The sequence below is a fragment of the Aquirufa rosea genome (genome assembly GCF_004118285.1).
Lineage (GTDB): Bacteria > Bacteroidota > Bacteroidia > Cytophagales > Spirosomataceae > Aquirufa > Aquirufa rosea.
In genome coordinates this window covers 1-115,343 of sequence record NZ_SDHY01000008.1, presented here as the reverse complement: position 1 = coordinate 115,343, position 115,343 = coordinate 1, and the positions used below count along the sequence as shown (strand labels likewise).

Annotated in this window: 93 protein-coding genes (1 of these 93 running past the window's edge); 44 read left to right on the top strand and 49 right to left on the bottom strand. The window is 39.4% G+C overall.

Features of this window, described 5'->3' with window-relative positions; translation table 11 throughout:
* Positions 1 to 1,364, bottom strand: the 5' portion of a protein-coding gene (locus tag ESB04_RS11890; RefSeq protein WP_129027966.1) for a DUF1501 domain-containing protein. The gene continues 106 nt to the left of window position 1, outside the view; the window shows 1,364 of its 1,470 coding nt (coding positions 1-1,364); it begins with the start codon at positions 1,362 to 1,364; its stop codon lies beyond the left edge, outside the window.
* Between the two features lie 4 nt (positions 1,365 to 1,368).
* Complete coding sequence (locus ESB04_RS11885) at positions 1,369 to 2,739, bottom strand: MFS transporter (protein WP_129027965.1); 1,371 nt, start codon at positions 2,737 to 2,739, stop codon at positions 1,369 to 1,371.
* Positions 2,740 to 2,915: 176 nt separating this feature from the next.
* Here ESB04_RS11885 and ESB04_RS11880 point away from each other — a divergent pair, with 176 nt between their 5' ends.
* The 5 genes from ESB04_RS11880 to ESB04_RS11860 all read left to right on the top strand — a co-directional run bounded on the left by ESB04_RS11880 (position 2,916) and on the right by ESB04_RS11860 (position 11,431).
* Positions 2,916 to 3,944: a LacI family DNA-binding transcriptional regulator gene (locus ESB04_RS11880; RefSeq protein ID WP_129027964.1), complete on the top strand. Its 1,029-nt coding sequence runs from the start codon at positions 2,916 to 2,918 to the stop codon at positions 3,942 to 3,944.
* A gap of 273 nt (positions 3,945 to 4,217) precedes the next feature.
* Positions 4,218 to 7,145 (top strand): SusC/RagA family TonB-linked outer membrane protein, encoded by a 2,928-nt coding sequence (locus tag ESB04_RS11875; protein ID WP_129027978.1) that lies wholly within the window; start codon positions 4,218 to 4,220, stop codon positions 7,143 to 7,145.
* A gap of 13 nt (positions 7,146 to 7,158) precedes the next feature.
* A complete protein-coding gene (locus tag ESB04_RS11870; protein ID WP_129027963.1) occupies positions 7,159 to 8,826 on the top strand; it encodes a RagB/SusD family nutrient uptake outer membrane protein in 1,668 nt (555 codons plus the stop codon).
* Positions 8,827 to 9,086: 260 nt separating this feature from the next.
* The gene (locus ESB04_RS11865; RefSeq protein WP_129027962.1) at positions 9,087 to 9,689 is read left to right on the top strand and encodes a gluconate 2-dehydrogenase subunit 3 family protein; all 603 of its coding nucleotides are present in this window, start codon (positions 9,087 to 9,089) and stop codon (positions 9,687 to 9,689) included.
* Between the two features lie 23 nt (positions 9,690 to 9,712).
* Positions 9,713 to 11,431 carry an FAD-dependent oxidoreductase gene (locus ESB04_RS11860; protein ID WP_129027961.1) on the top strand — a complete coding sequence of 573 codons (1,719 nt, stop codon included), beginning with the start codon at positions 9,713 to 9,715 and terminating at the stop codon, positions 11,429 to 11,431.
* A 63-nt stretch (positions 11,432 to 11,494) separates the two neighbouring features.
* Here ESB04_RS11860 and ESB04_RS11855 read toward each other — a convergent pair whose 3' ends face one another.
* Positions 11,495 to 15,202, bottom strand: a complete 3,708-nt coding sequence (locus ESB04_RS11855) for a sialate O-acetylesterase (RefSeq protein ID WP_129027960.1) — start codon at positions 15,200 to 15,202, stop codon at positions 11,495 to 11,497.
* A gap of 52 nt (positions 15,203 to 15,254) precedes the next feature.
* Here ESB04_RS11855 and ESB04_RS11850 point away from each other — a divergent pair, with 52 nt between their 5' ends.
* Complete coding sequence (locus ESB04_RS11850) at positions 15,255 to 16,439, top strand: glycosyltransferase (RefSeq protein ID WP_129027959.1); 1,185 nt, start codon at positions 15,255 to 15,257, stop codon at positions 16,437 to 16,439.
* Here ESB04_RS11850 and recF read toward each other — a convergent pair.
* The gene (recF, locus tag ESB04_RS11845; protein ID WP_129027958.1) at positions 16,434 to 17,537 is read right to left on the bottom strand and encodes a DNA replication/repair protein RecF; all 1,104 of its coding nucleotides are present in this window, start codon (positions 17,535 to 17,537) and stop codon (positions 16,434 to 16,436) included. The two genes, ESB04_RS11850 and recF, sit on opposite strands and share 6 nt — an antisense overlap.
* A 180-nt stretch (positions 17,538 to 17,717) precedes the next feature.
* Between recF and pdhA the strand changes: the two genes are divergently transcribed.
* Entirely contained in the window at positions 17,718 to 18,728 is a 1,011-nt protein-coding gene (pdhA, locus tag ESB04_RS11840) for a pyruvate dehydrogenase (acetyl-transferring) E1 component subunit alpha (protein WP_129027957.1), read from the top strand.
* Positions 18,729 to 18,789: 61 nt separating this feature from the next.
* Here the strand turns inward: pdhA and uvrB are convergent, their stop codons facing one another.
* Complete coding sequence (uvrB, locus tag ESB04_RS11835) at positions 18,790 to 20,814, bottom strand: excinuclease ABC subunit UvrB (RefSeq protein WP_129027956.1); 2,025 nt, start codon at positions 20,812 to 20,814, stop codon at positions 18,790 to 18,792.
* A gap of 78 nt (positions 20,815 to 20,892) precedes the next feature.
* Here uvrB and ESB04_RS11830 point away from each other — a divergent pair, with 78 nt between their 5' ends.
* Both ESB04_RS11830 and mazG read left to right on the top strand, forming a co-directional pair.
* Positions 20,893 to 21,756, top strand: a complete 864-nt coding sequence (locus ESB04_RS11830) for a glycoside hydrolase family 16 protein (protein ID WP_129027955.1) — start codon at positions 20,893 to 20,895, stop codon at positions 21,754 to 21,756.
* A 380-nt stretch (positions 21,757 to 22,136) separates the two neighbouring features.
* Positions 22,137 to 22,940, top strand: coding sequence for a nucleoside triphosphate pyrophosphohydrolase (gene mazG, locus ESB04_RS11825; RefSeq protein WP_129027954.1), 804 nt, complete (start codon positions 22,137 to 22,139; stop codon positions 22,938 to 22,940).
* Between the two features lie 48 nt (positions 22,941 to 22,988).
* Here the strand turns inward: mazG and ESB04_RS11820 are convergent, their stop codons facing one another.
* Positions 22,989 to 24,140 (bottom strand): aldose epimerase family protein, encoded by a 1,152-nt coding sequence (locus ESB04_RS11820; protein ID WP_129027953.1) that lies wholly within the window; start codon positions 24,138 to 24,140, stop codon positions 22,989 to 22,991.
* A gap of 147 nt (positions 24,141 to 24,287) precedes the next feature.
* Between ESB04_RS11820 and rpsA the strand changes: the two genes are divergently transcribed.
* From rpsA to ESB04_RS11770, 10 genes are all read left to right on the top strand, one after another.
* Positions 24,288 to 26,117 (top strand): 30S ribosomal protein S1, encoded by a 1,830-nt coding sequence (gene rpsA / locus ESB04_RS11815; RefSeq protein WP_129027952.1) that lies wholly within the window; start codon positions 24,288 to 24,290, stop codon positions 26,115 to 26,117.
* A 235-nt stretch (positions 26,118 to 26,352) separates the two neighbouring features.
* Complete coding sequence (locus tag ESB04_RS11810) at positions 26,353 to 27,786, top strand: Gfo/Idh/MocA family protein (protein WP_129027951.1); 1,434 nt, start codon at positions 26,353 to 26,355, stop codon at positions 27,784 to 27,786.
* 74 nt (positions 27,787 to 27,860) lie between these two features.
* Positions 27,861 to 28,370, top strand: a complete 510-nt coding sequence (locus ESB04_RS11805; protein ID WP_129027950.1) for a cupin domain-containing protein — start codon at positions 27,861 to 27,863, stop codon at positions 28,368 to 28,370.
* 116 nt (positions 28,371 to 28,486) lie between these two features.
* Positions 28,487 to 29,086 (top strand): TetR/AcrR family transcriptional regulator, encoded by a 600-nt coding sequence (locus ESB04_RS11800; RefSeq protein WP_129027949.1) that lies wholly within the window; start codon positions 28,487 to 28,489, stop codon positions 29,084 to 29,086.
* A 2-nt stretch (positions 29,087 to 29,088) separates the two neighbouring features.
* Positions 29,089 to 30,429 carry a TolC family protein gene (locus ESB04_RS11795; protein WP_235832239.1) on the top strand — a complete coding sequence of 447 codons (1,341 nt, stop codon included), beginning with the start codon at positions 29,089 to 29,091 and terminating at the stop codon, positions 30,427 to 30,429.
* Between the two features lie 23 nt (positions 30,430 to 30,452).
* The gene (locus ESB04_RS11790) at positions 30,453 to 31,565 is read left to right on the top strand and encodes an efflux RND transporter periplasmic adaptor subunit (RefSeq protein WP_129027948.1); all 1,113 of its coding nucleotides are present in this window, start codon (positions 30,453 to 30,455) and stop codon (positions 31,563 to 31,565) included.
* Positions 31,566 to 31,639: 74 nt separating this feature from the next.
* A complete protein-coding gene (locus ESB04_RS11785; RefSeq protein WP_235832241.1) occupies positions 31,640 to 35,008 on the top strand; it encodes an efflux RND transporter permease subunit in 3,369 nt (1,122 codons plus the stop codon).
* Between the two features lie 252 nt (positions 35,009 to 35,260).
* Positions 35,261 to 36,949: a gamma-glutamyltransferase gene (gene ggt, locus ESB04_RS11780; protein ID WP_129027946.1), complete on the top strand. Its 1,689-nt coding sequence runs from the start codon at positions 35,261 to 35,263 to the stop codon at positions 36,947 to 36,949.
* 9 nt (positions 36,950 to 36,958) lie between these two features.
* On the top strand, positions 36,959 to 38,050 hold the full coding sequence (gene nagA / locus ESB04_RS11775; protein ID WP_129027945.1) for an N-acetylglucosamine-6-phosphate deacetylase: 1,092 nt from the start codon (positions 36,959 to 36,961) through the stop codon (positions 38,048 to 38,050).
* 1 nt (position 38,051) lies between these two features.
* Positions 38,052 to 39,197, top strand: a complete 1,146-nt coding sequence (locus ESB04_RS11770; RefSeq protein ID WP_129027944.1) for a methionine aminotransferase — start codon at positions 38,052 to 38,054, stop codon at positions 39,195 to 39,197.
* On the opposite strand, the gene ESB04_RS11765 is transcribed toward ESB04_RS11770, so the two are convergent.
* Positions 39,192 to 40,298 carry a glycerate kinase gene (locus ESB04_RS11765; protein ID WP_129027943.1) on the bottom strand — a complete coding sequence of 369 codons (1,107 nt, stop codon included), beginning with the start codon at positions 40,296 to 40,298 and terminating at the stop codon, positions 39,192 to 39,194. The genes ESB04_RS11770 and ESB04_RS11765 overlap by 6 nt on opposite strands.
* 121 nt (positions 40,299 to 40,419) lie before the next feature.
* Between ESB04_RS11765 and ESB04_RS11760 the strand changes: the two genes are divergently transcribed.
* Positions 40,420 to 40,800 (top strand): hypothetical protein, encoded by a 381-nt coding sequence (locus tag ESB04_RS11760; RefSeq protein ID WP_129027942.1) that lies wholly within the window; start codon positions 40,420 to 40,422, stop codon positions 40,798 to 40,800.
* Here the strand turns inward: ESB04_RS11760 and ESB04_RS11755 are convergent, their stop codons facing one another.
* Genes ESB04_RS11755 through hisH form a run of 5 tightly spaced genes read right to left on the bottom strand, consistent with a single transcriptional unit; the run spans position 40,801 to position 43,841 of the window.
* A complete protein-coding gene (locus ESB04_RS11755; RefSeq protein ID WP_235832238.1) occupies positions 40,801 to 41,139 on the bottom strand; it encodes a phage holin family protein in 339 nt (112 codons plus the stop codon).
* Between the two features lie 6 nt (positions 41,140 to 41,145).
* Complete coding sequence (gene hisIE / locus ESB04_RS11750) at positions 41,146 to 41,742, bottom strand: bifunctional phosphoribosyl-AMP cyclohydrolase/phosphoribosyl-ATP diphosphatase HisIE (RefSeq protein WP_129027941.1); 597 nt, start codon at positions 41,740 to 41,742, stop codon at positions 41,146 to 41,148.
* 24 nt (positions 41,743 to 41,766) lie between these two features.
* Entirely contained in the window at positions 41,767 to 42,522 is a 756-nt protein-coding gene (gene hisF / locus ESB04_RS11745; RefSeq protein WP_129027940.1) for an imidazole glycerol phosphate synthase subunit HisF, read from the bottom strand.
* Positions 42,516 to 43,250, bottom strand: a complete 735-nt coding sequence (gene hisA / locus ESB04_RS11740; RefSeq protein WP_129027939.1) for a 1-(5-phosphoribosyl)-5-[(5-phosphoribosylamino)methylideneamino]imidazole-4-carboxamide isomerase — start codon at positions 43,248 to 43,250, stop codon at positions 42,516 to 42,518. Before hisA ends, hisF begins: the two co-directional genes overlap by 7 nt.
* 3 nt (positions 43,251 to 43,253) lie before the next feature.
* The gene (gene hisH / locus ESB04_RS11735) at positions 43,254 to 43,841 is read right to left on the bottom strand and encodes an imidazole glycerol phosphate synthase subunit HisH (protein WP_129027938.1); all 588 of its coding nucleotides are present in this window, start codon (positions 43,839 to 43,841) and stop codon (positions 43,254 to 43,256) included.
* Between the two features lie 93 nt (positions 43,842 to 43,934).
* Between hisH and ESB04_RS11730 the strand changes: the two genes are divergently transcribed.
* On the top strand, positions 43,935 to 44,606 hold the full coding sequence (locus tag ESB04_RS11730; RefSeq protein ID WP_129027937.1) for a TVP38/TMEM64 family protein: 672 nt from the start codon (positions 43,935 to 43,937) through the stop codon (positions 44,604 to 44,606).
* 104 nt (positions 44,607 to 44,710) lie between these two features.
* On the top strand, positions 44,711 to 45,946 hold the full coding sequence (locus ESB04_RS11725; RefSeq protein ID WP_164969654.1) for a DEAD/DEAH box helicase: 1,236 nt from the start codon (positions 44,711 to 44,713) through the stop codon (positions 45,944 to 45,946).
* An 11-nt stretch (positions 45,947 to 45,957) separates the two neighbouring features.
* Here the strand turns inward: ESB04_RS11725 and ESB04_RS11720 are convergent, their stop codons facing one another.
* Positions 45,958 to 47,355, bottom strand: a complete 1,398-nt coding sequence (locus tag ESB04_RS11720) for a Gfo/Idh/MocA family protein (RefSeq protein ID WP_129027936.1) — start codon at positions 47,353 to 47,355, stop codon at positions 45,958 to 45,960.
* A gap of 22 nt (positions 47,356 to 47,377) precedes the next feature.
* Positions 47,378 to 47,773, bottom strand: a complete 396-nt coding sequence (locus ESB04_RS11715; RefSeq protein WP_129027935.1) for a Dabb family protein — start codon at positions 47,771 to 47,773, stop codon at positions 47,378 to 47,380.
* A 44-nt stretch (positions 47,774 to 47,817) separates the two neighbouring features.
* On the opposite strand from ESB04_RS11715, the gene ESB04_RS11710 reads away from it, so the two are divergent.
* The 3 genes from ESB04_RS11710 to ESB04_RS11700 are packed head-to-tail and all read left to right on the top strand — an operon-like array spanning position 47,818 to position 50,784.
* Positions 47,818 to 48,498 (top strand): NAD-dependent epimerase/dehydratase family protein, encoded by a 681-nt coding sequence (locus tag ESB04_RS11710; RefSeq protein WP_129027934.1) that lies wholly within the window; start codon positions 47,818 to 47,820, stop codon positions 48,496 to 48,498.
* 54 nt (positions 48,499 to 48,552) lie between these two features.
* On the top strand, positions 48,553 to 50,073 hold the full coding sequence (gpmI, locus tag ESB04_RS11705) for a 2,3-bisphosphoglycerate-independent phosphoglycerate mutase (RefSeq protein WP_129027933.1): 1,521 nt from the start codon (positions 48,553 to 48,555) through the stop codon (positions 50,071 to 50,073).
* Between the two features lie 51 nt (positions 50,074 to 50,124).
* A complete protein-coding gene (locus ESB04_RS11700; protein WP_129027932.1) occupies positions 50,125 to 50,784 on the top strand; it encodes an acetyltransferase in 660 nt (219 codons plus the stop codon).
* Positions 50,785 to 50,925: 141 nt separating this feature from the next.
* Here the strand turns inward: ESB04_RS11700 and ESB04_RS11695 are convergent, their stop codons facing one another.
* Positions 50,926 to 51,243 carry an FtsB family cell division protein gene (locus ESB04_RS11695; protein ID WP_129027931.1) on the bottom strand — a complete coding sequence of 106 codons (318 nt, stop codon included), beginning with the start codon at positions 51,241 to 51,243 and terminating at the stop codon, positions 50,926 to 50,928.
* A gap of 4 nt (positions 51,244 to 51,247) precedes the next feature.
* Positions 51,248 to 52,525: a phosphopyruvate hydratase gene (eno, locus tag ESB04_RS11690; protein ID WP_129027930.1), complete on the bottom strand. Its 1,278-nt coding sequence runs from the start codon at positions 52,523 to 52,525 to the stop codon at positions 51,248 to 51,250.
* 137 nt (positions 52,526 to 52,662) lie between these two features.
* On the opposite strand from eno, the gene ESB04_RS11685 reads away from it, so the two are divergent.
* Positions 52,663 to 53,382, top strand: a complete 720-nt coding sequence (locus ESB04_RS11685) for a thioredoxin domain-containing protein (protein ID WP_129027929.1) — start codon at positions 52,663 to 52,665, stop codon at positions 53,380 to 53,382.
* On the opposite strand, the gene ESB04_RS11680 is transcribed toward ESB04_RS11685, so the two are convergent.
* Positions 53,363 to 54,334 carry an aldo/keto reductase gene (locus tag ESB04_RS11680; protein WP_129027928.1) on the bottom strand — a complete coding sequence of 324 codons (972 nt, stop codon included), beginning with the start codon at positions 54,332 to 54,334 and terminating at the stop codon, positions 53,363 to 53,365. The two genes, ESB04_RS11685 and ESB04_RS11680, sit on opposite strands and share 20 nt — an antisense overlap.
* 288 nt (positions 54,335 to 54,622) lie before the next feature.
* On the opposite strand from ESB04_RS11680, the gene ESB04_RS11675 reads away from it, so the two are divergent.
* Together ESB04_RS11675 and ESB04_RS11670 are read left to right on the top strand one after the other, a co-directional pair.
* Positions 54,623 to 54,988, top strand: coding sequence for a LytR/AlgR family response regulator transcription factor (locus ESB04_RS11675; RefSeq protein ID WP_129027927.1), 366 nt, complete (start codon positions 54,623 to 54,625; stop codon positions 54,986 to 54,988).
* Between the two features lie 262 nt (positions 54,989 to 55,250).
* A complete protein-coding gene (locus ESB04_RS11670) occupies positions 55,251 to 56,111 on the top strand; it encodes a sugar phosphate isomerase/epimerase family protein (RefSeq protein ID WP_129027926.1) in 861 nt (286 codons plus the stop codon).
* Here the strand turns inward: ESB04_RS11670 and ESB04_RS11665 are convergent.
* From ESB04_RS11665 to ESB04_RS11625, 9 genes are all read right to left on the bottom strand, one after another.
* Positions 56,108 to 56,836 (bottom strand): DUF5672 family protein, encoded by a 729-nt coding sequence (locus tag ESB04_RS11665; RefSeq protein ID WP_129027925.1) that lies wholly within the window; start codon positions 56,834 to 56,836, stop codon positions 56,108 to 56,110. The two genes, ESB04_RS11670 and ESB04_RS11665, sit on opposite strands and share 4 nt — an antisense overlap.
* A gap of 1 nt (position 56,837) precedes the next feature.
* Positions 56,838 to 57,824: a glycosyltransferase gene (locus ESB04_RS11660; RefSeq protein ID WP_129027924.1), complete on the bottom strand. Its 987-nt coding sequence runs from the start codon at positions 57,822 to 57,824 to the stop codon at positions 56,838 to 56,840.
* 34 nt (positions 57,825 to 57,858) lie between these two features.
* A complete protein-coding gene (gene rsmG / locus ESB04_RS11655; protein ID WP_129027974.1) occupies positions 57,859 to 58,485 on the bottom strand; it encodes a 16S rRNA (guanine(527)-N(7))-methyltransferase RsmG in 627 nt (208 codons plus the stop codon).
* Between the two features lie 36 nt (positions 58,486 to 58,521).
* A complete protein-coding gene (locus ESB04_RS11650; protein ID WP_129027923.1) occupies positions 58,522 to 59,349 on the bottom strand; it encodes a DUF2490 domain-containing protein in 828 nt (275 codons plus the stop codon).
* A 55-nt stretch (positions 59,350 to 59,404) separates the two neighbouring features.
* Positions 59,405 to 60,862 (bottom strand): inorganic phosphate transporter, encoded by a 1,458-nt coding sequence (locus ESB04_RS11645; protein ID WP_129027922.1) that lies wholly within the window; start codon positions 60,860 to 60,862, stop codon positions 59,405 to 59,407.
* A gap of 88 nt (positions 60,863 to 60,950) precedes the next feature.
* Positions 60,951 to 62,177, bottom strand: coding sequence for a tetratricopeptide repeat protein (locus tag ESB04_RS11640; RefSeq protein WP_235832237.1), 1,227 nt, complete (start codon positions 62,175 to 62,177; stop codon positions 60,951 to 60,953).
* The gene (locus ESB04_RS11635; RefSeq protein WP_129027921.1) at positions 62,155 to 63,711 is read right to left on the bottom strand and encodes an Rne/Rng family ribonuclease; all 1,557 of its coding nucleotides are present in this window, start codon (positions 63,709 to 63,711) and stop codon (positions 62,155 to 62,157) included. The genes ESB04_RS11640 and ESB04_RS11635 overlap by 23 nt, the downstream gene beginning before the upstream one ends.
* Before the next feature lie 279 nt (positions 63,712 to 63,990).
* Positions 63,991 to 64,857 carry a tetratricopeptide repeat protein gene (locus ESB04_RS11630; protein WP_129027920.1) on the bottom strand — a complete coding sequence of 289 codons (867 nt, stop codon included), beginning with the start codon at positions 64,855 to 64,857 and terminating at the stop codon, positions 63,991 to 63,993.
* 25 nt (positions 64,858 to 64,882) lie between these two features.
* The gene (locus ESB04_RS11625) at positions 64,883 to 65,176 is read right to left on the bottom strand and encodes an HU family DNA-binding protein (RefSeq protein ID WP_109321911.1); all 294 of its coding nucleotides are present in this window, start codon (positions 65,174 to 65,176) and stop codon (positions 64,883 to 64,885) included.
* Between the two features lie 176 nt (positions 65,177 to 65,352).
* Here ESB04_RS11625 and mutY point away from each other — a divergent pair, with 176 nt between their 5' ends.
* From mutY to ESB04_RS11600, 5 genes are all read left to right on the top strand, one after another.
* Positions 65,353 to 66,450, top strand: a complete 1,098-nt coding sequence (gene mutY / locus ESB04_RS11620) for an A/G-specific adenine glycosylase (RefSeq protein ID WP_129027919.1) — start codon at positions 65,353 to 65,355, stop codon at positions 66,448 to 66,450.
* Positions 66,451 to 66,498: 48 nt separating this feature from the next.
* On the top strand, positions 66,499 to 66,966 hold the full coding sequence (locus ESB04_RS11615) for a single-stranded DNA-binding protein (protein ID WP_129027918.1): 468 nt from the start codon (positions 66,499 to 66,501) through the stop codon (positions 66,964 to 66,966).
* Positions 66,967 to 67,040: 74 nt separating this feature from the next.
* The gene (gene gldE, locus ESB04_RS11610; RefSeq protein WP_129027917.1) at positions 67,041 to 68,399 is read left to right on the top strand and encodes a gliding motility-associated protein GldE; all 1,359 of its coding nucleotides are present in this window, start codon (positions 67,041 to 67,043) and stop codon (positions 68,397 to 68,399) included.
* Complete coding sequence (locus tag ESB04_RS11605; protein ID WP_129027916.1) at positions 68,383 to 69,339, top strand: hypothetical protein; 957 nt, start codon at positions 68,383 to 68,385, stop codon at positions 69,337 to 69,339. Before gldE ends, ESB04_RS11605 begins: the two co-directional genes overlap by 17 nt.
* The gene (locus tag ESB04_RS11600) at positions 69,336 to 70,277 is read left to right on the top strand and encodes a hypothetical protein (RefSeq protein ID WP_129027915.1); all 942 of its coding nucleotides are present in this window, start codon (positions 69,336 to 69,338) and stop codon (positions 70,275 to 70,277) included. The genes ESB04_RS11605 and ESB04_RS11600 overlap by 4 nt, the downstream gene beginning before the upstream one ends.
* Before the next feature lies 1 nt (position 70,278).
* On the opposite strand, the gene ESB04_RS11595 is transcribed toward ESB04_RS11600, so the two are convergent.
* Both ESB04_RS11595 and ESB04_RS11590 read right to left on the bottom strand, forming a co-directional pair.
* The gene (locus ESB04_RS11595; protein ID WP_129027914.1) at positions 70,279 to 72,555 is read right to left on the bottom strand and encodes an ATP-dependent helicase; all 2,277 of its coding nucleotides are present in this window, start codon (positions 72,553 to 72,555) and stop codon (positions 70,279 to 70,281) included.
* 149 nt (positions 72,556 to 72,704) lie between these two features.
* The gene (locus ESB04_RS11590; protein ID WP_129027913.1) at positions 72,705 to 73,058 is read right to left on the bottom strand and encodes a hypothetical protein; all 354 of its coding nucleotides are present in this window, start codon (positions 73,056 to 73,058) and stop codon (positions 72,705 to 72,707) included.
* A gap of 301 nt (positions 73,059 to 73,359) precedes the next feature.
* On the opposite strand from ESB04_RS11590, the gene ESB04_RS11585 reads away from it, so the two are divergent.
* Together ESB04_RS11585 and ESB04_RS11580 are read left to right on the top strand one after the other, a co-directional pair.
* On the top strand, positions 73,360 to 76,152 hold the full coding sequence (locus tag ESB04_RS11585; RefSeq protein ID WP_129027912.1) for a TonB-dependent receptor: 2,793 nt from the start codon (positions 73,360 to 73,362) through the stop codon (positions 76,150 to 76,152).
* A 60-nt stretch (positions 76,153 to 76,212) separates the two neighbouring features.
* Positions 76,213 to 77,544, top strand: a complete 1,332-nt coding sequence (locus ESB04_RS11580; RefSeq protein ID WP_129027911.1) for a T9SS C-terminal target domain-containing protein — start codon at positions 76,213 to 76,215, stop codon at positions 77,542 to 77,544.
* Between the two features lie 456 nt (positions 77,545 to 78,000).
* Here ESB04_RS11580 and ESB04_RS11575 read toward each other — a convergent pair whose 3' ends face one another.
* Positions 78,001 to 79,272 carry a DUF5690 family protein gene (locus ESB04_RS11575; RefSeq protein WP_129027910.1) on the bottom strand — a complete coding sequence of 424 codons (1,272 nt, stop codon included), beginning with the start codon at positions 79,270 to 79,272 and terminating at the stop codon, positions 78,001 to 78,003.
* Positions 79,269 to 79,814 (bottom strand): phosphonate degradation HD-domain oxygenase, encoded by a 546-nt coding sequence (locus ESB04_RS11570; RefSeq protein WP_129027909.1) that lies wholly within the window; start codon positions 79,812 to 79,814, stop codon positions 79,269 to 79,271. Before ESB04_RS11570 ends, ESB04_RS11575 begins: the two co-directional genes overlap by 4 nt.
* A 105-nt stretch (positions 79,815 to 79,919) precedes the next feature.
* Here ESB04_RS11570 and ESB04_RS11565 point away from each other — a divergent pair, with 105 nt between their 5' ends.
* A complete protein-coding gene (locus ESB04_RS11565) occupies positions 79,920 to 80,360 on the top strand; it encodes a GNAT family N-acetyltransferase (protein ID WP_129027908.1) in 441 nt (146 codons plus the stop codon).
* On the opposite strand, the gene ESB04_RS11560 is transcribed toward ESB04_RS11565, so the two are convergent.
* The 3 genes from ESB04_RS11560 to ESB04_RS11550 are packed head-to-tail and all read right to left on the bottom strand — an operon-like array spanning position 80,351 to position 83,312.
* The gene (locus tag ESB04_RS11560; protein WP_129027907.1) at positions 80,351 to 81,427 is read right to left on the bottom strand and encodes an alkaline phosphatase; all 1,077 of its coding nucleotides are present in this window, start codon (positions 81,425 to 81,427) and stop codon (positions 80,351 to 80,353) included. The two genes, ESB04_RS11565 and ESB04_RS11560, sit on opposite strands and share 10 nt — an antisense overlap.
* Positions 81,428 to 81,433: 6 nt before the next feature.
* Positions 81,434 to 82,579: a TIGR03364 family FAD-dependent oxidoreductase gene (locus ESB04_RS11555; protein WP_129027906.1), complete on the bottom strand. Its 1,146-nt coding sequence runs from the start codon at positions 82,577 to 82,579 to the stop codon at positions 81,434 to 81,436.
* Positions 82,566 to 83,312 (bottom strand): HAD family hydrolase, encoded by a 747-nt coding sequence (locus tag ESB04_RS11550; RefSeq protein ID WP_129027905.1) that lies wholly within the window; start codon positions 83,310 to 83,312, stop codon positions 82,566 to 82,568. The genes ESB04_RS11555 and ESB04_RS11550 overlap by 14 nt, the downstream gene beginning before the upstream one ends.
* 458 nt (positions 83,313 to 83,770) lie before the next feature.
* Here ESB04_RS11550 and ESB04_RS11545 point away from each other — a divergent pair, with 458 nt between their 5' ends.
* Positions 83,771 to 87,007 carry a SusC/RagA family TonB-linked outer membrane protein gene (locus tag ESB04_RS11545; protein ID WP_317127037.1) on the top strand — a complete coding sequence of 1,079 codons (3,237 nt, stop codon included), beginning with the start codon at positions 83,771 to 83,773 and terminating at the stop codon, positions 87,005 to 87,007.
* Between the two features lie 21 nt (positions 87,008 to 87,028).
* Positions 87,029 to 88,615 carry a SusD/RagB family nutrient-binding outer membrane lipoprotein gene (locus ESB04_RS11540; RefSeq protein ID WP_129027904.1) on the top strand — a complete coding sequence of 529 codons (1,587 nt, stop codon included), beginning with the start codon at positions 87,029 to 87,031 and terminating at the stop codon, positions 88,613 to 88,615.
* Positions 88,616 to 88,672: 57 nt separating this feature from the next.
* Here ESB04_RS11540 and ESB04_RS11535 read toward each other — a convergent pair whose 3' ends face one another.
* The 4 genes from ESB04_RS11535 to ESB04_RS11520 form a co-directional block, all read right to left on the bottom strand.
* Entirely contained in the window at positions 88,673 to 89,050 is a 378-nt protein-coding gene (locus ESB04_RS11535; protein ID WP_129027903.1) for a DMT family transporter, read from the bottom strand.
* A 95-nt stretch (positions 89,051 to 89,145) separates the two neighbouring features.
* Positions 89,146 to 90,333, bottom strand: a complete 1,188-nt coding sequence (locus ESB04_RS11530) for a glycosyltransferase family protein (protein ID WP_129027902.1) — start codon at positions 90,331 to 90,333, stop codon at positions 89,146 to 89,148.
* Between the two features lies 1 nt (position 90,334).
* A complete protein-coding gene (locus ESB04_RS11525) occupies positions 90,335 to 91,135 on the bottom strand; it encodes a UDP-2,3-diacylglucosamine diphosphatase (RefSeq protein WP_129027901.1) in 801 nt (266 codons plus the stop codon).
* A 305-nt stretch (positions 91,136 to 91,440) separates the two neighbouring features.
* Complete coding sequence (locus tag ESB04_RS11520; protein ID WP_129027900.1) at positions 91,441 to 92,169, bottom strand: type III pantothenate kinase; 729 nt, start codon at positions 92,167 to 92,169, stop codon at positions 91,441 to 91,443.
* Between the two features lie 69 nt (positions 92,170 to 92,238).
* Between ESB04_RS11520 and panD the strand changes: the two genes are divergently transcribed.
* The gene (gene panD, locus ESB04_RS11515; RefSeq protein ID WP_129027899.1) at positions 92,239 to 92,589 is read left to right on the top strand and encodes an aspartate 1-decarboxylase; all 351 of its coding nucleotides are present in this window, start codon (positions 92,239 to 92,241) and stop codon (positions 92,587 to 92,589) included.
* Here the strand turns inward: panD and panB are convergent.
* Positions 92,586 to 93,401, bottom strand: a complete 816-nt coding sequence (gene panB, locus ESB04_RS11510) for a 3-methyl-2-oxobutanoate hydroxymethyltransferase (RefSeq protein ID WP_129027898.1) — start codon at positions 93,399 to 93,401, stop codon at positions 92,586 to 92,588. The genes panD and panB overlap by 4 nt on opposite strands.
* Complete coding sequence (gene panC / locus ESB04_RS11505; RefSeq protein ID WP_129027897.1) at positions 93,379 to 94,257, bottom strand: pantoate--beta-alanine ligase; 879 nt, start codon at positions 94,255 to 94,257, stop codon at positions 93,379 to 93,381. The genes panB and panC overlap by 23 nt, the downstream gene beginning before the upstream one ends.
* Before the next feature lie 69 nt (positions 94,258 to 94,326).
* Here panC and coaBC point away from each other — a divergent pair, with 69 nt between their 5' ends.
* Positions 94,327 to 95,517, top strand: coding sequence for a bifunctional phosphopantothenoylcysteine decarboxylase/phosphopantothenate--cysteine ligase CoaBC (gene coaBC, locus ESB04_RS11500; RefSeq protein WP_129027971.1), 1,191 nt, complete (start codon positions 94,327 to 94,329; stop codon positions 95,515 to 95,517).
* 49 nt (positions 95,518 to 95,566) lie between these two features.
* On the opposite strand, the gene ESB04_RS11495 is transcribed toward coaBC, so the two are convergent.
* The 6 genes from ESB04_RS11495 to ESB04_RS11470 form a co-directional block, all read right to left on the bottom strand.
* Positions 95,567 to 96,847, bottom strand: a complete 1,281-nt coding sequence (locus ESB04_RS11495) for an MFS transporter (RefSeq protein ID WP_129027896.1) — start codon at positions 96,845 to 96,847, stop codon at positions 95,567 to 95,569.
* Between the two features lie 18 nt (positions 96,848 to 96,865).
* Positions 96,866 to 97,528 (bottom strand): bifunctional 4-hydroxy-2-oxoglutarate aldolase/2-dehydro-3-deoxy-phosphogluconate aldolase, encoded by a 663-nt coding sequence (locus tag ESB04_RS11490; RefSeq protein ID WP_129027895.1) that lies wholly within the window; start codon positions 97,526 to 97,528, stop codon positions 96,866 to 96,868.
* Between the two features lie 2 nt (positions 97,529 to 97,530).
* On the bottom strand, positions 97,531 to 98,541 hold the full coding sequence (locus ESB04_RS11485) for a sugar kinase (RefSeq protein ID WP_129027894.1): 1,011 nt from the start codon (positions 98,539 to 98,541) through the stop codon (positions 97,531 to 97,533).
* A gap of 3 nt (positions 98,542 to 98,544) precedes the next feature.
* On the bottom strand, positions 98,545 to 99,948 hold the full coding sequence (uxaC, locus tag ESB04_RS11480) for a glucuronate isomerase (protein WP_129027893.1): 1,404 nt from the start codon (positions 99,946 to 99,948) through the stop codon (positions 98,545 to 98,547).
* Positions 99,949 to 100,090: 142 nt separating this feature from the next.
* Positions 100,091 to 101,551, bottom strand: coding sequence for a tagaturonate reductase (locus ESB04_RS11475; protein ID WP_129027892.1), 1,461 nt, complete (start codon positions 101,549 to 101,551; stop codon positions 100,091 to 100,093).
* Between the two features lie 108 nt (positions 101,552 to 101,659).
* Positions 101,660 to 101,983 (bottom strand): DUF3467 domain-containing protein, encoded by a 324-nt coding sequence (locus tag ESB04_RS11470; protein WP_129027891.1) that lies wholly within the window; start codon positions 101,981 to 101,983, stop codon positions 101,660 to 101,662.
* Between the two features lie 259 nt (positions 101,984 to 102,242).
* Here ESB04_RS11470 and ESB04_RS12650 point away from each other — a divergent pair, with 259 nt between their 5' ends.
* The gene (locus ESB04_RS12650) at positions 102,243 to 102,377 is read left to right on the top strand and encodes a hypothetical protein (RefSeq protein ID WP_262707682.1); all 135 of its coding nucleotides are present in this window, start codon (positions 102,243 to 102,245) and stop codon (positions 102,375 to 102,377) included.
* Complete coding sequence (locus ESB04_RS11465) at positions 102,374 to 102,646, top strand: hypothetical protein (RefSeq protein ID WP_129027890.1); 273 nt, start codon at positions 102,374 to 102,376, stop codon at positions 102,644 to 102,646. The genes ESB04_RS12650 and ESB04_RS11465 overlap by 4 nt, the downstream gene beginning before the upstream one ends.
* A gap of 478 nt (positions 102,647 to 103,124) precedes the next feature.
* Here ESB04_RS11465 and rpoC read toward each other — a convergent pair whose 3' ends face one another.
* On the bottom strand, positions 103,125 to 107,453 hold the full coding sequence (rpoC, locus tag ESB04_RS11460) for a DNA-directed RNA polymerase subunit beta' (protein ID WP_129027889.1): 4,329 nt from the start codon (positions 107,451 to 107,453) through the stop codon (positions 103,125 to 103,127).
* 61 nt (positions 107,454 to 107,514) lie between these two features.
* A complete protein-coding gene (gene rpoB, locus ESB04_RS11455) occupies positions 107,515 to 111,390 on the bottom strand; it encodes a DNA-directed RNA polymerase subunit beta (RefSeq protein ID WP_205749508.1) in 3,876 nt (1,291 codons plus the stop codon).
* 269 nt (positions 111,391 to 111,659) lie between these two features.
* Here rpoB and ESB04_RS11450 point away from each other — a divergent pair, with 269 nt between their 5' ends.
* Both ESB04_RS11450 and pruA read left to right on the top strand, forming a co-directional pair.
* Positions 111,660 to 112,394, top strand: coding sequence for a ComEA family DNA-binding protein (locus ESB04_RS11450; RefSeq protein WP_129027888.1), 735 nt, complete (start codon positions 111,660 to 111,662; stop codon positions 112,392 to 112,394).
* A gap of 52 nt (positions 112,395 to 112,446) precedes the next feature.
* Entirely contained in the window at positions 112,447 to 114,072 is a 1,626-nt protein-coding gene (gene pruA, locus ESB04_RS11445; protein WP_129027887.1) for an L-glutamate gamma-semialdehyde dehydrogenase, read from the top strand.
* A 9-nt stretch (positions 114,073 to 114,081) separates the two neighbouring features.
* On the opposite strand, the gene ESB04_RS11440 is transcribed toward pruA, so the two are convergent.
* Together ESB04_RS11440 and ESB04_RS11435 are read right to left on the bottom strand one after the other, a co-directional pair.
* The gene (locus ESB04_RS11440) at positions 114,082 to 114,741 is read right to left on the bottom strand and encodes a hypothetical protein (protein ID WP_129027886.1); all 660 of its coding nucleotides are present in this window, start codon (positions 114,739 to 114,741) and stop codon (positions 114,082 to 114,084) included.
* Positions 114,742 to 114,790: 49 nt separating this feature from the next.
* Positions 114,791 to 115,090 carry a hypothetical protein gene (locus ESB04_RS11435; RefSeq protein WP_129027885.1) on the bottom strand — a complete coding sequence of 100 codons (300 nt, stop codon included), beginning with the start codon at positions 115,088 to 115,090 and terminating at the stop codon, positions 114,791 to 114,793.
* Positions 115,091 to 115,343 lie beyond the last annotated feature (253 nt).

The window sequence follows — 115,343 nt, the reverse complement described above, 5'->3', positions numbered from 1 at the left end:
AAAATCGTTGCTTGAAGGTCATACACAGAGGTTTTGCCTGAAATGGTAGAATAACCCAAATCATCAGTTTCTCCGTGAGAAATGCCAGGCTTGATTCCTCCTCCGGCTAACCACATGGTAAAGGCTTCTGTATGATGGTCTCTTCCAAAATAGGCAAGTTTTTTGCCCTCCCTATTTTCTTGCATCGGTGTTCTTCCGAATTCTCCTCCCCAAACTACCAAAGTTTCGTCCAATAGACCTCTTTGTTCTAAATCAACCAATAAAGCAGTGGTTGCCTGGTCTATTTGTCTACATTTTTGATGTAAACCATAATCTACGGAACCATCCAAGCCCGTTCCATGCGTATCCCAGCCCCAGTCGAAAAGCTGAACAAATCTAACCCCTTTTTCCACTAATTTTCTGGCCAATAAACAGTTGTTGGCAAAAGATTCTTTCCCTGGTTCCGTACCATACATTTCATGGATATAAGCAGGTTCTTTGTTGATGTCCATGACCTCGGGAACAGAGCTCTGCATTTTGTAGGCCATTTCGTATTGGGCAATGCGGGCTACTGTTTCTGGGTCACCTATTTCCTCGTATGTCTCTTGGTTGATTTTATTGATGGCCTCAATACTTGCCTTTCGGATATCTGTGCTCATCCCTTTTGGGTTTTGGATAAACAGGATGGGTTCTCCTTCGGACCTACATTGTACACCTTGGTATATAGAGGGCAAGAAGCCACTTCCCCAGGCAGACTTCCCTGCATCTGGGTTTTTACCTCCGGATGCTAGTACCACAAAACCTGGTAGGTTTTGATTTTCAGTCCCTAAACCATAGCTCACCCAGGATCCCATGCTCGGTCGGCCTAAGCGGGCAGAACCTGTGTGCATTAATAATTGTGCCGGAGCATGATTGAACTGGTCAGTGTACATCCCTTTCAAAAAACTTACACGATCTGCCTGACTGGCTAGATGAGGTAGATAATCGGAAATCCAGTGCCCTGACTGTCCTCTTTGCTTGAAGTTGGCCTTAGGTCCTAGCAAATTAGGGACTCCACGGATGAAGGCAAACTTTTTACCTGCCAACAATTCTTGGGGGCATTCTTTGCCATCAAACTTGGCTAAGCTAGGCTTATAATCAAAAAGCTCCAATTGGGAAGGAGCTCCTGCCATGTGAAGAAAAATAACGGATTTTGCTTTTCTTAGCTTGGGAGAACTTTTAGCCGCCAAAGGGGATTCAAATGATACGGAATCCTTAGAACTGCAATTACTCAAAAAGCTACCTAAGGCCAGCGAGCCAATTCCTGTCCCTAGACTACTTAGAAAGTGTCTTCTTGTGGCCAGTTGGGCTTCCCTTTGGATAGCTTCTTCTAAGAGTTTATTCATTTCATTAATCCATTATAGCACGACCTTTGGTTTCTGGTAAATAAACAGTACCTACTAGGACTGTGATAGCTGCTAGGGTAATGGGATAAAATATACCGGAAAAATTAGAATGAGTAATGGCACCTAACCAGGTAGCCACAAAAGGGGCACATCCCCCAAATACCCCATTAGCAAAATGGTAAGGGATAGATAAGGAGGTATATCGAATTTTAGTTGGGAAAAGTTCAACTAAAAATGCGGCAATTGGCCCATAGGCCATGGCTGCAAAAGTGACTAAAAGTATGCAAATGAAAGCTAATTTTATGGTGCCAATTTGAGTTAAGTGATAAGCTCCATCTACTAAAGTTCCCTCTTGGCTAACAATATCAGACATCCAGGCAAACAAGGGATAATATAAAATGGAGGCCAATGCCATTCCTCCTAACATGATTTTTTTCCGTCCAATACGGTCAGATAAACTTCCAAATACCACAAATAGTGGAGTGCCTACGACCAAAGAAGCTGCAATGATTAAGTTGGTCGTGGTAAAATCCACCATCAGAATCTTATTGATGAAGATTTGAGCGTAAAATTGACCGGTATGCCACACCACACCCTGTCCTACGATGGCCCCAAACATAGCAATGAGCATTAATCGACGATTTGCTTTGCTAGCAAAAGCTTCTTTTAAAGGATTTTCAGATAATCTTCCTTCTTTTTTCAACCGGGCAAAAAGGGGAGATTCATGCATATTTCTACGAATGAAATAGGAGACAACGACCAATAAACCAGATAGTGCAAAGGGAATTCTCCATCCCCAGACCTTAAATTCAGAATCGCCCATGATTTTTTGACAAATCAATATGACGATGATGGAAACAAAAAAACCAAGCGTGGCGGTGGTCTGAATATAGGCAGTATATTTTCCTCGATGAGCATCAGGAGCATATTCTGCCACGTAGGTTGCTGCACCTCCATATTCGCCGCCCAATGCCAGGCCTTGAATGATACGTAATAGTAACAATATGGAAGGCGCTATTAATCCGATTTCAGAATAGCTGGGTATAAATGCAATGGCAAAGGTAGATCCCCCCATCAAGATCAGTGTCAAAAGGAAAGTATATTTTCGGCCTATTCGGTCTCCTAAGCGACCAAAAATGATACCACCAAAAGGACGGGCAACAAATCCTGCTCCAAATGCCGCTAGGGTTGAAATGAATGCTGCTGTGGGGTCATCTTTTGGGAAAAAGGAAAGGGAAATGATGGCTGATAGGCTACCAAAAATATAGAAATCATACCATTCAATGACGGTTCCAACAGAGGAAGCAATGATGACTTGCCAAAGTTTTTTAACGGGGATTTTATTGTTATCGAATTCTACATTCGAAGTAGTCATATAATTATAGGTTTATAAAATATGAAATTAACAATATTGCCTTGAATATCCTAATTTGAAAAATGAATAGGGCTCTTGTACGAACTTGATTTAAGGGCTTGTATATCTCTTGAATTCATTCGGAACTTGAATGAAAAAAATGATATATTTGAAGTGATTACCAATATAATTGATCGTTGAATAATTCTGTTTCTATAAAGGATATTGCAAAAAAATTTAAATGTGCGCCCTCCACTATCTCGCGCGCATTGAATGATCATCCTGCTATCAATATTGAAACCCGTAAAACGATACAGGAGTATGCCCTAAAAGTAGGCTATCAAAAAAACACGCTTTCCCTAAGTTTGTTGAACAATTGTTCCATGACATTGGGGTTAATTTTGCCTTCCATCACCCATTTTCATGAATCTTCCATGTTAGAAGGGCTGGAAGATATCCTCTTGAAATCTGGCTACTTATTAAATATATGTGTGAGCAATGAGTCACATACGATAGAAAAGGAATACATAGATAGGTTGCTGGCGAACCGCGTGGATGGTTTGTTCATTTCCATGGCCCAAGAAAGTTATGATCAACAATTAGGTGAGCACATAGATCGGGTAATCCAGCGGTCTTTACCTGTGATTTTTATTGATCGTCCGAATCATGGTGTAGCTTCTGACCGAGTAGTAACGGATGATTACCAAGGGGCCTACATGGCTACTAAGCATTTAATTGATATGGGTTGTCTACGAATCGCTCATTTACATGGCCCTTCTGGTATTAGTGTTTCCAAGCAACGTTTTTTGGGATATCAAGATTGTTTATTGGCTCATGGAAGGAAGGTAGAGGAAAAATGGATTCAATATGTTCACTTTTCCGCTGAAAGTGCCATTGCGGCAACACGAAATCTGATGCAATTGGATCAGAAACCGGATGGGATATTTGGAGTGAATGATGAAGTTTGCCTGGCCGCTATGCATGTACTGAGAGATTTGGGCATTTCAATTCCTCAGGATGTTGCTATAGTTGGTTTTGATGATATTCCTTTGGCTAGTTTTGGATATCCTCCTTTAAGTTCTGTATCAAGACAAAGTAGGAGAATTGGGGAGGAGGCGGCTAAATTGTTTTTGTCTAAAAAGACTCACAATAAAAGTCCTATTACCATTTCCTTAGATCCTAAATTGATGATCCGGGATTCCTCTCTTCGTGTTATGATGAATTAACAATAGCTTAATACGGTAAAACATGGCGATGTCAATGCTCAAGTCTACCTTTGCGCGATTGTAATCACAACTTGACCTCAAATGCAAACGTTTGCGTAAAATTTTGTGAAGAAATTACAATTAATAATAGGTAAATTTCAAAAATTTTAAATCCCAAAAGTTACCATTTCAAAAAATCAATTCATGAAAAAACACTTACACGATCCATTGGGATGTGCTTGGTTTCGGAATGTAGGTACTAGAATAGTACTATTTTTCGTTGCTAGCATATTCATGCTTGGAGCATTCGAGGTGAATGCGCAAGCGGGTAAACAAATTAAAGGTCGATTGATTGATGCTACCACCAAGGAAGCACTCATCGGCGGAAACGTGATTCTAAAAGGTACTTCCAAAGGAGTTAGCACGGATGTAAATGGAGCATTTACCATTTCTGTTCCGAATGATAACTCTGTTTTAGTGGTTCGTTATCTTGGCTACGCCTCACAGGAAGTAACTGTTGGGGGAAGAACTTCCATAGAAATTGCTATGGTAGCCAATGCTGCTGATTTAGCACAGGTGGTGGTTGTAGGTTACGGTACTCAAAATAAGCGTGACGTAACAGGTTCTGTGAAGTCAGTACAGAGCGCAGCGTTTAATAAAGGTATCATCAACTCACCTGAGCAATTGCTTCAAGGTAAAGTGGCAGGTGTAAACGTAACATCCGCTACAGGAGAGCCAGGAGGTAATCAAGGTATTACCATCCGTGGACCTGGAGGTATTCGTACGGGAAGTACACCCTTATTTGTAATTGATGGTTTAGCCTTAGATAATTCAAGTACTGGAGGAGGAAACCCTTTGAACTTCCTAAATCCTCAAGATATCGAGACCATTGACGTGTTGAAAGACGCTTCGGCAACAGCTATTTATGGTGCTCGTGGGGCTAACGGGGTAGTATTAATTACTACTAAAAAAGGTAAAGCTGGCGTTTCGACGTTGAATTTTAACTCAAGTTTAGGTATTTCCAACATTGCCAGAGCATTACCTGTTTTATCTCCATCTGAATTCCGTAAGCAAGTAGTTGCCAATGGAGGTAATTTGGAAGATTTTGGAGGAAATACAGATTGGCAAAAAGAAGTTACTCGTGAAGCCATTACACAGAACTATAACCTTAGTTTAGGTGGAGGAGCCAATAAGCTTTCTTACTATGCTTCTTTTGGAGCTCAAGCTCAACAGGGTATTTTGAAAAACAATCAATTGGATCGTTATACAGGTCGTATCAATGTAACTCAGAAGTTTTGGGATGACCGTTTGGTAGTAGATGCTAACATCAACGTAACTAATACAAACAACGAGCGTCCATCGATTGAAGGTTTATTAGGAACTGCAATTTCCAATAACCCTACGCTTCCAGCTTATGCAGCAGACGGTTCTTTGGCTCGTTATGCCACGGCATCTAACCCATTGTTAGGATTGACTTTATTTAAAGATAATACGACGATTAATCGTACTTTGGCCAGTATTTCACCATCCTTGAAAATCGTAAAAGGTTTAGTGTATCGTTTAAACTTTGGTTTAGATAATTCTACTTCTAACCGTGACGTGGTTTCATTAGGTAGTAATATTCCAAAACAAGATGGTCGTTTAGACTCTTATTTGGCTAGTAATAATAACCGATTGATTGAGAATTATTTAACTTATACCTACGATCAAGGGGATCATAATTTCTCTGCATTGATTGGTCATTCTTACCAAAAGATTAAGGTTCAATACCGTAACTGGAGTATTAACAAATTCCCAGCTGATTTGCCTATTGATCCAATTTATAATCCAGGGGTAGGTCAAGAATTAACCATGGCGACAAATAAGCCAGGAGGTTCTGCCTTTATCAATGAGTTACAGTCTTATTTTGGACGTTTCAACTACCAATATAAAGACAAGTACTTAGTAACAGCTACAGTACGTGCTGACGGGTCCTCTAAATTTGGAGCAAATAACAAATACGGTATTTTCCCATCATTTTCTTTGGGATGGAGATTGTCCGAGGAGGCTTTCTTGAAGAATACGAGCATCAGCAACTTGAAATTACGTGCTGGTTGGGGACAAACGGGTAACCAAGAGATTCCATCTAAGATTACTCAACCATTGTTTACTTCGACAATCTCTGGAACTACTTCATATCCTTTGGATGCAACTTCCACCTTCCCATCAGGTATTACTTACTCTCGTTTAGCTAACCCTGATATACAGTGGGAGGTTTCTACACAGAGTAACGTAGGTTTGGATTTTGCTTTCGGTAACGGAGCATTCTCTGGATCAATTGACTACTTCAATAAAGTGTCTAACAATATGTTATTGGAGGTAATTCCTGCAGACCCAGTTCAACCAGCTTCTTCTGTTTGGGCTAACGTGAAGGATATGAAGATCAATAACAGCGGGGTTGAATTAGATTTAGAGTACAAGGGTACTACAGAAACAGGTTGGAAATATAGCTTAGGAGGTAACTTAACTTTAATCAAAAATGAAGTTGTAGGTTCTCCTTATACAGTAATTCCTTCGGGTTCTGCCTCTGGATCTGGTTTGACATCTGCTACTATCAACGGCTATATCAATGGTCAGCCTATCGGTACATTCTTCTTGAAAGAATTTATTGGATTTGATGATAAAGGAATGAGCGTTTATCGTGATGTAGATGGTGACGGTGTAGTTACTGACAAGGATCGTATTGCTGCTGGGACGGCATTGCCTACCACACAATATAACTTCTTTGGTAATTTAGCTTACAAAGGATTTGATTTATCCTTACAGTTCAACGGAGTGGCTGGAAATAAAATTTATGACAATACAGCTAACTCAGCATTCTATAAGTTGAAAATTGCCAAAAACTCCAATACAACGCCTGCTGCATTTGCAGATTCCAAAGAATCTAACAGTAATGCCGCTCCTGTATCTACTCGTTTCTTGAAGGACGGAGCTTTCTTACGACTGAACAATGCTACTTTAGGATACACATTTGACACGCAGAAATTGGGTATTAGCAAATGGATTTCATCTTTACGCTTATCCGTAACTGGACAAAACTTGTGGATTGCTACCAAGTACGATGGATATGATCCAGAAGTTAACAAGGATAGCTCTATGAACGGTGTATTATCTTATGGAATTGACTACTTAAGTTATCCTAAGGCAAAATCGATCATCTTCGGCTTAAATCTTACATTTTAATTCTTAAACAAAAATGAAAAAGATAGGAAAAATAACCATAGTTCTTTTTGGTATGATGGCTTTTTATAGCTGTACCAATTTGAATGAGATTATATTGGACGAGTACAATGCCACTACCGTGACGGATAAACAAGCGGCAGATGGAATTTTGGCTCCAGCATATGCTTTATTGCCTAGTATTTACCAGCATACCAATTTGTTTGCCTTGTCAGAAATTTCGACCGATGAGGCCATTCTTCCTTACCGTGGAGGAACTGACTGGGGTGATAATGGTATCTATTTGTCATTACATCGTCACCAGACGACAAGTACAGACCCTAACGTGCGTAATACGTGGAACTTATTATTGCAGGGGATTTCTCGTTCGGTAACGGCTATTAACTCTTTGAAAGTGAATAAAGACCCATCGGCTACTTTGTACATTGCTGAGGCACGTGGAATGCGTGCATTCTACAATATGTTGATGTTGGATTTATTCGGTATTGCTTTTCAAAAAGAAGATTTAGGAGACGTTTCTACTATTTTGAGAACCGACAAGGCAGTAGAATATATTCGTACTGAATTACTTGCCATCGAGCCTATCGTAGAAACTACCACTGGTCCAGGTCGTATTAGCAAAGGCGCTGTTTGGGGTCTATTAGCCAAACTACATTTGAATGCTGCGGCTTATCGTGATCCGTATGGAGCGACCTTAAACCATACTGCCGCGGATATGGATAAGGTAATCGAGTACACAGGAAAGATCATTAGCTCGGGCCAATATGCCCTTTCTCCAGATTACTTTGCTATTTTCGGAAATGATAACCATGGTAACAAAGAGTTAATCTTTGCAGTAGATCAGCGTGCAGAATTGAATGGTCATAACCGTATGGCATACTTTTCCCTAGCGAATGACCAACGTCCATTGCCTGCTTACCCAGCAGCTAACGGAACAGATGGTCCTGCCATCACTCCAGATTTCTATCGTTCATGGACTAGTGCTTATGGAAATGTAGATCCAGCTGATGCTGATCCTCGTTTTTACAGAAGAAATGTGGATCCAAGTGTAGAATGTGTGGATGGTAACTCCTACAACATTGACCGCGGTATTTTAAGAGGCCAACAGTACGGTTTAGTTTACCAAAGTGGGGCATTCGTGAAGTGTCCAGATGGTAAATTTAAAGTTGGACCACTTTACAATACTCGTGGTAAGGCACCTTATCCTTTGGTTATCCATACCTTGGATGTGAACTTCACTACGGCAGGTAGCGATTACAGTACGGGTTATCGTGTGGAAAAATATGAGTTCTCTAAGAAATCGTCTTCAGGACGTAATTTTGGTGAAGCTGATATCGTAATCATTCGTTTGGCTGATGCTTATTTAATGCGTGCAGAGGCTAAATTACGTAAATCAGACGCAGCAGGTGCTTTAGCTGATGTAAATGCCGTTCGTGCCGCTCGTACTAAACCGGCTCCGGCATTGACTAGCATCGACTTGAACACCTTGCTTCGTGAGCGTGGATTTGAGTTTTACTGGGAGAATCAACGCAGAACGGATTTAATTCGTTTTGGTAAATATGAGGATTCTTGGACAGAGAAGGATAACAAGGATAAAAACATGCGCTTGTTCCCAATCCCTCAAACTGCGATAGATGGTGCATCTAACTTAACAGGCTATTTGAAACAAAATCCTGGATATTAAGATCTGTTTTTTGCCTAACGCTGTCAAGGATTAAAACCTTGACAGCGTTGGTGAAAATCACGAAAAAAATCTTCTAAACCTATTCAGTTTCCTGTTAATCGGCTTAGGTTAATACTTTAATTTTTTCAAAAGGGGCTGAGTTTACTCAGCCCCTTTTTTTTGCATTATTTCTTGTAAAATGAATATTCTGATTAATTTTGTTTTTTATCGAATACATTGAGTAAACGGAATTTTACAAGAACATATTAATCCATAAAATTATGCTTACAAGAAGAGATGCCATCTCCCAAATAGCCTTAATGTTAGGAGGTGCCATAACTGGACCGACTTTGATGGCTATGGAAGCGAAACAAAGTGGTCAAGCAAGTCTAGCTGAGTCATTTAGTTTGTCAGATACCCAAAGGAAAATTGTTGCTGCTGTGGCAGAACATATTATTCCAAAGACTTCAACACCAGGGGCCATTGATGCAGGAGTTCCTGCCTTTATTGAATTAATGCTGAATGACTGCTACAAATTACCTGAGCAGAGAAGCTTTTTAAAGGGTGTTTCTGATTTAGAAAAGGCTGGATTTTTAAATCAAAATGCAAGCGGTCAAGTGGCTATGTTGACTTTATTAGAAAGCAATACTAAGCAATTGATGAGTTCATTCCGCTTGAAACAACAGAAAGTTGGGGATAATGTGGACAAAGAAACATTGGAAGGTAACAATGGCGTGCCTTTCTGGAGATTGATGAAGGAATTAACCTTGTTGGGCTATTTTACTTCTGAAAAAGGAATCAATGCTTCTTTCGAATATGTAACTGTACCTGGTAAATTTGAACCAATCAAATTGAAGCCAGGACAAAAGGCTTATCAATATTAATTTGACCAATTATCATTACTTATATGAATCTTAATATAGACGCAATTAAAAGTCAGACATTCGATGCCATTGTTATCGGATCTGGTATATCAGGTGGCTGGGCTGCTAAAGAATTAACAGAAAAAGGTTTAAAAGTGGCCGTCTTAGAACGTGGTCGTGAAATCAAGCACGTAGAAGGATATGAAACGGCATTGAAAGATCCTTGGGATCTTCCACATCGTGGCCGTCCGACTAATATGGCTGCGGAGGAGTATTGGGCTGGAATGCGTACGGGCTATACTGCTAATGAAGAGCACCGTTACTTGTTTGAAAATGATAAACAAAATCCTTACATCGAGAAAAGAGGAGGATTTGATTGGATTCGTGCCTACCATACTGGGGGTAAATCCTTGCTTTGGGGCCGTCAATCTTATCGTTGGAACAAAGAAGATTTTGAGGCTAATGCCAAAGATGGTATTGGAACTGATTGGCCTATTCGTTATGAGGATTTAGCTCCGTGGTACTCATATGTGGAGAAATTTGCAGGAATTTCAGGACAAAAAGAAGGATGGGATGTGTTGCCTGATTCGGAGTTTTTGCCTGCTATGGCCATGACTGCTCCTGAAGTTTATTTTAAGGATCAAGTAAATAAGAAATTAGGACGTCCTGTTACGATTGGACGTGTGGCGCACTTAACTCAACCTGGCGCACATCATACTGCTTTAGGTAGAGGATCTTGCCAATACCGTAACAAATGTATGCGCGGCTGTCCATATGGCGGTTATTTTAGTTCGCTTTCGGCTACTTTACCTGCCGCTATGCGCACTAAACGTTTAACCATGATTCACAATGCCATTGTTTCGGAAATCATTTATGATGAGGCATCGCAAAAGGCCAAAGGTGTACGTGTGATCGATCAAAATACCTTAGCTGTTACAGAATATTTTGCTAAGATTATTTTCGTCAACGCCGGGGCCATTGGTTCTACTTCCATTTTGATGAATTCAAAATCTAGTCGTTTTACCAACGGCTTAGGTAATGACAGCGATCAGTTAGGACGTAACATCATGGACCACCACCTAGGCGTAGGAGCTTCTGCCCAAATTGAAGGATTCAACGATGATTACATGTTCGGAAGTCGTCCTAATGGATTATACATTCCTCGCTTCCGTAACTGGGGCAAAGATAAACGTAGTTATATCCGTGGATTTGGATATCAAGGTGGAGCTAGCCGAGCTGGTTGGGGCCGTGGTACTAACATGGATGGCTTCGGTGCCCAGTTTAAGGAGAGCTTGACTCAACCAGGTACTTGGAGTATTGGATTTGGAGGTTTCGGTGAAATATTGCCTAATCCAAATAACCGTTTTGTTTTAAGTCAAACTCAGAAAGATAAATGGGGCTTACCTGTGTTAGAATTTGAAGCAGAATTTGGAGAAAACGAAATCAGAATGCGTCAAGATATGATGAATGATGCCGCAGAAATGTTAGAAGCTGCAGGCTTCAAAAACATCAATGCTTACAATAACTCCAATACGCACATCGGTTTAGGTATTCATGAGATGGGAACAGCTCGCATGGGCCGTGATCCAAAAACATCTGTATTGAATAAGCATAATCAAATTCACAATGTGAAAAACGTGTTTGTGACGGATGGTGCTGCCATGGCTTCTGCTTCTTGCGTTAATCCATCATTAACCTATATGGCATTAACGGCTCGCGCGGCAGATTTTGCTGTTAGTGAACTGAAGAAACGTAATCTGTAATCAGATTTTTGTAAATAGGAAAGGGACTCATTGTGAGTCCCTTTTTTTGTAGTCCAATTTACACTAAGGAATTTTTACTACTTTCAGGATTATCTCAGCGGGCCAATGCACTGCTTTAACTTGAACAAAATAAATTCCTTCCGGGTATTTGGCTAATGAAAATCTTAAGGTATTTTGCTCAGCCAGAGGCCATTCCTCCAATCGTCGGCCATCCATATTAGTCAAGGTAGCAAAGCCTGAAATCATTTCACCCAATTCCACCGTTACATTACTTTTGCTTGGATTCGGAAAAATTCGAATCTTCTCCTTACTCTCCTCCTCGGTACTTAGGGTAATCTCTGCTCGGGCCTTTAAATAGCTTGTCTGTGAAATCCCATCCTCAGTAAAATACTGCATTTTATAAACATAGCTTATCCCAGGACTGACGTTTTTGTCCTCATACTGTAAATCAGTGCCTTGAAGAATTGGCTTAAATGTTTCACCCGGCGCTTGTCTTGATAAAACATATTTTACCGCATCATTTACCTTGGGCCAGCTTAATGGAATACTTAATTTTTCTTGCTTGACCAAGCTGATTGGGATGCTTTTTAATGAATCTGGAAGATTAATTTGAAGCAAAGTGGGGTCTGACTCAGTAGAATCATTTATCGCGATCAACTGATATTGATAGTTCAGGTTGAGCGACTTGGGGATTTCGGTATAAGATGTGGTGGACGGACCAAATTGCCCCAACAAATTGAAATTCGATTCGTTCGGCAATTTTCTCCATAAGTTGTAGGAAGATGCACTAGGGAGTTTTTCCCATTGAAAGCTGATGGCATTCCATTTCTTTTCTTTTACCGTTATTGGAATTGCTTTCATAGCTTTTTGAACCTTTACCTGATAAAATGAAAAGGCATTTTTCCCTTTTGAATTCTGGATATATGGTCCTAGGTATGGGTAGAAATAATAGTCGCTGGTAACAAATGACGGCAAATAGGAAATGGAGCTTCTGGATTTATCTGACACCAGTTCCAATTCTAATTTATGATCACGAGCCTTGGCATTTTGGATTTGAAAGGTAAAGTTATCCAAGCTGATAAATTCGTTTAAATCAAGTTTTTTACCAGATGGGTGAATAAATGTCTGAGGGTATTGGATGTTTTGACCCTCTTCAAAAACTAGGGTTAATTTATTGGGATTTGATTGTGATTGAATTACTTTTTTTAAGTTCGGGGAGGCATTTTCTACCTCTGTATTTCCCTGATTAAAGAACAGTCGTAGGATTAATTCAGCTATTTCTTTCCCATTATTTTGGTAGCCCTCTTTTGAATATATGCTACCAGTAAATCCTTTGGTTCCTAGGGTACTAAATGGAATGATATGAGAGTAATTTTCAGATATATTCCTTTGAAACTCTCTTAAAATTGCGGCACTTTCAGTGGGGTAATTACCAATATCATTTTGGCAGAAAATAAAAGCGCCTAAGTCAGGAAAATCAGTTTTCAGCCCTTGGATTAATTGTTTTACAAAGGAAATGGTTGGTTGAATCAATTTATCTGAATCAATTTCACCATGTCGAAAGATATAAGAACGGATTTGATTTTTTAAACCAGCTTTTTCTATTCGATAAAGCATTTTACCATAATTGCTACGGAGAAGCATAGGGTCCATGGTAGATTTTAATAAACTTTCCGAGGTCGAGTGATGGTCGCTGATATTTAATAAAGCAATGGGGATTTGAAGGGCATCTGAAAGTGTTTTTTGAATGGCAAAACCAAATGCACCTACATTGTTAGCATAGCCTTCAGAGTTGGCAATGGACCATAAAGTATCTGCGCGGGAATATTCAATTTTATTATTATCCATTGAATTTCTACCAAAGGTTCTAGAAAAATCGTCGGTTTCTGTTTCATTGAATGAGGCACTTGCATTGATTCCTCCACTAACTATGATGGCATCTCCAGCCACTAAATGAGTTCTAGTTGCAATTTTTACGGAATCATTTGCGGATTTGATGAGGTAAATCTCTAAAGTATGATTCGTTTTTTCTGCATTAATGGGTAAATCGAAGGACCATTCTGCTACCGTATTCTGGTACTTCAAATTCTTTTTTTGATATACTTTAACGGAGGTATTTGTTTTCAAAATAGTAGAAATAGCCATGAATAGGCCACTTTGCTCATTTCCTTTAATCAGGATTTTCCCCTGATTGGTTTTTTTGTCTCGAGGGAACAATTGATAATTTTGTGGGATAATTTGAAAGCGGGAAATATGAGCTAATGTATCAAAAAGCTCGATTCCTTTTATTTCGATATTTTCAAAACTAAAGGCTCGCATACCTCCTTTATTTTTCAAAAATGGGCCAGGGAACTGGTTGAAAACATCCTTGGGGAAATAGGTTGGTATATATGATATGATCTCTTCTTTGGGAGCTCGATCAAGCTTTAGAACTACTTTATTTCCATAAGCCTTAATAGACTTTATCTCATCAAATTTGAGTTGGGGAAGGGATACACTTGTCAAGTAAAAATTCTCTCTGATATTTCTCAATAGTTGTTGTCCTAGCTTGGTCAACAAGGTAGTATCCTGTTGTACGACCATTTCTTGATTTTCCTCAAATTCCAATACAATCAGCTTCTTATCTGCCGCACCAAAATATGCCCTTTGTAAATTAGGACTTTCAAAAGCGGGATTGATTTTTTTACTGTAGAAATCCCGATCCAGCAAACGATACATTTCCCAAGCACTTTGGAAATAACCTTCAGGTGTGTAGTGAATGCCATCATATCCCGTGGTGCCTAAGGTAGCAAATCCCTGGATAAATGGCCCCTCTTGTAAGATTCTTCTTTGGTCATTTCGTAATAGACCCTGCATGGCATAATTACCATCTACCACATTGATTTGTGGTAGATAAATTTTTTGTATACTGGGATATTCTTTTTTGAGGATTTCAGCGTGTTTTCTGAAGTTCTGAAGCCATCCTAAAGCATTTCCATTGGAATCGTTTTCTCCTTGTCGATATATAAATGCCCTAACTGACTGTAATAAGCCAGCCTTCATCACTTTGTAATATAATCTTCCACTGGATTGGGTTAAATCTGCAGGATTCGTTCCTCTTGCCAAATTGTACTCCATAGATGAACCCCCTGAACCACCATTGATGATACAGACAGGAATTTTCTGTTCTTCAATGATGTATTTTTGAATTTGAGATGCCCAGAGTCCTACATCGGCAGGGTTATTAGAAATGGACCACAGGGTATCCGCTGGGTTGTAATTTTCCGTGTTGGTGTAGTTGGGATATTTTCCAAAACTCCTGGCATATTCTCCTTGATACACCTTCTTGATCTCTTTCCCATTGTAAGAATTGGATTGACCACTAACTAAAAAAACATCCCCAGCCACCAAGTTTTTCTTACTCGTTACTAGTACCGAATCCTTGCCCTTGATGGCATATATATGTAGTTCATACTCGGCTAATTCGGCTTCAATACTTACCTGAGAATGGAAATAGCCTCTATTTTGACGATAAATAATAGGGACTTGGGTATATGAAAATCGACTAGTATTCCTGAATACCAGGATGGAAATAGCGTTCCACTGATTCGAATCTGATGAGCCTGTAATGGAAATTAGCCCTTTATTCTGCTCATTTCGAGGATACAATTGGTAGTCTTGAGGTAATTTATCAAACAAAAATCCATTGATTTGTTGGGCTTTTGTTGGAATAAGTACTGCAAAAAATAACAGAACAGGTAAGAGAAAGGAAGCAGAATGACGATGTAACACAAGGAGACAATAAGCACAAACTTACATATTTTATTCTTAATTTTGATAGTATATGTCGGCCTCCCAAACTTTTAGATTAAGTATTTTTGATTCCATAGATGACGGTCATCACGCTGATTATCTGGCATATCTCATTCATCAATTCAGTCAAAAGCAGGAAGTTGAACTCTTGGTTATAGTGCCTGAAAGCTTTATTGAAAGTTTTAAATGTAATCGACTAAACTGGGGATTTGACTTGGGGGAAAATATTCATTTCCATGCCTTGGATGCCGCAACTATTCAACAATTACATGGCCAATCCATTTACAAAAGGTCTATTGCTGAGTGGAATTTATATGTCGAAATTAGTGAGGCGTGGAATGTGACCCATGGTCTGCTGATGTATTTTGATTATTTTCAATTGGGCATTTTACTGGGTAAAAAGGCTCATTTTAAACTTGGGGGCATCTATTTTAGGCCCAATTTTTATTACCGAAAAACCTCTTGGTCTTCAGCTCTTTTGAAGAAAAAGATGTTGGCTTGGTCTACCTTACGTTCATCCATGAAAGTACTTTTCAGTTTAGACCATAAGGCGGTAAAACATATTCAACCTTTGGTAGGAAAAACTCAGGTAATGCGCATATCAGATCCAGTGAGGGCTTATGAGATAAGTGAAGAGGAACTTCTGACTTTTAAAATGAAATGGAATATTCCTTCGGATAAAAAGGTTTGCCTAATTTTTGGGTATTTAGATCCTAGAAAAGGAATAGAGGCATTTTTAAATTCTACCAAGCATCTAATTCCGGAGGAAATAGATCAACTGTGTTTATTGGTGGCAGGGGCAATCAGTCCTACGTATCGAGCCCATTTGGAGGAGCTATTTTCTCAATTCCCTACTTTACAAATCAGCCCTATTTTTCAGGAAATAAAGGGTAAGGATATCCAATTATGCTTTGAGGCTTCTGATGTAGTGTTGATGTTATACCAAAATCATGTGGGAATGAGCTCGGTGTTAGTGCGAGCCAGTATTTCGAAGAAAGTGGTCATTGGGACAAACTTTGGTTTATTAGGTAAGTTGATTTCTAGTATGAATTTAGGCTTGGTGGTAGATGCTAAATCGCCCAAAGAAATTTCGGAGCAGTTGGAGCAATACTTAAACCTAGGCATAGGTTATTCTAAAGAGCAAATGGAAAAAATGGCCAGGGAAAATTCAGAGCAGGCATTTGCGGAGACAATATACCAAGGACTCTTTTTATAAACTGATGTAATTGATTTCGCCAGCTAGGTTTTTTAGTAGAGATTTGGTCCGCTCGGGACGAGCATCTGTGATGAATACCTGCCCAAAGTGATCTTCGGCCATCATTTGAACCAATCGCTGAATTCTACGGTCATCTAATTTATCAAAAATATCATCTAGCAATAAAAGAGGTTTTCTGGGGTGCTCTTGTGCCAATGTGTCAAACTGCGCTAATTTTAATGCAACTACAAAGCTTTTTTGTTGGCCTTGGGAGCCAAATTTTTTGAGCGGGAATCCGTTTATTTCAAAAATAAAATCATCCTTATGAATACCCAGAGTGCTTCTTTGAGCGGCAAGGTCCTGGGCCTCCGCTTTTCTTAGCGAGGCATCAAGGTCGCCTAATGGAAAGGTGTTATCCATTTGGATGTTTACCTGCTCACGATCATCGGAGAGTTTCGCATAATGCAATTGGAAATTAGGAAGGTATTTAAGCAGGAAATCTACCCGGGCTTGGGCAATTTTTTCTCCCAAATGCACCATAGGTTCATGGTAGCTTTCCAATTGAATTCGGTCGATTGAACCTCTTTCGGCGAATTGTTTCAAAAGGCTGTTTCTTTGTTGGACAATTCGATTATACCGCAATAAATTATCCAAAAAGCCACGGTCCATTTGCGCCATCATCCCATCAAAAAACCTACGGCGATCTTCACTTCCCTCTCGAATTAGATCGGTATCATAAGGGTCCATGAGTACTACGGGAAATTGACCAATATGATCGGCTAATCTAGGATAGGCTTTTTGGTCACGTAGAAATGATTTTTTTTGACCTCGCTGGTAGGCACAAGTGACTTGCGTTTCACTTGCAGGCAATTTTGAGGCCTCGTTTTTTTGATACACAAAATTTCCCTGAATCATGAAAAATTCCTCACCATGCTGGATGCATAGAGGGTCAGCAATACTTCGGGCGCTTTTGGTCATGGAAAGAAAGTGAATGGCATCCAACAAATTGGTTTTGCCAATTCCATTTTCACCTACAATGCAATTGATGTTGGAGATAAAATCAAATTGAGCCTCCGCATAGGACTTAAATTGTTTGACCTGTAATGATTTAAGGTACATGCGGGCTTAGAAATAAGGCTTGAACCGTAAAAATAACGAATATTCGTGGATTTTGAGGATTGATTTGGGCTAAATCCATTCATTTTTTGGCAGCTTAATGCTTTTGTTATAATTTCGTGGCTGATTGAGTTGGTGGGTATATTCCCATCCGGCTAACCAAATGAATTTTTGAATAGAATCATGGCAAAGAAAGAAACAAAAGCTCCTAAGTATTCGAAAGAAACCTATCGTTACTGGTACGAATCGATGCAATTGCAACGTAAGTTTGAGGAAAAGTGCGGCCAGTTGTATGGAATGCAAAAAATCAAAGGCTTTTGCCATTTATATATTGGGCAAGAGGCTTGTTCTTCAGGTTCAAAATCGGCATTGATTGAAGGAGATAAATACATTACAGCTTACCGTGATCACGGTATTCCTTTGGCTTTAGGGACTTCACCTAACGCCATCATGGCTGAATTATATGGCAAAATCACAGGAGCATCCAAAGGTAAAGGGGGGTCTATGCACATTTTTGATAAAAGTGTAGGTTTTGTAGGGGGACATGGTATCGTTGGAGCTCAGATTCCTTTAGGAGCGGGATTGGGTTTTGCTGAAAAATATAATAAAACGGGCAATTTGGCCATTTGCTATTTTGGTGATGGTGCGGTTCGCCAAGGTGCTTTGCATGAGACGTTTAACATTGCGATGACTTGGAAAATCCCAGTGATTTTTGTGGTGGAGAACAATGGTTATGCCATGGGAACTTCTGTAGCAAGAACTTCTAACGTAACTGATTTATATACCATTGGCGAAGCCTACGATATGCCATCTGAGCCTGTAGATGCGATGGATGTAGAGGCAGTACATGAAGCTGTATCAAGAGCTGCGGCTAGAGCTCGTGCGGGAGAAGGACCTACTTTCTTAGAGTTTAGAACTTATCGGTACCGTGGCCATTCTATGTCGGATCCACAGAAATACCGTTCTAAGGAAGAGGTAGAAGCTTACAAAGAGCGTGATCCAATTGAGCAAGTAAAGAAGACCATTTTGGAATACAACATCTTAACTCAAGCCGAGTTAGACGAGATTGATGCTAAAATCAAAGTTCAAGTTCAGGAGTCGGTTGATTTTGCAGAAAACTCGCCTTTCCCTCCGAAAGAAGAGGCTTACAAGGACGTATATGTTCAGGAAGATTATCCTTTCATTGAGGAGTAATCTAGAACTTGATAATATGTAAAATGCCCGATTATCGGGCATTTTTTTTGACTAATCTTTTCTATTTTTCTTCGACCAGTTTTTCTATCGCGAGTAATTCATCTCGGAATTTAGCGGCTAATGGGAAATCCATTTCTTTGGCGGCCTTCTCCATCTCTTTTTTGATTTGATCTCTTTGTTTGATGAGGTCCCCTTTTGACATATAAGCTAACAATGGATCAGCTGCCATGGCAGGTTTGTCCGCTTGGATTTGGTAATTTTTGCTAGGCTTGGCCATACGGTCCGCAATAGACGTTTGTTCCAATATTTCATCTTGGCTTCTCCAGATGGTTTTAGGAGTAATGCCATTTGCCTCATTATACTCCATTTGAATTTTCCTTCTACGATTAGTTTCGGAGATGGCTTTTTCCATGGAACCTGTAATACGGTCGGCATACATTAACACTTTCCCATTTTCATTTCTTGCGGCTCTACCAATAGTCTGAATGAGGGAACGGATATCTCGTAAGAATCCTTCCTTGTCTGCGTCCATGATGGCGACTAAGGATACTTCTGGCAGGTCTAATCCTTCCCGTAATAAGTTGACTCCCACCAACACGTCAAATTCCCCCAAACGAAGCTCTCTCAGGATTTCTACTCGTTCCAAAGATTTCACTTCCGAGTGAATATATCGTCCTTTCACCCCAACTCGATCCAAGTATTTAGATAGTTCTTCTGCCATTCTCTTGGTTAGGGTGGTGATGAGCACCCTTTCTTTCTTTTTCACCCGATCATAAATTTCATCCAATAAATCATCTATTTGATTTTTGGTTGGTCGTACTTCTATTTGAGGATCTAATAGTCCAGTTGGGCGTATGATTTGCTCCACGACTACTCCCTCGGATCTTCTTAATTCATAGTCAGAGGGAGTTGCAGAGACAAAAATGGTTTGACCAATGATATCTTCAAACTCTTGAAAAGTTAGAGGACGATTATCCAAGGCAGAAGGTAATCTAAATCCATATTCTACCAAGGATTCTTTTCTAGAACGGTCACCTCCCCACATAGCTCTGATTTGCGGCATGGTGACATGGCTTTCATCTACCACCATTAGGAAATCATCCGGGAAAAAATCGAGGAGGCAGAAGGGTCTTTGCCCAGCTTTTCTTTGATCAAAATAGCGAGAATAATTCTCTATGCCCGAGCAATATCCCAGTTCCCGCATCATTTCCATGTCAAATTCGGTTCTTTGTTTGATTCGCTCGGCTTCTACCAGCCTACCTTCGGATTCAAAGTGTTTAATTTGTGCAACGAGGTCGGCTTGAATAAAGGAAATGGCTTGATTGAGGGTTTCTCTTCCTGTTACAAATAAATTAGCGGGGAAAATGGCAACCATTCGCTCAGAGGAGATTTTTTTACCTGTCCATGGATCTATGCGATGAATTTCTTCTATTTCATCCCCCAAAAACAGGAATCTATAACCGAAGTCAGCATATGCTAAGAAAATATCCACGGTATCTCCCTTTACCCGAAAGGTACCACGCTGAAATTCCCCCTCTGTTCGGGCATACAATATTTCCACTAATCGGAATAGAAATTGATTCCGAGAAATTGTTTCTCCTACTCCAATCCGTAAAATCGAGTTTCGATATTCATCGGGGTTTCCCATACCGTATATGCAAGAAACTGAAGCGACCACAATAATATCTCTTCTTCCAGACATCAATGACGAGGTAGTAGCTAAGCGTAATTTTTCTATTTCTTGATTGATGGATAGATCTTTTTCTATGTAAGTGCCAGTGGTTGGTATAAATGCCTCGGGTTGATAATAGTCGTAATAGGATATAAAATATTCAACGGCGTTTTCAGGAAAGAAGGATTTGAACTCTCCGTAAAGTTGAGCTGCTAATGTTTTGTTATGACTCAGGATAAGGGTCGGTCGGTTTATTTCTTGGATCACATTGGCGATGGTAAATGTTTTTCCAGAGCCTGTTACGCCTAGCAAGGTTTGGGCTAGTTCCTGCCTATGAACCCCTTCAACTAATTGTTTAATGGCTGTTGGTTGGTCACCAGTGGGTTGATAGGAAGATACTAATTTGAAATCCATAGCTTGGCGGGTAAAATGGCTAATTAAATTAGGAATTTTGAGCTGATTCTCCTTAATTTTATTTTAAAATAGTTAAAAATGAAAAAGAGAATTTTCTTATTTGGAGGCCTTGTTTTGCTTATTTTTTTAGCCTGTAAACAAAGTTCTGATCTACCTGAACCTCTCGATATTCAATCTATACAAACTCAAGCCCCTAAAGAGTATACTTTTACTAGCAATCCAGTTTGGGCAGACGAGTTTGAACAGGCGGGCTTACCTAATGATAAAATATGGTCTTATGATGTAGGAGGTTCGGGTTGGGGGAATAATGAATTACAATACTACACTAAAGCCGATTTGGACAATGCTCATGTGGAGAATGGAATGTTGACCATCGAAGCAAAAAAGGAAAGTTTTGGGGGCAAAAATTTCACCTCTGCCAGACTAGTGACAAAGGGGAAACAAGATTTCATGTATGGACGAGTTGAGGTAAGGGCAAAATTGCCAGCTGGATTGGGAACTTGGCCTGCTATTTGGACTTTAGCAAGTCAGTCAGACTACGGTAATGCTTATTGGCCGGATAATGGGGAAATAGATATCATGGAGCACGTAGGTTATGACCCAGGTGTGGTACATGCCACGGTGCACACCAAAGCCTTTAATCATGTCATCAATACCCAAAAAGCGAATACCACCGTGGTGCCTGATTTTGATAAGGTTTTTCATGTATATCAAATCGACTGGACTCCGGAATACATTAAAACGTATATTGATGGGAAGCCGTACTTTACTTTTCAAAATACGAAGAAAGGCTGGGAGGAATGGCCATTTGATAAGAAACAACATCTTTTGCTGAATATCGCAGTAGGGGGAAATTGGGGAGGTCAAAAAGGGGTGGATGAGTCAATATTCCCGGCCAAGATGTTGATAGATTACGTGAGGGTGTATGGATTGAAGAATTGATTTTTTCCACAACGCTGTCAAGGTTTTAAACCTTGACAGCGTTAGCTTAACAACGTTTTTTCATCTAATATAATTGCACCTTTTTCATCAAGTTCTTGATTTTAATTTTTGATGTACAGGTAAGGAATTATTCAAATGATTGAAAATAATTTTTGAATTTTATGTTCAAAATAATTTAGAGAGTTAGTGGTATGGAGTGAATAAATTGATGAAATGTTAAAGCATCTAAAATTTGGCCATTTTTCCAAAAGATGTATTTGTTGATGATTATAGCCGAAGGAGGAAGTTGGGGAGGATTAGAAGGGGTGGATGACAGGGTTTTCTCTTTCAAAAATGAAGTAGAGTATGCACGATTTTATGCTTATAGAGCACCATAAAAAATGATGAGATACCCAGAAGCTGCCCAGGCATTTGACCGTTTATTGTGTATTATGGACGATTTGAGGGAGAAATGTCCTTGGGATAAAAAACAAACCCTTGAAAGTTTGAGGCATTTGACCATTGAGGAAACCTATGAACTATCAGATGCTATTTTGGAGGGGGATTTGAACGAGGTTAAGAAGGAAATAGGGGATTTGTTTTTACACTTGGTGTTTTACAGTAAAATTGGATTTGAGAGTAAGGCTTTTGATGTGAAAGATGTGCTGGATGGCATAGCTGAAAAATTGATCTCAAGGCATCCACATATTTATGGAGATGTTCAAGCGAATACCGAGGAAGAGGTCAAGGCCAATTGGGAAGCTCTAAAATTAAAAGAAGGAAATGAATCTGTTTTGTCAGGAGTTCCTGGCTCTTTGCCTGCTTTAGTAAAAGCCATGCGTATTCAAGAAAAAGCCCGAGGAGCGGGTTTTGACTGGGATGAGAAAAATCAAGTTTGGGCTAAGGTAGAGGAAGAATTAGGCGAATTTAAGGAAACGTTTGTAGGTAAGGAATTGACAGAGGAAGAGAAAAAGTCGGCTGAGGGGGAATTGGGCGATTTGATTTTCAGCTTGGTTAATTTTGCACGATTTATTGACATTAATCCAGAGACAGCAGTGGAGCGGACAAACCGTAAATTTATTTATCGTTTTCAGTATTTGGAAAAGAGAGCCAAAGAAGTGGGTAAAAACCTCTCAGATATGAGCTTAGCTGAAATGGATATTTTTTGGGAAGAGGCTAAAAAAAGCAACGCTGTCAAGGTTTAGAACCTTGACAGCGTTAAGTTACAATTCAGCTTTAATATTTTCACTCATTTATTCATGAGCAAATTGATAAATTGTTTTGCTGGAATAAGTTTGACCTGGTCGTAACACGGTACTTGGGAAATTTGGGTGATTCGGGGAATCTGGGAAATGTTCTGTTTCCAAGCAAAAGCCCATTCTTTTGGTATAACTCACTCCATACTTACCTTGGTAAGTTCCATTTAAAAAGTTGCCCGTATAAAATTGAGTGGCAGGTTCGGAAGTTGATAATTCTAAGCTTCTACCAGAAACAGGATCAACTACCTTGCCCACTTTGGCAAATACTCCAGGGGCTTTATCAAACACAACGCAGTGGTCGTATCCACCGCCACGCTTAATTTGTATATCATCTGCATCAATTCTTTCAGATATTACATGTGGTTGAAGGAAATCAAATGGGCCACCTTTCACGTCCACCAGTTCACCTGTTGGAATTAAAGTCTCATCCACCGCCACCAATTTGTTGGCTTTTAATTGAACTTGATGGCCCGTGATATCTCTTTTGGCGTTTCCGGATAGATTGAAATAGGTGTGGTTACTTAAATTCAATACGGTGGCTTTATCTGTGGTAGCTTTGTATTCTATCCCCAGTTCATTGGCAGGGCTCAAGGTATAAGTTACTTGAACTTGCAAATTGCCCGGGTATCCTTCCTCTCCATCTTTGGAAAGGTAAGAAAGTACCAATTTGGAACCGGTGTCGTCACCTTCCGCGACTAACACTTTCCAAACCACTTTATCGAAGCCCACTTTCCCTCCGTGCAGGTGGTTTCCCATATTCTGGGTATATAATTCGTAGTTTTTACCATCTAGACTAAATTTCCCTTTAGCAATACGGTTACCATAACGACCGATAATCGCTCCAAAATAGGGAGAGCCTTTTTCATATTCTGCCAGGGTTTCGTAGCCCAAGACAATATCTTCGATTTTGTTGTATTTGTCAGGGCATAAAATCTTCGTGATGATACCTCCATAATTCATGATCTGAACTTCCATGCCAGATTTATTTTTGAGGGTATACAGGGTAACAGCTTCTCCGGCTTGTGTTTTACCGAATGGTTTGGATGTAAGGGACATAGGGCCTTTAATAGGTTTTGCTAGTAATGAAATGGATAAAAATGTGGTACAAAGTAAGGCAATTGGCAGCCAATTGGTAATTTTTTTCATGTTATCATGGTCTTGAGACTTCTAATTTAAGGATTTCAGTTGAATATGAAATTTTTTTATGTATCTTTGCACCCCATTTAAAAATTAATTATTAATCTAAATTTCAGCATGTTAGCCCAGCGTGTTGATGTACTCAGGGCAAAAAATATGTCTAATAAACAAAAAGATTTCGACTGGGATCAGGTCGATGGTAAAGGTTTCGGTGGTAATTACTCTGCTGAACAAAAGAAACAAATGGAAGCAGCCATTGAGGCTACTTTGAATTCGGTTACTGAGAAGGAAGTGGTGAAAGGTATCGTGGTGAGCAAAACAGACCGTGAAGTTATTGTAAACATTGGATTCAAATCTGATGGTTTGGTATCTGCTTCAGAATTCCGTGATATGCCAGATTTGAAGGCAGGCGACGAAGTAGAAGTGTATATTGAAAACCAAGAGGACTCAAATGGCCAATTGATTCTTTCCCGTAAGCTTGCGAAAGTAATGGGAGCATGGATCAACATTGAGCGTGCTTTAGAAGAAGATACCATTATCAATGGTTTCGTGAAGCGTCGTACAAAAGGTGGTTTGATCGTCGATATTTTTGGAATCGAGGCTTTCTTGCCAGGTTCTCAAATTGATGTTAAGCCTATCCGTGATTTCGACATTTTTGTTGGAAAGAACATGGAGGTTAAGGTAGTTAAGATTAACCATACCAACGACAACGTGGTTGTTTCTCATAAAGTATTGATCGAGAAAGATCTAGAGGAGCAGCGTCAATTAATCTTGAACAACTTAGACAAGGGTCAAGTATTAGAAGGTGTGATCAAGAACATGACTAATTTCGGTGTGTTCATCGACTTAGGTGGTGTAGATGGTCTATTACATATCACAGATATCTCATGGGGTCGTATCAACCACCCACAAGAGGTGTTGAAATTGGATCAGAAGATTCAAGTGGTTGTGTTAGATTTCGATGAGAACAAGAAGCGTATTTCTTTAGGTATGAAGCAATTACAAGCTCATCCTTGGGAAGCATTAGCTGCTGACGTGGAAGTTGGATCTAAGGTAAAGGGTAAGATTGTTAACGTAGCAGATTACGGTGCATTTTTAGAAGTTTTACCAGGTGTTGAAGGTTTAATCCACGTGTCAGAAATGTCATGGTCTCAGCACTTACGTAACCCACAAGATTTCTTGAAAGTAGGTGACGAAATGGAAGCTGTCGTGTTGACATTAGATCGTGCTGAGCGCAAGATGTCTTTAGGTATCAAGCAATTGACTGAAGATCCTTGGACAAAAACTGATTTATTGTCTAAATATGCAGTAGGTACTAAGCATAAAGGAACGGTTCGTAACTTAACTAACTTTGGATTATTCCTTGAGTTAGAAGAAGGTATCGATGGCCTAGTTCACGTATCTGATTTATCTTGGACTAAGAAAATCAAGCATCCATCTGAGTTTGTTAAAGTTGGAGATTCATTAGACGTAATCGTAATCGAATTAGATGCAGATAACCGTCGTTTGGCTCTTGGACACAAGCAATTAGAAGAGAATCCTTGGGATACATTTGAAAGTGTATTTACGGTAGGTTCTTCTCACAAGGCTACTATCATTTCTAAAAATGATAAGATGGCCGTATTGGAGTTGCCATATGGTATTGAAGGTTTAGCTCCATTGAAGCAGTTGGTGAAAGCTGACGAGTCAGTGGCTGAGGTAGGCGAGGCATTGGATTTCATCGTTACTGAATTCCAAAAAGATGATCGTAAGATTATTCTTTCTCACACACGCACTTTCACTGCTCCAACTGCAGAGGAAGTAGCTGCTGCCAAGCCAGAAAAGAAAAAGGCTGCTGCGAAGTCTTCTGACAAGACAACCGTTACAGCTGAAAAATCTACCATGGGTGATATCGGTGCTTTATCTGCATTGAAAGAGCAGATGGAAGGTGCTGAGCGTGCTCAAGCGATTAAAAAATTGGAGAAAAAATCCAAGAAAGCTGAATAAGTAAATTAAGGTTTGCTGGAAGGGGTTTGCGAGAGCAAGCCCCTTTTTTTATGCCCAATAAAATGGCGACCTGTTCTCGTGCCAGAGAGAGAGCTATTGATGTAGTAAAATTTCAAGAAATAGATTTGTCTTTTAAAGTTTTTTTGAGAATTTTACTTTGCTAAATGAAGAATTGTCATCATACTCAATGTGGCAATTCTTTGATAATTAATAACCTTTAAAACTAGCAAACAATATGAGTAATCATTCTAGACGAAATTTTTTAAAAAATGCGTCTGTCGCAGCTGCGTCGTTTTACATTGTTCCTCGTCACGTACTTGGTAAAGGATATCAAGCACCTTCGGATAAATTAAATATCATGGGTATTGGTGGAGGAGGAAAAGGGTATAGTGATATCATGAATTCTTACAACAAGGGGGCTGAAAACATCGTCGCGATTGTAGATGTAGATGATCGTCAGGTTGCTAGAATAAAGAAAGACTTACCTAAAGCCAATTATTATAAAGATTTCCGTGCAGCATTAGATAAAGAAGGAAACAACGTAGATGCAGTAATCGTGTCTACTCCTGACCATACTCATGCTACTATTGCCATGGAAGCTATGCGCCGTAAGAAGCACGTCTATGTTCAAAAGCCTTTAGCTCACGATATTTATGAGGCTCGTGTTATTGCCGAGAAAGCCAGAGAAATGCAAGTGGTTACCCAAATGGGAAATCAAGGTTCATCCGGAGACGGTGTAAGAACCATGATTGAGTGGTTTGATGGGGGTGTTATTGGGAAAGTACATACAGTTCAAGTTTGGACTAACCGCCCAGTTTGGCCACAAGGAATTAAATATCCATCTGCAGGCTTTGAAGTACCTAAAGAACTAGATTGGGATTTATGGTTGGGGCCTGCTAAATACCGTGAATACAACCCTGCCTTGTTACCATTCAAATGGAGAGGATGGTGGGATTATGGTACTGGAGCTTTGGGAGATATGGGTTGTCACTTATTAGACCCTCCTTTTAAAGTATTAGGTATTCGTGATGCCATCGATGTAGAATGTTCTGTGGGATCTGTATTCTTAAATGACTGGGTACCTGAGTGGATTCCAGAAGGATGTCCTCCATCTTCCATGGTTACCTTGCACTACGGAGCTACTAAGCGCAATCCATCCCCTGTAACTTTAACTTGGTATGATGGTGGTTTACGTGCACCACATCCAGACGGAATCCCTACTTCTGAGGTGATTGGTGATCCAGATGGTTCTAATGGGGTAATTTTGATTGGTACTAAAGGAATCATGACTTGTGGAACCTACGGTATGTATCCAAAAGTATTTAAAAATGGAAAGCAAGTTCCTGCAGAGGAGCTTCCAAAAGCCAAATTGCCTCGCGTAGCTGGGGGTGATAGCGGACATAATACACAGTGGGTTGAAGCTTGTAAAGCTGGCTTCGGTAAAATGGAAGTGAGTTCTCCATTTGATTATGCGGGTCCATTCACAGAGTCTGTATTAATGGGTAACTTAGCCATTCGTTCCTATATGCTTCGTGAAGGCGATGGTAGAAATGCCAAGTACATCGGTCGCCAGAAGCTAACTTGGGATGCGGCTAACATGCGTATTACGAATTTTGATCCAGCTAACCAATTCGTGAGAAGAGAGTATCGCGCGGGCTGGACTTTATAAAAACTATCAAGCTTAAATGGATGAAAGGACGGGTAATATGCCCGTCCTTTCTTATTTTTGCTAAAATATCATGTATGAAACTGGACAGTAAGCTACCTAAATTGACAATTCTTCAAGAAGTAGAATCCTATATTAAAGAAGCGGGGTATCACATCATTGATCAAGATTTTAGCCGACCCTGGGGAGGTTTTTTTGTGCTTGATGAGACTCAGGTGGCTAAGTTTATCGCTCAATATTTTCCTCAATTAAGTATTGATGACATCCAGATTACTCAAAAGTTAAGTCCTAAATTTTTAGTGGTGGCCCCTCATCAGCGTCTTTCTTGGCAGTACCATTTCCGTCGAGCAGAGATTTGGACAGTAGTACATGGGCCCATAGCCGTAGCCATTTCAGCCACTGACGAGCAAGGCGAATATCAAACTTATCAAGCCCAAGAGGTGATTGAATTACCCACTGGCACCAGACATCGCTTGATTGGATTGGATCAATGGGGCTTAGTGGCAGAAATTTGGCAACATACTGATGTTTCCAATCCATCGGATGAATCGGATATTGTTCGCTTACAGGACGATTTTGGTCGGTAAATCAAGAACCACTTATCCGACGCTAAAACCGATAATCTAAAAATAATACAAAAAACTTTGTAGTACTTGAAAGTTTCCTTAGTTTTGTGCTCTTAATTTTTTAGAAATTTAGAAGCATGAAATGTAGAATACTTGAAAAAGGGGCAGAATTGTTCTTCCGTTTCGGAGTTAGATCCGTGACAATGGACACTATTGCCACTGAATTAGGCATTTCTAAAAAAACGATTTATCAACATTTTCCTGATAAAGATGCCATGGTGTACCAAGTACTGGAGTCATTCATACAAAATGACCAGTGCAAATGGGAAGAGTTGAACAAAACTTCTAAGGATGTTATTCATAAAACACTGCAGTCGCTGGAAATTATGAAGACTACCTTAACGGAAATGAATCCGCGCTTACTCTTTGAAGTAAAGAAGTATTTTCCCAAAGCTTATGAAATGTTTAATAAGTACAAGGAGGATTGCATCATGAACTCATTGAAGTCGGATTTGAAAATCGGTATTGAGCAGGGTTACTTCCGTCCGGAAATTGAAGTGGAACTTTTTGCTCGATTAAGAATGGGAGAAGTGGATTTGTCCTTTGACCCAAATTTTTACTCTCATTCCAAATTGTCATTATTTGACACACAGCAAATTTTACTGGATCATTTTATGCGAGGAATACTCACAGAAAAGGGTCTATCTCTCTATTTATCATATCAAAAAAACAACTAAACATGATTCGCCAAAAACTACAATTTATCGGGCTATTTTGTTTCTTGTCTTTGACGGGTATGGCACAAACCTTCAGTCTCAAGGAGGCGGTTGATTATGCGATTCTCCATCATGCACAAGTGAAAAATAGTCAATTGGACTTGCAAAACGCAGGTGCCAAAATTAATGAAATTAAAGCTATTGGTTTGCCACAGGTAAATGGTGGTGTGACTTACACCAATAATTTAATCATTCAAAGAATGTTCATTCCTGCGAAAACCTTCAACCCAAGTGCCGCAGAAGGGGAAATCGTAGCTGCTGAATTCGGAGTTAAAAATTCAGGTATGGCCAATTTCGGACTAAGCCAACTGGTATTTGATGGGACTTATTTGTTAGGTTTAAAGGCCTCAGAAGTATATAAGGAACTTTCAACTAAGAATTTGGTACAAACCAAGCAACAAGTGGCGGAGGCAGTAATGAAGGCCTATTATGGCGTATTAGTGAATGAAAAGCGTTTACAGATTTTACAAGCCAATGTAGGTCGTTTAGATTCCTTATTGAAAGAGACGAAAGCCCTTAATAAGCAGGGTTTTGTAGAGCGAATCGACGTTCAACGCTTGGAAGTTCAATCTAACAATTTAAAAACGGAATTGGAGAATGTCATTCGTATTCAGGATTTGGGTTATTCTTTGTTGAAATTTCAGATGGGGTACCCGATGGAGGAGCCGATTCGTTTGTCCTTAACTTTAGAGCAAGTAGATTTTAAGTTTAATCCATTGGATGAAAATATTCCATTCAATTATGGAAATCGTATTGAATATTCCATCTTAAAGACGCAAGAAGGTTTAGCTGAATTGGATGTTCGTAGCCAGAAGGCAGGTTATTTGCCTCGATTATTGTTCAATTTGAACTATGGTTTTACTAACGGTCGTAAAACATTTGGTGATTTGATTAGCCAATCATGGTTTGATAACTCGACCTTGGGTTTTACCCTTCAAATCCCGATTTTTGATGGATTCTCTAAGAAATATAAAACCATCCAGGCTCAAAATAACCTTCAAAAGGTGCGTCAGAGCTATGATTTAGTAAAGTCGTCCATTGATTTACAGCGCAGTCAATCCATCATTACTTTGAAGAATTCATTAGAATCATTGAAGGAGCAAAAAGCGAATTTGGATTTGGCCAATGAAATATCACGCGTTACTCGAGTGAAATACCAGCAAGGGGTAGGTTCCAATTTGGAAGTATTGAATGCAGAAACTTCTATCAAGGAATCCCAAGCCAATTATTTTACTTCATTATACAATGCCTTAATCGCCAAGGTTGAATTAGAAAAGGCCAACGGTACTTTATACACAGAATAAAACACGATTTTAACAAATATCATATGAAAAATCTTACCATTTTAATCGCCGCCTTAGTACTTGCTGCCTCATGCTCCAAGTCAGTTGATAAAAAACAAGAGTTAGCTGATTTAAAGAAACAAGCTCAAGAAATTAATGCAAAAATCGCTGCCATCGAAAAAGAGATTGGCAAGGAGAGTCCTAAAGTAGCTGAAAAGGTAGTAGCGGTGAGTGTTAGCCCTATTCAAGCGCAAACTTTTAACCACTTTGTGGAAGCGCAAGGAGCTGTGTTAGCAGAAAATACCGTTTTGGTTAGTCCACAAACAGCCGGTGCTATTGTTACTTTACCAGTAGTAGCAGGTCAAGCAGTTAAAAAGGGGCAATTAATTGCCACTTTGGATAATAATATTTTGAAGGAGTCTATGGAAGAGGTGAAACATCAATTGTCCTTAGCTAAAATTTTATTTGACAAGCAAAAATCTTTGTGGGATCAGCAAATTGGTACAGAAGTACAATACTTAAGTGCCAAGTCCAATAAGGAATCTTTAGAAAAGAGATTAGTTACTTTGCAAGCGCAATTAGCCATGTCTAAGGTAGTAGCTCCAATCTCCGGAACAATTGAAATTGTACGTCAGAAGGCAGGGGAAATGGCTTCTCCAGGTTTACCGATTGTGCAGATTGTGAATTTAGGAAACCTGAAAGTTGCCGCTAAAATTTCAGATACATACTTAGGCTCCGTGAAAGTTGGAGATCCTATCGTTATTAAGTTCCCAGATATCAATAAAGAAATCAAGGCTAAAATTTCCCATGTTTCACAGTTGGTTAATCCATTGTCTAGAACTTTTGACATCGAAGCTCATATTCCTAATGTAGGAAACGAGTTGAAGCCGAATCAATTGGCTGTGATCAATATCAATGATATTTCTAAAAACAACGCCATTGTATTAGATGAAAATCTAGTTCAAAAAACGGAGAAGGGAAATTTGATTTATGTGGCAGTAGATGAGTCAGGAAAAAAAGTAGCTCGTGCTCGCCAAGTGACCATCGGATTGTCTTATAACGGGCAAGCTGAAATTATTTCAGGAATTAAGGTAGGTGACCAAGTGATTACTCAAGGTTACCAAGATTTGGTAGATGGTCAAGCAATTTCATTCTAATCTGAATTAACCACATCATGGAAAAAAATATTAAAAACGAGCAGTTGCCCGAAGGGAAAGGACTAATCTATAATATGATTGGTTGGTTGGGGCAAAATCGTACAACCATCTACATCTTTACCTTCATCATTTTTATCGCAGGACTAGGTATATATAAGCAGTTGCCTAAAGAGCAATTCCCCGATATAGTTGTTCCTCAGATGGTTGTGCAGACAGTTTATGCAGGAACCACACCTACGGATATTGAAAATGTAATCAATAAGCCTATTGAGAAGCAGCTCAAGGCAGTTACAGGGGTAAAAAGTGTAAAATCCAATGCATTACAAGATGTATCAGTCATCATTGTTGAATTTAACACGGATGTCGCGGTGCCAGTGGCTAAGCAAAGGGTACAAGATGCGGTAGATAAATCCATTGCTGATTTGCCAAAAGATTTGACCAGACAGCCCTCTGTGGCAGAGGTCAACTTTTCGGAGTTCCCCATTATGAATATCAATATCGCTGGGGATTATCCTTTGGATAAATTAAAAAAATACGCAGAGGATCTACAAGATGAGATTGAAGGGATGCCCGAAATCAATCGTGTGGATATCATTGGAGCCCTAAAGCGTGAAATTCAAATCAATTTGGACTTAGCTAAAATGCAAAGTTATGGTTTGACTTTCTACGACATTCAGTCAGTCGTTCAAGGAGAAAACGTGAATATTTCAGGTGGAGAGTTGCCCGTTAATGGAGTAAGACGTTCTTTGCGTGTGACGGGTGAGTTCAAGAGCATGGAGCAATTGTCCAATATCATCATTCGTTCTAGTACAGGAGCAGTAGTTCGTTTAAAAGATGTAGCTCAAGTGAAAGATAGTTTTGAGGAGAAGCAAGATTTTGCTCGCTTGAATAATAAGTCGGTTATTACCTTGAACGTAATCAAGCGTGCAGGTGCCAACTTGATTGATGCCGCCGACCGCATTGAAAGTACCATTGAAGAATACAAAGAATCTCGTTTCCCAAGTGGATTAACCGTTTCTATTACAGCAGACCAATCGGAAAGAACGCGTGGAGACTTAGCCGATTTAATTAATACGGTTATTCTAGGTTTCGTTTTCGTGGTGATCGTATTAATGTTCTTCATGGGTGTGCGTGATGCCGCTTTTGTGGGATTGTCTGTACCCTTATCGGCCTTGCTGACTTTCTTATTCATGCCAGGGTTTGATTTTACTTTAAATACCATTGTCCTTTTTGCCTTTTTATTGAGTTTAGGTATCGTGGTGGATGACGCTATTGTGGTGATTGAAAACGCACACCGATTGTTCAATAACTTTAAGAAATTGACTATCGTGGAGGCTGTAAAATTGGCTGCATCAGAAGTTTTTGTGCCAGTTTTATCGGGTACCTTAACCACAATCTCTCCATTCTTGCCATTGTTGTTTTGGCCGGGTATTGTGGGTGAATTCATGAAGTTTTTACCTATCACTTTGATCATTACCTTGTTTGCCTCTTTGTTTGTGGCCTATGTTATGAATCCGGTATTTGCCATGTCATTTATGAAAAGACATGATGAAGAGGTGAATGATGTAAAGAATCCTAAGTTTGCTGACATTCGCAAAACAGTGTTTGTATTGTTGAGTCTAAGCATAGGAGGTTATGTCTTGGGCTTTAAATTGGGACATTTTGGATTTGGTAATTTCTTCGTATTTGCCTTGATTATTTATGTGTTTAACCACTTTGTTGTCACTCCGAAATGGATTGTTCCTTTCCAAGATAAAACCCTACCTGCCTTTAAAAATGCTTATCGTAGAGCAATTTCTTGGGTATTAGAAGGTAGAAGGTCGGTTTATGCAGTAATATCTGCCTTTGGATTATTGATATTTTCATTTATTCTTTTTGGCATAGTAAAACCTAAAGTAATCTTCTTCCCTTCAGGAGATCCAGATTATGTGTACTTGTACGCTAAAATGCCCATTGGTACAGATGCTGTAGTGACTGATTCCATGACCAAGGTGATTGAAGGAAGAGTATTTACTTTCTTGAAGAAAGAAAAAGCCATGGGAATCGTGAATTCAGTAATCTCTAATGTGGGTAAAAACGCAGGGGATCCTATGAATCCCGATCGAAGTGCTACCCCACACAAGAGCAAGGTAACTGTGGCTTTTGAAAAGGTTCAAATGAGAGGGGGTATTTCCACGCAAGATTTGTTGACCAAATTGCAAAATTCATTCAAAGCGAATCCAATTCCTGGCGTGGAAATGGCGATTGAAAGAGAAAGAAATGGTCCGCCAACCGGTAAGCCTATTTCCATTGAAATCGCTGGAGATGATTTTGGGGTCTTATTGGATTTAGAGAAGAAGGTAATTGCCTCGATTCAAAAAGCTGGAATCCAAGGAATTCAGGAATTGAAATCGGATTTGGTGACTAATAAACCGGAGATCATCGTAGATGTTAACCGGGAGAAAGCTAGTCGCGAGGGAATTTCATCTGCCCAAGTGGCCATGGCAATTCGTGGAGCCTTGTTCGGAGTGGAAATTTCTAAGTACCGCGACGTGAAAGACGAGTATCCAATCCAACTGCGCTTGAAGGGAGATGCTAGAAATCAAATTGAAAAATTACTCTCAATGAATATAACCTACCGAGATATGAACTCAGGAGGTATGTTACGCCAAGTACCATTGAGCTCAGTAGCTGATATTCGTTATGCTTCTTCGTTTAGCCAGATTAACCGTAAAAATCAAGAGCGCGTAGTAACGCTAGGTTCGGATGTGATTGAAGGCTATAATGCTAATGAGATTGTAGCGGAATTGAACGGTCTGTTTGAGACGATGGATATCCCGCAAGGCTATAAAATAAGAATGGGAGGCGAGCAAGAGCAGCAGCAAGAAACAGGGGCATTTTTAAGCGTAGCCTTTATTGCGGCTTTGATTTTAATCTATTTAATCTTGGTAACCCAGTTCAACTCTGCCGTGAAACCTTTGATTATTTTCGCTACCATTTTATTGTCCTTAGTAGGTGTGATATTAGGATTTTTGGCTTTTGGAATGACTTTCTCTGTCTTGATGTCTGGAGTAGGTATAATTGCCTTGGCTGGTATCGTGGTGAAAAACGGTATTTTATTGATTGAGTTTATTGAGGAGCTTCGCTTCCAAAGAGGATATGACTTAAAAGAGGCTATTATTGAAGGAGGGGGAATTCGATTGACTCCAGTATTATTGACTGCTTCTGCTGCCGTTTTGGGTTTAATACCTTTGGCATTAGGATTAAGTATCGACTTCGCAACCATGTTTACCGAGTTGGATCCACATATTTTCTTTGGATCTGATTCTGCGGTATTCTGGGGAATCTTAGCCTGGACAATCATTTTTGGTTTGACATTCTCTACAGCCTTGACCTTGATCATTGTTCCATGTATGTATTATTTGTCGGAGCGTATCAAACAAAAATTGCGTAAAACGGCATAGTTATTCATGATAAAATTATTTTGGGGATTAATGCAAATACCTCGGACACTGTCCGAGGTATTTTATTTTTATAGCCATGATAGGCGATTGCAAAGAGGTATATGTCCTTTAATCTTAAGTACGCTACCAATACTTATTCATAACATTTTATCGGTCAAGCTTGTTTTACATGGTTAAGTGTGCTTAAGCGGTTATCACGCATAAAAAATCGAATTAATCTCATTAAATTGAAAATCAAAATAATCTAAATTCATGAAAAAGCTTCTATTACTATTACTCTTTCCTTGGAGTCTTTTTGCTCAAGATAGACCTTATGGTAAATTGTGGGCTACACGTTCCGAGGTAATTGCCCAAAACGGTATGGCTGCCACTTCTCACCCTTTGTCTACCCAAGCCGCCTTAGATGTACTCAAAGCAGGCGGAAATGCCATAGACGCGGCCATTGCTGCCAATGCCATGGAAGGAGTAGTGGAGCCTCATGTGAATGGAATTGGTGGAGATTTATTTGCCATCGTTTGGGATGCTAAAACCAAGAAATTGTATGGATTGAATGGTTCAGGGAGATCGCCTAAATCCCTGACTTTGGCAGAATTAAAAAAGAGAGGATTAAAGCATATCCCTAGTGTAGGCCCGCTTCCTGTCAGTGTACCCGGTTGCGTAGACGCATGGTTTGAATTACACAAGAAATTCGGCTCCATGCCCATGAATAAAATTTTAGAGAAGTCGGTGTATTATGCCAGAAACGGATTTCCTGTTCACGGGGAGCTGGCCTCGGCTTTACAGCGAGTGGAGGCGAATTATGGAAAATTTCCCAATGTAGCTCAGCATTATTACCCTCAGGGTAAGGCGCCACAATTGGGAGATGTGTTCAAAAATCCTAATTTGGCCACAACGCTAGAGAGAATTGGCAAGGAAGGCCGAGATGTATTTTATAAGGGCGATATGGCAAGAACCATGGATGCTTTCATGAAGAAAAATGGAGGATTCTTAAGCTATGAAGATTTAGCTACCCATACTTCGACTTGGATAGATCCTGTTTCAACTAATTACCGGGGTTATGATGTTTGGGAATTGCCACCGAATGGTCAGGGAATTGCTGCCTTACAGATGTTGAATATTTTAGAAGGCTATGACTTCTCCAAAATTAAACATGGTAGCGCAGAGCACATCCACTTGTTTACGGAGGCAAAAAAGTTGGTTTTTGAGGATCGTGCCAAATACTATGCCGATCCTGAATTCGCTAAAATTCCAGTTTCCAGCCTTATTTCTAAATCCTACGCTGCTGAAAGAAGGAAATTGATTCAAATGAATCGAGCCTCGAGACATTATGATGCTGGAAACCCAGCATTAAAAGATGGGGATACTATTTACTTGACGGTTGCGGATAAAGATGGTAACATGGTTTCTTTGATTCAAAGTAATTATCGGGGTTTTGGTTCTGGCATGATGCCAGATGGATTAGGCTTCATGTTTCAAGATAGAGGGGAGATGTACAGCTTAAAAGAGGGAGAAAATAATACCTATGCTCCAGGCAAAAGGCCTTTTCATACCATTATCCCTGCATTTGTTACCAAAGATGGACAGCCGTTTTTAAGTTTTGGTGTGATGGGTGGGGCATTTCAGCCGATGGGCCACGTGCAGATTGTCATGAATGTAGTTGATTTTGGTATGAACATTCAAGAAGCTGGAGATGCCCCACGATTAAATCATGAGGGTTCATCCGAGCCAACAGGAGAGGCGATGGAATTGACAGGTGGTACGATCACCTTAGAAAGTGGATATCCTTATGAAGTCATTCGGGAATTGTTGCAGAAGGGACATCAGGTGGGTTATATGAATGGAATTTATGGAGGATACCAAGCCATTCGCTGGGATCCTATAAGAAAGGTATATTTTGGCGCGTCCGAATCTAGAAAAGATGGGCAAGCCGCAGGTTATTAATTTGAATGCATGGTCATTTTAGCTAAACGTATTTTTACAGGATATGAATGGTTGGTGGATCAACAAATCCTTGTACACCAAGGTCGCATCCATCAAATAAAACCCGTAGAGGGAGAGCTTGAGGGGAGCGGTTTCATTTGTGCTGGTTTCATCGACTTACAAGTCTATGGTGGTTGTGAGCGCTTATTTTCCAATCATCCCACCGTGGATTCCATTGAGAAGACTTTTGATGAGCATCACAAAACTGGAACGACACAATTCCAAATTACCTTAAATTGCTCTCCTAAGGAAACGATGTGGAAGGCTATTGATGCCTGTAAATCATATTTGTCTCGGGGGGGTAAGGGGCTTGTTGGCTTGCATCTGGAAGGCCCATTTTTCAATCCCATTCGAAAAGGTGCGCATAAGGAGGAGTTTGTCCAAGCTCCCTCTGTGGAGTTTATTAAGGAAATTGTGGATCGAGCCGGGGATTTACCTATCTACATGACCATTGCTCCTGAAATGTTCTCAGAGGAGGCCTTGGATTATATTTTAAAGAGCCCCATCATGGTTTCCTTGGGCCATTCTGATGCAAGCATTGAGCAGGCCAATTTGGCATTGTCCAAAGGAGCTAAACGTATTACACACCTCTTTAATGCGATGTCACAATGGCAAAGTAGAGCTCTGGGTTTAGTTGGAGCTAGCTTCTCGAGCGATGCCTGGACCAGTATCATTGTGGATGGTTTGCATTGCGATTTTCGTTCGGTGAAATTAGCCAAGGAATTGAAAAAGCATCGATTGTTTTTGATTACCGATGCTGTAACGCACGATATTTCTGGTCCGTATTTATTTGACAAGAAGGATGGAAAGTTTACCAATGAGTCGGGGACCTTATCAGGTTCTGCCTTGACTATGGAGCAGGCCGTTCAAAATTGCGTTAATGAGGTGGGGATAGATGTGGAAGAGGCAATTCGTATGGCGACTCTTTATCCAGCGCAAGTGGCTGATTTGGATCAAGATTTAGGAACGGTAGAAGAAGGGAAAAGAGCTTGTCTCTTATATATGAGTGATGATTTAAAAGTTCAACAAGTATGGTTGGACGGTGAACCCCTGATGGATTAACATGATTCAATTTCCCTCTAAACAAGCACAAGTTCAGACCACCATTTTTACTAAAATGTCGGCCCTGGCCACTGAGTATGGGGCTTTGAATTTATCACAGGGTTTTCCAGGGTTTGATTGTTCTGAAGAGCTGCAGGCTCTATTGGCATTCTATTCCAAAGGTCATAATCAGTATGCCCCGATGGCTGGAGTACCTGTTTTTAAACAGAGTATAGCCGATAAAACTAAGTTGTTTTATGGCATTGAAATGGATGCTCAAAAGGAGGTAACTGTCGTTTCAGGTGCCACAGAGGCATTATTTTGCGCCATTCATTGTTGTGTTTTTCCTGGTGACGAAGTCATCATGTTTGACCCAAGTTACGATGCCTATGATCCCGCAGTTCGTTTGGCTGGGGGAATTCCCATTCATCTAGCTATGGATGCTCAAAAGGGTTTTCAGATTGATTGGGAATTACTAGCGAGGACTATTAGTCCTAAGACAAGGGCCATTATGGTCAATACCCCACATAATCCTACGGGTGCCATATGGTCGGAAGAGGATTTAAATGCTTTGGCGGAGATAGTTAAGGGGACCAATATTTTGATTATTTCAGATGAGGTGTATGAGCATATTGTTTTTGATGGAAAGAAACATTATTCGGTATTGCTTCATCCAGAATTAAGAAAAAGAAGTTTCGTATGTGGCTCATTTGGAAAGACTTACCACATTACGGGTTGGAAAATTGGCTATTGTTTGGCGCCAGAATATCTGACTAGGGAATTCCAAAAGCTCCATCAATGGGTTACCTTTTCCAGCGCGACTCCCTTACAATATGCTCTATCAGACTATTTAAAAGAGCCCAAACACTACCTGGGCTTAGCTGATTTTTATCAGCGGAAAAGGGATTTGTTTGCTGCTGCCTTTGCGGGTAGTCGCTGGAAGCTTTTACCCAGTCATGGTAGTTTTTTCCAATGCATAGACTATAGTGAAATAAGTGATGAACTAGATGTAGATCTAGCTGTGCGATTGACCAAAGAAATTCAAGTGGCATCCATTCCCATATCGGTATTTTATCAAAAGCCCCCGAGCGACAAAATCCTGCGCTTTTGTTTTGCTAAAAACGATGATATTTTGCTAGAAGCGGCGAGCCGACTGGTACAATTATAAGGGCAATTTTTCGCCAATCCTTTCTAAGTGCTTGGCTGCTTGATGGATGGCCTCTTCTAAAGTAATCGGAGGTGCCAAAATGGGAAATACTGGGATGTCTTTCATGCTAGGAGGAATCAATTCCTGATCTTGTAAGCCCCCGCATACCAATATGATAGGCTTTTCAAATCGTTTGCTGTGCTCAATAACGGTGGAAATCAGTTTCCCTTTCCAAGATTGCACGTCTATTTTGCCTTCTCCACTGATAATGATATCGGCCTGTTGGGCAAATTGATCAAATGCCACCATGTCCAAGATCCATTCAGAAGCTAAGTGAATACTAGCCCCTAAAAAGAACATGGCACCGGCACCTAATCCTCCTGCCGCACCAGCGCCAGGAGCATCTGCGATTTTTTTATCATTAAAAAATGATGCCAAATTCACTAAGCCCCGGTCCAAGTCCTTGATCATAGCATCATTAGCCCCTTTTTGTCTGGCAAAAACATGAGCCGCCCCCATCGGACCATATAATACATGGCGTACGTCAGTGGAAACTTGGAATTGAACTTGTTTAAATTGGGCAAGAAATTGACTCGGTATGATGCGATGAATATGGATTAAATTGGCTCCGATGGGCTTCAACTCTTTTTCCTCCTCATCCAAAAATTTGAAGCCTAAAGCGGTCGCCATACCCATACCAGCATCGTTGGTAGCAGATCCTCCTACCGTTAAAGTAATTTTTTTAGCGCCAAGTTCTAAGGCCGATCGAATGAGCTCGCCTGTTCCGAAGGTGCTAGTTATTGCCGGATTCCGCTCTTCTTTTTTCAGTAATTCAATGCCAGAAGCACGAGACATTTCAATGAAGGCATGTTGCTTATCTTCTAACCAAAGAAAAGGGGCTTCAATCAGTTTAAAAAGAGGATTGTTGACTTTGATTTTAACCCATTGCCCTCCTAAAGTTTCTTGAATGACTTGTAAGGTGCCTTCTCCTCCATCAGCCAGGGGCAAAGATTGAATCTCTGCTTCAGGATGAGTCTTTTTTATGCCTTTACTAAGGGCATGACAGACTTCCGCAGCGGTCAATGAATCTTTAAATTTATCTGGACAAAGTAAAATGCGCATCACCTGAATTTGAAATGAAATTAATCAGAATTTACTAATTCCGCGAATTTATTTGCAAGGGCTTTTTCGGGGGAAATCCATTCTGTACTTTTGTGTTTTCAAAAGCTAAATGATGTTTTCCATGCTTAGAATCTGTGCGAGTTTTTTACTTTTAGGAATGATGCTTTCCTGTACCAAGCAGCCAGATTTAGCAGGTTTCGACTTGGAAAAATTTGTTCAAGATGAAGCAGGCTGTCAGGATATGCGCAAAGAGCAAGTGGCTTGGTTAAAAGCGCACAAAGAAAATTTGAAGGGAGTTAGCTCCAACGATATTGAAGATTTATTCGGGAAGCCTGATATTCAGCAGTTGGCCGATCGTAATCAAGAATATTACATCTATTTCTTAGAAAAAGGGCCACATTGTGAGAAAATCACCAATCCATCCCAATCCTATTCCATGGCATTTAGATTTAGTGCCATTGGTTTAGCTACGGAAATTACCTTTCAAAATGGCTTACCTTGATTATTTGGTAAACCAGCCTACTACGGTACTTGAAAATCCTACTACAAAACTAAAGATGAGTGGAGCCACAAATCCACTGACTTGAAATCCAGGTACATATAGCTCAGTCAGGTAGACTATTCCCACATTGATAACCAAAGAAAATAATCCCAGGGTCATGAAGGTAATAGGGAAACTAATGATTTGTAAGAAAGGCTTGACAAATGAGTTTAAGAATCCCATGACCAAAGCTACCAAAAGGGCAGTAGTGAAACCATCCACCACGATACCTTTTAAGTAGCGCGGAATGATTAAAATAATCCCTGCAATGATGATGTAACGAACGATGAATCCAATCATATGCTGTTATTTGTTGTGTCTTTCTTTAAGTAAGGCTACAATTTTTTCTAAGCCTATTCCGCGATCTTCTAACAAGACCAATAGATGGAAAATTAAATCTGCCGCTTCACCTTTGAATAATTCATCGTTATTGGACATTGCCTCAATCACGAGTTCTACAGCCTCTTCGCCCACTTTTTGAGCTACTTTATTAGTGCCTTTTTGGAATAATGAAGCCGTGTAAGACGTATCTGCCGAAGCGCCTTTTCTAGAACGGATGATATGCTTTAAGTAATCTAGCCAAGCTGCATTATCTTGATTGGAGGTATTAAAACAAGTATCGGCACCCGTATGACAGGCTGGTCCCACAGGGTTAACCTGAATTAAGAGCGTATCATTGTCACAGTCTAGAAGTATATTTTTAACATGAAGGAAATTGCCTGATGTTTCACCTTTTGTCCATAAGCGCTCTTTGGAACGAGAGTAAAATGTAACGATTTGATCCGCCTGAGTTTTTAGGTAGGCTTCTTCATTCATGTACCCCAGCATTAATACTTGTAATGTAGAGGCATCCTGAATCACGGCAGGGATTAATCCTTTAGAAAAGTCGGGGCTTAAGCTCATTTTATTAAATAATCAGTGAATTTATTAAATACGCATGGGAATTCCTTTGCTGGAAAGGTAATTCTTTAAATCGCCTATGCTTATTTCTTTGAAATGGAAAATACTAGCTGCTAAGCCGGCGTCGGCTTTTCCATCGGTAAAAACTTCATAAAAATGCTCCATACTTCCTGCGCCGCCAGAGGCGATGATGGGAATAGAGGCATGAGTAGATATATGAGCCGTCAAAGCATTGGCAAATCCAGCTTTTGTACCATCGGCATCCATGCTGGTTAATAAAATTTCTCCAGCACCTCGATTCTCCACCTCCTTGGCCCATGGAATGGTTTGAATTTCAGTTATTTTTCTTCCTCCATGGGTATGCACCCAGTCTTTCCCATCCACCAATCTAGTATCGATGGCTACGATGATGCATTGAGAGCCAAATTGCAAGGCTAATTCATCAATCAAATCCGGATTTCTAACAGCGGAGGAATTGATAGACACTTTATCCGCGCCGGCATTTAACAAAGCCGAAACATCTTGAATGGAAGAAATACCTCCACCCACCGTGAAAGGGATATTGACATGGCGGGCTACTTCACGCACTAAATTAACTAAGGTTTTTCGGTCGTCTACCGTAGCGGTAATATCTAAAAATACCAATTCATCCGCTCCTTCCTGAGCATATAAAGCCCCTAGTTCTACCGGGTCCCCAGCATCACGCAAATCCACAAAATTGGTCCCTTTGACGGTTCTGCCGTCCTTAATATCTAAGCAAGGAATGATTCTTTTGGTTAACATGCTGATTCTTTAGAAAAGGTGGCTAATTCAGCTAAACTAATACGGCCTTCATAAAAGGCCTTTCCCACAATAACCCCAAAGATATTCATATCACGTAGTCGATATAAATCGTCTAGGCAGGACACTCCCCCACTGGCAATTAGATTCAATTGGGGTTCTTGGGCTTGAATTTTTTCATATAAATTAAAACTTGGCCCCTGCAACAATCCGTCCTTGGCAACATCTGTGGAAATGACATATTGTACACCTGCTTGACAATAATCTCTTAGAAAATCATAGATAGAAATATGGGAGTTTTCTTGCCAACCAGATACAGCAATTTGCTCATTTTGCGCATCTGCCCCCAAAATGATTTTATCTGCTCCGTATTTTTTTAACCAATTCCTGACCAATTCGGGCTTTTTGACGGCAATACTTCCTGCTGTGATTTGTTTGGCTCCTGCAGAAAAAGCCATATCAATCATTTCATCTGATTGAACCCCACCTCCAAAATCAATATGTAAATTGGTTTGGGAGGCTATTCTTTCTAGTACCTGAACATTGACAATTTTTTTTGCTTTTGCACCATCTAAATCGACTAAGTGTAATTGTTGAATGCCTGCTCCTTCAAACTCTTTCGCAATTTCTAAGGGGTCAGCATGATACACTTTTTTCTGGGCATAATCGCCCTGGGTTAAGCGAACACATTGGCCTCCTATAATATCAATAGCGGGAATTACCTGGAACATAAATTATATGGCAAGAAAGTTTTCAATAATTCGTTGGCCTGCCATTCCGCTAATTTCAGCGTGGAATTGGGCGGCATAAAAATTGTCTCGGTGTAACATGGCAGAGAATGGCTGTACATAATTACATTCCGCGGTGGTGAAGGGATTCACTGGAACATAATAGGAGTGCACAAAATAGACAAACTCTTCAGGTTTCAAGCCTTCCATCAAGGGATTATCTTGAATAGCTCGGATGGAATTCCAGCCCACATGTGGGATTTTCAAGTCGGAAGATTGAAATCGCTTAACTTCCACATCAAAAACACCCATACAAGTCGTGTCGTTTTCTTCTGAGTGCTTACAAAGCAGTTGCATACCAATGCAAGTAGCCAAAACGGGTTGTTTTAATTGAGGAATTAATTGATCTAATCCCTTTTCTTTCAAATGCGCCATGGCTGTGCTAGCTTCGCCTACTCCTGGAAATATGACTTTATCAGCTTGTTGTAAAATTGAGGTATCGTCAGTCCACTGATATTTTACTCCAATTCGGTCCAAAGCGTACATGACGGAGGCAACATTTCCAGCATTGTATTTGACGATAGCAATATCCATAGAGGCTTTCTTCTTGGTAAATAGCCACGCAAGTTAGGCAAATAGGGCTGGATTATGAAATTCCCCTATCTTTGTTGTCCTATCAAATAATGCATGCGTTTCCGCAGAAAACTCTTTTTTGAAATTGGCTACCTAGTTTGGATGGGACTTTTCCCCTTTATCTCCAGCCTTGCCTTGGGCATTGTAGCTATTTCCAATCCGAGTTTTTTTATCAATTTAGATCTAGGCCAACAGATACTTTTCTGGCTCGCCACTGTTTTTGTAATGGGGCTGGCGCTTTGTCCAACCACTTTTTTGGCATTATTTGTAGGCTATATTTGGGGCTTCCAAGGCATTTGGCCCTTGATTGCAGCTTATAGTTTAGCTTCTATGTTAGGCTTTGGAATTGCAAAACTTTGGAAAGGTCAGGCTATGATTCGTTGGATTAAAAGAACGAAACGTGGGGCCACTTTTTTATCTAATGTTCAGGCGCAATCTTTCTCATGGGTATTTTTAGCTCGATTATCCCCAATATTTCCATTTGCCATTACTAATGCCCTGATGGCCTTTGTGGGAGTAAGCTTTTTGGATTTTTGTTTGGCGGGTATGATCGGGATGTTGCCAAGAACAGCCTTGGCAGTTTGGTCAGGGACTCAAGCCAAGAGTTGGGAATATCTAGTGAATCATCCAGAATCCTTTTCCTGGCAAGATGGAGCAAGTTTGGGACTCTTATTGGTATCGGGTCTGGGGATGTATATTTTGGCCAAAAAACAGGTTTCTTCCTAATTATTGGCTATTGGCTTGAATACCAATATATTCAGATATAAGCTGTAAATTTGTGCATCCTTTAAATCTACTGAAAAAAGGAATCATATTTTAAACGAATTATTTTGACATTTAAAGAATTAGGTCTGGCAGACAGCCTTTTGGCAGGAATAGATTCCATGGGCTATAAGACCGCCACTCCCGTACAATCCCAGGTGATTAAGCCGATTTTGGAGGGGAGAGATATTATTGCCTCTGCGCAAACGGGCACCGGTAAAACCGCAGCATTTTTATTGCCAGTGGTTAACAAATTGATTACTGAGCCACATTCCGAAAATCACATCAATGCACTCATCATTGTCCCTACGCGAGAATTGGCTATTCAGATAGCTGATAATATGGAGGGGCTTGGATATTTTACTAATGTCTCTTGTATAGCAGTCTATGGAGGTGGAGACGGACAGTCCTTTACAACCGAAAAGACAGCCCTAACAAGTGGATGCGATATTGTAGTATGTACACCAGGAAGAATGATTGCCCACTTGAATATGGGTTATGTCAATCTAAAAGAAGTTAAATACTTGATTTTGGATGAGGCTGATCGTATGTTGGACATGGGTTTTCAGGATGATTTAATAAAAATCACCTCTTATTTGAGTCCCAACAGACAAAACTTACTTTTCTCTGCTACCATGCCTCATAAGATGCGAGAGCTAGCCAGAAAATTGCTTAAGAATCCTGTCGAAATTAACATTGCGGTTTCCAAACCCCCAGAGCAAATAGTTCAAGAGGCGTTTGTGGTGTATGAGCAGCAAAAGCTTCCTTTGGTTAAGCACTTATTGCACTTGAAGGATTATAGTCGGGTTATCGTATTTTGTTCTCGAAAGCAACATGTGAAAACCTTAACTTCTGAATTAAAAAGAGCCAAATTTAAGGTAGATGAAATCCATTCTGATTTGGAGCAGGATATTCGGGAGCAAGTCTTGCAAGATTTTAGGAACAAGAAAACGACCATCTTGGTGGCTACCGATATTTTAAGTCGCGGTATAGACATTGATGAAATTGAATTGGTCATCAACTTTGATGTCCCTCACGATGGGGAAGATTATGTTCACCGAATTGGCCGTACGGCTCGTGCAGAAAGTCAAGGGACTGCTTATACCTTGATTAGTCCGACTGAACAAAGAAAATTTGCGAGAATAGAAGAATTATTAGGTCAGGAGGTGAAAAAGTCTCCAATACCTGAAGCCTTGGGCGAAGCGCCCGCCTATGAGCCAGCCTTGCAAAAGGCTAGCCATAAGGGGAGCAAATCCTCGGGTTCTAAAAAAGGAGGTAAAAAGTTTTGGAGGAAAAAGAAGTAGCACCTAAGTACCTACTTCTGAGCCTTGACGCCCGTATTTCCACCTTGAGCTAAGCTAATGTCCACCGGTTTATTGGTTTTCCAACTTCCCCGAGTGAAATCAGGAACGTCCATGGATTTGGATCTATTCTTTACCGATATTTCGCTTAATGGTCCGACGGAGCTCCAAGTTGCCGCATCATATACATCTTGGTCTAATGGAAGACCATTTCTTAGGCAATCAATAAGGCGCCAATCCATCATGAAGTCCATACCACCGTGGCCACCAATTTGCTTGGCTAGCTCGCCAATTTTAGCGACAATCGGAGGGGAATATTTTTTCTCCAATTCCGCCATATCAGCAGCTGAAATCCAATTGTGGTGGTGGTCGGAAACTTTTGGATCGGGATATTTGACAGCCATGCCTTTGGTACCGCTCACCAGGTGAATGCGGGAATAAGGACGAGGGGTAGATACATCATGCTGCACCATCATCGTTTTTCCTTTCACCGTACGAATGGTCGTGGTATTCATATTTCCTCGGAAACTTTTGTTGACAAATTGTTGATAGAAAGGATCTTTGGCAGCTAATTCCACGGCACGTGGGTGCATAGAAAAATCATTGCTGGAAGTAGAAACTAGGTAATCCATTTGGTCGCCTCGATTGATATCCAGCAATTGGCAGATAGGTCCTAGTCCATGAGTAGGGTAAAGATTTCCATTTCTTAGATTTTCTTTTAATCTCCAGCTTTGATAATAGGTGCTTTGGGTAAAATTATGATCTAATAAATCATGCAAATAGGCGCCTTCTGTATGAATAATTTCACCAAAATAGCCTTGGCGAGCCATATTTAAAGTCAACAATTCGAAGAAGTCATAGCAGCAGTTTTCCAGCATCATGCAATGCTTTTTGGTCTTTTCAGAGGTTTCTACCAATTGCCAACATTCCTCTAAAGTAGTGGCAGCGGGAACTTCTACGGCTACATGTTTGCCTTGTTTCATGGCATAAACGGCCATGGGAGTATGTAAATGCCAAGGGGTAGCAATGTAAATTAAATCGATATCCGGACGGTCACACATGGCTTTCCAGGCTTCCTCTTTTTCTGTGTATACTTCGGGCTGAATACCCATTTTAGCTAGTGCCTTTAATCCGGCATCTGCTTTTTCTTTGCGAATATCACAAATGGCGATGGTTTTGACACCGTCAATACGATTGACCCGTGTTATGGCTCCAGAGCCACGGTTACCTAGTCCAATAAAACCAATGCGAACGGTTTCGATTTTGGGGGCAGCATAGCCTGACATATTGAAAACTTGTTTGCCTTTTTCAATGTGCATGCTAGTGGCCAAGTCTTTGATTTCCCATTTGGTAGAACCGCCTAATGCCGCCAGTCCACTTAGTTTTAAGAAATCTCTTCTGTTATTGCTCATGATTAAATAGGTTTAGCTTAAATTATATGGCTTGGGAGTCAATCACTTGAACCTTACCCCACAAATGCTTGTTATCGTCAATGAATTTTTTGTGCAATGGATGGTATAAATATTCTTTCTCCTTTTCTGCATTGGCAAATGTTAAAACCACAGAAAAAGTATAACTTCCTTCCGTAACAGGTTTATCAAATTCGGTCACAATAGGTTTTCCTACATGAGCCGATTGGATCATTGGAAGGGTTCCCAATGCTTTAAGAGCTTTGAATAATTGGGTTTTTTCTGCTTCGTTGTTGGGGTTTTTAGCCCAAAATAATACGTGGTGGATGAAATTCATAGGAGGAGTAGCTGCTGAACCAGTTAATGCCGAACCTGCGGCTAACAGACCAGATTGTTGTAAAAATTCACGACGGTTGTTCATTTGTTTTTTAATTTAAACTTGTATTAAAATTATTCAATTCTACTATGAATTACGCAAAAATCAAAGTAATTGTAACAGGGGTTACCGGCATGGTAGGAGAAGGGGTTATGCACGAATGCTTACTTTCGCCTCATGTGGAGGAGGTTTTGGTGATAAGTCGTCGTCCTACTGGTAAAACGGATCCAAAGTTAAAGGAGATAATTTTGCAGGATTTTTATTCTCCTGCTGCATTAGAGGAAAAGGTACAAGGTTATGATGCTTGTTATTTTTGTTTGGGGGTGACTTCCATTGGGAAAAATGAAGCGGAATATACTCATTTGACCTATGATCTAACTTTGGGATTTGCCAAGGCTATTGAAAAACATAACCCAGATATGACTTTTGTGTATGTTTCTGGAAAAGGCACAGATTCTTCAGAGAAGGGGAGTTTGATGTGGGCTAGGGTGAAGGGCAAGACAGAGAATGATCTAATGAAATTGAATTTTAAAGCGGTATTTGCTTTTAGACCAAGCATGCTTCATCCAACACCAGGTTTGCAACATACATTGTCATTTTACAAATATATCAATTGGATGTATCCGTTTTTAAGGAAGTTTGCCCCTCAAATGGTTTGTACATTGAGGGAATTGGGTCAGTCAATGATTGCCGTTACCTTAAAGGGATATGACAAAAGTGTCATTGAAGTAGCGGATATTGTTCATCTATCTAAAGTTCTACCCAAGTAAAAGCCAATTTTTTCAGTGATTTTGGCTAATTTTATAGGAAATAAACGAAATACAGTGAATAAGAGAGTTGTCCTAATGATATTGGATGGATGGGGAATTGCCACCAATCCTAAAGTTTCGGCTATTGACGCCGCTAATACCCCCTTTATTAATTCTTTATATACTCAATATCCTCATTCTAAATTAGAGGCTTCTGGTTTGGCTGTTGGTTTGCCAGAGGGTCAAATGGGTAATTCGGAAGTGGGTCATATGAATTTAGGAGCTGGGCGAATTGTGTATCAGAATTTGGTACGTATTAACAAAGCCGTTACTGAAAATACCTTAGGTCAAGAGCCAGCATTGGCAAAGGCATTTGAATATGCTAAGAAGGAGGGTAAAGCCGTTCATTTCATGGGATTAGTATCCGATGGCGGTGTGCATGCACATATTGAACATCTTAAATCATTATTGAGTACAGCACAAGCAGCACAATTGGCTCAAGTTTATGTTCATGCCTTCACTGATGGTAGAGATACCGATCCAAAATCAGGTTTGAAGTTTATGACAGACCTGGTTCAGCATTGTGAAAAAACAGGCGCTCAAGTTGCGTCGGTCACAGGACGTTATTATGCCATGGATCGTGATAACCGTTGGGAGCGTGTGGCTTTGGCCTACCATGCTATGGTAAATGCGGAGGGGCATTTGACCCAAGACGTTATTCAGGCCATTAAAGATAGTTATGCCGCGGATGTGACAGACGAGTTTATTAAACCAATCATTGCTACTGATGCACATGGAGCCCCTTTGGCAAAGATTAAAGAAGGAGATGTAGTGATTTGTTTTAATTTCCGTACAGATCGTGGACGTGAGATTACACAAGCTTTGACTCAAAAAGATTTTCATGAGGAAAATATGCATCGTTTGAATTTATATTATTTGACGATGACGGAATACGACAAGGAGTTCAATAATGTGCATGTCATTTTCAACGATTCCAATTTACCTATGACTCTGGGGGAAGTATTGGAAGGAGCAGGTAAAAAACAGATTCGAATTGCGGAAACTGAAAAATATCCACACGTGACATTCTTTTTCTCAGGAGGAAGGGAGACCCCATTTGTAGGTCAAACTAATATTCTGAGAAATTCTCCTAAGGTAGCAACCTATGATTTGCAGCCAGAAATGTCTGCAGCGGAATTGCGTGATGCTTTGATTCCTGAATTAGAAAAAGAGGAAGTGGATTTTGTTTGTTTGAATTTTGCTAATCCAGATATGGTAGGCCATACAGGGGTGTTTTCTGCGGTAGTTAAAGCAGTTGAAACGGTAGATCAGTGCGCTGAGGCGGTGGTGAAAGCAGGATTATCTCATGGATATAGCTTTATCATTATTGCGGATCATGGAAATGCGGATGTTATGATAAATGAGGATGGTTCACCTAACACAGCTCACTCGACGAATTTAGTGCCATGTATTTTGGTAGATGCTCAAGATCATCCAACATTGTCAAACGGAAAATTAGGAGACATTGCCCCTACAATATTAAAATTAATGGGAGTAGAACAACCTAAAGAAATGACAGGAGTTGCTTTATTTTAAAAATCTGTCACATGTATATTTAGTGTTTGAATCATTGGATCGATTGAATTTATGGGAAAAGTTATCATTTTTGGAAATACACAGACAGCCGAGTTAGCTTTATATTATTTGCAGAACGATAGTGAACATGAGGTGGCTGGATTTACGGTAGAATCGCAATATATTCATGAGCCAGAGTTTCATGGTTTTCCATTGGTTCCTTTTGAAACGGTTGAACAACAATTCCCTCCTTTAGAATATTTGTTTTTTGCTCCAATGACAGCTGCGGGCATGAACCAAGTGCGTGCAAGGGTTTATGAGCAAGGTTTAGCTAAGGGATATCAATACATTTCTTATATTAGCTCACATGCTACGGTGTTAACTGATAAAATTGGGGAGAATTGTTTTATACTGGAGGATAATACCATACAGCCTTATGTGCAGATTGGAAACAATTGTGTGCTATGGTCAGGAAATCATATTGGCCATCACAGTCGAATTGGGAATCACGTATTTTTTACTTCTCAAGTAGTTCTTTCTGGCAATTGCCAAGTGAATGATTATTGCTTTTTTGGAGTGAATGCTACTATCCGTGATAGTTCAGTAATTGGAGAAGGAACCTTTGTCAGCATGGGCGCTTCGGTCATGAAACAAAGAACAGAGCCATGGAGTGTGTGGAAGGGAAGTGCGGCAGAGAAATCAACGATTTCAAGTAAAGACCTAAAATTTTAGTTTTTTCCCTAACGCTGCCAAGGTTCAAAACTTTAACAGCGTTGTGAAAACGATTCTGGTTTCAAAGATATTGTTCAATTTGTTGATATTGAATTTACAATAGTGTATAAAAAAAGCTCCCTGATGATGGGAGCTTTTTTGTTAGGGTTCCAAGGGTTTATTTTCCTCATCCACGATGACAAAAATATCCTCATTGGGTCGTTTCATTAGATACTTTTCTCTAGCGTATTTTTCCAACAAAGCTGGATTTCCAACCACCATACGGCGTTCTTTTTCCAGTTCTTTTAATTTTTGTTGGTAAAAGGCTTTTTCATTTTTCATTACCCTAAGTTCGTTCCAAAGCCGATATTGTACTCGAAGGTCATTCGTGTCTAAAAAGAACATCCAAACCAACATAATGCAGGTTGAGATTACGAAGAAGCGATATTTCCCAAGAAAAAGCCCTTTTACTCGATCCATGATTCTAGAATTTCAAACCTGGGAAATAAGCATTAGCACCTAATTCCTCTTCAATACGAAGCAATTGGTTGTACTTAGCCATACGATCAGAACGAGAAGCAGAACCAGTTTTGATTTGACCTGTATTTAAAGCTACAGCTAAATCAGCGATGGTGGCATCTTCTGTTTCTCCAGAACGGTGCGACATGATGTTTTTGTATGAATTGCGTTTTGCTAAGTTAACCGTATCGATGGTTTCAGTCAATGAACCAATTTGGTTAACTTTAACCAACACTGCATTGGCTACTCCTTTTTCAATACCTTCTTGTAAACGCTTCACGTTGGTTACGAATAAATCATCACCTACTAATTGACATTTCGAACCGATCAATTTAGTTTGCTCAGCCCAGCCTGCCCAATCATCTTCGGCCATGCCATCTTCAATAGAAATGATAGGGTATTTGTTTACCCAAGTCTGCCAATAAGCAGCCATTTCCATGTTATTTAATTGCTTACCATCTGATTTTTTGAAAGTATACAATCCTGTTTTCTCATCAAAAAACTCAGAAGAAGCAGCATCCATAGCGATGAAAATTTCCTCACCTGGCTTGTAACCAGCTTTTTCGATAGATTGTAATACAATTTCAATGGCTTCTTCATTGGATTTGATGTTAGGAGCAAACCCCCCTTCATCACCTACGTTAGTAGAATATCCTTTACTTTTCAATACGCCTTTCAAAGCATGAAAAACCTCTGTTCCCATACGTAAAGCATGTGAGAAACTTTCGGCTTTTGCTGGCATTACCATAAACTCTTGGAAATCAATGCTGTTATCTGCATGCGAACCCCCGTTTAGGATATTCATCATGGGTACAGGTAATGTATTGGCATTAACGCCGCCGATGTAACGGTATAAAGAAAGTCCGGCTTCTTGAGCGGCTGCTTTCGCTACTGCCATAGAAACACCTAAAATAGCATTAGCTCCTAATTTACCTTTATTATGCGTTCCGTCTAATTCGATCATTAAACGGTCAATCATGTTCTGCTCAGAAACTTCCAAACCCCATAATTCTTCTGCGATAGTTGTGTTTACGTTTTCTACGGCCTTTAAAACTCCTTTTCCTACATAAACAGATTTGTCATTGTCGCGTAATTCCACCGCTTCGTGGATACCCGTTGAAGCTCCAGAAGGAACCGCTGCACGACCGAAAGCACCATCTTCTGTTTTGATGTCTACTTCGATTGTGGGATTTCCACGTGAATCTAAAATTTGTCTTGCGTGAACGTACTGTATTGCACTCATCGTATAATTATTATTGTGAATAAATGGATTACGTAGTAATTGATTAAATTGCTTTGCAAAATAACGTATTTTTTGGACAAAATCACTGATTTACCGAAAAGCAGCTGTCTAAATGGCTGATAATTAATCAAATAATAATGAAAGCTAAAATTGTTTTTTACTCATTTTTGATTTTTTCTCTTTTTTTCTCCTTTCAAACTATAGCTCAATCTGTGGAAGTTGAAGTTTTTGAGAAAAAAATTCAAGAGAACCCTAATGCCATATTATTGGATGTAAGAACTTCTGGGGAATTTGGTGGAGGCCATTTGCCTAAGGCCACGAATATAGATTTTCGGTCAGCAGATTTTGCGGAGCAAATAAGAAAATTACCTAAAGAAAAGCCTGTATTAATTTACTGCCTTTCTGGGGGTCGTTCGGCTCAAGCGGCTGAATTGATGAGAAAAGAAGGATTTCAAGTAACAGAATTAAAGGGGGGCTATTTAAAATGGACTACCAAGCTAAAACCTTTGGAAGGTGTTCCTGCTGTTGCGCATGATAAAGCTTGGGATATGGCAGATTTCACCAAGAAAGTTCAAGGTCAAAAGGCGGTTGTTGTTGATTTTTATGCCAAATGGTGTGCTCCCTGCCTAAAGATGATGCCTATTGTCGACAAATTAAGTCAAGAATATACAGGTAAAGTAACTGTTTTAAAGGTTGAGGCTGATGGCAATCAAGCTATTTTGCAATCTTTTGGTATAGATGAAATCCCGAGTTTTTTGGTTTTTCAAGGGGGAAAACTTTTGCAAAAAACTTCGGGATTTCGTGAAGAGGCTCAATTAAAAGAGCTGTTTGATCAATCTATTGGGACCACTCGGTAGGTTGTCTTTCCCATCGATGCTGTTTAAGCTCATTTACTAGGCTTTCCTCTAATCCTTTTCCGTCTGAGGTAGCAATATTGCTTTTCACATGTTTAATTTTTCTCATACCTGGTATAATTGTACCTACATTGGGATTTGATAAAATGAAACGTAAAGCCATTTCAGGCATATCCATATTAGCAGGTACCAATGGTTTCAAGGCATTGGCATGATCAACGCTTGAAATTAAATTTTCAGGTACAAAATAGGTGGAGCGCCAATCATTGGCAGGGAAGGTGGTATTGTAGTCTAATAGTCCCGTTAAGCTACCTTCATCTAAGGGAACACGAGCAATGATTCCAATGTCCAATTTTTCACAAAGAGGGAACAATTGGTCTTCTGGATTCTGGTCAAAAATATTATAAATCACTTGTACGGAAGAAAACAAGTTTGTTTCTAAGGAGCGGAGGCAATTATTGGGTTCCCAACGGTTAACGGAAATCCCCCAATGTTTTACTTTGCCAGCTTGAGTAAGTTTCTGTACGGCCTCTTTCCAATCATCATTTTCAACCCAATGATCTTCCCACACATGAAATTGTTGTAGGTCAATTTGTTCTACTCCCAAGTTTTTTAAGCTTTTTTCTGTGTATTCAATGATATGATCCGCAGGGAAGCAATCTTTTAATTCAAAGTGAGATTTGGAAGGCCAAGTAAAATTTTTCGGCGGAATTTTAGTGGCAGCATACAAAGTCTTGTCAGCATGCTTTTTTAATAGAGACCCTAAGATTTGTTCAGATAGGCCTTCTCCATATCCCCATGCTGTATCAAAGAAATTGCAACCTAACTCTACCGATAAATCTAGGGCTTTTTGAACCTCATTCTCATCAGATCCAGTCCAGCCAGCTAAGCCCCACATTCCGTAGCCTATTTCACTTATTTGCCAATTAGTTTTACCAAAACGTCTGTATTCCATGTTAAATTTTTTCTTAAAGGTAATAAATTTCCATTGGGACTTTAACCTTTAAATAGGTATTTGGGCTTATTTACTGATACATATAACTTAAGCTTTAGCGCATAAATCTTGACATTTGTGTTGTAACATAAATAATTTAACGCCAAAAATTATGAATAAAAACGCCATTTAAGGTCTAAAAAAGCGTTAATAACACAAATAACGTGAATTAGGGCTTTTTTTTTGAGAACATTCTCTAGCTTTACATCATCAAAGTATTCCTTGTGTTAGCTAATCTACTTTAGATTTATGAAAAACTTGAAACCTATTTCCTCTGAAGAAAAACTATTAATCAATCTCGGTACCTTCAAAGTCTGTCCTGCTAGTATCTTGTTCATTCGTGGTGAAGGGAATTATTCCAAGATTTTTTTAAAGGACGGTCGCAAAGTGCTTTCTTGTCGCACCTTGAAATTTTTTGAAATTTTATTGCAGGATTATGGCTTTATTCGGCCTTCCAAATCCGCATTGGTAAATCCAGATGGGATATCATCAGTCGATTTGAAATATGATAAAGTAATTAAGTTGACGAATGATGTGAATATCTCTATATCTCGTCGGCAGGTAAGACCATTGCGTGAGTTTCTCAATAGTCAGGAACTAGTAGGTTTATCCTAAGGCTTAAACTTTTTGGAGTTGTTGTCTAATTGGAAGATGTTGAATTTCTCTCACTAGCCATTTCAGTTTGGTTTTTATTAGCATTTCTCTTCCTTTTCAGTTAAGGAGACTAAGCCTGAATTTCTTAGCTTTTGTTATTACCAATTATTTTCTTGGGTATTTTTATAAATAGCTCCTTTATTTAAAACTAATTCCTTAATTCATTTCATTTATTTCTGCGAATAGTTAAATTCGCAATCATCTATTTTATCAAAATAATACAATGGAAAGAAGAATATTTTTAAAAGGCCTCGCCTTAGGAGTTTCAGGTTTATATGCGCACTCCAGCTTAGCATCCAACCCATATATTGGACCATTGGGTGTTCAATTGTACACAGTTCGTGATGCAGTTTCTAAAGACTTAGAAGGCTCCTTAGAGAAATTGGTAACTTTGGGATATAAAAACCTAGAGATATATGGTTATAATGGGACTTTTTTTGGAAAAACAGCTCATGAATTTAAAGGCATTTTAGACCGAGTTGGTTTAAAAGTGGTTAGTTCACATCACACCTCTGGTATTGCTATCAAATCAAAAGGAACTTTAGCTGACGGATGGCAAAAGGCTGTTGAAGATTTACACCATGTAGGCGCTGAGTTTATGGTTTGCGCCTTTTTATTCCCTAATGAGCGCAGTAATGAGCAGTATAAGGCTTTACCTAGTTTATTGAATAGTTCTGGTGAAACCACAAAAAAGGCAGGAATTCAATTTGCATATCATAACCATGATTTTGAATTTGTTAAGTCGGGAGATTTTATTCCCTATGATTTCATTTTACAAAATACTTCTGTCGACCTGGTAAAAATGGAAGCAGATTTATATTGGTTTGGTCGTGCAGGGGTAGATCCTGTAGCCTATTTTGATAAACACCCAGGTAGATTCCCATTATGGCATGTAAAAGACATGGAGGCTGGCACTAAGGTTTTTACTGAGGTAGGAAATGGAACGATTGATTTTGATCGGATTTTTGCTGCCAGAAAAGCAGCAGGATTGAAATACTGGTTCGTAGAGCAAGATGTCAGCAAACGTGATCCTTTTGAAAGCTTGAAGATCAGTCGGGATTATTTGGCTAAAAAGAATTTCTAGTTTTCTTTGTTATCCATATAAGGCTTCCAAAAACTAGGGTTGTATCTTTCCCAGGCATGGCAACCAAAAGGTAATTTTCCCCCATTAATTTGGAGGCTGATTTTTGGGTTTTGCTCAAATGCAAAGGCCAACGCTTCTTTCCAGCTAGGTAATTTGAGTAAAAATCTCAGTGGAAAGGCCCGTTTATGGTAGACAGAAAAAAGTGAATCTTCATTGGCTGGCCAAGTGCCAAATAGCCTATGGTACCAATTCAAAAATCTAATAATGGGGGCAACTTTTCGTAGGGAAAGACCCCCATTCATCATAATAGGGTCAAGTACAGGCCATTGGATGGTATTTTCATTTTCCCAATGTTTCTTCTTTAATTTGGGTGCACCAATATAATCATAGCCTTTTTGGCACCATTCTTTTAATTCATCCCTAAAAACATAAGCGTCTAATTGATAGATCAATATAAATTCATGGGAGGTAAATTGTTCATAGAATGTTGGATCTATCAATAGGTGATTGTATGACTGTGTGCTTGTAAAAAATTGGGCTGGAAAATAATTACGTTGTGCAGTTGGGAAGTGTTCTTCAATATAAGTCGCCTTCAATCCTTCAGGAAGCACAAAATGAATGGGATAGTTCCCAAGCACTTTTTTGCATTGGAGCAAGGATTTCTGTTCCAGTTCTGAAAGACTTTCTTTGTAAATTGGGATGACAATTCCCACTAATGTTTGCATGTTATTCAAGGATATCGCCTATAACGGGATGCCACCATTTGCCTCCATCATGTAATTTATAACCTCCAGTCAAAACTCCTTTCAAAACAGGCCAAATTCTTAACAAACGGTTATTAGCTAGCCCTGCACGCATTTGATAATGGGCGGCTCGGTGAGCCACTTTGTTCAGCGCCTCTTCTGGGGTATTGTTCTGACTTTTTAAGTAATGAAATAGGGCTGTGGCGTCAGATGCTTTTTTCTCTATTTGAATTAATTTAGCATTTCGAGGACGTTTAATGCGGTCCAAAAGAGACACAGCTTTTTTCTCGCTTTTAAGGCCAACCTGTTGGCTAGCATGTTCTCTATATTGAATTAGCGCTTCCTTAACAAATGCAATCCGATTAGTCATAGATAAATACAAGGCAATCCATCCATCATGAATTAATTCAGGAATAATATGTGGCGTGGGGAATACTTCGTGCTTAATTCTCGAACGAATGGCTAAAGTTGCCCCTGTTACCACATAGCCTTTTAACAAAATGTCGAAGGAATGTCCTGCCTTCCAAAAGTCTTGCAAGGGCTCAATAAATTCAATTTGTTCAAAACTAGTTTTTCCAGTGGGCTTACCTGATTGGTCAATCATGATGGCATTGGAAAAAACCGCATCAATGTCTGGGTACTGCTCAAAGTATCGAACCAGCGTTTCCACTTTGTGAGGCATCCAAAGATCATCTTGGTCACAAAAGAAGATAATATCACCTTGACAGACTTGAACACACATTTCAAAGTTTTTGCTACTACCAACATTCTTTTCATTTTGATGAATACGAACGCTGAACGGCACTTTTCCCTTGAATTCTTCTAAAATAGCTAGACTTTTGTCTCCAGATCCATCATCAAAAACTACAAGTTCATGAATGGCTTGAGTTTGAGAAGCAATACTTTCCAGTTGAAGGGGAAGGTATTTTTCACCGTTATATGTACAAAGTGCAACTGAAATCTGGGGCATTCAAAAATAAAAATATAATTTAGGTAATATACGTTTACATCGGTACGTAAACTACTTTTTTCGTTTCAAAAAATTCTTCATGAAAAATTTCACCTAGCTCAAAAATTTTGTGCTTTTTACCAAATTCGGCTAATTCATCCTGTAAATCGCCCCCTTTTAAGTAAAGAATTCCATTTCTTTGTGTGTGAAAGTGGTTGGGGCTAATTTTATTTTTTACCCAATAATAAAAGGGGCTCAATCGGGTAACGGCCCTGCTTACCACAAATTCAAAGTCTTGGTCCAGATCCTCAGCACGGCTATGCAGGGCGGTGACATTTTCTAGGCCTAGGGCAGAAGCGATCCCTTCTACTACCTTAATTTTTTTACCTATACTATCTACCAAGGTAAAGGAACATTGAGGAAACAAAATAGCCAAAGGAATACCCGGGAAGCCACCTCCTGTGCCAACATCTAGGATTTCTGTACCTGGTCTAAAGTTGATAATTTTTGCAATGCCCAGTGAGTGAAGAACATGATGCAACATTAAGTTGTCAATGTCCTTTCTAGATATCACATTGATTTTCTCATTCCATTCTTGATACAAAGGATAGAGCTTTTCAAACTGCTCTAATTGTTTAGAGCTTATTTCAGGAAAGTAATGTTGAATAATCTGGGCTTTCATTTCTTTTTCAAATACAAAGATAGGCAAATGCCTTCTTTAAAAGAATGTTTCTATATTGGATATAGCCAGATTTACTTGAAGTATATTATTTAATTCGACATTATTTTTAGCGACGTTGTTAAAGCGGAATACGCTTTGTTGCATATAGCCCATTTCCACGGTCAGATGTTGGTTGATTCGGTAACCTAAACCAATCAAGACACGGTTTTGATCGAAAATATTCAAGTTGGGGACGTTCTCGCCCATATTGATCATCAGTTCATTGTATGCCTGTAAATACCAGGTTTTGTCTTCCATCTTTTCTTTACCCAAAGGCATGCTTCCTTTGATTTGATAGCGGAATCTTTTTTTAAATAAGCTATTAGAGAAATCACCTCCATAGAGGAAGCTTTTACTGTCTATTGGTTCGTTTGCCCCTAACCAACGAAATTCATAGCGCAATCGATGATCTATCCGTAGGCGGTTCAGTTGTTGGCTCAAAATGACTTGAGGAGAAACCCTTAATTCAGGAAAGAAGGCGGCCACTTCCCCGTTGACAAATCGATTAGTTCCTATCCATCCCAATGGCATCAGTGAAAAACGAACCAAGGGGCTCATTTGATAATGGATGTACGGCCTAAATATATGTTGATTTAGATTATGGTAAGGATTGCCGGTCGTGGTAGCGGGATTATAATCTCCTTGCTGATCTTGTCTACGATGTTGGTTTTCCAATTGCCAACTAAACTTTCCCGCAATTTTTCCAGAAATATTGAGATCGGTCCATCCATTTGCGATGTGGTAATATTGCCGAGGGGATTGAGCAAGGATTTCTAGACAACACAAAAATACTACTGGTAGAGCCAGTAGACGTAAATATTTCATGGATTATATTGGTATAAAAAAGGGAAGCCATCGGCTTCCCTCAAAATTAATACCTTTATCCCGTAATCCAACGGAAAAATACGAATAAGCCAGCTGCGAGTACGATGGTCACAGGTAGGGTAAGTACCCAAGCCATGACGATATTTTTGACCGTTCCCCCTTGTAAGTTCTTGATTCCTTTAGAGGCAACCATGGTACCAGCAATTCCTGAGCTAAGTACATGGGTTGTACTTACAGGCCATTTATAGGCAGTGGCTAAGCCAATGGTTAATGAGGCAATAAGTTCGGCAGAAGCTCCTTGTGCATAGGTTAAATGATGTTTGCCAATCTTTTCACCAATGGTTACAACGATACGCTTCCATCCAACCATAGTCCCTAATCCTAGGGATAAGGCAACCATCCACATCACCCAATTGGGAGCAAAGTCAGTGACTGCGGCAATACCTGTACCTGAAGTGGCACCCAAGGCGAAAAATGGAGCTTTATCTCCAGCTGTAGCTTTTTTAAATGTTTTTTTGTCGGCTTCCGATAAGGCTACCGATTCACTTTCTAACAATTTTTTAGCGTGCTTATTGATATTTAAGGCAGCCTTTCTGATTTCGAACTTTTGTTTTGTCGTTAGATTACTGGTTTGGATGTTTTTTGTTAAAAGTAGTTCGTGCAATGCTTTGGAAGACTTTATGACAGTGCTGTAGCTTTCTTGTTCTTTGACAGATAAGGAACTTGTGTCAATTTTGGCGGTAATGATTTCTACTTGATTTAAATCTTTTTGTAGGCGGTGAAGGTCTAAGGTAGAATTGATGGCAAAATAACCAGGCAAAAAAGCAATTAGGATTACCATAACCAAACCAATACCTTTTTGTCCGTCATTTCTTCCGTGGAAGAAGGAAACTAATGTACAAGTAGTGATAAGGATTGCTCTAATCCAAAGTGGTGGAGGAGAGTTTTTCTTAGGTTCTTTAAAAATATCTTTATTTTTGATAGTCTTTTTTAAGATGTACATCAATACGATAGCTAATGCAAAACCAAATAGAGGAGATAATAAAAGAGCTTGACCAATTTCCGAAGCTTTGTCCCAATTGACTGCATTCACGCCGGTTTGATTTTCGGGTAATATGGCGTGTCCTACACCAATACCAATGATAGATCCAATCAAGGTATGTGAGCTAGAGGCGGGAATTCCAAAATACCAAGTACCTAAGTTCCATAAAATTGCAGAGAAGAGTAAAGAAAGCGCCATGGCCATGGAATGATACACATTGGTATCGATGAGCAGTTCGGTGGGTAATAGTCCGATGATACTCATGGTGACCCCTACTCCACCTGTTAATAGGCCCACGAAATTCATGAAGCCAGACCAAACTACAGCTTGAGTTGGTTTTAATGAATGGGTATAGATAACTGTTGCTACGGCATTGGCAGTGTCGTGAAATCCATTGACGAACTCAAACGCACAAGCTGCGAAAAGGCAGAAAAACAGCAGGAAAAATAAGGTAGGATCTAACCCAAACATACGATATAATTTTTAGAATATTGGTGCAAATATGCTCGCAAAATTAGGTCATGCAATATACGTGAATATTAAGGAATTATTAAATTCTTTATTTCTTCTTTCTTCTTGCCTTTTTGGCCTCTGAAAGCAGTTTTTTAGCCTCCGTATATTGGCTGGTTTTTTTATCTGCCTTATCCATGACCTCTTTGCAGTGGTCAACTGCTGCATCATAATCTCCTTCTTGGAAGGAAATCCGTGCTAAACCTAGCACAGATGCCCAATAATATCCTGATTCTAATGATCCTGTCTGAACAGAGAAATCCATGCATTTTTTGAAATAGATTTTAGCCTCAGCAGGATTTCTAAAGATGTATAATTGATAGTATCCTAAAATATAACTGGCATATCGACCAGATACGCCTTCATAGCCCACTTGATGCTTGTCGATTTTGTCTAAAATGCTTTTGGAGATTTGCATGGCCTCATCCAGTTTGCCAAGCATGAAGGCAGCCCTTGCATGATATCGCTCAAAAAATGGATTTTCCGGAAAATTTTGATGTGTGTATTTGGCTAATTCATAGCTTTTTTCCGTCATGTTTTCCATGGCATAAATTTGCAGTAGAAAATAACGGGCTTCTGTACGGGTATAAAATGCTTGATAGCTTACTTTTTCTAATTGTTCAATGCCTTGTTGCTTGTTGGCCTTCGGGAACAACCATAAAACGGGTCTTAGTAATTTGAAATTTTGTTTGATGAAGTGGTAGTAGTAATTGTATAGGCCATCGCCAAACATTAATTCGGGGCTAAAATCTGCGAATTCGCGTGAATATTCTAGGTATTTTAATGCACTTTTGGCGGCAAGTGTGGCTCTGGCCCAATGTTTTCTTTCAGCATGTAATCTACCTTTAAAACCATAGGCGGCAGCCATAAAAAAGGCCGCCTCGGGATTTTCGGTATCATCCCAAATTTTCTCAGCTTTGGATATACTGCGATCCATGTATTCAATCAATCGCTCGTCATACACCTCATTTTGTGTATTTGGAACGATTTTCCACCATTGCACGAGTCCCAACAGGAAGTCGGGAAGTGGATGGTCTGGATGTTTAACTTTAAGGTAGTTGAATTCCCTTTCAGCTTCTGGGAATTGGAAGTTGTACATTTGATTGATGGCATTAGTCGCTTCAATCTGCACTTCGGATGTAAGTAAAAGCATTCCTTTGGAACGCTCTTTTTCTGCCTCTTCGGTTTTCTTCCACCATTGTCCTACGCTGAGGAATGAAAGTGAAAGAAAACTTAGAAGTAGCAGGTAAAATCTAAGACGATATCTCGATCTCATCTCCATTATGGTTCAAAAACTTAAAGTCAGTAATACCTAGAGAAGAATCCTCCGTAATGTGAATCCAGGACTTAAACGTCATGAACCATTTCATTCGTATAGAAGGAAAACCTTTAGTAAAGTAAGCACTTAAGAAAGGATGAACCAATAAGGTGAGTTTTTTCTCATTTTGCTTGGTCAGCAAATGTTCCACATGCTGGGCAATGATATCTGAAACCGCAATGCTGGCCGTGATGGTTCCAGTACCACCACAACTTGGACAAGTTTCATGGGTGGCCACATTCATTTCAGGGCGTACACGCTGACGGGTGATTTGCATCAAACCGAACTTCGTCAGAGGCAATATGGTGTATTTGGAGCGGTCCGTTTTCATTTCATCACGCATGATGTCTTGAATCAATTTCCGGTTTTCCGCCTTTTTCATGTCGATAAAATCGATCACGATGATTCCTCCCATATCTCTCAAACGCAATTGGCGAGCAATCTCCTTGGCTGCTTCACGGTTTACACTGAGTGCAGTAGCTTCTTGATCTTCCTCGGAATTTGACTTATTACCTGAGTTGACATCAATTACGTGCAATGCTTCCGTATGTTCAATGATCAAATAACCACCCGCGGGTAATGAAACAGATCTACCAAAAAGCATTTTTAGTTGCTTTTCGATACCTACTTGTTCGAACAATTTAGTTTTACCCGTGTGTAATTTGACAATCTTTTCCTTTTCAGGGGCTACTTGGTGTACATAGCCTTTGGCCTCATTGTACAAATCTTGATTATCAACAATTACATTATCAAAATCATTGTTCAATAAGTCGCGAAGCATGGAAGTGGCACGACTCATCTCTCCGATGACCCGGTCTCTCGGTTTGGCATCCACTAATTTGGCCATACCTTCCTCCCACTTCGAAATGGAATCACGCAAGTCGCGTTCCATTTCCTCCACCGCTTTACCTTCTGCCACTGTTCGGACGATGACCCCAAAGTTTTTGGGTTTGATGGATGACATCAATTTCATCAATCGATTTCTTTCTGCTTTGGAGGTGATTTTCTTAGAAATATTGACACCGTTTGCAAAAGGAACCAGAACTAGAAAACGCCCGGCGATGGAAATATCACAAGATAGACGAGGGCCTTTGGTGGAAATGGGTTCTTTAACTACCTGAACCAAGATGGGCTGATTGCGGGTTAAAACCTTGTCGATTTTACCCAATTTATCAATTTCTTCTTCTATTTTGAAGTTCTCCAACTTGATGTTTTTACCCTTTTTATTCATGACATCTCGAGAGAATTTCTGCAGAGAGTTCAAGTTAGGGCCTAGGTCATGGTAATGCAGAAAGGCATCTTTTTCATAACCTATATCAATGAAGGCAGCATTAAGTCCAGAAACTAATTTTTTGACGGTCCCCAGATAGATATCACCTACGGTGAATTGAGGTTCCGACTGTTCAATATGGTATTCAACGATCCTTTTGTCTTGCAAAAGGGCTATTCTATCCCCTTTGGGGGTAGAATTGATAATTAATTCATTACTCACAATATATTACGAGAAGAATGTTAGATGGGACAGACTTATCCCTATGCTAATATATATAACAAACACCAAAAACAGGCCATTTATAATGGTCTGTTTTTGGGTTAACCAATTACGTCCAAACAAGGAGGTAATTATACTAACTATTTCTTCTTGTGACGATTCTTACGAAGACGTTTCTTTCTTTTGTGTGTAGAGATCTTATGACGTTTTCTTTTCTTTCCGCAAGGCATACCTTTTAGCGTTTAAATTTTGAATAATGTAGGAAGTTGATTTTCAACCTCAATGTTTTTGCATTTCTGCGAGCAACTCTTGGGCAGCTTTGGTTTCTTCAGGATCTTTACTTTTTTCAAGAACCATACGAAGAACCTTCTTTGCCTCGTCTAATTTATCTAACTGGGCTAAACAAAAACCGAGGTTTAATGCGGCTTTATAATTGTTTGGTTCCAGCTTCAATATCTGGGTGAATCGTTCTTGACCTTTGCCAAATTGATTCGATTTAATGGATAAAATCCCAAGATTGAAAAGTGCTGGCACGAAGGTCGGCTCTTGTTCAATCACTTCTCTCAGTAAGGTGATACCTTTCATCGGGGTAGGCGTATCCACGTAAGTCATCGCTAAATTCGTTTTCACCAATAGGTTGGACGGATCTTTTGATAAAACTTGTTCAAAATACACTCGCGCTTTCTCTCCCATGGCTTTACCCTTAGTCGGGTTTAGTGCATAAGTTTGGGCCTCAAAATACAATTGGCCAGCACGAAGGAGGTTATTCAAAACCGGATGCTTATCAGCGAATTGTCCTGCATAGTAAGCAGCACTATCGTAATGATTAGCTCCCACAAATGTGTTAATCATTTTGTCTAACACATTGGATTGAGAAACTTCCGTTTTGGCTTGACTAAATTCAGATTTCAGTTTGGCAATGGTCGCTTGCTGAGCTTTAGTCAGCGGGGCGGCATGCATTTCCTCTGATTTAGAAGAGCCTTCTTCTTTATGTTCATCCTGATGGTCGTCACTTTTCGCATCTCGATTAGCTCCACCAGCAGGTGCATTACTCGTTGTATTACTCACATTTCCCTTGGGTAATTGAAATATGAGGGCTGTTAACCCTAGGCCAATAACAAGAACAATCACGTAGGATTTCTTCATTTTTCTAGACCTGAGGTATTATACCTTATTTAGCAGGGTCAGTGCTCGTTTTAACTTGTTCGATAAACACTTTGGCAGGCTTAAAGCTTGGTACATAATGCTCGTCAATCGTAATTGCTGTGTTTTTAGAAATATTTCTAGCAATTTTTTTAGCTCTCTTTTTGTTGATAAAGCTTCCAAAGCCACGAACATAAATATTCTCTTGTTTGGATAAATTATCTTTTACTACTTCGAAGAACTTTTCTAACGTTTCAGAAACATCTTTTTTGTCAATCCCTGTTTTGCTGGATATTTCAGCAATTACATCTGCCTTGGTCACGGTAATTAATGCTTTAAATTATCAATTTTGTTTTAATTGCTTTCCCTCTCTTTAAAAGGGACACAAAAGTAATGTTTTTCTTCTAGATAAGAAATGCTTGACAACGAATTAATTGATTTTTTTAACAAATACCTGTGAAATAGCCTCCGCCTTTCTTTGTATCTTTGGCTCAAATCATGCAATCAACTCACGACCATCCTTTCACTTCAGGCCTTATAAGCTGGTATCGGCAACATGCAAGGGAATTACCTTGGCGACATACCCAGGATCCCTATGCCATTTGGTTGTCAGAGATAATTCTTCAGCAAACGCGAGTGGCACAAGGGCTACCTTATTATCGCAAGTTATTGGAGGTATTTCCTACAGTAAAGGACTTAGCGAAGTCAGATGAATCAGTCTTATTTCGACATTGGCAAGGATTGGGTTATTATTCTAGAGCAAGAAACCTTCACAAGGCAGCAAAAATTATCGTGAATCAATTTGGTGGGAAATTTCCTACCACATACGATGAATGGATCAAACTTCCCGGGGTGGGACCATATACTGCTGCTGCCATTGCTTCATTTGCCTTTGGGGAGGTTAAGCCCGTGGTAGATGGGAATGTGTTTCGGATATTAGCGCGTTATTTTGGGATTAGAACTGATATTCTGCATAATAGTGCCAGAAAAGAATTTACTTCGCTGGCGCAAGAATTAATTCCAAAGGATCAAGCTGCGGAATTCAATCAGGCTATCATGGATTTCGGATCTATCCAATGTAGTCCGGCTCCCAATTGTTCATCTTGTCCACTGAGTACGGCTTGTTATGCATTTCAAAACAAACAAGTTAACCAGCTACCGGTAAAACAAAAGAAAACTAAACAGCGGGATCGGTATTTTAATTATTTCATTTTCGAGCAGGGCAATAAACTATTGGTTAGAGAGAGAAAGGCAAAGGATATTTGGTCGGGTTTATGGGAATTTTATTTAATAGAATCAGATCAAAAGGAGGACTTGTCTGATTTATTAGAAAAGAACGGTTTCTTGGCGACTTATCTTCAAGGGGCCTTAGTTCAGCCAATGATATCTCCTAAAGTTCATATTCTCAGTCATCAAAAGATCCATTGCCAAGCTTGGTATATCCAAGTTCCTGATAATCTTGAATTTAGCAAAATTGCCCCTTATCAATGGATACAGCCTGAGGACTTTGAAAAGTTGGGAAAATCTGTCTTGCTTTTGAATCTGATAACTGATAATTTGCATCTAGGGATTTTTAATGATTCAGTGCCGAGATAATTTTGTTTAGGCAAAGGGTTTGCCGAGAATCACTTAAAACAAAAAACAATGGCAGGAGTAAACAAAGTTATTTTATTGGGCAATTTGGGGGGAGACCCAGAAGTTAGAGCCCTACCTAGCGGAATGAAGGTGGCTAATATAAACATAGCTACTTCCGAATCTTACCCAGGTAAGGATGGACAGCGAGTGGAACAGACGGAATGGCACCGGGTGGAATTATGGGACAATTTGGCCAATATCGCAGAGCAATATTTGCGTAAGGGGAATCAAGTGTATATCGAAGGCAAGATTCGTTCTGAAGAATGGCAAGATAAAAATGGGGCTACCGTTCGTGGTTATCGAATTCGTGCTACTGCCATCAATCTGATTGGAGGAAGAAATGAGGGTTCCAATTCTAGCGCCGCTCAGCCAAGACCTCGTCCGGAGGCATTACCTACTTCCAATAATAGCGCAGCACCCACTACTCCAGGTTTCGCCAATGATGCTGATTCAGAAGAGGATGATCTCCCGTTTTAATATTCAAGACCTAAGGGGGTAGTATACAAAAGCTATTCCCTTTTTTATAAATTTGTGTAAATTTTTTTGACCCTATGGAGGCCGACCCCATTTCGAATATCTTATTGATTGCTTTTGAGCCAAATATAAGTGCGCCCTCCATCTTTTTTATCAGTCTAATTTTATTGGTATTGATTTTGCTTTCAGCCCTGCTTTCAGGTTCTGAGGTCGCATTTTTTTCCTTGAATGCGGAGCAGCGAATTGCGTTGAAAGAAAGTGTGCTTAAAAGGGAAAAAACGTTGAGTAAGCTCTTGGGTCAACCACAGCTATTATTGGCTACCTTATTAATTTCCATCAATTTTGTCAATATCATCTTTATTACCTTGGCTAATTACCTCACTCAATTATTGATTGGGGAAGAATCAGTTAATTCGTTGGTAATCACCTTGTTTCTATTATTTGGGGTTACTTTTATCATCGCCTTTTTTGGGGAGTTGATACCTAAAGTATGGGCTCAACAAAACAACCTGATTTTTGCTAGGTACACAGCACCTCTGATTGATTTTTTTACCTTGGTTTTTAAACCATTATCAAAAGTCCTTCTAGGAATTTCAAATTTGATAGAAAATCGGATTGAAAAGAAGTCTTACACTTTGACTACCCACGAACTGAATCAAGCCTTGGAGATTACAACCGACGAAAATACCACGGAGCGGGAAAAGGATATATTACGGGGTATTTTGAATTTTGGTAATACATCGGTGAAGGGAGTTATGAAGGCTAGAAGGGATATTGTGGCTTTCGATACCGAAATGGATTTCCATGAATTGATGGATAAGATTAATAAAAATGGGTATTCGCGAGTACCTGTTTTTTCAGAAACTATTGATAAAATAGAAGGCATTCTTTACATCAAAGATTTATTGGAGCATATCGATCATGATGAAAATTTCAATTGGGTTTCTTTATTGCATCAACCATTTTTTGTTCCAGAGAATAAGAAAATTGATGATCTATTATATGACTTCCAAGAGAAACGAGTTCACATGGCCATAGTGGTCAATGAATATGGGGAGACTGAAGGCCTAGTGACTATGGAAGATATAATCGAGGAAATTGTAGGGGATATCAATGATGAGTTTGATGAGGAAGAATTGGATTACAAACAATTGGATGAGTCTACCTATATATTTGAGGCAAAAATTTCATTGAACGACTTTTGTAGGGTTTTTGATGTAGATATTTCTATTTTTGAAAAAGTGAAGGGGGAAAGTGAAACCCTAGCAGGTTTATGTATTGAACTTTTCTCGCGTATTCCTCATGCTGGAGAGGAGGTCGTTTGTGAACCATTTGTATTTAAAATTCAATCGGTAGATACGCGCCGAATCAAAAAAATAAAAGTTAGCTTACACACCACTCCGCCTAGCCCAGAAACAAATGAAAATATCGTTTAGACCCTATCAGCATTTTCTGTATTTACTAGCCTTAAGTTTTTTACTGACGGCATGTCCGGGTCCAGCCCCCACTCCGAATCCAGCTACAACAGAATCCAATTATGAGGATGGGTTAGATCGGGGGATCATCGAAAATCCAGAATTGGATGAAGCTTCTGGGATAGTAGCGAGTAAAAAAAATGATGGGTTTTTATGGGCTCATAATGATTCGGGCGACAGTAATAGACTTTTTCTCATTGACACCTTTGGGAAAGGGATGAAGCAGTTTGTCATCCAAGGCGCAGAAAATCGAGATTGGGAAGATATTGCTTTGGTTTCAGATAGCAATGGTAGTGCCGTAGTATACATAGCTGATTTTGGAGATAATTTAGGCAATCTGGATTCCTATGCCATCTATTGGTTTAATGAGCCCAATGTTTCATCCATCAATAATGCCACCATTACGGGTGTTCAGAAGTTAACCTTTACCCTTCCGGATGGTTCTAGGGATATGGAATGTCTATTGGTGGATCAAAAGACAAGAGATGTTTATATTGTTTCTAAGAGAGAAACTAGAAAACGATTGTATAAAATTGCTGCAGGTAGTTTTACCAACCAAGCCATAGTCAAGGCGGAATTTGTTCAAGAATTGAATTTTTCAGTACCCTTTTCAACGGTTGATAAAATCGTAACAGCCTATTATATTACCGCTGGTGATGTTTCTCCGGACAATACGGAAATTTTGATAAAGAATTATATTGAATGTTATTATTGGAAGCGTGGTGTCAATGAAACCATTCCTCAAGCATTGGCAAGAACCCCCAAATTAGTACCCTATGTAGGTAATCCTACAGAATACCAAGGGGAAGCTATTGCATTCGCTGCAGATGGGGGAGGTTATTATACCCTTTCAGAAAAAGGTCCAAGTCCCGTTCGTCTTTATTTTTACAAGCGCAAGTGAAATTAGCTCACTGGTTTCGACTGGGAATTCTCGCATTGATAGTTTGGGCTTGCCAGTCGCTGTACATCATTGATGCCCAAATGGCTAAAACCAATTTTTCTGCCACGGTAGATGAAGGGGTTTTAGAAAATATTGAAATCGATGAGGCTTCGGGTATGGTAGCGAGTCGACTGAACCCCGAGTTGTTCTGGGTGGTGAATGATTCCCAAGATTTAAATCGTATTTTCTTGATTGACAGATATGGAATTGGTAAAGTAGAATTCCTATTGCAAGGAGCACAGAATCGAGATTGGGAGGATTTAGCCTATTGGTATAAGAGTCCCCAAGAATCCTATGTATATGTAGCGGATATTGGTGATAATAGGCAAGAATATGGATCTTATTTTATCTATCGATTTAAGGAATTTGACATAAGCTCTACGGATATGGTGACTAGAATTATCAAACAGGTGGAGAAAGTGGAAATTGTTTTACCAGATGGTTCCAAGGACATGGAGTGCATGTTGGTAGACCAGCTTAATGGGGATATTTATTTAATCAGTAAGCGGGATGATAAAAAAAGATTGTATAGAATTAAAAATGAGCAGTTTAAGAGCAAAAGTCCTGTTGAGGCAGAGTTTGTTCGCAAGCTGAATTTTTCACAGCCCAGTTCTGAATTAGCTGTTTTGAAGCAACTATATAATATTACAGCTGGTGACGTTGCCTCCAATAATCAAGAAATCATCATCCGAAACTATTTGGAAGTGTATTACTGGAAAAAGGGTAAGCACGAAAGTATAGCTGAGACTTTAAAGCGCCCACCCAAAATCGTACCTAGTAAATTAGAACCCCAGGGTGAGGCCATTGCTTTTTCCTATATCTCTGATGGATTTTACACCATTTCTGAAGTGGCCTCTTCGCCCGGGCCAGTACACATGTATTTTACGCCTAAAAAATAGTTTAGTTCTTAATCATTAATTTGGCAAAGCTAAGCAGCAAGGTTTTTTCTCCAACACCCTGTTTAAAATCGATGATGGCTTTTCTCTCGGCGCCATTTATTTCAATTTTCTTGATTATGCCGAATCCAAATTTTTGATGTTCGACTTCCTGACCTGCTTGCAATTGCAATGGGTCAGAGGGTACAAAATTGCTGGATACCACATGTTGGTAGGCAGTGTTTTGTTTAGGTTTCTGAATTAATTGAGTCGCAGATGGGCTAGTTGAGCTAGAGACAAAACCGGTCTTTTGGACAGGTCTAAAAGCTTGAACCTCTTTTTTAGTGGCGCTTTTTGCCATTTTTAGATAGGAGCTGTCTATTTCGTCTAAGAATCGACTTGGCTCGCAGGATTTTAATCGGCCGAATTGATAACGGGATTCCGCATAGGAAATCATGAGTTTCTTTTCTGCCCGGGTGATGGCCACGTAAAATAACCTACGCTCCTCCTCTAAGTCGGCCTGGCTTTGTAGCATCATTTGGCTAGGGAATAGGTCCTCTTCCAATCCAACTAAAAAGACATGTTTGAACTCCAAACCTTTGGCCGAGTGAACGGTCATCAAGGTAACTTTATCTCGATCATTGGGATCCTCCTGGGTGTCAGCATTGGTTAAAAGAGAGACAGACTGTAAAAAGGTAGCCAATGTTTTATCCTCGTTTTCTGGATCGTCCACAAATTGCTTGATGGCATTCAGCAACTCTTGTAAGTTTTGGTAGCGCGCTAATCCTTCAACCGTTTTATCTTCATACAATTCTCGGAGTAATCCTGAAGCTTTGGCCACCTGGTTGGCTATCTCATAAGCATCCTTTTGTTCCACCTCAGCCATTAGTTTGAATGACTTGATCAAGTCGGCAAAACCTTCAATAGCCGCTGTTCCTCTATTTCCTTGGAAGGTCTGAATATTGGAAATTACCTCCCAAATGGAGCAATTGTTTTCCGCTGCTGTAACTGCAATTTTAGCGATGGTCGTATCTCCAATCCCTCTTTTAGGTAGGTTGATAATTCGTTTAAAGGCTTCTTCATCATTCTGGTTGACGACAAAACGTAAATAAGCTAAAACGTCTTTGATTTCCTTTCTCTGGTAGAAAGACAATCCGCCAATGATTCGATATGAAATATTTAAGCGTCTTAATGATTCCTCGAATGAGCGGGATTGGGCATTGGTTCGGTATAAAATGGCAAAATCTGACCAGCTTAATCCTTCCCTTTGTTTGGTTTCAAAGATGGTGGAGGCAATCATTCTCCCTTCCTCATTATCGCTACCAGCACGAATAATTTCAATCAGATCACCTACTTCATTGGAGGTAAAAACATTTTTCTCCAATTGGTTTTTATTGCGTAAAATGATGGAATTAGCTACAGCGACAATGTTCTTAGTGGATCGGTAATTCTCTTCTAATTTGATGGTAGTTAGGTCAGAATAATCTCTTTCAAAATTCAAGATATTTTGAATATCGGCTCCACGGAAGGCATAGATACTTTGAGCATCATCTCCTACTACACAGATATTTCGATGTACAGCTGCTAGTTTTTTAGTTAGCAAATATTGTGACACGTTGGTATCTTGAAACTCATCCACCATCACATGTTTGAATTTGTGTTGGTACTTGTTCAATACATCCAAATGGTCTCTAAACAAAATATTGGTTTGGTATAATAAATCATCAAAGTCCATGGCATTTGCCTGAAAGCAACGGGTACAATAGCTTTGATAAATTTCGCCCATTCGAGGAATGCGGGCCATTCGATCTTCTTCTGCCAGCAGCGAGCTATTTTGATATTGTGCGGGGCTTATCAATCTGTTTTTGGCTCCGGAAATTCGGTTTAATACCAAATTCACTTTGTAGACCTTATCATCTAGATTTTGTTCTTTCAGGATAGTTCGAATCAAGGACTTGGAGTCATCCGTATCATAAATGGAGAAATTGGAAGTATAGCCCAGTTTTTCTCCTTCAAAACGTAAAATTTTTGCGAAGATAGAGTGAAAGGTTCCCATCCAAATGTTTTTCGCGTCCTTTCCAATAACACTTTCAATACGATGCCGCATCTCACCAGCAGCCTTGTTGGTAAAGGTTAATAGGAGAATTTGAAAGGGATCTACCCCCTGCTGAATGAGATGAGCTGTACGATAGGTTAACACGCGGGTCTTGCCAGAGCCGGCTCCAGCGATAATCATAAGTGGGCCTTCTGTGTGTAAAACAGCCTGTCGTTGGGGCTCATTCAAGCCAGCCAAATAATCCATATGTGGGAAATTAATTGATGGGAAAAATAGAATTAAAATTACAAAATTTTTGGGCAGGGAATGGGGTGTTTTGCTTGATATTTTATGCTAAAATTTTTGTCTTGGGCAAAAAAAAGGCGCCTAAAGCGCCTTTTGAAAATTCTGATTATTTACTGAATGGCAATCAAATCTCTTTTAGTTTCAGTTAAGATATTGAAGGTCTTGGATTTAATTACATTCTTACGAGAATCTAAGATCAACATTTTGTATTGACCATCATTTAGATTGGAGAAATTAAACAATTTCTTGTTGCTCAGTAACTCGCGCGTAATTTGATTGTTGTCTTCATCGTATATAACGACATACATAGGAGCTGAGGTTTCTGCGCTTACCAAGAATTTCATTTTTCCTACTTGATCAATGGAAACGGGAAGGGATAAATCTGCTGCATTGGCAGAACTGACAGACAGGCTAGCGGCTAATACAATAGCGGCTATCGCATTTTTGGTGATGAAATTTTTCATAATGTTGTTTTAATAAATGCTTGATTAATAATTATTTAGGCGGAATACTTCCGTTTTCTGATTCAAAACTAGAATTTTCATGTTAACTCCAAATTAATTGCGTAAAAAATTTCACTTTTTTAAGAATATTCCTCTTTAAAAAATTATATTTCTTCAAATAATTCTATTTTCAATTCAATGTTACGAAATGGTTAAATTTTTATCCGATTATTTAACATTTAGAAAACATATAGATAATAGCGTGTTAACCATCAGGCCAGTGATTGCCGGTAATTTTGTGCCGTAATCAATATAAGCACAGATGAATACACACCAATTAGTTAGAAATTTTGTAATCGTTTTAGTATCGTTGGCGTCGTTTGGTCATACTTTTGGCCAGGTGGGTAAAATTAAAGGAACTATAACAGATCCTGTATCAAAAGAAGCAGTTATCGGGGCAACCATTCGTTTAGAGGGTTTAACTATCGGTGCTAGCACAGGCATTGAGGGGAATTTTGAATTAGCATCTGTCCCAGCAGGTATTTATAAGTTGGTGGTTAGTTCGGTTGGGTATCAAACGCAACAAATTCCTAATCTTCGGGTGGAATCAGGTAAAGAAACCATCATCACCATTTCACTTTTAGAAGATAACAAGACCTTAGCTAACGTAGTAGTTAAGGCTCAAAAAATTACCACTTCCGAGGTGGCCGTTTTAACAGAAACAAGACAGTTACAGCAGATTGCAGTAGGTATTTCGGGCCAACAAATCCAAAAAACACAAGATCGTGATGCATCAGCAGTGGTTAGAAGAATTCCAGGGGTGTCAATTTTTGATGAGCGATTCGTCGTTGTTAGGGGCCTCAATGAGCGTTACAATACGGTTTTGGTCAATGATATTATCACACCATCTACGGAAGTTGATTCTAAAGCATTCTCATTTGATTTAATTCCAAGTTCCATTATCGATCGTATGTTGATTTTTAAGTCTGCCTCTTCTGACTTACCGGGAGATTTGGGGGGTGGTGCTATTAAAATATATACTAAGACAGTACCGGATGGGAATACTTTTTCTGCTAGCTTTTCTACTAGTTACCGTTCTGGAACTACGGCTCAAAAAGCTATGTCTTATGTAGGTGGAAAGACAGATTGGTTAGGCTTTGATGATGGGGGCCGTCAGCTGCCAACGGGTTTTCCTTCTAGAAATAGTATTGCCACGGCAGGAAATACTGAGGCGGTGATCTCCCATTTCAGAAATTTGCCGGCATTTTATCAAGTAGAAGATAAAAATGTGTTACCTGATTTTAGAGGGAATTTAAACTTTGCTCACCGTTGGTTTTTAGGAGACAAGGAGCTTACTAACTTCTCTTATGTGAATTATTCGAATACCAACCAGTCTTTTCAAATGCAGCAAAGAAGGTTCACCTTCTTAGGAGATACCGAGAAATATTACCAAGATCAATCTTTATCTCAAAATGTGCGTATTGGAATGATGTCTAACTGGGCATTAATTCTTAATCCAAGTAACAAATTGGAATTCAGGAATTTGTTCAATCAAATTGGTATCAAGGAAACGGTTTTTCGTAATGGATATAATGAAAATGTGGATTTGAATAATGCATCATTCCGTTATGAGCAGCGTTCAATTTACTCTGGTCAGTTTAGTGGAACACACGAATTGTCCCCTGTTAGCAAATTGAAATGGGTTACTGGCTTGGGGTATACCTTCCGATCAGAACCAGATTATAGAAGATATACAAGAAGTAGAGAAAGAAATTCTAATGGCCCATTTACCTTTGATTTACAGCAGTCAGATAGTCCTACCTTGCAGCAGTCTGCCCGTTCATTCTCCCATGTAGAAGAGTTTATTTATACCACTAGAGCGGATTTTGACCATATTTTAAAGGAAAATGAAGATGAAAAGTTAAGGACAACCTTTCGAGTAGGAATCTACACGGAATATAAGGAGAGGGCGTTCTCAAATCGTTGGTACGGTATCACGAACCCAAACCGATTATCCTCTGATAACTCATTGTTGAAGCAAGATCCTGCTAGCTTTTTCAATCCGAATAATTTAAGTGGAAACACGATTTATTATGGGGTGGGAACCAATTTTGAGGATAAGTATACCGCACAGAATACGTTTGGTGCAGCCTATGCTCAATTGTATCTTCCGATTGGTGACAAATTAAATGCCACAATTGGTTTACGTGGGGAATATAATAATCAGGAATTACAAAGTAAGGAAAGAGGTTCAGGTGTGCCAATTAAAGTATCAAATCCAGTTTTTAGCCCATTACCGTCCCTGAATTTGGCCTATAATTTTACGACTAAGAATTTGTTGAGATTTGCTTACAGTTCGACCGTTAACCGTCCAGAGTTCCGTGAGTTAGCACCATTTACTTATTATGACTTCGTATATGATGTGACTCGCACGGGTTTTATTCCAAGAGCGGATAAACAGAAATTATTAAATGCGACCATTAATAATTTTGATTTGAGGTATGAATTATATCCTTCCAAATCGGAGTTGATTTCAGTTGCTGTATTCTACAAGAAGTTCTTGAACCCAATTGAATCCAAAGTCTTTTATAATGGAAGTACGGTTGCCTTTACGGTGGATAATGCAACAGAGGCGACAAGTGCTGGAGTGGAATTGGAAATTAGAAAGCAATTAGCTCCTAATTGGGTGGCATTATTTAATGCGGCTTTGATCAATAGTAATGTGCGTGCAGGTCAGTCAGATAATATGTTGAACCGTAATCTTCAAGGGCAATCACCTTATTTAGTGAATGCTGGAATATTCTATGAGAATGCGGATAAAGGATGGCAGGCCAACATATTATACAATGTAATTGGTAAGAGAATCTTCGTGATAGGAGATAGCCAATTGTCCGCAGATATATATGAAATGCCAAGAAACGTAGTAGATATCAATATCACTAAGGCTATCACCAAAAAGATTGATTTCAAATTAGCCATTCAAGATTTATTAAACCAGAAGTTTTCTTTAGTGCAGGACACCAATCGTGATGGAAAAATCACCGATCAAGATGGAGTATATCAGGAGTACCACCGTGGAAGTTATTATACCATGGGAATTACGATGAAGTTCTAGTGTTGGCATAAAGAAAAATGATAAGTAGTAACAATTAAAAACATATAAAAAAACAAATTCATGCAACAATTACGTGTCATTTTCGCTTGTTTGCTTACGGCTGCCATAGGTTTGTCAGCCTGTACTAAAAACGATTCAGAGGTAGAAATTACGGTACCTGCACCTTCCAATCGTAAGGTGGTGGAAGTTTCTGGTAAGATTACGGCCAACACGACTTGGAAAGAGTCTGAGAAGTATTTATTGAAGGGATTCGTCTATGTAGAATCTGGAGCAACCTTAACCGTGGAGCCTGGAACTATCATATTAGGGGATAAAATCACCAAGGGAACTTTGATTGTGAAACCAGGTGGTAAAATTATTGCCAGAGGTACAGCAGCAAAACCGATTGTTTTTACTTCAGCTCAGGCAAAGGGGTCTAGAAATTATGGGGATTGGGGTGGTTTGATTTTGTTGGGTAATGCGCGTGTGAATAAATCACCGGCGACTATTGAAGGAGAAAATGTTTCGACTTTCGGTGGTTCAAATGATTCAGATAACTCTGGAGTATTGAAATACGTTCGTATTGAATTTGCGGGTATAGCCTTTGAAACAGATAAGGAAATCAACGGATTAACTCTAGGGGGAGTAGGAGCCGGAACGGAGATCGATTATGTACAGGTATCTTACAATGGCGACGATGCTTTTGAGTGGTTTGGAGGAAATGTGAATGCCAAGCACTTAGTTTCTTATAGAAATTTAGATGATGATTTTGATACGGATTGGGGTTATAGCGGAAACGTTCAGTATGCTTTGTCGATCCGTGATCCACAAGTGGCAGATCAGTGTTCTTGTTCAGACAGCAATGCTTTTGAATCAGATAATGATGCTGCTGGTTCTGATGCTACGCCACAAACAAGCGCTAAGTTTGCCAATGTGAGTGCCTTTATTGCGGATGGTACAGTAGACAAAAAATACCGTTCAGCTATGCGTATTAGAAGAAATTCGGCCATTTCTGTTATCAACAGCTTATTTGTGGGTGGCTGGGTAGCTAAAGGTGGATTGGAATTAGAAGGAACAGCCTCTCAAAATAATTTTGTGGCAGGTAAAAATATTTTAGCGGGTTTGGTAGTAACAGGTATGTTAAATCCAATAGTTACTGGAGACCAAACTATGTTGAAAGATGCATCCCGTAAAAACCAGTTTGGTGTGGCAGCTGAGACATTAGGTTTAACTGCGGGGTATAATCGCTTGCAAGGAAAGCCAAGTTTAGTTTTGACGAGTTCGTCTAAATTATTAGGTGCGGGAGTTAGTTTACCTACAGGTTTTGAAGCTAACACCAATATTGGTGCTTTCGGAACGACGGACTGGACAGAGGGTTGGACTAACTGGGATCCACAAAATACTGATTACTAAGATTTTATATTGGTGTAATTCAGAAAATGCCGAAAGGTTTCCTTTCGGCATTTCTTTTATTTGCGGTAGTCTCTTCTACAAAAAATCATAATCAATCCATACAAGTTAAGTTGGATTGTCAGACGAATGTTTTGGTACTTATTTTATTTTCTGGAGAGGTTTATCCGATTAGATCATCCAAATAGTTTTTTAGCATGTCATAATGTAGTCAATCATTTTGGGGCAGTTATACTTGAAAATTATTCCCAGATTAAAGGGTCGTCTGATATGGAAGAAATGATGGATGTGATTACAAGTTCATGGGTAGAAAGCCCTCCCAGTATGCCCGAAGGTTCCCCAATGAAATCTTGAGAGGTAGATATCATTCATTTATGGATTATGTAAGGGGTGATAAATTATTGAAGAAGGCTTAAGTAAAATAAGGCATTTTCCATGCCGATGTGGAGGAAGTGGTTTTTAGGATAATTTTTTTAAAAAATACAGGATGCTTAGTATTCCAATGATAATGCCCGCGAAACCCAAAAGATTGACCCAATCAAAGAATATGGTGACTAAGTTCCAATTTGGAAAAAGGATGGCACTGCATAAAAGTAAGATGTTATAGCCTAAATAACCCGTAGAATCTACTATGTACATAAGAAAACCCATGTTGGCCCTATGTTTACTGATAGCAATCATTCGTTCAAAAACGGAGGTTGTGATAGTCAAATAGGGTAAATAAATCCCGAGCCCCAACAAAACCACTAACCAAAAACTGGAGAGGTAGGTCTGCCCCCAAAAACCACAACAAATAAGTAAGAAAAAGCCTATCAGGATTATACCTAAACTAATGTAAAAGGCATGGGCATTGTTTTTGACCCAAACCAAACTTCCATTGATAATCAATATGGCGACCGTTACCCAGATTTCAGTTTGGGTGTACATGGAGGCAGTTCCTTGAATGCCCAAGTAATCCCAGACTTCAGGTGCAAAGTCAGATCTTATTCCTCTTAAAAGAGAGGAAAATAAGTACAGTAAACAAATTCCCAAGATGCCAGGGCCCAGTGATTTGATTAAATGAAGTCTATCTTGTGCAGACATAGGAATTCGTTCTGAACGATGCGCAATGTCAGTTGCTGAGGGCTTGGGGATTTGTTGTAGCATCCAAACGAAAAAGAGAAATGGTAGGGTGAACAACAAACCAGCTACGAAGGGCATCCAGTTTTCAGTAATGCCCGCGTTTAGTAATATTTTACCTACAGACTTGGAAACCCCATCAGCTAAGATGAAACTAGCGCCTAAGCTAGCAATGAATAATTCTGTATTTTTTTTGCCTTCCAAAAAACCTTGGATGTATCCAAAAATCATCCCTAAGGGGAGGCCATTGATAAATAAAAAAACAAGACTCCACGGTTTTGGAGCATACCCAAATCCCAATAAGGCAATTTCAGCAATTAGTACACTCCATAAAATCGCGCGAATTCTCTTTTCCCAGGAAATGGAAGAAACAAAAAATATACCGCCACATTTGGATAACATATATCCGGCAATTTGGGATGAAATTAATATGGATTTCCAAGGTATCCCTAGCCAATGTTGCTCTTCATAAAGCCCAGCTGTAAAGGGTTTTCTATAACCATAAACACAAAAATAACAACCGAATGCGGCAATCATGGACCAAAGTGGGTGGCTAAACCATGCGCGAAAGGAAGAGGAACCTTTAGCTCTATAATGTGATTGAATGATCATAAGGAGACCTCCTCCAATATGTCCAAATAATAGGCAAGTGGTAGAACTTGTAACCCGGGAATTTTAGCCGTGTCATCATATTTTCTAAGTTCAATGGCCGATTGAAAATATGGGTTTTGTTCAAAGGCTTGACACTCTTCTTCCTTCATGGCTCCACCTTGTAATTGTAGGCTAATTAAAGAAGGCTCACTTAGCAAATCTTGGTAGCCAGTTTCACGTGTACATAAATAGCGTTTTGCATCTACATGTAAACGGATTGGCTCGGTGACATTTTCATGGAAGTAAGTAGTTAGAAAGTCATGTGCCAGATTTTCATGTTGATCATCAATTCCCATATCTGGTGCGTCGTCAGGTAGAGCATGTAAAATATGACCTACATCATGCAATAAACACGCAATGATAAGTGCGGATGAGGCACCATGATCTTTTGCTAATTGGGCACATTGTAAGGCATGTTCTAATTGGCTTACTGATTCACCACCATATTGAGAATTCCCCAATTCGGCAAACATGATTTGGACTTTTTGAGTAATCTCTTTCATCTGCTATTTCAAGTATTTTATGTAATTTAAGCCCATTGAAAAGCGTAAAAAATACCCTAGAAGCGATTTAAAATAGATTTCATATTGCCATAATATATCCGTAAAATGAACCCAGGTTTCTCCATTAGAAGAGCTAAATTAGAAGATGAAAATGCTGTCCTACAATTAGTGAATGAGCTCGAAAATAGGACATCCGATCCAAGGGTTTTCCATCTGATCTGGAAGGAGTACATTAGTCATGCACATACGTTTGTTTGGGTTGTTGAAAGCCAGGAAAATCAATTAGTAGGTTTTTTGAGTGTTATCGGTCAAAACCTATTACACCATGAAGGAATGGTGTATGAAATTCAAGAATTGATTGTCACTGCCGCTTGCCAAGGAAATGGATTAGGAAGGAAGTTAATAGAAACACTCCGAGCTGAACTGAAAGAAAAGGACGTGAAATCGATTGAAGTGACGTCGAATAAACGAAGAAAAGAAGCCCATGCTTTTTATGAAGCAATGGGCTTTACTAATTCACATGAAAAGTTTACGATCTATTTTTGAGATAGTCGAAGTGCAGCTTTCATTTTATCAAAAATGGCGGTATTGGGATAAATTCCCTGAAAGGCTTCAGAACCTGGACCAAAAGCAAACACAGGTACCATTTGTCCCGTATGTCCTTTCGTAATAAACGAGGCTTTTATCTCTCCTTTAGCCATATCACCCCCTAGTAGAGCCATACCTCCTGTTTCATGGTCTGCGGTAATAACTACCAAGGTTTCTTTATCTTTTTCAGCAAAATTTAAAGCGGCTTCTATAGTCTTGTTAAAATCTACCATTTCTGTGGCAGCATAGTTGGCATCATTGGCATGTCCACCCCAATCAATCTGTCCCCCTTCAATCATGACAAAAAATCCTTTTTTGTTTTTGGAGAGTATTTCAAAAGATTTTTTGGAAGCGTCCAACAGCACATCTCCTCTTCCCTCTATAATTTTCTTAGGATCGCCAGGGGCATATAGATACACGAATTTACCTTGTTTGATGGAATTCATTTCGGCATCTGATTCAACTACTTGGTATTTTTTAGCGCGTAATGAATCCAATAAATTTTGACCATCTTTCCTTTGGTCAAAGCTTTTTCTGCCACCCCCTACTACGATGTCTACATCTGTTTTTAGGAAATCTTTGGCAATTTCATCGTGCATATTACGCTTAATTTGGTGAGCAATAAATGCTGCGGGAGTGGCATCCGTAATGTCTGCGGTGCTCACCAGTCCAGTAGCTAGGCCCTTTTTCTCAGCCATTTCCAAAAGAGTGGGATGAGCCATTTGCGTAGCATCTACACCAATGGCTCCATTATAGGTTTTTTGACCGATGGAAAAGGCTGTAGCTCCGGCTGCAGAGTCGGTTACATAATTATCAGAAGATTGATTTTTATGAAAGCCAATATGGCGAATTCTCTCCAAGGCTAACTCACCTTTATTGAGAGTGAGTCCAGCATATATCTGACTGACGCCCATGCCATCACCGATGAGAAAGATGATGTTTTTGGGAAATTTTTTTTGAGAGCTTTGGCCAAAGTTATTAAAGGCAACAAATAATAGTAGGCTAAATGAAAGTAGTTTTTTCATGAAGGTTTAATATAGTTTATGAATATAATCAGCAGTAAATCCAGGGCTTGTCGTCATACCCTTCCCACCGATTCCAGTAATTATATGGATGACGTCATCCAACATTTTGGTAAATATATCGGATTTATTTGCTTGTAAGTAAAACCCTGCCCAAGTAGATTCTACCTCCCAGCTTTCCAATTCAAGTATTTTTTTGGCTTCAAGGAGCATCATTTCATTGATTTCAGTAGAAATTTCAAATCCCAATTGGGCTTGTTGATGAACGGGAGCATAGCTATGAGAGTCACCCAAAATGATTGATCCATCATCAGCTTGTTTGAATAAAATGTGAATTCCTTGATCTTGAAGTTTTTGCTGTTCTGCATTCGCTTGTATTCGAGCATAAGAAGGACAAAAATGGAAACTTTCATATCTGCGAATACTGAGACCAGTTAAAATATTTGCCTTTAATGTTCTTTTTTGAGACTTTAGTCGCATCATCTGAAGTTTACAGATTTTTAGTTCAGCTTGCGTATAGACTTCTGGAAATAAGAATTGAGTGTCCCTGCCATTTGCTATAATGATCTTATCGGCCCAAAAAACTTGCCCATTAGCACTTTGAATTTTAGCTATGCCACGTTTTTTTTCTACTGATATCACGGAATAAAGAGGGAGATAATGCAAACCCATATATTGAATTAAGTACTCTCTTACTCGATGTACCATTACTAAAGGATTAAGTGAAGCTTCATCTGGAAAATATAAACCTCCTTTCACATATTCTTTTTTAAGCATTGGGTTCTCCATCAAGCAAGCTTCGGCAGAAAAAAGTTTATTGGGATAATCTCTTTCAATAAATAATTGGTGCATTTCTTCTAACAAAGTCATTTCTTGATCATCAGAAGCATAGTACCAGCTACCATTTTTGACCATGGAAATGTCGGTATAGTCTTGTATATCTCTGTAAATTTTTAGGGATTTTCGGCCATAATCAAACCAATGGTTTAAGGATTGACCAGAAGGAACTGCTTGTCCAAAATTTCTGAAACTGGCTTCAAAGGGTTGACTATCTTTTTCTAATAGGAGTACTGACTTGCCTTTTTTTAAGGCATGATAGGCACAAAAAGTGCCGATGATTCCAGCACCTACTATGATCAAATCATACTTTTTCATGATTTATTTTTTCTATAATTGGGATTAATTCAGCGATGTTATTTAATAAGCCGTCGTTGGGAAATGGAGCTAATTGCTCGTAAGTATGAGTTCCATTGCAAACAGCCAGTGCCAATCGGATACCCGCGTTTTTGCCAAATGCTAAATCTACGGGAGTGTCTCCCACGTTGATAACCTTACTTTTATCTGAAATACCTAATCTGGACATAGCAAATTCAATCATGTCGGGGGACGGTCTCCCAACACCTCGAACTTCATCTGGGCAGATCGAAAGGTGAATACCAGCATTATTGTGAATATTCATATAATTATGGTCGAGTGATTGCCCCCAACCTATTTTAGCTAAAATGATATTGGCCACTTTGCGGTAAAAGCCAGTTGTCAAGGCAATGTAAATACCTTGATGATGTAAGTATTCAAACAGTTGTAAACAACCTTCTGTTGGCCTCACATCGTGGTGTTGATAATGGTTTTCAAGAATTTCTTTAAAATCTTGGTATGAATCATCTGCTTTTGGGAGGATATTAGGGTGATTCTCACCTAAATGTTCTTCCCAAAGAGTTTGAAATACTTGCAATTTGGCATAGCCTTGCATGGAGAGAATTCGGGCATCACTAGCTTTTAGTCCATTTTTTTTGGCAGCCAATTTGAAGCAATGTTCTACTTCGTGTTCATCTATAATGGTAGTACCAGCCATATCCAATACGACTAACTCAATATTTTTTGATAACATACTTTGTTGGGAATGAATACGAATTTCCTGAAAGTAGATTAGCTACTTGTTAGCTGGATTTAAAATAATTGTAAAGATAAATTAGGTCTTATCTTCTTTGGCTAGAGCCTAATAAGTCGACCTAATAATGGCTTAATAGCTGGATAATAGTTTATTAATCTGACTCTAAATTTCTTAACAATTCCTTATCCCTTGGCACATATTGAGCTTATCTGAGCCCCATACTTTTGTGGGAAAATTCGAGGAGGAGAATTCCAATGAATGAAAAGGTATTTTAACAGGGGATTACAGATAGGTATTGATAAGTCGACAATGGCTAAAGGTTATTTAGAACTTATAAGCCGCGTAGCACTTCATGAAGACCATTTAGTCTGAGAAAGCCATCCAGAAGTACTTGTCTTTTTTGGATTTAATTCCTGGAATGATTATGACACATTTCTTTAAAATTTAAAATCTTTATGAAGAACTATTTACAAAAATTGTCTCGAGAAAAGATGGCTCAGAAGTCAGTATGGCTAATGCTTATCTTTTTCCAATTGACAGCCATGTTGGCATTGGGCCAATCTAGAAGTATTAGTGGTCGAGTAATTGCCAAAGAGGACAATTCCGGGATTCCAGGAGTATCTGTCCAAATTAAAGGTACAAAACTAGGTACTAATACAAATGTAGAAGGACATTTTAGTCTATCTGTTAATCCCAATGCAGTATTGCAAATTTCTATGGTGGGATATCAAAAACAAGAGGTGTCGGTAGGTTCACAAACAGAATTGACTATTGTGCTTTCAAGTGATGAAAAACAATTACAAGAGGTGGTAGTGACCGCTTTGGGTATTAAAAAAGAAGTTAGGAAAATTGGTGTTTCCATTCAATCATTAGACGGAGCCTCAGTAGTAAAAGCACGTGAACCTAATGCTATAAATGCATTGGCAGGAAAGGTAGCTGGTTTGACAGTGGGTGCACAGCCAGAGCTCTTACGAAAGCCTACTATTTCATTAAGGGGTAACTCTACCGTGTTATATGTGGTAGATGGGGTCCCTATCAACTCAGATACATGGAATATTTCTCCAGATGATATTGAAACGTATTCGGTTTTGAAAGGAGCTTCAGCTTCGGCATTATATGGTTTTCGTGGAAAGAATGGAGCAATCTTAATTACGACCAAGCGTGGGTCAAAAGACAAAAGAGGATTCTCTGTTGAGGCAAATTCATCTACTATGATGGAGAATGGATTTTATGCGATTCCTGTAGTTCAGGATGAGTATGGCCCAGGTGATCACGGTCGTTATGCCTTTGTGGATGGTAAAGGAGGCGGATTAAATGATGGAGATTATGATGGGGGTTGGGGTCCAAAATTCAATGGTCAGTTGATTCCTCAATATGACTCTCCAGTAGATCCAATTACAGGAGTACGTGCGGGGACACCTTGGATTAATCGAGGTAAAGATAACTTGAAGCGTTTTTTAGAGGTAGGAATCCTATCTACCAATAACGTGTCAGTTTCAGCCACTGGCGATAAATACAATTTGCGTTTTTCTACTTCTCACATTTATCAAAAAGGTATTGTTCCAAATACCAAAATGAACATTACCAATTTCAATATTGTGGCAGATTACAAATTCTCAGATCGATTAAAATTTGAGTCAAATTTGCAGTATAACCGTCAATATACTCCCAATATCCCAGACGTTAATTATGGACCTAACTCCATTATTTACAATATGGTGTACTGGGCTGGTGCGGATTGGAACGTAGAAGATATGCGTAACTATTGGCAAAAAGGTAAGGAAGGCATACAGCAGATTTATGCGGAGTATCAGCGGTATAATAACCCATATTTTATGTCATATGAATGGTTGAGAGGCCATTATAAAAATGACGTTATTGGACAGGCCGCTCTTCGTTACCAATTAGCAGATGGCTTGGAAGTTTTAGGACGTACGCAAGTAACTACTTGGGATATGTTAAGAACGGAGAAATTCCCTTACTCAGCTGGATCTTATGGCCGTGATGAGCGCCGCGGTGATTACCGCGAAGATCGTCGTTCTTTGTTTGAGAATAATACGGAATTATTGGTTTCGTATGACAAAGATATTACGCGGGGATTAAACACGAAGATTACAGCAGGGGGGAGTATGAGAACTTTCCAATATAAATCCATGTACGGAACTACTGATTATTTAAATGTACCAGGTTTATACAATTTTGCCAACTCCTCTAATCCAGTGAAGGTATTTAACTTCGGTTCTGAAATGCGCGTTTTGTCAGCATATTATTCAGCGGATTTTTCATATAAGAATTTCATCACGGTATCTACCACGGGTCGTTTAGATAAATTATCTACTTTACCAGCAGGTAATAATGCTTTTTTCTACCCATCGGTTTCGGCTTCAACAGTAATATCTGATTACATAAAATTACCTGAGGTAATTTCCTTCTTCAAATTGAGAGCATCCTATGCGAATGTAAAAGATGGTTTAACTGCCTCCACGATAGGTACGACACCTTCCATAGGAAGTGGTAATCCAATAGGTTACGGAGAACAGTACCAGGCACCTTATGATGGCCCTGCCTATACTAATGCTGCTGTTTACTCTACTTTCCCATTGTACAACAATCAGACTGCGGCATCTTACACTAATACGTTGAATAATCCCAATTTGAATCCTAGTACGACCACTCAAAAGGAGATTGGATTGGATTTTCGTGTGATGAAGAATCGCTTAGGTTTTGATGTTACTTATTGGAATTCGTTGGATGGACCTTCTATTTTCTCCTTGCCTATTTCCACTACTTCTGGATATAGTGCAGCTTTGGTAAATGGTATCAAAACAGAGAAAAATGGTTTTGATATTGCCATTACGGGAACCCCCGTTAAAACAGAAAGTGGTTTCATTTGGGATGTGGTAGCTAATTACGGTTCCTACATTGAAACATTAAAAGAGATTTATCCTGGGGTTAATAGCTTAAATACATTCTTAAAAGTAGGTGATCGTTTGGACAAAATGTATGGCCGAGCTTTTGTACGTACTCCTGATGGAAAAATCATCAATGATGCTTCTGGTCGTCCTATATACAACCCGGTTGCCCAATATTTAGGAAATACTAATTCGGATTTTGTGTATGGTATCAATAACAAATTCACGTATAAAAATGTGAGTTTAAGTTTTCAGTTTGATGGTCGTGTAGGAGGAGTTATTTCTAACTATACACAGAAGCAAACCTACCGTGGTGGACGTCACATTGGTACAACTACCGGAATATTCGCAGAGGCCCGTCCACAGGATTTCTTGGGCGTAAAGGCTTTTGTAGGAGAAGGAGTTCAAATTAGCAATGGAGTGGCGATAGCTTATGATGTGGACGGTAAGGTTACTAATTATTCGGCTCTACAATACACGCCCAATACCACTAAGCAATTTGTGCAAGATTATGTTTCTAGATACTATAATACGGAGGAAGGAAATTTAATGAGCAGAACATTCAGTATGCTTCGTGAAGTGAATTTGACTTTCAATTTGCCAGCAGCTTGGTTCGGCAAATTTGTACATCAGGCCAATGTTTCTTTAGTAGGACGTAATCTATTCTATTTTGCCGAAAAGACAGATATTGACTTAAATCAGTATGTTTTTGGTAATGAATCAGGTCCGCAGACACCTTCGGTTCGTCGATATGGCGTGAACTTCAACATTACTTTTTAATCCTTTAAAATGATAAAGAAAATGAAAATGAAACAATATATCATTGCTTTTTTAGGCCTGGTAATGGTCACATTGAGTAGTTGTGAAAAACCTTTTGATCAGTTGGAGTTGGATACCAACAGACCTGTACATGTTCCTGCTTCTTTGGTATTCCAGGGAGTTGCTTATAGTATGTTCAATGATAACGGTCGACCATTCAGTGCGGAGATGCGATGGAACCAGTTTTATTGTTCCAACTATAATTATTATGCGACTAATGAATATACCTTTGGTCAAATGCCAAATCAATTCACAACGCTTAAAAACGTTGTTAAAATGGAGGAAGAAGCTAAGCGTGCTGGTTTAGCTGACTTAAATGCTTATTCTGCTTTAGGTAAGTTTTTTAGAGCCTATTTTTATGATCAAATGTCAAAACGCGTAGGAGATTTGCCTTTGACTGAAGCTTTGAATGGTATCAATGGAATAGCTCCTAAATATGATTCACAGAAAGCCATTTACATACAGATTTTAAAGTGGTTAGATGATGCCAATTCAGATTTAGCTAGTTTAATAACGAAAGGAGAATCTATTTCAGGTGATGTTTATTATAATGGGGATTTGAAGAAATGGCAAAAGGCCGTAAATGCGTATCGTTTACGTGTGTTGATTACACTTTCAAAGAAAGAGTTGGATGCAGATTTAGGAGTAAAGGCTAAATTTGCCGAGATGATAAGTAATCCTAGTAAATACCCTTTGATGACTTCCATGGCGGATAATTTGGAATTTAAGTGGAATAACTTCAATAAATATCCTTCAAATCCAGATAATTTTGGTTTTGATGCTACACGTCAAAATATGGCAGCCGCATATGTTAATTTGCTATCACGTTTGAGAGATCCTCGTGTTATGGTTACTTGTGAGCCTGCAGGATTTGAATTGAAATCGGGTAAATTACCTTCGGATTATTCTGCTTACGTAGGAGCTAGTTCTGCGGAAGATTTAGCTGATATGTCGGATAAAGCAGGAGTAAATAATGGAGCAGGTTTTGCACCTGGTAAATACTCTTTTCAAAACAGAAATCGCTACTACAAAAACTATACAGCAGAAAATACTTTTATCGCTGGATATCCTGAATTATGCTTTAATATCGCGGAAGGTATCGCTAGAGGTTGGGCTACTGGATCAGCTGAAGATTGGTATAAAAAAGGGATTCAAGCTTCTCAAGGATTTTACGGAATCAAGGATGGGGCAATTACCATGACTTATTCTAAAACAGGATCTATGGCTGCCGCAGATCAGGTAAATTATGTAATTGATTATTCTTTTGCCGATTATTATGCTCAAGCTAGCGTAAAATTTGATGCTAGTAAAGCGATTGAGCAGATAGTTTCACAGAAATATTTGGCCTTTTTTATGAACTCAGGAATGGAAGCTTATTTCAACTGGAGGAGAACGGGATTCCCTAAGTTTGATGTGGGAGTGGGTAATGGTAATTCAGGTAGAATAGCGGTTAGATGGATTTACCCCACTACAGAAAGAACGACAAACGCGACTAATTATAAAGCGGCTATTCAAAGTCAATTTAATGGCACAGATGATATTAATGACATTATGTGGTTGATGAAGTAGAATATATTTAAAATTGTCATCATAAAAGGCCGAGTTTTACTCGGTCTTTTTGTTTGATTAGCTTGCCGCAAATTTCTTTAAACCGATGATGCCAATGACGATAAGACTCATAAAAAATACTTCAACTAAATTGGTAGGGGTTTTGAAATAAAGCACATCAAAAAGTTTGACCAAAATGAGGGAACAAGCTGTCCAAACAGCCAAAGCAGTAGCGGTAGGTATATCTTTGAAGGCTACAGATAAACAATAAATATTGGCCACTCCAAAAAATATATAGCCCAACAAAGGAATGAATTCAGCACTAAATTCTTTAGAAATAAGGGAATATTGCTGAAAAGCATCTTTTAACCTTCCAAAGCTCATGAACTTTAAAGAAAATGTCCATCCAGTTTCAAAAATGGAGGCAATAAACAGATAGATCCAGGGCTTAATCATGCAATGAATTGATGAGAGCACAAAGTTCTTAAAATAGAATGCGAATAGCTAGTAATCGCTTATAATTTGAAATAGAATAAGTGAAAAGCGCGGAATTATACTTTTGGCATGGATAATCTACCATTGTTTTTTGGCCAGGCGATATGGATTCTTTTCGTAAGAAATGATTTCCAGCTATTCTTTCTATGGGGCTTCGGTTCAATCAAATCCCTCAAGTGAAAGTCCATGAGTTTGGCAGATTCTTGTATCCAATCTTGATAATGCGTATAATCTGTGACGTGTTGCTCTTGATAGGCCTTAAATATTTGAAGGTCAAAGCTATTAGCGGCAATTCCTGCACCTGCACGAGAGGCATCAAAAGCATTAATCATTTGTTCAATGTGATTAGGTACTGGCACCATCATGGCGGGCTTTCCTAGAAACATTACTTCAGCAATGGATTCAAAACCAGCTGTGGAAATGAGCCCTGTACATTGGGCCATTTTCTCTAAATACTTTTCTGCATTTATAGGATGAAAAGTTAGATTGTCTGAATGTATAAAAATATCCTTATGTGTTGGGTGATCCCAAAAACAATCCAATTGAACATCGGGGTTTTTTTCAGACCAGGCCATGATATCTTCCGCTAAACGGAAATGAGTCAAATAGGCTAACCAACGTTGACCGGAATAGGCTTTCAAGTCTTTTACTTCCTTTCGTAACAAAGGAGGAACCACCTCAATATTTCTGGCCAAGTCATTTTCTAAGGGTAAGAAGGAGAGCCCTAATTTTTTCTTCGAGCCTATACTGGTTATTTGGGTGTTCAGATTTAGGAAGAATTGGTCTATTTTCTTCTCTGGAATACTTTCAAAGTGTCGATTCAATAATAAATATTGATGACCAATAGAAAGGCAGGGTATTTTCGCTCCCGTTCTCCATTGGTGTAGCCCTGTTATGGATTCATAAAAATTGATGATGCCATCAGGAGTATATTCTTCTATAAACTTAGCTAGTTCAGAAGCACTATTCCAATAAGTCTTAAACTTGGTAAATGCTTGTAATGCCGTTTTACCCACTTGCACAGCCTTCCCATTCCCATAACAAATAGAAGGGCTTTCATATTGGATCAACGGTTTGTCACCAATGAATTCGGTAAAAAAGCTTGGTATTTTCCGATTTTGGGTGGATCCTACGGCATATCCAACTATTTCATGGCCAGCCTCTTGGGCGATTTGACTGAGTGAGATGGCTTGGGTCAAATGCCCCCTGCCTTCTCCTTGAACGGTAAATATAAATTTTCCCATGTTAGAGGCTTAAAGGCTCGCTTAAGATTTCTTTTAATTCAGATTTGAGATCAAAATCAGGATACTGAACGATTTGCCATTCCCCTTGATGGGTTTCTACCAGGGCAGTTAATGATTCTACCCAATCCCCCGAATTCATGTAGGCTATGCCATTAATTTGTTTGATTTCTGCCTTATGTATGTGTCCGCAAATAATGCCATCTGCTTCTTGGGCGATGGCTAGTTCAACGAGCTTTTCTTCAAAGTCAGATATGAAATTAACGGCCGCTTTAACTTTTTGCTTGATGGTTTGCGACAAGGAATAATAGGGCTTTCCTTGTCTTTCTCGATGGTAATTGTACCATTTGTTGACCCACAATAAAAATGTGTATCCCATATCCCCTAAATACGCTAACCATTTCATTTGGCTAGTGATGCTATCAAAGATATCACCGTGGGTAATCAGGTATTTTTTTCCAAAGGTTTTTAAGGTATAGTCTCTTCGGACGGAAAACTGCCTACCGATTTTTAAGGGAATGATTTGATCTAAGAAATCATCATGATTACCTCTCAGGTAAATGACCTCTGTATCCCAGCGATCCATCATTTTTAGTACTGTTCGGAAGAAGCTAGTATGCTTTTTTTTCCATTCGCCTCCTTTTTTTAATTGCCAACCATCGATGATATCGCCATTTAGTATGAGTTGGTGGCAGGAATAGGCTTTTAGAAATTCATTGACCTCTTTGGCTTTCGCGCCTTTACTTCCTAAATGTAAGTCGGAAATAACGATGGTCTTATAAGTGGGTTGGTGGTTAACGCTCATGTTGCGTAGTTTTTCAGTTTCAAAACTACGTTGATTTTCAGAGGCTTATATTAGGGGGCTGTTAAACTATGATTAAATCTTATCATAACGTTGTCAAGGTTTTAAACCTTGACAACGTTGGTAAATTTGCGATTTTTAATTTCTCAAGCCAATCGACTTGTTGGTATTTTTCGGTGAAAATAAATCAGTTGATAATTTTGAAATTCTATCAGTATTTTGATGAGTTTTGTATGTCAAATGAGGTAGATTTGCTTAACGCTGTCAAGGTTTAAAACCTTAACAGCGTTGAGATGAGAGCCACGGAATTAAGACTTTACATTTAGCTTAGCCAATGCATATAAACCTTTCCAAATCAAATGGGGCTCATATTGAACGGCACATTCTTTTAACTTATCCAGAAAATAGGGGGCATCTCCTCCGCATATCAATATAGAAATTGAGGGGTCTTTTTCTCGAATTTCATTGATATATCCTTTGATTTCTAAAAGCATGCCATGCATGGTGCCGGCTAACAGATTACTTGGAGTATCTTGTCCCAAATTAGGGAAATCTAATTGAGGAGTAATTAGGGGTAAATGTGCGGTATAGTTATTCATGGACTTAGTGCGCAACATTAGTCCTGGGCTAATAGCGCCAGCCTTAAACTTACCATCTTTTACCCAGTTATATGTAATACAAGTGCCTAAGCAGATACTGAAATGGTTATTTCCTGGGTATAGTAATTCCGCTCCTTCCACCAGCGCAATTCTATCTACGCCTAATGTGGATTTGTCATATAAAGGATAATCAATTCGTGTATTGGATTGGGTGCTTAGTAAATGGAGTGGAGCCCATTTATTTAATGCCCGAATGATTTCCTCGGACACATGAATCACAGAACTTAATATGATGGAATCGATTTCATGTCTCTTGCAAATTTTAGTCACTGATTGGAGATTCAAGTTTTCTATTGTTCCACCTTCAAGAAACCTTGCCTCGTCTAGCCAGGCATATTTCATTAATGAGTTACCGAAATCCAAGCAAAGTACCATCATTCATTAGATTTGTTAACAAAGTTAAGCTATTCTTTTTCGTAAATTTGTGCACTCTCAAAAACCATTACTGTGTATCAAATTCAAATTTTAAAATCCAAAGTTCATCGCGCCACGGTTACGGAAGCCAATATTGATTATGTGGGAAGTCTTACCATGGACGCCGATTTAATGGATGCCGCCAACATGCTTGAACATGAAAAAATTCAAGTAGTCAATGTCAATAACGGTGAACGTATAGAAACTTATTTAATTAAAGGAGAACGAGGCTCAGGCATCATTTGCCTAAATGGTCCTGCCGCAAGAAAAGCTGTTGTTGGAGATATTGTCATCATTATTTCTTACGCCTTAATGGACTTTGAAATGGCCAAGACATTTAAGCCGACTGTCATTTTCCCCAACGCAAACAATCGTTTGGCTTAATACGATTCTGACTCATTCGGGAAATCTTGATTTTTCACATCAGCTACGTAGTTCTTTACAGCTTGAGGAATTAATTCTCCTAAATTGAGATAACGACGAAGAAATCTAGGTGTAAATTCCGTGTTTATACCTAACATGTCGTGCATGACCAAAACTTGCCCATCGCAATCTTTGCCAGCACCTATTCCAATGCTAGGGATATGTAGGCTTTGGCTTACTCTTTTGGCTAATTCCGCAGGTATTTTTTCCAATACTATTCCAAAACAACCCGCTTCCTCCAACATTTTTGCTTCATCTAATAGCAAATTGGCTTCAGTCTCTTCTTTTGCTCTAACACCATAAGAGCCAAATTGGTAGATACTTTGAGGAGTTAAACCCAAGTGCCCCATCACCGGTATCCCGGCCCTAACAATTTTCTTTATACTATCTATTACTTCATGTCCACCTTCCAATTTAATGGCATGAGCCCCTGTTTCTTTCATGATACGAATGGCCGAGGATAGGGCTATTTCACTGTTTGACTGATAGGAACCGAAAGGTAAGTCTACCAACACCAAAGCTCTATCCGTTCCTCTAACCACACATTGGGCATGGTATATCATTTGGTCCAGTGTTATTGGAAGGGTGGTTTCATGACCTGCCATGACATTGCTGGCACTATCTCCCACCAAAAGAACATCAACCCCGGCTTGATCTAAAAGCCTAGCCATGGAATAATCGTAGCAGGTTAGCATGGAGATTTTTTCCCCTTGCTTTTTCATGATTTGTAAACTTTGAGTCGTGATTTTTTTAAACTCCTTTAGGTAGCTCATGATAAAATAGTTGATTGTCGATTAATCTAACGCCTCCTATAAAGGCCGCAACTAATACAACAAAGGTTTGAGAGAGATCAGAGATAGGTTCTAGGCTTTCAGGGTCCGCAAAGGCAATGTAATCCACGGATTCAAAGCCCGCATCCAATAATTGTTGAGCAAATTGTCGCTCTAATTCTTTTGTACTGCAAGTTATTTGTTCTTGTATGGCTTTTTGAATCTTATCAAAACCATGATAAATAGCCAAGGCTTGGATCTTTTGTTCAGGGCTAAGTCGAACATTTCTACTACTCATCGCTAAACCACTCGTCTCACGAACGGTTTCACATGAGATTAATTCTATGGTTGGTTTAAATGAATATTGAGCTAATAATTGTCGAATGACCGCTACCTGCTGAAAATCTTTACTTCCCATAAATAGCAAATCTGGTCGAACAGCTTCCAACAGACGATGCACAATCACACAGACACCTTGAAAATGTCCTGGACGATGTGCCCCCTCCCAAAGCTCCTCCAATCTACCCAAGGGATAATGTGGTAATTGATGCATTCCTTCAGGATACATTTCTGAAACGGGTGGAAGAAAGACGGCCTCACAGCCAGCTAATTCTAGTTTTTGTAAGTCCTCTTTGATTGTTTTCGGATACTTTTCAAAATCCTTGGGGTCATTGAATTGGGTGGGATTGATGAATATACTACAAACTGTAACGGCACTTTGTTCCTTAGACTTCTCTATGAGTGATAAATGACCTTCATGCAAAGCACCCATGGTTGGCACAAATCCAATAAGGTCATTTTTCGACCGATGTTCATCGATGAAATCTTGCAATGCCTGTTTTGTTTCAAATATCTTCATGGTCGAATTTAGGCCTAAAATTACCTTATTTTGTGCAAATTTCGTTACTTGCCGACCTTTTCCAATGCTATGTTACAGGGTAAAAAAATCATTGTCGGAATTAGTGCTAGTATTGCTGCCTATAAGGCCATACTTTTGGTTCGATTACTTAAAAAAAATGGGGCTGAAGTCCGTGTCGTTATGACCAATGCAGCCAAAGACTTTGTTTCTCCTTTAGTACTCTCCACCTTTTCCAATCATCCTGTTTGGATTGATTTTCATGAAAACAATACTTGGAATAACCATGTGGAATTAGGTCTTTGGGCAGATGCCTTTGTCATTGCGCCAGCAACTTGTAATACTTTGAGTAAAATGGTTAATGGCCAATGTGATAACATGGTTATAGCCACCTATTTGTCTGCTCGCTGTCCTGTGTTGATAGCCCCTGCCATGGACGAGGATATGTATAAACATCCATCTACGCAGCAGAATTTACGCAGTTTGCAAGCTTATGGAAATCATGTCATTTCAGTGAATTCTGGTTTTTTGGCTAGTGGTTTGGAAGGCGAAGGACGTATGGCTGAACCGGAGGAAATATTAATGAAGCTAACGGAGCTAGTTGGTAGGGACAAGGGTTGGCAAGGGAAAAAAGTCCTGATAAGTGCTGGTCCAACCCAAGAAGCCATTGATCCCGTTCGCTATATTTCCAATTATTCTTCTGGTAAAATGGGTATTTCCTTAGCTGAAGCATGTTATATGCTAGGGGCTGATGTGAGCCTAGTTTTAGGGCCGACGGCATTGAAACCGAAGTTTTCTGGGATAAAATGTATACCAGTTCTATCGGCGTATGAAATGGAACAAGCTTGTCATCAAGAATTTTTGGATGCGGATCTGACCATTATGGCGGCAGCTGTTGCTGATTATAGACCTTGGCAAATCGCTCCTGAAAAAATTAAAAAGAAGGAGGAGGAATGGGTAATTCATTTGGAGAAGACGAATGATATTTTGGCTAGTTTGGGAAAACAAAAAAAATCCAATCAGTATGTAGTAGGTTTTGCTTTAGAGACAGAAAATGAGGAGGCCCATGCCTTGGAAAAACTTCAAAATAAACACTTAGACGCGATTGTTTTAAATTCCTTGAAAGTTCCTGGAGCTGGTTTCGGAACATCTACCAATCAGGTACAGGTCTATTCTGCCAAAGGAGAGCGTCATTTGTTGTCCTTAAAATCTAAATCGCAGATAGCGGAGGAGTTGGTTGATTTACTTCAAAAATGGATATAAAAAAAGCGTGCTAACTGAGTTAACACGCTTGCAAATAGTAGAAATCAATCTAATCGATTTTGGCCGTTTCCAATTTGGGGGCTAGGGTATAGATAATTAACCATGCCAGCACATAAGCACTTCCACATAATAGGAAGATGATATTATAGCCATCATTGATATTCCCTAAAAGTTTGTACTTATCTAATAAGGCTCCCACAATCATGGGGAAGAAAATTCCACCTACAGAGCCAGCCATACCCCCGATTCCAATCACGGAGCTAACAGCTTTTTTAGGGAACATGTCTGTCGCAATGGAGTAAATGTTGGCACTCCAAGCTTGATGCGAAGCGGCAGCGAGGGAAATTAATGCCACCGCTTGCCAAATATTATCGCAATATCGGGCTAGCATGATAGGAACTACCGCAAGGGCAAAACTTAACATGGTTATTTTTCTAGCACGAAAAGAAGGCCAACCTAAATTGATAAGCTTACCTGATAACCATCCTCCTCCAATACTCCCCACGGTAGTAGCTGTATAAACGATGATCAATTCCAAACTTGGTTTTTTAAGGTCTAGCTGGAAACGCTCAGAGAAATAGGATGGTAACCAGAATAAGAAAAACCACCAGATAGGATCTGTTAACATTTTACCAAAAACAAATGCCCAAGTTTGACGAAAGCCAAATAATTTAGCCCATTTTACTGGATCTTGATTCTCATCTTTTTCCTCCTTATCGGCATGAATATAATCAAACTCGGCTTGGGACAATTCTTTGTGTTTAGAAGGTACTTCATAATAAAGCCACCAGAAAATTAGCCAAATAAAACCGATGGCTCCTGTGGCAACAAATGCCATTTCCCATCCATAAACACCTAAAATCCAAGGTACTAAGATAGGAGCGGCCACCGCACCAATATTAGCTCCTGAATTAAAAATTCCGGTAGCCAAGGCTCTTTCATTTTTAGGGAACCATTCAGCTACTGTTTTAATGGCTGCCGGAAAATTCCCCGCTTCTCCCAAACCTAATAATCCCCGCATGAAGGCAAAACTCATGGTTCCTGTAGCCATTGCATGCAACATGGCAGCAATACTCCAAACCACGATGGATATGGAATAACCTAATTTAGTTCCTATGCGGTCAATGATGCCACCAAAACCCAGTAAACTTATGGCATAGGCGGCTTGGAAAGTGATTACAATATTGGAATAATCTGTTTCGGACCAGTTGAATTCATCTTCTAAAACAGGTTTTAGTAGGCCTATCACTTGCCTGTCTAGGTAATTAATGGTGGTTGCGAAAAAGAGCAGTGCGCAAATTTTCCAACGGTATTTTCCAATTTCCTTCATAATGCGGTTTTGTTTGGGTTACAGTTCTCGGTAAGTTTTTATTAATTGAGCAATCATTTGTTCAATAGCCACATAATCTTTTTTTGCAATTAAGTCGGCAGGGAATAATTGTGATCCCATACCTACTGCCGCCGCACCCGCCTTAAACCAGGTACTTAAACTTTCTTTATTCGGTTCTACACCTCCAGTAACCATAATTTGGGTATTCGGCATAGGACCTTTCAGTGCCTTGACGAATGCTGGCCCCACCACATTTCCTGGAAAAATCTTAACGATTTTAGCTCCCCAAATTTCCGCTTGACGGATCTCTGTTAAGGTCATTGCACCGGGCATCCAAGGAATATCATATTTCCCACAAACTTCACCGACAGCTTCGGTGGTAAAAGGCTGCAACATAAAGTCTGCCCCCATTTGAATGAATTCATGAGCTTGTTTGGCATCATAAATAGTTCCAATACCTAATACCAAATCAGGACATTCCTTCTCTACGTATTCCATGGCTTTGGCAAATATAAATGGAGCTTCTTTCCCGCGATTGGTAAATTCAAAAACACGTATACCTCCATCATAGCAAGCTTTTAAAACGCTAGTTGCAACGGAAAGGTCAGCATTGAAAAATAGGGGAACTATCGGGGTTTCTTGGATACGTTGATATACAACTTCGGAAGAATTTCTGGCCATAATTATCGTTTTAATCGTCCTGACAGGTCTCCCTTCATGACGGTTTCTATTTCTTCAAGGGTGGCTAAATTGATATCACCTTCAATGGTATGTTTTAATGCAGAAGCGGCTACCGCAAAGGACAAGGACTTTGCCTCATCTTTCAAAATTAAATTTCCGTAGATGTAGCCTGCCATAAAAGCATCTCCGCCTCCAATTCTATCCACGATTTGAGTAATTTCTACCGTTTCGGATTTTAATACTTGTTTTCCATTGTACGAAGCTGCCGATAAGGTATTTTGTGAGGCAGAAATTTGCCCTCTTTTGGTATTAATGATTTTTTTAATGCGAGGAAATCTAGCCATGATTTGACGGCATATGGACTCCCATCCACTTTTAACACTGCCATCCGGAACTATATTCAATATGTCTTCTGCATCTCCCTTGCCACAAACAATGATATCACAACCGGCAATTAAATCTGGCATAACCTCTTGAACAGATTTTCCGTATTGCCATAAGTTTTTCCGGTAATTCACGTCGGCAGAAACAGTAATACCCAAATCGTTTGCGACTTTAATGGCCTCACGGCAAGCCTGAGCGGCTGATTCAGAAATGGCTGGACTAATGCCAGTCCAATGGAACCATTGGGCATCTTTTAAGATTTCTTTCCAATTAAATTCCTTCGGGTCTAAATGTGCAAATGAAGAATCGGCTCGATCATACACGACTTTACTTGGACGCATGGCTGCTCCAAATTCCGTAAAATATAAGCCTAGACGATTACCACCATATTGAACATACTGCATATCGACGCCCACTTTTCTAAAATAGGAAGTAGCAGCATGACCCATTTCATGATCTGGAAATTTAGTGACATGTGCAGCAGGAATTCCCAGATGGGCTAATGCTGCAGATACGTTCGCCTCACCACCACCAAAAGTTAAATTGAGTGATTGGGCTTGAATAATTCTCCCGTATCCTGGAGGGCTAAGTCGCCCCATAATTTCTCCAAATGTAACTACTTTTTTCATGCCTTATTCAAAATTAAAAAATTGGGATGCGTTCTTATAGGAAATGTCCTGAACCAGCTTTCCTAACCATGGCATGTCGGCAGGTAATTCGCCATTTTCCACATCTTGGCCAATCAAATTACAAAGTATTCTTCTAAAATACTCATGCCTAGGGAAGGACAAAAAGCTGCGGGAATCGGTCAACATACCTACAAAATGACTTAAAACCCCCATGTTTGACAAGGCATTGATTTGTTTTTCCATGCCGTCTTTTTGGTCTAAAAACCACCAGCCAGATCCGAACTGAATTTTACCTACGATGGTCCCATCTTGAAAATTACCCGTCATAGTCGCGAACAATTCATTGTCTCTAGGATTCAAATTGTATAGAATCGTTTTGGCAAGTTGGTTCGTACTATCCAAGGTATTTAAAAATTTGGATAGGGATTTAGCCTGTTCAAAGTCGCCAATGGAATCAAAACCAGTATCGGGTCCCAAACTGCTTAAAAGTCGGTTGTTATTGTTTCTCAAGGCTCCCAAATGGAATTGCTGAGTCCAACCTTTAGAATGATCCAAATGCGCAAAATAGACCAGCATAGCAGATTTAAATTGCCATTTTTCGTTTTTATTGACCATTTTTCCACTCAGTAATCGAGAGAAAATATGAGCAATTTCTTCTTCAGTATAATCTTCGGCATATATATGTTCTAATCCATGATCACTTAGACGGCAACCCACCGAGTGGAAGAAATCGTGCCGATCTTTGATGGCATCTTTGAAGTCTTGTAAGTTTTGGATGGTTTTACCATTCACATCACTAAGAGCATTGACATATTCGATAAAACTCAACTCATCGTCTACCGCCATGGCCTTATCTGGTCTGAAAGTAGGTAAAACTTTGATTTCAAATCCGCTGGCCGCAATGGCTTGATGATACGCTAAATTATCAATCGGGTCATCTGTTGTACAAAGAACGCGGACATTCATTTTTCTCAACAAGTTACGAACGGAGTATTCTTTGGTTTTTAACAAGGCAGAGCAATGGTCGTAAATTCGTTTGCCAGATTCTGCATTGAGCAATTCAGTTACACCAAAATACCGTTGCAATTCTAGGTGAGTCCAATGGTACAGTGGGTTACGCATGGTATATGGAACTGTTTCTGCCCATTTCATGAACTTCTCCTCATCGGAAGCATTACCCGTGATGTATTTTTCATCGACACCATGAGCTCGCATAGCTCGCCATTTATAATGGTCACCATATAGCCAGATTTGCGTGATATTCTCAAACTGTTTGTCCTCAGCAATCTGTTTTGGTACCAAGTGGTTATGGTAGTCAATGATGGGCATGGAAGCCGCATATTGATGATATAAAGCCTGAGCGGTGCCCGACTGCAATAAAAAATCTTCGTTTAAAAAAGCTTTCATCTTGTTTTAATTGATGTAGAATGAAGAAAGTAGCGTTTTGGGGGGCTTTGCTATTTAGGAAGCATTGCTCTAGAAATCCAAGTGAATGCCCTTATCCCACTTATTCTAATTCTTAATTCTACATTTTTCATTCTTCATTTCTTTATAAATATTTCTTCACCGCATCTTCAAAGCCTGGTAAAGCACTTAAATCATGTCCCCAAAGTTTTTCGTCTGCCAATATTTTAGTTAAGTTTAAATCTTTCCAAGCTTCATAAAAATAGGAAGCAAAGTCACATTGAATAGGATAAAACTCTCCATTACATTCTCCAAAGTATTTGCCATCTTCTACTTTCACGGCATGCATGAACTGTAAATATGCGGCGAAACCCATTGCAAAAAGCTCGGGTGCTTTGCCAAAAATCCGGTAATAATTGACCAACAAGGGAATATTACGCATCCTCATCTTGGTAGTGTATTGCACCGTAATGTCAATCAGCTTATGATTAATGAATGGATTTTTAAACCGATCTAAAACCGAGCGCCCAAATCGATCGGCAATTTTAAAGTCCATTTTAAAGGGGATGGAGTGGGCTAATTCGGTCAGCATCAGGTTCATCACCAATTTGCTTAAATAGGAATTGCTCATCACATCTTTCACTAAACGGAAACCTAACAGGTAAGACATACCACACATGAGGGTATGTGTTCCGTTCAACAAGCGTAATTTTAGTTCACGGTATATTTCAATATCTTCAGCAATAACTACTCCGGTATCTGCCGAGGCAAATCCTAAGATTTTTTTCACCTCAGTTCCTCCTTGAATGGCCCATAAGCGATATACCTCGGAGATGATGACTAAGGAATCTTGATAGCCTAATTGCTCGCAAATAGCTGCGCTGGTAGCGGCATCAGGAGCCCCTGGAACGATACGGTCAACCAAGGAATTACAGAAATGGTTGGCAGATTGTACCCATTGAATGAAGTCGGCCGATAACTGATGGTCATGGGCTAATTTTAATACGATGTCTTTCAATACATCCCCATTGTTGATGATTAACTCCGTCGGTATCACTACCATGCCAGATTCTTTAGAACCTCCGAAATGCTGCCAACGGGCATGCAAAAAGGCAACTAATTTAGCAGGGAAGGAGCTAGGACAAGCACTTGAAATAGCATCGTTTGCTACATATTGTATACCAACTTCCGTCGTATTGGAAATGATAATTTGCATGTCGGGATTGGTAGCGCAGGCTAAGATCGAATCCCATTCTTTGGAAGCGGTTAAAGTTCTTGAAATGGAGGAATTAACAATGTATTCTTCTACCTCCTTTCCTTCGTCTATCCCTTTGATACAATGGGTATATAAGCCATCTTGAGCTTCAAAAGCATCAGCTCCGCCCTTAGAAGTGGATTTTACTAAGACTATTCGGCCTTTAAATTTACCTAGTCGGTTGGCCTTATCCACAAAGTAATCACATAGGCCTCTTAGAAGGACACCAGTTCCAAATTGAAGTATTTTTTCAGGATAGTTAAATACTTCCGGACTTGGATATTGTAGTGGAAGCAGGCTTTTAATAGCAGCTTCTTGGATAAGTTTTTGGTTGAGAATGGGCATGGCCATTGTAATGAAAAAGGTTAATATACCTTTCTAAAGAAGAAAAGTAAGGGTATTTACCCAATGAATTAATAAATTTTTGGACCTATTTTAATCAGATGAAAATGCAAACGTTTACGCTTCGCCTATGGGGCCATTATAGTTCATCGGAAATTGAAAACCGGGGTTATCTATATCTTTGGCAATGGGCCCAAAAGCCTCTTCATAACGCTGAATGTTTTCCTGAAGAGCCATCAATAATCGTTGAGCGTGGTCAGGAGTCATGACGATGCGCGACTTGACCTTTCCTTTAGGAATACCGGGCAAAATTCGAATAAAGTCCATGACGAATTCAGAGGGAGAATGGGCTATTAGCGCGAGGTTAACATAAGCACCTTCTGCAATCTCTTCTGGCAATTCAATGTTTAACTGGTTTTCTTCTGGATTGGGATTTTTCATAGTAAAAAAATAGGATAATAAATTTAAAGAATTCTGGGGAATAATAGGTGTTTATTGTTGGATTATGCGGGAAATGGCAAGTGGAATAATTAATAATGAGGAATGAATGCGCACGTTCAATCAGGCTAGCATAACTCTGAAGTTAATTTATTGCGTTTTCGCAAGACATAAAAAAATCTATTTGTTCATTTTTGCCACAGCTTCCCATTTTTTACCCGCGAAAAGGAGCGACCAATCCTGTCATCTAACCACTATTTATATGAAAAATTTCGTCGGTAAAGTGCTATTCTTAGCATTCGTTTGTATGGCTATTTTGATCGCCTTTAAGTATAAGGAAATCAAAAAGGAATTTCTTCAAAGTAAAGTTCATGCATATTCCAATACTAAAAAATGAATAAGCTATCCTCTATTAGTTTGGACACCATTATGGTCAGTTTAGCCATATTTTTGTATTTTTCTTATACATCGCCTGTCAGAAAGTTGCTTGTACCTAGTCCGATTCCCAAATTGAAAATCAATAAAAGATTTCAAGGAGTGGATGTAAGGAATCCGATATTGCATCACTCTGGATACTTGATTATTGATAAAAAGTCAAACAAGGCTAAGTTGTATCAGCGAAAGAGATTCGGCGAACCGCTTTCTTCTATTCCTCCAGAATTATGAAAATGAATCTAAAAGAGATATAAAAAATTTACTATCCTTTTGTTGGGCTACTTGGTACTACATTTTTCCCGAGCATAGACTTCATTCATCATACCCACGGGGGATTTTATCAGAACTTTAGATTGGGTCCTCTTTGCTTATTTTATATTAGATACCCTTTATGTTGCTTGCTTTGGCTATTCTAAGTTTGTATTAAATGGGTATTATTTGGGAGGCAACAGACCGTTACCCTTTAATATTTCAAGAATCACGTTGGGCTACGGCCGCGATAATTTTGTGTAGGATATATCTATGGATGGATAGGCCTTTGGGGCTTGGGGGGAGTACTAATGTGATGGTTTACATTGAATTAGAGGCGAATGTAGTAAATTTTTATTGATAGATTTTGAACGGAAATATATTTGCAATAATCAATTCAGATCCCAAAAAAATCCCCTCCAGTTTCCTGAAGGGGATCTAATATTAAGCTAATTGAAGACTAGTTTTCAACTGAAACTTTAACAGAAACTTCCGATTCGGAAGCGGCTGCTTTGGCCTCTAATTGTTTTAACTCATCTACTGGAGTCACGATATAATTCTTGTACTTACGGACTCCTGTTCCTGCTGGAATCAAGTGACCTACGATTACATTCTCTTTCAAGCCATCTAAGGTATCTTGCTTAGCGCGAATTGACGCTTCTGACAATACCTTGGTTGTTTCTTGGAAGGATGCCGCCGAGATGAATGATTCAGTACCCAAGGATGCCTGAGTAATACCCTGCAAGTTTGCAGAAGATACCGCTGCATGTGCATCACGTACTTTCATCAATTTCATATCTCTACGCTTCAAGGATGAGTTTTCATCACGTAAAGCACGTGCAGAGATAATCATACCTGGCTTATACTTGTCAGAATCACCTGCATCCGTAATCACCTTCTTATCCATGATCTGATCATTCTCTTCACGGAAAGCAAAACGATCTACGTTTTGACCTTGTAAGAATTGTGTATCACCTGGATCCAAGATCTCTACTTTTTGCATCATTTGACGTACGATACACTCAATGTGCTTATCGTTGATTTTTACCCCTTGTAAGCGGTATACATCTTGGATTTCGTTCACTAAGTATTCTTGTACCGCGGTAGGTCCTTTGATAGCTAATATATCAGATGGCGTAATAGCTCCATCAGAAAGTGGCGTACCAGCACGCACGAAGTCATTGTTTTGTACTAAAATAAATTTAGTCAATGGTACTAAGTACTTGCGCTCAGCTCCCTCTTTCGGAGTTACAATAATCTCACGGTTACCACGCTTGATGATACCATAAGAAATTACTCCATCAATCTCCGAAACAACTGCTGGGTTCGATGGATTACGTGCTTCAAATAACTCTGTTACACGTGGAAGACCTCCCGTAATGTCACGAGTCTTACCCGCAGCACGTGGAATCTTCGCGATAATCTGACCAGCTTTGATCTTATCTCCCTCATCTACGGCCAAACGAGCACCCACTGGAACGTTATAAACTAAATCTTCTTTGCCTTTAGCTACAACAATCACTGATGGGTTCTTAGTCTTATCTTTTGATTCGATAATCACCTTCTCACGTAAGCCTGTTTGCTCATCCGCTTCTTCTTTGTAAGTATTATTTTCTTCAATGGATTCAAATACTACTTTACCTTCTGCTTCAGATAAAATCACGGCATTGTAAGGATCCCAAGCACAGATTTCCTCGCCTTTTTTAATGGTCTGGCCTTCTTTCACACGGATCACAGAACCGTAAGGGATGTTACTTGAAATCAACAACTGCTTGTTGGCTGGGTTGATGATTTGAACCTCACCCGAACGACCCATAACGATCTCTACTGGATTACCTTCAGCATCTGTAGAACTTACCGTACGAATTTCTTCAAAATTAATTACCCCATCAAACTTCGCTTTTACACTAGCATCTAAGGAAACGTTTTGAGCTGTACCACCGACGTGGAAAGTACGTAAAGTTAACTGAGTACCTGGCTCACCAATCGACTGAGAAGCAATAACACCAACGGCTTCTCCTTGTCCTACCATTTGACCAGTAGCAAGGTTACGGCCATAACACTTAGCACATACTCCATTTCTAGTTTCGCAAGTTAATACGGAACGAATCTCAACCGATTCAATGGCAGTATCATCAATTTTATTGGCAGCTAATTCAGTGATTTCATCACCTGAAGCAACAATTAACTCATTGGTAATCGGATCATAAACATCATGTACAGATACTCGACCTAAGATACGCTCTGACAATGGCTCAATGATTTCCTCATTGTCTTTCAATGGAAATACTTGAATACCACGTAAAGTACCGCAATCTTCTTCATTTACAATCACGTCTTGTGCTACGTCATGTAAACGACGAGTCAAGTAACCCGCATCGGCTGTTTTCAAGGCTGTATCTGCCAAACCTTTACGAGCACCGTGTGTAGAAATAAAGTACTCTAATACGTCTAGGCCTTCTTTAAAGTTAGATAAAATTGGGTTTTCGATGATTTCACCTACCGAACCTTGTAAGTTCTTCTGTGGCTTAGCCATCAAACCACGCATACCACCCAACTGACGGATTTGCTCACGAGAACCACGGGCTCCAGAGTGCATCATCATATAGATGGCATTGAATCCTTGGTTATCCTCTTCCATCTGCTTCATCAAGGTCTCTGTAATCTTAGAGTTTACTTTAGTCCAGATGTCAATAACTGCGTTATAACGCTCATTATCTGTGATTAAACCCATCAAATAGTTGTCCCAAACTGCTTGTACATCTTCCTGAGCTTTCTTCACTAAAGAAGCTTTCTCTTCTGGAATTTGAACGTCGCCAATACCCATCGACAATCCGCCGTGGAAGGCTTGTTGGAATCCTAAATCTTTGATATCATCTAAGAATTGCGCTGTACGAGCCATTCCACAAATCTTGTGAACTTGAGAAATGATTTGCTGCAATTTCTTTTTAGTCAATAACTCATTGATATAACCTACTTGCTCTGGTACGCAAAGGTTGAATAAAACACGACCTGCAACAGTCTCAACCATTTCGCTTACTAAAGAACCATCTTCCTTACGTACATTCGCTTTTACCACGATGTTCGCATGCTTAGATAATTTCTTTTCGTTCAAAGCAATCACAACTTCTTCAAAACCATAGAAGCGACGGCCTTCACCAGCTACTTTATGTGTTTCAGTTGATTTTCTTCCTTTGGTTACATAATATAAACCAAGAACCATGTCTTGTGAAGGTACCGTAATAGGTGCTCCGTTGGCAGGGTTAAGGATATTATGAGAAGCTAACATTAATAAAGAGGCTTCCAAAATGGCTTCATGTCCTAGAGGAACGTGAACTGCCATCTGGTCACCGTCAAAGTCAGCGTTAAATGCCGTACAAGTTAATGGGTGCAATTGGATCGCTTTTCCCTCGATTAACTTAGGTTGGAATGCTTGGATACCCAAACGGTGCAACGTAGGAGCACGGTTTAATAATACCGGGTGTCCTTTCATGACATTTTCCAAAATATCCCAAACTACCGGATCTTTACGATCAACGATTTTCTTCGCCGATTTAACGGTTTTTACTATTCCGCGCTCAATCAACTTACGAATAACAAACGGTTTGAAAAGCTCAGCAGCCATGTCTTTTGGAAGACCACACTCATGCATTTTTAATTCTGGTCCAACCACAATTACCGAACGACCTGAGTAGTCAACACGCTTTCCTAATAAGTTTTGACGGAAACGTCCTTGCTTTCCTTTCAACATATCAGAAAGAGATTTCAAGGCACGGTTACCCTCAGAACGAACCGCATTTACCTTGCGAGAGTTGTCGAACAATGAGTCAACAGCCTCTTGTAACATACGTTTCTCATTACGTAAAATAACCTCTGGAGCTTTGATTTCGATCAAACGCTTCAAACGGTTATTACGGATAATCACACGACGATACAAATCGTTCAAGTCAGATGTTGCGAAACGACCTCCATCCAATGGCACTAATGGACGCAATTCCGGTGGAATTACTGGTACCATTTTGATAATCATCCACTCTGGACGGTTATCAATTCGACCTACGGATTCACGGAAAGCTTCAACTACCTTCAAACGCTTTAAAGCTTCTGCTTTACGTTGTTGCGAAGATTCGGTATCTGCTGAGTGACGTAAGTCGGCGGATAATTCGTCAAGGTTGATACGAGACAACAACATGTTTAATGCATCAGCACCCATCTTAGCGATGAATTTCTGAGGATCTTCATCCGGCAAATGTTGGTTCTCACGAGGTAATTTATCCAAGATATCCAAGTACTCGTCTTCCGTTAAGAAATCTAGGTATTGTGAACCTATTTTCCCTTCTTCCGCATACATACCAGGTTGTACTACCACATATCGCTCGTAGTAAATTACTTGGTCTAATTTCTTGGTAGATAATCCGAGCATGTAACCAATTTTATTGGGTAAGCTACGGAAGTACCAAATATGCGCAACAGGAACCACCAATTCTATGTGGCCCATACGCTCACGACGTACTTTTTTCTCGGTTACTTCTACACCACAGCGGTCGCAAATGATGCCTTTGTAACGAATACGCTTATATTTTCCACAGTGACATTCCCAATCTTTGGTTGGTCCAAAGATTCTCTCACAGAATAAACCTCCCATCTCTGGTTTGTATGTTCTATAGTTAATGGTTTCCGGTTGGGTTACTTCACCATTTGAACCTTCTAAGATCGACTCAGGTGAGGCCAATGAAATGGTCACCTTTTGGAAGTCGCTGTTCAGCTTTCTAGTCTTTTTAAATGACATTTTCGTTTAATTTTTTTGGAAAATGATGTTAATAAAGGGCCGTTGCCAGCCCTATGTATGTTTACTCTAGGGTGATTTCTAATGCTAAACCACGTAATTCATGAATCAATACATTGAATGATTCTGGAATGTTTGGTTTTGGCATATTTTCACCTTTTACGATGGCTTCGTATGCTTTAGCACGGCCAATAACGTCATCGGATTTAACCGTCAAGATCTCTTGCAAGATATTGGCTGCACCGAAGGCTTCTAATGCCCATACCTCCATCTCTCCGAAACGCTGACCTCCAAATTGAGCTTTACCTCCCAATGGCTGTTGAGTTATCAAAGAGTATGGTCCAATCGAACGAGCGTGCATCTTATCATCCACTAAGTGGCCCAATTTCAGCATGTAGATAATACCTACTGTTACTGGTTGATCAAATTTATCACCCGTTAAACCATTGTATAAATACGTACGACCCCAATCTGGTAAACCAGCTAGAGCTAACTCAGCAGCTACTTCCGCCTCAGTTCCACCGTCGAAAATCGGAGTAGCATAACGCTTACCTAATTTTTGTCCAGCCCATCCTAATACAGTTTCGTAAATCTGACCTAAGTTCATACGAGAAGGTACCCCTAGTGGATTCAATACGATATCTACTGGTGTTCCATCTTCCAAGAATGGCATATCTTCTTCACGTACAATACGGGCTACAACCCCTTTGTTACCGTGACGACCCGCCATTTTATCACCTACTTTCAACTTACGCTTCTTAGCAACATATACTTTGGCTAATTTCACGATACCTGCTGGTAATTCATCACCAACTTCAAGCACAAAGCGCTCACGCTTGAAACGACCTGCGATTTCGTTACGACGAATATTGTAGTTTTTGATCAATTGCATGAAGCGAGCATTTAAATCTGCATCCGCAGTAGCTTCCTCTACAATTAAATCAGAAAGTAAATTCGCTTCTTCTGGTACCGAATAAGTACTTTCATCACGGTACAAATTTTTCTCTGGGAACAATAGCTCTTCAATGTTTTTAGCATTGAATTTCACGCCTTTTTCCACGATTACCGTTCCAAACTTATGCTTGATGCCGTTAGAAGTTTTGCCGTTAAGTAAAGCAACTGTCTTGTCAATCATGATTCGACGAATATCCAACAAGTCTTTGCTGTATTGCTTCATTAACTTTTTCAACTCCGCTTTCGACTTCTCACGCTCTTCTTTGTCCTTTTTAGGACGAGAGAATAATTTGGTATCGATTACTACACCTTTTAATGATGGTGGCGCTTTCTTAGAGGCATCCTTCACATCACCTGCTTTATCACCAAAGATGGCACGTAATAATTTCTCTTCTGGAGTTGGGTCTGACTCACCTTTAGGAGTGATTTTACCAATTAAGATATCTCCTTCTTTTACTTCAGATCCTACACGTACTACCCCGTTTTCATCCAAATTACGAACAGTCTCTTCAGATACGTTCGGGATTTCAGAAGTCAATTCCTCTTCTCCACGTTTTGTATCACGTACTTCTAATTCGAATTCTTCAATGTGGATAGAGGTGAAAATATCATCACGAACTACTTTCTCCGAGATTACAATCGCATCCTCAAAGTTGTAACCTTGCCATGGCATGAAGGCCACTTTCATGTTACGTCCTAGGGCTAATTCGCCACCTTGAGTCGCATATCCTTCACATAGTGCCTGACCTTTAGTTACACGATCACCTTTGAATACGATAGGCTTCAAGTTAATCGTGGTATCTTGGTTAGTTCTACGGAACTTAATCAATTTGTAAGTCTTAGAAGAACCATCGAAGCTAATTAGTTTCTCGTCTTCTGTTTGATCATAGTTTACTACAATCTTCAAGGCATCTACATACTCAATCACACCATCCCCTTCAGCTACTACTAAAGTTCTGGAGTCAATCGCTACACGGTGCTCTAGACCAGTTCCTACGATTGGTGCTTCTGGTCTTAATAATGGTACCGCTTGACGCTGCATGTTAGATCCCATCAAGGCACGGTTAGCATCATCATGCTCCAAGAAAGGAATCATAGAAGCCGCTACCGAAACGATTTGGTTAGGAGCAACGTCCATGTATTGTGCTTCTGATGGATTAACCAATGGGAAGTCACCTTCAAAACGAGCCTTTACACGGTCAGATAAGAATTGACCAGATTTAGTATCTATTGGAGCGTTGGCTTGAACAATGTTCTTTCCATCTTCCTCTTCAGCCGTCAAATATTGAACATTACTGCTTACGTCTACTTTACCTCCTTCGATTACTCGGTAAGGCGTTTCGATGAATCCCATCGAGTTTACTTTGGCATGCACACAAAGGGAAGAAATCAAACCGATGTTTGGTCCCTCAGGAGTTTCAATCGTACACAAACGCCCGTAGTGCGTATAGTGAACGTCACGTACCTCGAAACCAGCTCTTTCGCGAGAAAGACCACCTGGCCCTAGGGCAGACATACGTCTTTTGTGTGTAATCTCTGCTAATGGATTTGTTTGATCCATGAACTGAGAAAGCTGATTGGTTCCAAAGAAGGAGTTGATTACTGAAGATAAGGTACGCGCATTGATCAAATCAACTGGCTTGAAATCTTCGTTATCACGAACGTTCATACGCTCTTTGATGGTACGCGCCATACGCGCTAAACCTACACCAAACTGAGCATATAATTGTTCACCTACTGTACGTACACGACGGTTAGATAAGTGGTCAATATCATCCACTACCGCACGAGAGTTGATCAATCCGATCAAATACTTCACGATAGAAATGATATCTTCCTTCGTTAATACCTTCACATCCATAGGGATGTCATGGCCTAACTTTTTATTGATACGGTAACGACCAACCTCTCCCAAATCATAACGCTTGTCTGAGAAGAATAGGTTTTGGATAATGTCACGAGCAGTCTGCTCATCAGGTGCATCCGTGTTACGTAATTGCTTATAAATAACTTCAACAGCCTCTTTCTCTGAGTTGGAAGTATCTTTTTGTAAAGTATTATAAATGATGTTGTAGTCAGAAACGTTTACATCATCTTTGTGAAGAATCACGGTAGATGAACCCGATTCTAAAATGGTCTCTACTTCATTCTCGGTAATAACCGTATCACGCTCAATTAAGATCTCGTTACGGTCGATAGAAACTACCTCACCCGTATCTTCATCTACGAAGTCTTCCTGCCAGGTTTTTAAAACCCTAGCGGCTAAACGACGCCCTACGATACCTTTGATTACTTTTTTGTCTACTTTGATTTCTTCAGCTAAACCGAACAAATCCAAAATGTCCTTATCATTACCGTAACCGATAGCACGAAGCAATACAGTTACAGGGAATTTTTTCTTACGATCAATGTACGCGTACATGACATTATTTACGTCAGTAGCAAACTCAATCCAAGATCCTTTGAAAGGAATGATACGAGCCGAATACAATTTAGTACCATTCGTGTGTTTAGATTGTGCAAAGAACACACCTGGTGAACGGTGCAATTGGGAAACGATTACACGCTCAGCACCGTTGATCACAAAAGATCCACGCTCAGTCATGTAAGGAATATTTCCTAAGAATACTTCCTGTTCAATGGTTTGGAAATCTTCATTGTCTGTATCATTACAGATCAAACGCAACTTGGCTTTTAAAGGCACTGAATACGTTAATCCACGGTCAATACACTCATCTACCGAATATTTCGGAGGATCTACTGAGTAGTCAACAAAGGAAAGAACGAAATTTTCACGCGAATCCGCGATAGGAAAATTTTCAGCAAATACTTTAAATAAACCTTCGTCCGTACGATTTTCCGCTGCTGTTTCTAGCTGGAAGAAATCTTGGAAGGATTGGATTTGGATATCCAGAAAATCTGGATAATTGATCACACTCTGCGTTTTCGCAAAGCTGTGTCTTCCGGTGGCAGTGATGTTACTCAAGGCTTTATACGTTTTAATTAATGTGAATAATGGCCCTAGGGGCACAAATTCTCCTCCATTTGGAAGAGATTAATCAAGCTGAACGCCTCGTAGATGAAAAGAAGTGGTGTCCCTTGACCATTTCCCTACGAAAAGAAAAGTTGTTTCGGAACCACTCTCCGGATTAGCCACAAGGGCAATAATCCTAAAATAGCCTGCAAAATTACTGATAATTTTCTAATAAACAATAGCTTAGCTAGAGGTATCTATAAAAAATTACTATTCTTGCTATGAGTAAGGATGATCTCATGTGGAAAAATAAAGTGCACTATTATCTACGATTTATTTTGGGAATGACACGCTCTGAAATGCTGGGCATGTTAAGCCTATTTATTTTTTTGCTGATGGCAGATATTATTTCTCGATGGATGGAATATCAAAGTAGCCAACATGAAATAGACAGCTTTCAACCTACTTATTGGTCTAAGGTCTTAGTTGAGATGGAAAGCTCGAAGAAGTTCGTTAAAGGAAATTCCCCAAGCAGGTCTTTTTCATTTCACCGAAATGATGCTAACTATTCATCCAATTTCCATTCTGTTGGCTTCAAACGAGAAAGAAAACAAGATTGGCAAATTGATATTAATCAAGCAGATTCCACTGCTTGGGTAGCTTTGCCGGGTATTGGCCCTGCATTTGCCAAGAGAATTATAGCTTACAGGGAAAAATTGGGAGGTTTTTATCAGGCTGGCCAACTGAAAGAAGTTTTCGGTTTAGATTCAGTTTGGGTTAATGAACATATTCAGCAGTTTTCGGTGGGAAAAGGGATATTTCGCCAACTGTATATTAATAGAGCAGAATGGAAAGAATTTAGGCATCCATATTTGCCTTATCGACAAGCCAATTTAGTGTTGAATTATCGAAAACATCATGGATCATTCCAAAACTGGGAGGATTTGAAAAAAGTACAGCAGCTGGATGAATCAATATGGATGAAGCTCAGGCCCTATGTGTCATTTGAACCTTAAGAAATATGCTTACTTTTGTAAAATATACACACTTCATTAAATAATTCAGGATATGTCAACCGGATTTTTCAAGGTACCCCAGCCAAGCAATGAGCCAATTTATTCCTATGCCCCAGGAAGCTCGGAGCGTCAATTATTACAAGATACTATTCAAGCTTTACGTGCGAAACAGGTAGAGGTTAGTATGAGGATTAGAGGTAATTCCGTGAAGGGTTCGAAAAAAGTAGCGATGAGCTGTCCACATGATCACCAACATATTTTAGGTTATTATTATGAAGGTGGCAAGAAAGATGTATTGGATGCGATCGATGCAGCTTTGTCTGCCAAAGCGGCATGGGCGGCATTGACTTGGCAAGAACGCGTATCGATCTTTTTAAAAGCGGCAGATTTATCGGCTAATAAATATCGTATGGAGCTGAATGCCAGAACGATGTTAGGCCAATCCAAAAATGCTTATCAAGCGGAGATTGATTCAGCCTGTGAATGGGTAGATTTTCTGCGCTTTAATGCGCATTATGCTGCGCAGATTTATGCGGATCAACCGATTTCTTCTCCTGGTGTTTGGAATCGTTTGGAATACAGACCTTTGGAAGGATTTGTTTATGCTTTAACACCATTCAATTTTACAGCCATTGCAGGTAATTTACCAGCTGCTCCAGCTATGATGGGGAATACCGTAGTTTGGAAGCCCGCCCCTCAGCAGATTTACTCTGCTGCTTTATTGATGCAGATATTAGAAGAAGCAGGTTTGCCAGCAGGGGTAATTAATTTGGTTTTTGCCGATGGCCCTGAGGCAGGAGAGGTGGTTTTTGGACATCGGGAATTCGCGGGAATCCACTTTACGGGTTCCACGAAGGTATTTCAAACCATTTGGCAGAATATTGGAAACAACATTGCCAACTATAAGTCGTACCCTCGAATAGTAGGAGAGACAGGTGGAAAGGATTTTGTTATTGCACATCCATCGGCTGATGTCAAGGCATTAGTGACAGGTTTAATTAGAGGGGCTTTTGAATATCAGGGCCAAAAATGTTCGGCAGCGTCCAGAGCTTATGTGCCAGCTTCTTTATGGCCTGCAGTGAAAAGTGAATTGCAATCTGAACTAGGTCAAATTAAAATAGGTGGGACGGAGGATTTCGGCAATTTTGTGAATGCGGTCATAGATCAAAAAGCATTCGATAAAATTACATCCTATATAATAGAGGCTAAAAAATCTCCTGAAGTAGAAGTGATTGCTGGTGGAGACTTTGATGCGAGTAGGGGATATTTTGTGGAACCAACGGTTTTATTGACTACAAATCCGCATTACCGTACCATGGAGGAGGAGATTTTTGGTCCAGTTTTAACGATTTATGTGTATCCAGATCAAGATTGGGCAGCAACCCTGCAATTAGTGGATCAAACTTCAGCCTATGCGCTGACAGGAGCTATTTTCTCTCAAGATGCTTATGCCTTGTCGGAAGCAGCGAAAGTATTGGAGAATGCTGCCGGTAATTTATACTTAAATGATAAGTGTACGGGAGCGGTGGTTGGCCAGCAACCATTTGGAGGGGCTAGAGCTTCTGGTACGAATGATAAGGCAGGATCTTATTTGAACCTATTGCGTTGGGTTTCTCCGCGTACGGTGAAAGAAGTGTTTTCTTCCCCAACGGATTTTAGGTATCCGTTTTTGGGTTAATTTTCTATTTTATTCATCATCTACAGATATACGAATCATGGGACCAATGAGCCCTTCCTGAAAAGAATCAAAAATAATCCATTCATTCTGGCTTGTTGGACGGAAAATGAATCGTCTCTTGGTGGAATATTTACCCATTGCTATTCGATCGGTTTCTCCCGTATAGACATTAGATTTATTAAAAAAATTGACTACAACCGCTACACCATCTTTTGGAATACAAATTTCTTTGGCCTGAATGGTAAATTTATTCCAGCCTTCATGATTGACAGAGAATACAAGTTCACCTTTATTTAATAATGTGGACGGAAGAGAGTCCTTCCCAATTGCAAATAACAGAATCTGAAAAATATAATTTGGGGTATATTTTTTGTCGAAGTAAATGGAAATGTAGTTTAGCTTTTTCCCAATTATTTCTTTTTCATCAAAAATCATTCCTATTTGATGAGGAGATTTTGTTAAAAATGAATAATGTCTTTTACGGGAAGGTTTTTCAGTTTGAAAATCACTTATTTTTTTAGAAATTATTATGACCTCTTTCAAAAGAGCTGATTTTGTTGAGTCGGAGGCTGATTTATTTTTTTCTAGATTTTGATTAGCGAATACAGTTAAATTGCTCGAAAAAGTAAAAGACAATAATATAACAAAATGAAGTATGTTGATTTTCATTGTCTACTGAATAGTTAGTTTAATAGAATTTTCATTTATTGTTATATTATCAATCTATGCAATTTCCTTCTACTGTCCTAATCCTAGTTTCGATTTTAAAGCCAAAGAAATATTTTACATCTACAAAATAATAGACACATCTTTTAGGATCAGGTAAGTGTGAATGACCTACTCCCTGAGATCCTCCATCTAAACCACAATTTGAATAACTCCAACCAAAAAATTTCCAATCAGGTTCACATGGATTCGGAGCTTCATAACCAATTGCAATCAAAGGGATACTGACAGCAGCCAAAATAGCAAATAGTCTTTTATATTTTTTCACAAATAGTATTACAAAATTTCCCATTTTTCAAATCACTAAAAATTCCCCCTACTCTTTATTGGTTTTTCGGGATTCACCAAGCTTGGCCAACTTGATGTAAAGCTCATGGATATTTAAGCTCTTTTTGTAGGGAAAGAAGTCCTATTTTTCTCCTATTTTTCTCCTATTTTTGATGAGTTTCTGTTTTTTATAGGTAGAGATTTACTTATGATGTATTTAAATTTTAAAATTTCGAATGAATCTTCTGAATTCTTTTTTTCCATGACTGCCAATCTTT

What these genes read in the sequence shown, in the direction of transcription:
- mutY (WP_129027919.1), top strand. Translation starts at nt 65,353, where the DNA reads ATGCAATCAACTCACGACCATCCTTTCACTTCAGGCCTTATAAGCTGG.
- ESB04_RS11770 (WP_129027944.1), top strand. Translation starts at nt 38,052, where the DNA reads ATGATTCAATTTCCCTCTAAACAAGCACAAGTTCAGACCACCATTTTT.
- ESB04_RS11525 (WP_129027901.1), bottom strand. Translation starts at nt 91,135, where the DNA reads ATGAGCGTTAACCACCAACCCACTTATAAGACCATCGTTATTTCCGAC.
- ESB04_RS11680 (WP_129027928.1), bottom strand. Translation starts at nt 54,334, where the DNA reads ATGGAATACAGACGTTTTGGTAAAACTAATTGGCAAATAAGTGAAATA.
- ESB04_RS11580 (WP_129027911.1), top strand. Translation starts at nt 76,213, where the DNA reads ATGCAACAATTACGTGTCATTTTCGCTTGTTTGCTTACGGCTGCCATA.
- hisA (WP_129027939.1), bottom strand. Translation starts at nt 43,250, where the DNA reads ATGTTCCAGGTAATTCCCGCTATTGATATTATAGGAGGCCAATGTGTT.
- ESB04_RS11695 (WP_129027931.1), bottom strand. Translation starts at nt 51,243, where the DNA reads ATGGATCGAGTAAAAGGGCTTTTTCTTGGGAAATATCGCTTCTTCGTA.
- ESB04_RS11870 (WP_129027963.1), top strand. Translation starts at nt 7,159, where the DNA reads ATGAAAAAGATAGGAAAAATAACCATAGTTCTTTTTGGTATGATGGCT.
- ESB04_RS11575 (WP_129027910.1), bottom strand. Translation starts at nt 79,272, where the DNA reads ATGATCATTCAATCACATTATAGAGCTAAAGGTTCCTCTTCCTTTCGC.
- ESB04_RS11805 (WP_129027950.1), top strand. Translation starts at nt 27,861, where the DNA reads ATGAAACTGGACAGTAAGCTACCTAAATTGACAATTCTTCAAGAAGTA.
- ESB04_RS11630 (WP_129027920.1), bottom strand. Translation starts at nt 64,857, where the DNA reads ATGAAGAAATCCTACGTGATTGTTCTTGTTATTGGCCTAGGGTTAACA.
- pdhA (WP_129027957.1), top strand. Translation starts at nt 17,718, where the DNA reads ATGGCAAAGAAAGAAACAAAAGCTCCTAAGTATTCGAAAGAAACCTAT.
- ESB04_RS11520 (WP_129027900.1), bottom strand. Translation starts at nt 92,169, where the DNA reads ATGATGGTACTTTGCTTGGATTTCGGTAACTCATTAATGAAATATGCC.
- ESB04_RS11590 (WP_129027913.1), bottom strand. Translation starts at nt 73,058, where the DNA reads ATGAAAAATTTCATCACCAAAAATGCGATAGCCGCTATTGTATTAGCC.
- uxaC (WP_129027893.1), bottom strand. Translation starts at nt 99,948, where the DNA reads ATGAAAGCTTTTTTAAACGAAGATTTTTTATTGCAGTCGGGCACCGCT.
- nagA (WP_129027945.1), top strand. Translation starts at nt 36,959, where the DNA reads ATGGTCATTTTAGCTAAACGTATTTTTACAGGATATGAATGGTTGGTG.
- mazG (WP_129027954.1), top strand. Translation starts at nt 22,137, where the DNA reads ATGATGAGATACCCAGAAGCTGCCCAGGCATTTGACCGTTTATTGTGT.
- ESB04_RS11715 (WP_129027935.1), bottom strand. Translation starts at nt 47,773, where the DNA reads ATGAACAACCGTCGTGAATTTTTACAACAATCTGGTCTGTTAGCCGCA.
- ESB04_RS11555 (WP_129027906.1), bottom strand. Translation starts at nt 82,579, where the DNA reads ATGAAAAAGTATGATTTGATCATAGTAGGTGCTGGAATCATCGGCACT.
- ESB04_RS11670 (WP_129027926.1), top strand. Translation starts at nt 55,251, where the DNA reads ATGGAAAGAAGAATATTTTTAAAAGGCCTCGCCTTAGGAGTTTCAGGT.
- ESB04_RS11830 (WP_129027955.1), top strand. Translation starts at nt 20,893, where the DNA reads ATGAAAAAGAGAATTTTCTTATTTGGAGGCCTTGTTTTGCTTATTTTT.
- ESB04_RS12650 (WP_262707682.1), top strand. Translation starts at nt 102,243, where the DNA reads ATGAAAAATTTCGTCGGTAAAGTGCTATTCTTAGCATTCGTTTGTATG.
- ESB04_RS11535 (WP_129027903.1), bottom strand. Translation starts at nt 89,050, where the DNA reads ATGATTAAGCCCTGGATCTATCTGTTTATTGCCTCCATTTTTGAAACT.
- ESB04_RS11885 (WP_129027965.1), bottom strand. Translation starts at nt 2,739, where the DNA reads ATGACTACTTCGAATGTAGAATTCGATAACAATAAAATCCCCGTTAAA.
- uvrB (WP_129027956.1), bottom strand. Translation starts at nt 20,814, where the DNA reads ATGGATTTCAAATTAGTATCTTCCTATCAACCCACTGGTGACCAACCA.
- eno (WP_129027930.1), bottom strand. Translation starts at nt 52,525, where the DNA reads ATGAGTGCAATACAGTACGTTCACGCAAGACAAATTTTAGATTCACGT.
- ESB04_RS11790 (WP_129027948.1), top strand. Translation starts at nt 30,453, where the DNA reads ATGAAAAATCTTACCATTTTAATCGCCGCCTTAGTACTTGCTGCCTCA.
- ESB04_RS11435 (WP_129027885.1), bottom strand. Translation starts at nt 115,090, where the DNA reads ATGGGAAATTTTGTAATACTATTTGTGAAAAAATATAAAAGACTATTT.
- ESB04_RS11595 (WP_129027914.1), bottom strand. Translation starts at nt 72,555, where the DNA reads ATGGATTATTTGGCTGGCTTGAATGAGCCCCAACGACAGGCTGTTTTA.
- ESB04_RS11645 (WP_129027922.1), bottom strand. Translation starts at nt 60,862, where the DNA reads ATGTTTGGGTTAGATCCTACCTTATTTTTCCTGCTGTTTTTCTGCCTT.
- ESB04_RS11605 (WP_129027916.1), top strand. Translation starts at nt 68,383, where the DNA reads ATGAAAATATCGTTTAGACCCTATCAGCATTTTCTGTATTTACTAGCC.
- hisF (WP_129027940.1), bottom strand. Translation starts at nt 42,522, where the DNA reads ATGTTAACCAAAAGAATCATTCCTTGCTTAGATATTAAGGACGGCAGA.
- ESB04_RS11860 (WP_129027961.1), top strand. Translation starts at nt 9,713, where the DNA reads ATGAATCTTAATATAGACGCAATTAAAAGTCAGACATTCGATGCCATT.
- ESB04_RS11700 (WP_129027932.1), top strand. Translation starts at nt 50,125, where the DNA reads ATGGGAAAAGTTATCATTTTTGGAAATACACAGACAGCCGAGTTAGCT.
- ESB04_RS11875 (WP_129027978.1), top strand. Translation starts at nt 4,218, where the DNA reads ATGCTTGGAGCATTCGAGGTGAATGCGCAAGCGGGTAAACAAATTAAA.
- rpsA (WP_129027952.1), top strand. Translation starts at nt 24,288, where the DNA reads ATGTCTAATAAACAAAAAGATTTCGACTGGGATCAGGTCGATGGTAAA.
- ESB04_RS11470 (WP_129027891.1), bottom strand. Translation starts at nt 101,983, where the DNA reads ATGAAAAATCCCAATCCAGAAGAAAACCAGTTAAACATTGAATTGCCA.
- ESB04_RS11785 (WP_235832241.1), top strand. Translation starts at nt 31,640, where the DNA reads ATGATTGGTTGGTTGGGGCAAAATCGTACAACCATCTACATCTTTACC.
- ESB04_RS11585 (WP_129027912.1), top strand. Translation starts at nt 73,360, where the DNA reads ATGAATACACACCAATTAGTTAGAAATTTTGTAATCGTTTTAGTATCG.
- ESB04_RS11720 (WP_129027936.1), bottom strand. Translation starts at nt 47,355, where the DNA reads ATGAGCAATAACAGAAGAGATTTCTTAAAACTAAGTGGACTGGCGGCA.
- ggt (WP_129027946.1), top strand. Translation starts at nt 35,261, where the DNA reads ATGAAAAAGCTTCTATTACTATTACTCTTTCCTTGGAGTCTTTTTGCT.
- ESB04_RS11755 (WP_235832238.1), bottom strand. Translation starts at nt 41,139, where the DNA reads ATGATTGGATTCATCGTTCGTTACATCATCATTGCAGGGATTATTTTA.
- ESB04_RS11820 (WP_129027953.1), bottom strand. Translation starts at nt 24,140, where the DNA reads ATGAAAAAAATTACCAATTGGCTGCCAATTGCCTTACTTTGTACCACA.
- ESB04_RS11450 (WP_129027888.1), top strand. Translation starts at nt 111,660, where the DNA reads ATGAGTAAGGATGATCTCATGTGGAAAAATAAAGTGCACTATTATCTA.
- ESB04_RS11660 (WP_129027924.1), bottom strand. Translation starts at nt 57,824, where the DNA reads ATGCCCCAGATTTCAGTTGCACTTTGTACATATAACGGTGAAAAATAC.
- ESB04_RS11710 (WP_129027934.1), top strand. Translation starts at nt 47,818, where the DNA reads ATGAATTACGCAAAAATCAAAGTAATTGTAACAGGGGTTACCGGCATG.
- ESB04_RS11565 (WP_129027908.1), top strand. Translation starts at nt 79,920, where the DNA reads ATGAACCCAGGTTTCTCCATTAGAAGAGCTAAATTAGAAGATGAAAAT.
- ESB04_RS11545 (WP_317127037.1), top strand. Translation starts at nt 83,771, where the DNA reads ATGAAGAACTATTTACAAAAATTGTCTCGAGAAAAGATGGCTCAGAAG.
- ESB04_RS11540 (WP_129027904.1), top strand. Translation starts at nt 87,029, where the DNA reads ATGAAAATGAAACAATATATCATTGCTTTTTTAGGCCTGGTAATGGTC.
- ESB04_RS11865 (WP_129027962.1), top strand. Translation starts at nt 9,087, where the DNA reads ATGCTTACAAGAAGAGATGCCATCTCCCAAATAGCCTTAATGTTAGGA.
- ESB04_RS11675 (WP_129027927.1), top strand. Translation starts at nt 54,623, where the DNA reads ATGAAAAACTTGAAACCTATTTCCTCTGAAGAAAAACTATTAATCAAT.
- ESB04_RS11810 (WP_129027951.1), top strand. Translation starts at nt 26,353, where the DNA reads ATGAGTAATCATTCTAGACGAAATTTTTTAAAAAATGCGTCTGTCGCA.
- ESB04_RS11490 (WP_129027895.1), bottom strand. Translation starts at nt 97,528, where the DNA reads ATGGCCAGAAATTCTTCCGAAGTTGTATATCAACGTATCCAAGAAACC.
- ESB04_RS11440 (WP_129027886.1), bottom strand. Translation starts at nt 114,741, where the DNA reads ATGAAAATCAACATACTTCATTTTGTTATATTATTGTCTTTTACTTTT.
- ESB04_RS11800 (WP_129027949.1), top strand. Translation starts at nt 28,487, where the DNA reads ATGAAATGTAGAATACTTGAAAAAGGGGCAGAATTGTTCTTCCGTTTC.
- panB (WP_129027898.1), bottom strand. Translation starts at nt 93,401, where the DNA reads ATGAGCTACCTAAAGGAGTTTAAAAAAATCACGACTCAAAGTTTACAA.
- ESB04_RS11475 (WP_129027892.1), bottom strand. Translation starts at nt 101,551, where the DNA reads ATGGCCATGCCCATTCTCAACCAAAAACTTATCCAAGAAGCTGCTATT.
- coaBC (WP_129027971.1), top strand. Translation starts at nt 94,327, where the DNA reads ATGTTACAGGGTAAAAAAATCATTGTCGGAATTAGTGCTAGTATTGCT.
- ESB04_RS11850 (WP_129027959.1), top strand. Translation starts at nt 15,255, where the DNA reads ATGTCGGCCTCCCAAACTTTTAGATTAAGTATTTTTGATTCCATAGAT.
- ESB04_RS11465 (WP_129027890.1), top strand. Translation starts at nt 102,374, where the DNA reads ATGAATAAGCTATCCTCTATTAGTTTGGACACCATTATGGTCAGTTTA.
- ESB04_RS11640 (WP_235832237.1), bottom strand. Translation starts at nt 62,177, where the DNA reads ATGAGATCGAGATATCGTCTTAGATTTTACCTGCTACTTCTAAGTTTT.
- gldE (WP_129027917.1), top strand. Translation starts at nt 67,041, where the DNA reads ATGGAGGCCGACCCCATTTCGAATATCTTATTGATTGCTTTTGAGCCA.
- ESB04_RS11560 (WP_129027907.1), bottom strand. Translation starts at nt 81,427, where the DNA reads ATGAAAAAACTACTTTCATTTAGCCTACTATTATTTGTTGCCTTTAAT.
- pruA (WP_129027887.1), top strand. Translation starts at nt 112,447, where the DNA reads ATGTCAACCGGATTTTTCAAGGTACCCCAGCCAAGCAATGAGCCAATT.
- ESB04_RS11795 (WP_235832239.1), top strand. Translation starts at nt 29,089, where the DNA reads ATGATTCGCCAAAAACTACAATTTATCGGGCTATTTTGTTTCTTGTCT.
- panC (WP_129027897.1), bottom strand. Translation starts at nt 94,257, where the DNA reads ATGAAGATATTTGAAACAAAACAGGCATTGCAAGATTTCATCGATGAA.
- ESB04_RS11730 (WP_129027937.1), top strand. Translation starts at nt 43,935, where the DNA reads ATGCGTTTCCGCAGAAAACTCTTTTTTGAAATTGGCTACCTAGTTTGG.
- ESB04_RS11650 (WP_129027923.1), bottom strand. Translation starts at nt 59,349, where the DNA reads ATGAAATATTTACGTCTACTGGCTCTACCAGTAGTATTTTTGTGTTGT.
- ESB04_RS11765 (WP_129027943.1), bottom strand. Translation starts at nt 40,298, where the DNA reads ATGCGCATTTTACTTTGTCCAGATAAATTTAAAGATTCATTGACCGCT.
- ESB04_RS11615 (WP_129027918.1), top strand. Translation starts at nt 66,499, where the DNA reads ATGGCAGGAGTAAACAAAGTTATTTTATTGGGCAATTTGGGGGGAGAC.
- ESB04_RS11530 (WP_129027902.1), bottom strand. Translation starts at nt 90,333, where the DNA reads ATGGGAAAATTTATATTTACCGTTCAAGGAGAAGGCAGGGGGCATTTG.
- ESB04_RS11495 (WP_129027896.1), bottom strand. Translation starts at nt 96,847, where the DNA reads ATGAAGGAAATTGGAAAATACCGTTGGAAAATTTGCGCACTGCTCTTT.
- hisH (WP_129027938.1), bottom strand. Translation starts at nt 43,841, where the DNA reads ATGGATATTGCTATCGTCAAATACAATGCTGGAAATGTTGCCTCCGTC.
- ESB04_RS11485 (WP_129027894.1), bottom strand. Translation starts at nt 98,541, where the DNA reads ATGAAAAAAGTAGTTACATTTGGAGAAATTATGGGGCGACTTAGCCCT.
- recF (WP_129027958.1), bottom strand. Translation starts at nt 17,537, where the DNA reads ATGTACCTTAAATCATTACAGGTCAAACAATTTAAGTCCTATGCGGAG.
- ESB04_RS11665 (WP_129027925.1), bottom strand. Translation starts at nt 56,836, where the DNA reads ATGCAAACATTAGTGGGAATTGTCATCCCAATTTACAAAGAAAGTCTT.
- ESB04_RS11570 (WP_129027909.1), bottom strand. Translation starts at nt 79,814, where the DNA reads ATGAAAGAGATTACTCAAAAAGTCCAAATCATGTTTGCCGAATTGGGG.
- ESB04_RS11550 (WP_129027905.1), bottom strand. Translation starts at nt 83,312, where the DNA reads ATGTTATCAAAAAATATTGAGTTAGTCGTATTGGATATGGCTGGTACT.
- rsmG (WP_129027974.1), bottom strand. Translation starts at nt 58,485, where the DNA reads ATGAAAGCCCAGATTATTCAACATTACTTTCCTGAAATAAGCTCTAAA.
- ESB04_RS11685 (WP_129027929.1), top strand. Translation starts at nt 52,663, where the DNA reads ATGAAAGCTAAAATTGTTTTTTACTCATTTTTGATTTTTTCTCTTTTT.
- ESB04_RS11760 (WP_129027942.1), top strand. Translation starts at nt 40,420, where the DNA reads ATGCTTAGAATCTGTGCGAGTTTTTTACTTTTAGGAATGATGCTTTCC.
- rpoC (WP_129027889.1), bottom strand. Translation starts at nt 107,453, where the DNA reads ATGTCATTTAAAAAGACTAGAAAGCTGAACAGCGACTTCCAAAAGGTG.
- hisIE (WP_129027941.1), bottom strand. Translation starts at nt 41,742, where the DNA reads ATGAGCTTAAGCCCCGACTTTTCTAAAGGATTAATCCCTGCCGTGATT.